Raw genomic sequence first — 88,941 nt, 5'->3', positions numbered from 1 at the left:
TGGCGACCGACGACAACGCGGCGAGGTGCGTGCCCCGGCGTCGCCCCGCAGACGCGAGTTTGAAGACAGGCCCTAGCCGCCCACCCTGGCCAGGGCGTCCACCACGCGGGCGTCGTAGACCCGGCCCCGGCCCAGCCGCAGGGCCTCCAGCGCCTCCAGCCGCCCGACGGCCTCGCCGACGCCCCGGCCGCGGGCCGCCGTGAGCAGGTCGTCGTGGGCGTTGGCGACCCGGATGATCCGGGAGGCGAGCGGCACCGGGCCGTCGCCCGAGGCGGGCCCGGTGCACGGGTCGGCCAGCCGGGCGACCTGCTCGGCGACCTGCCGGGGCACCCCGGTGCGGCTGATCACCTCGCTGCCGAGGCGGGCGATCCGCTGCTGCTCGGCCTCGGGCAGCAGCGCGGTGGCGCCGTCCGGCACCGGTTCGACCAGGGACAGCTGGCCGACGTCGTGCATCAGCGCGGCGTACTCCAGCAGGGCGAGCTCGCGGGTGCCCAGACCCAGCTCGCGGCCCAGCGCGCACGCCGTGTCCGCGACCCGGCGCGCGTGCCCGTGCGGGGTGTACCCGGCCACCTCGGTGGCCCGGGCGAGGCTGGCGATGGTCTGCCCGGTGGTGGCCCGCACGGCGGCGGCGCGCCGGAAGGACACCTGGGCGAGCAGCAGCGGGGTGCAGAACAGCGGCAGCGCCCACAGCCCGACCTCGCCGGCCGCGAGGCTGACCAGCATCCCGGTGGCGACGATCGCCGAGCCGATGCCGAACAGCGAGCGCAGCTCGTCCTCCAGCGCCGCCGGGAACCGCAGCCCGCCGCCGGAGCGGCGCAGCAGCGCCGCCAGGGTCGCGTCGCAGAGCGCGGCCAGCGCGGCGACGGCGGTCAGGAACACCCCGTACGCCGGGCCCTCGGGCGAGAAGCGGTCGACCATGCCGCCGTTGTAGAGCGGCTGGAAGACGGCGCCCGCGAAGCCGACGGCGAGCACCCGGCGGGCGGCGCCGTCGCGGCGGGCCGGGTCGGCCCAGGGCGGACGGCGGTGCGGGCGCCCGGGGCCGTCCGGCAGGGCCCGGTCCGGCAGGACGAGGCCGGCCAGCCGGCCCAGCAGCAGGCCGGCCCCGGTCACCGCGACCACCTGGAGCGTCCCGTGCGCGGTCGGCACCCCGCGCAGCGGCCCGAGCAGGGCGTACGCCAGCGCACCGGCCGCGCCGATCGGCGCCTGCTCCCGATCCCCCGGAAGGGTGATGCGGACGCATTCGCCGAGCGCGATCAGCACGGTGAACGCCAGCGCGACCCGCGGCTCCGCGACCCCGCGCAGCGCGACGGCGCCCAGCGCGAGCGCCAGCAGCGCGGCGGCCGCCGCGTGCACCGCGCGCGCGGTGCGCCCGCAGGGCGCGCGGCCGAGGACCACGCGCCGCAGTGCCCGGGGCCCGGACACCCCGGGCCCGAACAGCTCCCGCCCGGCGGCGGCACCGGCACCACCGGAAGCCGCGCCACCGGAGGCCGCCCGCCCGGCAGCCGCCCGCCCGGGGGCCCTCACGGCTGCCCGGCCGCGGGGACGGTCCCGCCGCCCTGGGGCGGCACCCGGCCCGGGACGGCCTGGCCCGGGGCGGCCCGGACCGGCTCGGGCACCCCGAGCGGGATGTCCGGCACCGCCTCGATGGAGTCCTCGGAGTGCACCACCGGCTGCCAGTCGTACCCGGCCAGCGCGTCGATCAGCGCCCGCACCATCACCGGGTCGAACTGGCTGCCCGAGCAGCGCTCCAGCTCCGCGACCGCCTCGCCGACCGGGCGGCCGCGCCGGTAGGAGCGGGTGGAGGTCATCGAGTCGAAGGCGTCGGCGACCGAGATGATCCGGGCGAACTCGGGGATCTGCTCGCCGGCCAGCCCGCTCGGGTAGCCCCGGCCGTCCAGCCGCTCGTGGTGGTGCAGGATCCCGGCGTGCGCCTCGCCGAGGAAGTCGATCCCGCGCACCAGCTCGTACCCGTACACCGGGTGGATCTCCACCGCCCGGCGCTCGGCCTCGGTCAGGGGACCGTTTCTGCGCAGCAGCTCGGTGGCCACGCCGAGCTTGCCGACGTCGTGCAGGATGCCCGCGAAGCGCAGGGTGCGCAGCCGCTCGGCCTCCATGCCGAGCTGAGTGGCGATCAGCACCGAGGCCCGGCCGACCCGTTCGCTGTGGCCCCGGGTGTAGGAGTCCTTGATCTCCACGGCCTGCACCAGCGACTGCACGGTGGCCTGGTGGGCGTCCCTCTCGCGCTGGCCCTGGGCGAACACCCAGGCCGAGATGGACAGCGGCAGCAGCGCGAGCAGCGCCGCGAACGCGCCGTACGGGCCCTGCCAGAGCACCGCGACCATCAGCCCGCCGGCCGCGTGCACCAGCACCGGCAGCCCGCAGGACGCGTGCGCCCCGCTCAGCAGCACCCCGGGCCGGCGGCCCTCGCTGAGCATCAGCATGACGCCCACCACCACCCCGTTGACCAGGCAGAACACCGCGACGGCGGCGAATCCGGGCAGCAGTGCGGCCGGGAAGCGGGAGCCGAGCAGCAGCTGCGGGCCGTGCAGCAGGTGGAAGGCGACGGAGGAGGCGAAGGCGCACAGCGCGAGCTGGGAGCCGTTGAACAGCTGGCGCGGGCGGCAGCCGCGCCCGCTCGGCCCGCCGAGCAGCGCGGCCGGGGCGGCGACCAGGGCGGCGGCGGCCGGCGGGAGCATCAGCACCCCGGCGAACAGCACCGGGAAGAAGGTGTTCACCCCGGGCCGGGCGGGCGTCCGCTCGGGCAGCGCCGGCCGGCGCAGCAGCCGGCGCACCAGCACCAGGCAGGGCGTGGGCAGGCCCTGGGCCAGGGACTCCCAGCAGCCGTGCAGGAAGGCCAGGAGCGCGACCTTGGGCCAGTCCACCGGCGCGCCGAGCCAGTGCGGCCCCCCGGGGGCGGCCGCGGCGGGCAGCAGCGGCACCAGGCAGCACAGCGCCGCCACCGGCACCACCACCAGGTAGCGCGCCGCCCCTCGCGGCAGGGTCGAGCCTCCACAGTCGGTAGCGATCTCGACCTCCCCGCCGTACGGACCCCGTGTTGCCTCAGCGCGTCGGGCGGACCGACGGTGAGTGTCCGTCAGGAGAATAGGCCGCCCTCCGGACATGGGGACGCATGATGGCGCAATGGCGCAGTTGGCGCACCGCCAGCTCACTCGAACGAGTGACGGCGCATGCGAGCAGAACGGGAGCGGCCCCGGGAGTGTGTACTCCCGGGGCCGCTGTTGCCCTTGCCCTGAACCCGCCCGACACCCGCCCGGACGTGCCCGAACCGTCCGGCCCGCCCTCGCCGGCGGGCCGCGGGGCTACCGCCCCCGGCGGTCGACCAAGGAGTCGGCCGCCGTACGGGCGTTCGCCCGACGGGTCGTCACTCCGCGGGGGCGCCGGCCTCGACCGGAGCGCCCGAGCGCCCGGCCGTCTCCGTCTCGCCCGCCCCGCCCGGCCTGGGCGCCGGCCGGGCCGACTCGACGTGCAGCTCGACGGTGGTCTCCACGGCGACCACCACCTGCTCGCCCGAGCGCTGCCCGGCCCGGATCGAGTCGATCCTGGCCAGCACCTTGCTGCGCAGGTCGGTCGGGGTGTCGTCGCACCCGCAGGAACGCTTGATCAACGCCTTGATCGCCTGCTCCAGCCCGTACTGCTTCAGGCAGGGTGAGCACTCCTCGAAGTGCACCCGCAACTTGGCGCAGTCACCCTCGGCCATCTCGTTGTCGAGGAATTCATAGAGGTGGTCGAGGACCTCGCCACACTCGGTTTCGTGCGGATCGCCGCAGCTCATGAGCCCGAGCCCTTCGCTTCCTGCCCTGCCCCGCTGCCGGCCGGGACGAGCCCGCGCTCACGGGCGTAATCCTCCAGCATGCCGCGCAGCTGACGGCGGCCGCGGTGCAGCCGGGACATCACCGTACCGATGGGAGTACCCATGATGTCCGCGATCTCCTTGTACGCAAAGCCTTCTACGTCCGCGAGATAGACGGCGATCCGGAATTCCTCCGGGATGGCCTGGAGCGCGTCCTTCACATCGCTGTCGGGGAGGTGGTCGAGCGCCTGGGTCTCGGCCGAGCGCAGACCGGTCGACATGTGCGACTCGGCCCGGGCCAGCTGCCAGTCCTCGATCTCCTCCGCCGCGGTGCGCTGGGGCTCCCGCTGCTTCTTGCGGTACGAGTTGATGAACGTGTTGGTGAGGATGCGGTACAGCCAGGCCTTGAGGTTCGTCCCCTCACGGAACTGGTGGAAGGACGCGTACGCCTTGGCGAACGCCTCCTGGAGCAGGTCCTCCGCGTCGGCCGGGTTGCGCGTCATGCGCAGCGCCGCCGAGTACATCGGATCCAGGTAGCCCAGGGCGTCGCGCTCGAAGCGCTCCCGCCGGGCCTCCTCGCTCTCCTCCGCCGACACCCGGTAGGTGTCCTCACCGATCGCCTCGGCCAGCTCCTCACCGGTGAGCGCCTCGCCCGCGGGCAGGGCGTCGCCCGGGCCACGGCCCGGATCGGCCTCGTGCTCGGTCCCGACGACCGGACCCACCTCCTCGGCATGACGGGCACGGCCCACGGCGGGCCGCCCAGAAATGGAGGATATCGGGCTGACGGGCTTCTCGCCCGCGTCGATCCAGTCCGACCAGGAGGGGGCGAACGCCGCGGTGGCCTCGCGCTCCTCAGGCCGTTCGGGGCACGCGATCGAACCCATCTGCCCTGCCTCTCACCGGTGACTCCTGCTGACGGAGACGACAACCACACGCGCCCCGCCCGCATTCCCGTCCCCGGGCGCCATTCACTCGCACGAGTGAGCGAATGGAAACTCCCTGCTCACGGCCCCGAAGCCGGAGCCGGAGCCGGACCGCCCCACGGCCTCACACCAGCCGCAGCACCCAGTCCCCCACCGCCGAGCAGATCAGGTCCAGCACCTCGTCCTGCCCCACCGGCGCCCGCTTGGGCACCTCGAAGCCGTGGCTGCCGTACGGCACCGCCACCAGCTCGTGCCCCTGCGGCAGCTCCGGGAACTCCACCGGCCCGCCGAACGGGTCCGCCGCGCTCTGCACCACCAGCGTCGGCAGCCCGGACCCCAGCAGCTCCTCCGCCCGGCTCTTCTCCGGCCGGCCCGGCGGGTGCAGCGGGAACGCCAGCGCCACCACCCCGACCGCCCCGGTCGCCGCGCCCGTCCGGCAGGCCACCCGCGCCCCCGCGCTGCGCCCGCCGACCACCAGCGGCAGCCCCTGCCCGGCCAGCCGCTCGGCCACCGGCCGCCAGCCCACGTCCAGCGTCTTCGGCGCCGGGCCCAGCCTCCGGCCCGCCACCCGCCAGGGCTGCTCGACCAGCGCCACGGTGATCCCCCGGGCCGGCAGCTTCGCGGCCAGCGCCACCAGGTCCCTGGCCTCGATCCCGCCGCCCGCGCCGTGGCCGAGGGCCAAGACGGCCACCGGCTTCGCGGCCCGGTGGTAGCTGATCCGGGCCTCCCCGGCCCCGGTGGGGACCGCTTCGGTGCGGACCGGTTCGGTGGTGCTCATCTCGACGTCTCCCGGAACGTTCGCAAAAGGTCGGAACAGGCGGCTCAGAACAGGGTGGTCTCGTACTCGGGCTCGGCCCACGGCTCCTTGAGCTCCGGGCCGTTGTTGCGGATGCTGCCGACCGCCGGCGACACCGGGGTGGCCACCAGCGCGCCCGGCGGCGGGGGTATCAGCAGCCGGCGCAGCCCGTCCGGGTCGGTCAGCCGCGGGTCCAGCCACTCGTCCCAGTCCCCCCGGTCCAGGAACAGCGGCATCCGCTCGTGGATCGGCGCCAGCAGCTCCTCGGCGTCCGTGGTGACGATCGTGAACGTCACCAGCCAGGCCTCCGGGTGCCCCGGCGGCACCGCCCGGTTGCGCCAGAACTCGTACAGCCCGGCCAGCGCCAACGGGGCACCGTCCGCCCGGGACACGAAGTACGGCTTCTTGCGGGCCTTGCCGCGCTCCCCCGGAACCGTCTGCCACTCGTAGTAGCCGTCCACCGGCAGGATGCACCGGCGGGCGGCGAAGGCCTGCCGGTACGAGGGCTTCTCGTGCACCGTGTCCGACCGGGCGTTGATCATCTTCACCGCCGTCTCGGCGGAGTTCGACCACTGCGGCACCAGCCCCCAGCGCAGCACCCGCAGCTGGCGCACCGGCCGCGGCCGCTCCCGGCCCAGCCGCTCCAGCACCACGAACGCGCTGTTGGTCGGCGCGACGTTCCAGTTCGGGTCCAGGGTCTCCTCGGGGTCCCAGTGCTCGACGCCGAACAGCTCGACGACGTCCCCGGGCTTGCTGCTCGCTGCGAACCGACCGCACATGCGGGCCAGCTTGCCATGCCGCCGCTCCTCAGGACCTGTTCATCCACGGACCAGAACCACCCCCTGCCTCCCGCCCGTCCCCGCATGGGAGGCTGCCCCGAACGGCCCACACGGCGGCCCGGTACGACGGACGGAGGCGGAGAGACCCCGATGAACGCGAACGACCAGACCCTCGGCGACCTGTGGAACCAGGTGACCGGCACCCAGGCCGCCCCGCCCGGCTGGCTGGTCCTGGCCACCGGCGCCGCCGCCCTGCTCACCGTCCTGGCCCGCCCGCTCTGGCACGTCGCCCGCAACGCCGTGACCATCGCCCACGAAGGCGGCCACGGCCTGATCGCCCTGGTCACCGGCCGCAAACTGGCCGGCATCCGGCTGCACTCGGACACCTCCGGACTCACCCTCTCCTACGGCCGCCCCACCGGCCCCGGCATGGTCCTCACCGCCGCCGCCGGCTACACCGCCCCCGCCCTGCTCGGCCTCGGCTGCGCCGCCCTGCTCGCCGCCGACCGGATCACCCTGCTGCTCTGGCTGGCGATCGTGCTGCTGCTCGCCCTGCTCCTGCGCATCCGCAACGCCTTCGGCTTCCTCACCGTGCTGGTCGCCGGCGGCGCCTTCTTCCTGGTCTCCTGGTTCGGCAGCGCCGAGGTCCAGGCCGGCTTCGCCTACCTCGGCTGCTGGTTCCTGCTCCTCGGCGCCGTCCGCCCGGTCCTGGAGCTCCAGCACCAGCGCCGGATCGGCTGGGCCCGCGACTCCGACGCCGACCAGCTCGCCCGGCTCACCCACGTCCCCGCCCTCGCCTGGGTCACCGTCTTCCTGCTCGTCGCCCTCGCCTGCCTCGCCCTCGGCGCCGCCTGGCTGCTCCAGCCCCTGCAGTGAGCCCACCGGGCCTCCCGCCGCCCGGCCGCGCGCCGAGAACGTTCCCGTACGGCCCCTAGACTTGCCCCATGACCGAGACCCTGTGGCCCGCCCCCGTCGCGACCAGCCCCGTCGACGCCACCGTCACCATCCCCGGCTCCAAGTCGGTCACCAACCGGGCCCTGGTGCTGGCGGCCCTCGCCGACGGGCCGGGCTGGGTGCGGCGCCCGCTGCGCAGCCGCGACTCCCAGCTGATGGCCGACGGCCTGCGCGCCCTCGGGGTCACCATCGAGGAGAAGGTCAACAACGACTCCGGCGGCACCGGCGGCGGCGAGGCCTGGCGGGTCATCCCCGCCCCCGCGCTGCTCGGCCCCGCCTCGGTCGACGTCGGCAACGCCGGCACCGTGATGCGCTTCCTGCCCCCGCTGGCCGTCCTGGCCGACGGCCCGGTGCACTTCGACGGCGACCCGCGCTGCTACGAGCGCCCCCAGCACGGCGTGATCAACGCCCTGCGCGCGCTCGGCGCCCGGATCGAGGACGGCGGCCGCGGCGCCTTCCCGCTGACGGTGCACGGCACCGGCTCGCTGGACGGCGGCCCGGTCGAGCTGGACGCCTCCTCCTCGTCCCAGTTCGTCTCCGCCCTGCTGCTCTCCGGCGCCCGGTACAACCACGGCATCGAGGTCCGCCACGTCGGCGGCCCGGTCCCGTCGCTGCCGCACATCCGGATGACCGTGGAGATGCTGCGGCTGGCCGGCGCCCAGGTCGACGCCCCCGAGGACGGCGGCGAGAAGGACGTCTGGCGGGTCACCCCGGGCGCCGTGATCGGCCGCGACCTGGTGGTCGAGCCGGACCTCTCCAACGCCGCGCCGTTCTTCGGCGCAGCGCTGGTCACCGGTGGCCGGGTCACCGTGCGGGACTGGCCCAAGCACACCTCCCAGCCCGGTGACCAGCTGCGCGAGATCTACACCCGGATGGGTGGCGCCTGCGAGTTCACCGACGAGGGCCTGCAGTTCACCGGCACCGGCCGGATCCACGGCATCGAGGCCGACCTGCACGACGTCGGCGAGCTCACCCCGGTGATCGCCGCCGTCGCCGCGCTCGCCGACTCCGAGTCCCACCTGTACGGCATCGCGCACCTGCGCCTGCACGAGACGGACCGGCTCGCCGCGCTCGCCAAGGAGATCAACGACCTGGGCGGCGACGTCACGGAGACCGAGGACGGTCTGCGGATCCGCCCGCGCCCGCTGCACGGGGGCGTCTTCCACACCTACGAGGACCACCGCCTCGCCACCGCCGCCGCCGTCCTCGGCCTCGCCGTCCCCGGCGTGGAGGTCGAGAACGTGGCCACCACCGCCAAGACCCTGCCCGACTTCCCGGGGATGTGGGCCGAACTGCTCGGCGAAGCGGCGGAAGCGGCGGCGGGCGTCTGAGCGGAGACTGAGCACATGCGCCGCTACGGCAAGGACGCCGACGAGGACGACATCCGCAACCGCCCCGCGCGCCGGGGGTCCCGGCCGCGGACCCGGATCCGGCCCAAGCACGAGGACGCCGCCGAGGCGATGGTGTTGACCGTCGACCGCGGCCGGGTCACCTGCCTGGTCGACCCGGGGACGAAGCAGGAGCGCGAGGTCGTCGCCATGAAGGCCCGCGAGCTGGGCCGCAAGGGCGTCGTCGTCGGCGACATGGTCAATCTGGTCGGGGACCTCTCCGGGGACGCCGACACCCTGGCCCGGATCGTCCGGGTCGAGGAGCGCGGCTCGGTGCTGCGGCGCACGGCGGACGACGACGACCCGTACGAGCGGATCGTGGTCGCCAACGCCCAGCAGCTGGCGATCGTCACCGCCCTGGCCGACCCGGAGCCGCGCCCCCGGCTGATCGACCGCTGCCTGGTGGCGGCCTACGACGCGGGCATGGAGCCGCTGCTGGTGCTCACCAAGTCCGACCTCGCGCCGGCCTCGACGCTGCTGGACTCGTACGCCCCGCTGGGCATCACGTACGTGGTCACCCGCCGCGACGAGCTGGAGACCACCGGCGCCGAGGCCGTCCGCGAGCACCTGCGCGGGCTGTCCACGGTGTTCATCGGCCATTCGGGCGTCGGCAAGACCACCCTGGTCAACGCGCTCGTCCCGGACCGCCAGCGGCAGACCGGGCGCGTCAACGCGGTGACCGGCCGCGGCCGGCACACCACCGTCTCCGCCCTGGCGCTGCGGCTGCCCCCGCCGCCCGGCGCCAAGCCGGGCTCGAAGAAGGCGCTGAACCCCGGCTGGGTGATCGACACGCCCGGCTTCCGCTCCTTCGGCCTCTCGCACATCGACCCGTCCCGGGTCATCCTCGCCTTCCCCGACCTGGAGCCCGGCACCGTCGACTGCCCGCGCGCGTGCAGCCACGACGAGCCGGACTGCGCGCTGGACGCCTGGGTCGCCGAGGGCCACGCCGAGGCCGCCCGGCTCTACTCGCTGCGCCGGCTGCTGGCCAGCAAGGAGGGCGAGCTCGACTGAGCCCGGCCGGACCGGGCCCGTCCCCGGGTTCGGGGCCGGTGGCCCGTTCGAGGTGTCGGAGCGGGCTCACCTGGCGATCATAGGAAGGTCGGACCGTACCCGGTCCGGCCCCCGATCGACAGGGAGGGCACGCGATGGCATGGGCCCTGGTGGTCCTGGCCGGCCTGCTGGAGACCGGCTTCGCGATCAACCTCAAGCTCAGCGAGGGTTTCACCAGGCTCTGGCCCACCATCAGCTTCTGCGTGTTCGCCCTCGGCAGCTTCGGCCTGCTCACCCTCTCGCTGAAGACCCTGCCGGTCGGCCCCGCCTACGCGGTGTGGACGGGCATCGGCGCGGCGGGCACCGCGATCTACGGCATGGTCTTCCTGGACGAGACCAGTTCGGTCCTCAAGCTGGTCTCGATCTCGCTGGTGATCGCCGGCGTCATCGGCCTCCAGCTCAGCGGCACGGCCCACTGAGCGGCTAGGGTTTCGGGCATGGCCGATTACCACGACGACCTCCGACTCGCCCATGTCCTCGCCGACTCGGCCGACTCGGTCACCCTGGAGCGCTTCCGCGCCCTCGACCTGAAGGTCGAGACCAAGCCCGACCTCACCCCGGTGAGCGACGCCGACAAGGCCGCCGAGGAGCTGGTGCGGAGCGTGCTCCAGCGCGCCCGCCCGCGCGACGCCGTCCTCGGCGAGGAGTTCGGCCTCCAGGGCTCGGGCCCGCGCCGCTGGGTGATCGACCCGATCGACGGCACCAAGAACTACATCCGCGGCGTCCCGGTCTGGGCCACCCTGATCGCCCTGCTGGAGGACGGCCCGGACGGCGTCGAGCGCCCGGTGGTCGGCATGGTCTCCGCCCCCGCGCTCCAGCGCCGCTGGTGGGCGGCCAAGGGCCTCGGGGCGTTCGGCGGCCGCAGCCTGGCCAAGGCCTCCCGGCTGCACGTCTCCGGCGTCTCCCGGATCGAGGACGCCTCCTTCTCCTACTCCTCGCTCACCGGCTGGGAGGAGCGCGGGCGCCTCGACCCGTTCCTGGACCTCACCCGCGCCTGCTGGCGCACCCGCGCCTACGGCGACTTCTGGTCCTACATGATGGTCGCCGAGGGCGCCGTCGACATCGCCGCCGAGCCCGAGCTGTCGCTGTGGGACATGGCGGCCAACTGCATCATCGTCGAGGAGGCCGGCGGCCGCTTCACCGGTCTGGACGGCGTCCCCGGCCCCGGCGGCGCCGACGCCGTCGCCTCCAACGGCCTGCTGCACGAGGAGGCCCTGCGCCGGCTGGGCGTCTGAGCCGGATCCTCGGGCCGAGGCGTGCGCGGGCCCCGGTGACCTGTGGGAGCAGGTCACCGGGGCCCGCCGTTCTCGCCCGGGTGCGCGGGGCTACTGCTTGCGCAGCTCCCGGACCGCCGCGTCCAGCCGCTGCCCGAAGTCGGCGTCGGCCTTGCGGAAGTTGTCGACCGCCCGCTCCACGATGTCCTCGCGGTCGGCCGAGACCTTGGCGATGAAGCCCGCCAGGTTGGCGACCAGGCGCTGCTTCTCCTCCTCGGAGAACAGCCGGTAGAGGTCGCCGGCCTGCACGAAGTCGTCGTCCTCGGCGTGCGAGGGCGCGACGTGGTTGCCGGTGAGGCCGTCGACGGCGGTCGCGGCCCACAGCGGACGGCCGGTCTGCACCGGGCCGCCGAAGCTGTTCGGCTCGTAGTTCTTCTGCCGGCCGTGGCGGCCGTCGTACAGGTAGCCGTCCCGGCTGTTGGTGCGGGCCTCGGTGGCGTGCGGACGGTTCACCGGCAGGTGGTCGGCGTTGATGCCGACCCGGTAGCGATGGGCGTCGGCGTACGCGAACAGGCGGCCCTGGAGCATCTTGTCCGGGGACGGGCCGATGCCGGGCACGAAGTGCGCCGGGGAGAAGACCGACTGCTCGACCTCGGCGAAGACGTTGTCGGGGTTGCGGTTGAGCTCCAGCTTCCCGATCTCGATCGGCGGGTAGTCGGCGTGCGGCCAGACCTTGGTCAGGTCGAAGGGGTTGAAGCGGTAGTTCGCCGCGTCGGCCGCCGGCATGATCTGGACCTGCACCGTCCAGCTGGGGAACTCGCCGCGCTCGATCGACTCGCGCAGGTCGCGCTGGTGGCTGTCCGGGTCCTCGCCGGCGAGGGTGTTGGCCTCGGCCTGGGTGAGGTTGCGGATGCCCTGGTCGGTCTTGAAGTGGTACTTGACCCAGAAGTGCTCGCCGGCCTCGTTCTGCCACTGGTAGGTGTGCGAGCCGTAGCCGTTCATGTGCCGGTACGAGGCCGGGATGCCGCGGTCGCCGAACAGCCAGGTCACCTGGTGGGTGGCCTCGGGCGACAGGCCCCAGAAGTCCCAGACGTTGTCCGCCTCCTGCGAGCCGGTGTACGGGTCGCGCTTCTGGGTGTGGATGAAGTCGGGGAACTTGATGGCGTCCTTGATGAAGAACACCGGGGTGTTGTTGCCGACGAGGTCGTAGTTGCCCTCCTCGGTGTAGAACTTCAGCGCGAAGCCGCGCGGGTCGCGCACCGCGTCGGCCGCGCCGAGGTTGCCCGCCACCGTGGAGAAGCGCAGGAACGTCTCGGTCTGCTTGCCGACCTCGGAGAGGAACGCCGCCCGGGTCCAGGGCGTCAGGTCCGCGGTCACGGTGAAGGTGCCGTACGCGCCGGCGCCGCGGGCGTGCACCACGCGCTCCGGGATCCGCTCGCGGTTGAAGTGCGCGAGCTTCTCGAACAGCAGCTGGTCCTGGATGAGCGCCGGGCCCCCGGGGCCCGCCGTCTCGGTGTTCTGGTTGTCGGCGACGGGGGCACCCGCCTCCGTGGTCAGGGTCGGGCGCAGCTCGTCCTGGGTCGTCATGGGAGTGCCTCCGCGGTATCCGGTCGTGATGACACGATCCTAACTTGGACTTTGTCCAAGTCAATACTGGAACCAATCTCGGAGGGTGACCTACTCTGGAGGGCATGAGCGACCTGCTGGAGAGACTGCGCGCGAGAGGCTGGCGGCTGACCTCGCAGCGCCGGGTCGTGGCCGAGGTCCTGGACGGCGAACACGTCCACCTCACCGCGGACGAGGTGCACGCCCGCGCGACGACCCGACTGCCGGAGATCAGCCGCGCCACCGTCTACAACACGCTCGGCGAACTCGTCGCCCTCGGCGAGGTCCTGGAGGTCGCCGCCGACGGCCGCGCCAAGCGCTACGACCCCAACGCCCACCGCGCCCACCAGCACCTGATCTGCTCGGGCTGCGGCGCGATCCGCGACGTCCAGCCGCAGGGCGACCCGCTCGCCGCCCTCCCCGCCGCCGAGCGCTTCGGCTTCACCGTCACCGCCGCCGAGGTCACCTACCGCGGCCTGTGCCCGAACTGCCGCCCCTAGCCCGCCGGTTGCCCCCTGCCTCCCGGCTACCCCCAGCCGCCCCTGCCGAACCGCCGCCCCCAGCCGCCCGGTTGCCCCGCTACGCGCTCAACTCCGCGTTCAGCGCGCCCAGCAGCCGCCCGGCCCGCTCCGCCACCTCGGCCGGCCCGGAGTCGATCGCCCGCCGGCACCAGTTCTCCGCCTGCATCGGCTCCCCGCGGCGCAGCGCCAGCAGCGCCAGGCGCAGCGCCGCCCGGCCGTGCCCGGCATCGGCGGCCCGGGTGTACCAGAGCATCGCCTCGGCCTCGCTGTCCTGCCGGGCCAGCAGCAGCCCCAGGTTGAACGCGGCACTGCGGCTGCCCGCCTCGGCGGCCCGCCGGTACCAGCTCTCGGCGATCTCCAGCGCCCCGCGCTCGGCCGCCCGCACACCCATCCGCACCTGCGCCCGGCGGTGCCCGGCGTCGGCCGCCAGCGCGTACCAGTGCTCGGCCTCGGCGTCCGCGTCCCCGCGCCGGTCCAGCAGCGAGGCCAGCCGGAACGCGCCCTCGGCCGAACCGCCGGCCGCCGCCTGCCGGTAGCGCTCCAGCGCCCCGCCCAGGTTGCCGCGCTGCTCCTGGACGACCGCGAGCTGCAGGGCCGCCTCGCCGTGCCCCTCGGCCGCGGCCCGCGCGTACCATTCCTGGGCCTGCTGCTGCTCGCCGCGCCCGGCGTGCAGCACGCCGAGGTTGAACGCCCCGTCCACGCTGCCGGCCTCGGCCGCCTTGGAGAACCAGGGCTGGGCACCGGACTCGTCGCCGCGCTGCAGCAGCACCACGGCCAGCGCGTTGCAGGCCTCCCGGTGCCCGGCGTACGCGGCCCGGCGGTACCACTGCTCGGCCTGCTGCTCGCGACCGGTGCCGGCGCAGAGCAGGCCGAGGTTGAAGGCGCCGTTCTGGTCGCCCGCGTCCAGCGCGGCCCGGTACCAGCGCTCGGCCGCGGCGGCCTCGCCGCGGCTCGCGTGCAGCGCCCCCAGCGCGTTGGCGGCGTTGCCGTCCCCGGCCTCGGCGGCCTCCTGCCACCACTCGGCGGCGGCCGCCAGGTCCCCGGAGTCGCGCAGCAGGAAGCCCAGCGCGCAGGCCGCGCGCGGCTCCCCGTTCTGCGCGGCCTGCCGGTACCAGCGGGCCGCCTCGTCCAGCAGCGACCGGTCGGCGCGGGCCCGCTCCTCCAACAACACGCCCAGGCGCAGCGCGGCGCGGGCGTGGCTGCGGGCGGCGGCGGTGCGGTACCAGGTCTCGGCGGTCTCCTTGTCCCCGGCGGCCTCGCGCATCCGGGCCAGCCGGTAGGAGGCCTCCCGGTGCCCGGCGTCGGCGGAGACCTTGAACCAGCGCTCGGCGCGCACGTCCCGCCGGTGCTCCATCAGGTCGCCCAGGGCGTAGGCGCCCAGCGGGTGGCCGTGGTCGGCGGCGTAGTGCAGCCAGTACTCGGCGGCCTCCTCCTCGCCCTGGTCGCGCAGTTGCAGCCCGAGCGCGTGCGCGGCCGGCGCGCTGCCGGCCACGGCGGCCTGGCGCCACCACTGCCCGGCCTCGGCGCGGTGGCCCTGCTGGTGCAGCAGCACGCCGAGGTTGTTGGCGGCGGCGCGCACCCCGGCGGCCGCGGCGGCGCGCAGGTAGGGCTCGGCGTCCTCCAGTTCGCCGCGGCGCAGCAGCAGGGTGCCGAGCCGGCAGGCGGCGTCCGGGTCGCCGCCGCCGTCGGCCTGCCGGTGGCGGGCCTCCAGCGCGGCGGACTCGCGGGCGGCGAGGGCGGTCTCGAAGCTGGTCGAGTCGAGGCCGGCCGGGTCGATCGCGGCGCCGGCGCCCGGCTCCCCGCCGGGCTGCTCCCCGTACGCGCCGACGGCGGCGGCGAACTGACGGGTCGACACGTGGACGAGGCTGTCGGGCCCGTAGCCCTGGGTCGGGGGGCGCTCGGACAGTCCGCTGGTGCGCTGGGCGGGCAGGGCTCCGGGGTGGTTGGCCGTACGCTCGGCGCTCTCCGCCCAGGCGTCGGTGTCCGCCTCGGCGGCCGCCGAGGACCTGGCGCCTGACTTGCCGATCAGCCTCATGCCGACTCCCGCTCCCCCAGAGTGTCGCGGCATCGTGCCCCGGCGTGCGTCCGGGGGGACTCCCAGGGGAGGCGCCGGACCCGACGGCCGGTCAGCGGCCGCGCACCGTCCCCCATGTGTCCCATCGTCGCATCACCCAGTACCCGCGTACACCTGCCCCGGCCGAATTCCGGCGGGGCCGACCCGAAGCCGACGAAATTGCTTCGGCGCTTTGTCGATTTCCCGACACGTCAACCCCACAAACCCCGTTGCCGTCCTCCTTGGCGACGGTCGATAGTACCGGAGCGGTTCCCGCCGCTTCCGGACGAGAACGGCCCGGGAGCGGCGCGGGAAACACCAGAGGCCCGGAGGAAGAATCCTCCGGGCCTCTGGCCTTTGTAGCGGGGACAGGATTTGAACCTGCGACCTCTGGGTTATGAGCCCAGCGAGCTACCGAGCTGCTCCACCCCGCGTCGGTGGTTAAACCATAGCACGGGCGCGGGGTGGAACGGAAAACGGTTACCGCAGCTCAGCGGCCGCCTCCGCGGACTACGGCTGCGGGCTGGGCGATCCGCCGCCGGTGGCACCCGGGGCGGGAGTGCCGGCCGGGGCCGGCGCCGGGCTGCCGCCGCGGGCCGCCTCCGCTGCCTTCAGGGCGTCGCCGAGCGCCTTCTGGGCGTTGCCGTAGGCCACCCAGTCGCCGTTCTTGAACGCGGTCTGGCTGTCGCCGTACGCCTTCTCCGCGTCCGAGAGCGCCTTCTGGAGCTCCGGCGAGATCGTCCCGCCCGGCGCCGGCGTCGCCGGTGCCGTCGGGGTGGTGGTCGGAGCGGTCCCGGTGCCCGGCGTGGACGGCACGATCGGGGTGGTCGACGGGGGCGCCCCGCCGAACACCTTCTTCAGCGCGGCCTCCAGGGTGTCCTCGAACGCCACGTTGTCGTCCCCGTACACCGCCAGGACCTTCTGCATCGTCGGGTACTTGGCACCGCGACCGCGCACGTACACCGGCTCGATGTTGAGCAGCCCGCCGCCGACCGGCAGGGTCAGCAGGTTGCCGTACTCCAGCTCGGCGTCCCCGCCGCTCTTCAGGGCGAAGATCTGGTTGGCCACCTCCTGGCGGGAGTTGAACTTCGACTGCACCAGGCCGGGGCCGGGGGCGCCGCTCTCGCCCGTCATCTTCAGGATGCGGATCTTCCCGTAGTCGTCCCCCGGGTCCGCGTTGACGGCCATGAAGGCCGCCAGGTTGGGCCGCTGGTTGGGCACGAAGGTGCTGGTGAGCGAGAAGTTCGCGGTGTTCGTGTCCGGCATCCGCACCGTCACGTAGTACGGCGGCTGGACCTGCTTGGTGTCGCTGCTCGGGTCCACCGGGACCTGCCAGATGTCACTGCCGTTGAAGAAGGAGTTGGCGTCGGTGACGTGGTACTGGCCGAGCAGGTCGCGCTGCACCTTGAACATGTCCTGCGGGTAGCGCAGGTGCGGCAGCAGCGTCTGCGGGATGTCCGCCTTCGGCTCGACGGTGCCCGGGAAGGCCTTCATCCAGGTCTTCAGGACCGGGTCCTTGTCGTCCCACTGGTAGAGCTTCACCTCGCCGGTGTAGGCGTCCACCGTGGCCTTGACCGAGTTGCGGATGTAGTTGACCTGGTTGGCGGCGGTCAGCAGCTCACCGCGCTGGTTGGTCAGCGAGTCCTTGGTGGCGGCGCCCAGCGTCGTCTTCGAGGAGAACGGGAAGCCGTCCGAGGTGGTGTAGCCGTCCAGCACCCAGACCACGCGGCCGTCCTGCACCACCGGGTACGGGTCGGCGTCGATCGACAGCCACGGCGCGACCTTCTCCACCCGCTCCTTCGGCGTGCGGTTGTAGATGACCTTGGCGCCGTCGGTGATGGCCCCCGCGTAGAGGATCTGCGGCTCCGTGAAGCGCACCGCGTACGCGGCCCGGGTCAGCGGGTTGTCCAGCGAGACGCCGCTGCCGCCGGAGTAGGTGTACTCGGCGTTCTGGCCGGTCTTGGGATCGGTGTAGTCGATCTCCTTGTTGGCGCCGCCGACGATCGAGTACGTGGTGGTCTTCTCGCCGTAGTAGATCCGCTGCTGGTAGTCGCCCAGCGTGCCGGTGGCCGGCAGGCCCGACTCGGTGAACACCGGCTGGCCCTTGTCGTCGACCTGGTTGCCCTTGGCGACCACCGCGCCGTAGCCGTGGGTGTACTTGAAGTGGTCGTTGATCCAGTTGCGCTGCACGCCGTTGAGGTCGAGCTCGCGCAGGCCGATCACGCTGTCCTGCTTGTCCTGCCCGGTGCCGTAGCGGTCCACGTCCAGCGTGTTCGGGAAGGCGTAGTAGTTGCGCTGCTGCTCCAGCGACTGGAACGCCGGCGAGACGACGTTCGGGTCCAGCAGCCGGATGTCCGCGATGGTCTGCGCGTCCGGCTTGAGCGCGTCGGCATTGGTGGTGCCCTGCGGGGTGTACTGGGTGGTCTGCGCGTCCGCGATCCCGTACGCCTGGCGGGTGGCGTCGATGTTCTTCTGGATGTACGGCGTCTCCTTGGCCTGCTCGTTCGGCTTGACCTGGAACTGCTGCACGATCGCCGGGTACAGCCCGCCGATCAGCACCGCCGACAGCACCATCAGCCCCAGGCCGATCAGGGCCGGGGCCCAGGTGCGGCGGATCGGGGTCAGGAAGAACAGCACCGCGCAGATGATCGCGACGAAGAACAGGATGGTCTTGGCCGGCAGGAACGCGTTGGCGTCCACGTAGCGCAGACCCGTCCAGCCCGAGACGCCCTTGTACGAGCCGGTCTTCACCGCCAGCGCGTACCGGTCCAGCCAGTACGCGACGGCCTTCAGCAGCACGAACACGCCCAGCAGCACCGCCAGGTGCCCCTGCGCGCCCGCGCTCGCCCGGCGCCCCGGGCCCTGCAGCCGCAGCCCGCCGTACAGGTAGTGCACCAGCGCCGAGGTCAGCAGCGAGACGATCACCGCGCTGAACGCGAAGCCCAGCACGAACTCGTAGAACGGCAGGTCGAAGGCGTAGAACGAGACGTCCATGCCGAACTGCGAGTCCTTCTCACCGAAGGAGGTCGAGTTCGTCCACATCAGCCAGGTCCGCCACTGGCCCGAGGCCGCGGCGCCGGCCACCAGGCCGATCACCAGCGAGACCCCGATCAGCGCCCAGCGCTTGAACGGCGCCAGGCCCGACCGGTAGCGGTCCAGGCTCTGCTGCTCCACCGACATCGCCGACAGCGGCGGCCGCAGCCGGTGCGCCAGCCAGATGTTGAAGCCGACGATCACCGCCATCAGCAGGCCGAACACCCCGAACAGGCCGATCTTCGTCCACAGCTGGGTGGTGAACACCGAGGAGAAGTGGACCGACCTGAACCACAGCCAGTCCGTCCAGAAGCCCGCGAACATGACGAACAGCAGGAAGAGCACCGCGAGCACGCCCAGGGTCAGCAGGGCCACCCGCGCCCGCCGGGAGGGCGGGCCTACCCTGCGCCGGAAACCCGGCCCTGAGCGTTCGGGCATCTGGAAGACCACGGTGGCACCTCGGCTGTGTCGTCTGAATGGGGTCGGTCGTCAGAGCAACTTAACCAGGCTTTGGCCGAGTTCCCACCGTTAGCAGACGGTTACGACGGCCGCCCGCCGCCGGCCGTCCCCGCCACGGCTCCCCCGGCCCTCCCGACAGCCCGCGACGACCCCCGCGACGACCCCCCGACCGCCCCCGGCGGCCTTCCGGCGAGCGCGCCCCGCCCGGCGTGTGAGGATTGAGGCATGTCCGACGCGTCTGATCTGAACAACTCCCCCGACGACGTCTCCAAGCTCCCGGCCGCCACCCCGCTGACCCGGGCCGCGCTGGAGATCGACGAGTACGCCTCCACCCTCGGCTGGGACCTCCCGGCCCGGCTGTTCGCCCTGGTGGACAGCGCCGCCCTGCGCAAGGCCAACCCGAAGATCGCCAAGCAGCTCGGCCTCGCCGACGGCGACGAGCCCGGCCTGACCCCGATCGAGCAGGACGAGCTGCCGGCCGGCATGGAGCTCGACAAGTTCCTCGGCACCATCGCCTGGCCCGACTCCGTGGCCGGCTGCGCCCTGGTCGTCGAGCGCCTCATGCTGCCCCCGGGCGCCGAGCAGTCCCGCCCGCGCGGCGCCTCCGACGCCCAGCTCGCCGAGTGGGTGGCCAACCACCCCAAGCGCGAGGAGGTGCGGATCACCGCCGCGGTGCTCCGCGGCGGCAAGAAGGAGATCGCGCTGCGGCTGCGCTCCAAGGACGTCGCCCGCGAGGTGCTGACCGGCCCCGACCTGGTGCCCGGCCTGACCGACGCGCTGCTGGCGACCTTCGCCTGACGCCTTCCCGCCGATGTTCCCGGGCGGCCGCCCCGGCGGCTGCCCGGCAGGCCCCGTGCCGACGGCCCGACCGCTGCCCGGCGGCTGCCCGGTGACTACCCGGCCGCTGATCGCCGACTGCTCGGCGACTGCCCGGCCGCTACTTGGCGGCGCAGGACGGCAGCGCGGAGGTCTGCCCCAAGCGGACCTGCTCCAGCGACTTCAGCGCGCTGTCCAGCGTGTCCGTCTTGATCAAGGTCAGCCCGGACGGGACGTTCTTGGTCGCCTCGGCGCAGTTCGAGGACGGGGTGAAGAAGTACTCGGCCCCGGCGTCCCGGGCGGCGATCAGCTTCATCGAGATGCCGCCGATCGGCCCGACCTTGCCGTCGTCGTCGATGGTCCCGGTGCCGGCCACGAACTTGCCGCCGGTGAGGTCGCCGCCCGGGGTGAGCTTGTCGATGATGCCGAGCGAGAACATCAGCCCGGCGCTCGGGCCGCCGACGTCCTGCAGCCCGATGTCGATCTGGAACGGGTAGGTGTGCCGGATCCCGGTGCCGATGCCCACCACCGCGAGCTCCGCCCGCTCGGCGGGGGCCTTCGGGTCGAGGTCCTTGGCCCGGACGGTCGGGACGGTGACGTCGGTCTTCCCGCCCGCCGTGGCGACGCCGTTCGCGTCCTTGACCCGCGGCACGACGGTGAAGACCGCCGACTCGCCCGGCTTGTGCTTGGTGACCGCCGCGACCACCTGCTCGACCGAGCCGGCCGGGACGCCGTCCACGGCCACGATCTGGTCGCCCGCGTGCAGCCGGCCCTCGGCCGGGGCGCCCGCGGTGACCGACTTCACGATCAGCTCGCTGCCGACCGGCACGCCCAGCTGCTTGAGCGCCGCGGTGCGGGCGCTGTCCTCGGAGGAGGCGAACTCCTCGGCGTTCTGCTTCTTGGCGTCCGCGTCCGACTGCCCCTTGGGGTAGACGTTGTCGTGCGGCACCACCAGCACGTCGTCCCGCAGCCAGCCGACCACCGCGTTGACCAGGCTGGGCTCGTACTTGGCCCCGGTGACCTGGACGGTGGTCATGTTGAGGTGCCCGGTCGTCGGGTACGACTCGTGCCCGCTGATGCTGATCACCGGCTTGCCGCCCTGGTTGCCGAGCGTGTTGTACGTCGGCCCCGGGCTCATCTCCGTGTACGGCACCTTCATCAGCACCGAGACGCAGAGCAGCGCTATGAGCAGCAGGGTGGCAGCGAGCATCGTCGCGGAGCGGCGTGGCATGCCTCGACAGTACGGGACGTGCCTGAAGCGGCGCCCGCCGGGCTACCGGCCGGAGCCCTCACCCGGGGCGGCGGCGCCCGCGGTGGTGCGTTCCATCGCGGCCATGAAGCGCCGGTGTTCGGCGAGTGAGGCCGGATCGCCGGTGGCCCGCGGGGCCCGCTGGGCCCACCCCGCCCAGAGGGCGGCGACCAGGACGGCGACAACCGGAATGATCAACCAGGCGAGCACACCCATACCAGCACTCCCAGCTCGTCGTGTCTATGAGCAGATTAACCACTCCGGCGGACAACGCGGCCGGCGCCGTCCGGGTTACGGGACGGCCGATCGGCTCACTTCCAGGGAGTATCCGGAGCGCCGGCACGGACCCGTTGGAGTGAGACCGCGGCGCGCCTGACCCGACGGACGCGCGAGGTGTGCCGTTCGGTTCCGCCCGGCTCGGGCCCTCGCGTCCGGTTCCATGCCGTGCCGTGCCGTCCGGTCCGGTTCCGTCGTGCCCGGGCCGGCCTCAGCAGTTGCCGGCGCCGACCCACTCCTCCGCGCCGTCGGAGAAGACCTGGTGCTTCCAGATCGGCACCTCGCGCTTGAGGTCGTCGATCAGCCGGCGGGCGGCCGCGAAGGCCTCGCCGCGGTGGGCGCAGGAGACGGCGACGATCACGGCCTTGTCGGTGATCTCCAGCCGGCCCACCCGGTGGACCGCGGCCAGCGCCCGGACCGGGAAGTCCGCGGCCACCTTCTCGGCGACCCGGCGCAGCTCCTGCTCGGCGGTGGGGTGGCAGCTGTACTCCAGCGCGGAGACCGACTTGCCGCCGTCGTGGTCCCGGACCGTCCCGACGAAGACGGTGGTGCCGCCGGCCGCGTCGTCGCCGACCGCCTCGTACACCTCGTCCAGCGAGAGCGGGGTGTCGCGGATGGCGAGCAGGCGGATGGGGTCGTGGTTGTCGGACATGACCCCATGATTCCCCATCCGGGACGCTCCGGGGCAAGTGCTTTCCGCACCGCGGTTCCGGAATTTCGCATCGTGAGAAATCGCGGGAGGGCGCCGCCCGCCGGCCGGGCCCCGCCGTCCGGCACCGGCCGATCGGAACCGGCACTCAGGACCGGCCGATCGGGACCGGCCGCTCAGAACCGCCGCCGCTTGCGGGCCCGGCGCACCAGCGCCGCCGTACCGACCAGCGCCACCGTCGCCCCGGCCGCCCCCAGGCTGGTCGCCGCCTCCTTGCCGCCCAGCCGGCGCCCGGCCACCGCGTGCTTGCCGGACACCTGCTCCAGCAGCTCGGCCAGCACCTGCTCGTTGGTGTGCGCCGGGCGCCAGCCCGCCTCGTGCAGCCGGCTGCCGGACACCACCCACGGGTACATCGTGTACGCCAGGTCCCCGGCCGGGGCCGGGGTCAGGCCCAGCCGGTGCAGCCGCGCGGCCGTACCGAGCGCCAGCGAGGCCGGCAGCTCCATCCGCCGGATCCCGGACAGGCGCTCCACGTCCTCCTGCTCCAGCCAGCCGTCGCAGCCGACCGTCACCTCGCCCTCGACCAGGCCCAGCGCCGCGTACTCCAGCGCCGCCGCCAGGTCGTCCACGTGGCAGAACTGCCAGCACGGCCGGGAGCCGGCCACCACCAGCAGCCTGGGCGCCTCGAAGTGCCGGGTCAGCACGGTGTCCACGCCGGGGCCCACCACCACGGCCGGACGCAGCACCGTCACCTGCAGGCCCGGGTGGGCGCGCGGCGCCCGGCGGGCCAGCCGCTCGATCTCCAGCAGGTCCCCGACCAGCGAGGCCTCCTCGGTGGCCCGCAGCTCGGAGTCCTCGGCCAGCGGCACCTCGTTGTCGGCCAGCGCGCCGTAGACCATCGCCGAGGTGCACAGCACCACGCGGTGCACCCCGGCGGCCGCGGCCGCGGTCAGCACCGTCTGGGCGCCGCGCACGTTGTAGGCGCTGCGGGCCCGGGCGTCCGACTCCATGCCGAAGTCCATCGCCAGGTGCACCACCACGTCGACCCCGGCCAGCCGCTCGGCCACCGCCGGGTCACGCACGTCGAGGACCCGCCACTGCACGCCCGGCACGTCGCCGCGCCGGTCGTCCACCGCGAGGACCTTCCGCACGTGCGGCGAGGCCACCAGCCGGGCGGCGACCCGCTCGCCCAGCACCCCCGCGGCGCCCGTGACCGCCACGGTCAGCGGCCGTCCGCCGTAGGCTGGAGGCGGCGACGCCGTGGTGTCCGACGCGTCCTCTCCTCCGGTCTCTCCTCCGGTCAGCCCAGAGCGAACGTCCGAGGGCGGGGAACTCACCGGCCATCCTCCACGGTTAGCTTTATGTGCGTACGGACGTGTGTCACGTACGTCCATCCTGCCCGAGGCGAAGGCCCGGTGGTGCACCCGGCGCGGGCCTGCCGCGCGGGAGCCGCCCCGAGTCCCCCACTCCGCCGCCGCCCCGGGCGCAGACTTTCCCGCCACACCCGCATGACGGCCGACCGGATCGAGGACCCCGTGAGCGACCTTCCCTTCGGATTCGGCGTTCCGCCAGAGGAGCCCGAGGACGGCAAGGCCAAGCCCGACGACGCGCAGAAGAAGAAGGACCAGGAGCAGTCCGACAGCGGCCCGCAGCCGTTCGGCTTCGGGAGCGGCAACCCCTTCGGCGCGCTCTTCGGCATGCCCGGCGCCCCGGGCGGCCCCGGCGGCGCCGGTGCCGACAACCCCTTCGCCGCGATGTTCGGCGGCATGAACCCGGGCGACCTCGGCGCCGCCTTCCAGCAGCTCGGCCAGATGCTCTCCTTCGAGGGCGGCCCGGTGAACTGGGACCTCGCCACGAACATCGCCCGCCAGACCGTCGTCGCCGAGCCCGCCGAGGGCAAGAGCAAGGACCGCTCGGTCAGCGCGGCCGAGCGCTCCGCCGTCGCCGAGGCCGTCCGCCTGGCCGACCTGTGGCTCGACGGCTCCACCGAGTTCCCCTCCGGCGCCGGCACCGCCGTCGCCTGGAGCCGCGCCGAGTGGATCGAGGCCACCCTCCCGGTCTGGAAGGACCTGGTGGACCCGGTCGCCGAGCGGGTCGGCAACGCCATGGGCGGCGTCCTGCCCGAGGAGATGCAGGCCATGGCCGGCCCGCTGATGGGCGTGATGCGCTCGATGGGCGGCGCCATGTTCGGCACCCAGATCGGCCAGGCGCTCGGCGCGCTCGCCGGCGAGGTGGTCGGCTCCGCCGACATCGGCCTGCCGCTGGCCCCGGCCGGCAAGGCCGCGCTGCTGCCGCAGAACGTCGCCGAGTTCGGCGAGGGCCTGAGCGTGCCCGCCGACGAGGTCCGGCTCTACCTCGCCCTGCGCGAGGCCGCCCACCAGCGGCTCTTCGCCCACGTGCCGTGGCTGCGGGCCCACCTGCTGGGCGCCGTCGAGGCCTACGCGCGCGGCATCAAGGTCGACACCTCCCGGATGGAGGAGCTGGTCGGCCAGCTCGACCCCACCAACCCGGAGGCGCTCCAGGAGGCACTGGCCGGCGGCCTGCTCCAGCCCGAGGACACCCCCGAGCAGAAGGCCGCGCTCGCCCGCCTGGAGACGGCGCTCGCGCTGGTCGAGGGCTGGGTCGACGCCGTCGTGCACGCCGCCGCCGAGCCGCACCTGCCGCAGTCCGGCGCGCTGCGCGAGACCGTCCGCCGCCGCCGCGCGGCCGGCGGGCCCGCCGAGCAGACCTTCGCCACCCTGGTCGGCTTGGAGCTGCGCCCGCGCCGGCTGCGCGACGCCTCCCGGCTCTGGGCGCTGCTCGCCGACGCCCGCGGCATCGAGGGCCGCGACGCGCTCTGGGAGCACCCGGACATGCTGCCCACCGCCGCCGACCTGGACGACCCGGACGCCTTCGTCCACCGGGGCTCCGCCGACGACCTGGAGGGCGGCATCGACTTCGACGCGCTCGACAAGCTGCTCGGCGAGGCCGCGGCCGGCAAGCCCGACCTCACCAAGAAGGACGAGCAGCCGAAGACCGACGAGGACGGCACCGACGGGAAGGGCGAGCCCACCGCATGACAGCCACCGAGACGCCCGCCACCGAGACCTCCTCCGGCCTGCATGCGGACGCCGTCCGCGCGCTGAGCGGGTGGCGGCCCGCCGACCAGGACCAGGAGCGGCTGCGGCTCGACTACCTGGAGCACCTCGCCGCGCGGCCCGACGGCCTGTACCGCTCCTGCCTGCCCGCGCACATCACCGCGAGCGCGGCGGTCGTCGACCCGGCCGCCGGGCGGGTGCTGCTGACCCTGCACCCCAAGGTCGGCATGTGGCTCCAGATGGGCGGGCACTGCGAGCCCGGCGACCGCGACCTCGCCTCGGCCGCGCTGCGCGAGGCCGTCGAGGAGTCCGGCATCCCCGACCTGGTGCTGCTGGAGAGCGGCGGCACCCCGGTGCCGGCCAAGCTGGACCGGCACCTGGTGCGCTGCGCCGGCAAGGACCGGCCGGAGAACACCCACCTGGACGTCCAGTACATCGCGCTGGCCCCGGCCGGCGCCCAGGCGCTGATCAGCGAGGAGTCGCTGGACCTGCGCTGGTTCGACTACGACCGGCTGCCGGAGCTCACCGACCACTCGGTGCGCGACCTGGTGGCCCGGGCACGGCAGCTGACCGGCTGAGGTGCGACACCGGAAGGGGGCGCGGGCCATATCGGCCCGCGCCCCCTTCCGTCGTTCCTACAGTCGGACCGGCCCGCCCGTGGCTCCCGCTCCGCCGCGGCGTCAGTCGCAGGAGGCCGCCTGATCGGGCCCGGTCGGGCCCGGGGCGGCGTGCCGGGCGCCGGGGATGTGCGGCAGCCGGGCCGCGGAGACCACGCCCTCCAGGTAGCCGCGGGCCCGCTCGGTCCGCGGGTAGGCCTCCAGCAGGGCCCAGAACGCCGGGCCGTGGTCCGGCACCAGCAGGTGCGCCAGCTCGTGCAGCAGCACGTAGTCCAGCACGTACTCCGGCATGCCCTGAAGACGGTGGGAGAGGCGGATCGTCCCCTCGCTGGGGGTGCAGGAGCCCCAGCGGGAATTCTGGTTGGTGACCCAGCGGACCTGGCTGGGCCGGGCGCGGTCGTCCAGGTAGGAGGCCGACAGCTCGCGGGCCCGGGCCATCAGGGCCTCGTCCCCGGGGATCCGCCGGGACTCCTGGGCGGCGAGCTTCTCCAGCATCTGCGCGACCCAGCGCTGCTCCTCGGCGTGCGACATCCGGGCCGGGATCAGCACGATGGTGCGGTCGCCCTCGCGGTAGGCGGAGACCGTACGGCTGCGGCGGGCGCTGCGGCGCACCTCGACCCGGCTGCGGTCGTGCGCCTCGGGGGCCGTGGCACCGGCGGGCGGCGGCTGCGACGGGGCCGGCCTCGGCTGCTGCCGCTGGTCCGGGCGCCCGCGCGTGTTCGGCGCCGCGACCTGCGACCCGGACGCTGCGGGGGCACGCCGACGCGACGCCGGTGGATGGGAGTCCCGCTCGGCTGCCATGGCACACGACGTTACCCGGTACCACGGACAGAAGTCCGCTGCCATGGCCGGAATCTTTCATGGAGCGATCGGGAACGAAAAGTCGACGGGGGGTGTCCGGAAAGCGACCTCGGGGAGGATGGCCAGTTATCCACAGGGCGTGCGAACGGATGGGGTGATCATAAGCACAGACCTGTGGATAACTCTGCGCACGACATCGGCGTGATGGGGCAAGCTGCGGTCAGCCGTCCGGAAACGATCGGAAGGAAGATCGTCGTGCGCCTCGCCCTCAAGCCCGCGCTGTCCCGCAGCTGGCGGGACTCGGAGACCCTGCAGTTCGGCACCGTCACCCGGTTCGCCGGGGTGCTCGGCAACGCCGACAAGACCCTCTGCGACTTCCTCGCGCTGCTCGACGGGACGCGCGACCGACCGGAGCTCCTGAACGAGGGAGAACGCATCGGGCTCGGCCGCGAACCGGCCGACACCCTGCTCACCGGCCTGGAGGAGACCGGCCTGCTGGACGACGCGGAGGCCGGCCGCCGCGCGCTGGCCCGCTTCCCCGCGCAGCAGCGGGACCTGCTCGAACCGGACCTCGCCTCGCTCTCCCTGGTCCACTCCGGGCCGGGCGCCGCACCGGCGGTCCTGGGCCGCCGGGCCGACGCGCGGATCGAGGTGCGCGGCGCGGGCCGGGTCGGCGCCGCCGTGGCGGCGGTGCTCGCGGCGGGCGGCACCGGCACGGTCACGGTCGCGGACACCGGCCGGGTGAAACCCGGCGACTGCTCCCCCGCCGGGCTGCCGCCCGGGGACGTCGGCCGGCTGCGCTCGACGGCGGCCCGGGAGGCCGTGCAGCGCGCGGCGGGGCGGCCACCGGCGCCCGTGCCCCGCCGCCGGCCCGGGGACCCACCACCGGACTTCGTGGTCCTCGCGCCCCGGGACGGCAGTGCCGCCTTCGCGGGCGGGACGTACGAGGCCCGGCTGCTGCTGCGGGCCGGGGTGCCGCACCTCTACGTGGGCGTGGTCGAGGAGTTCGGCGTCATCGGGCCACTGGTGATCCCCGGGATGTCGGCCTGCGGGCACTGCCTGGTGCTGCGGCGGGAGGACGAGGACGCCGCCTGGCCGAGGGTCCTGGCCCAGCTGGCCGACGGAGGGCCCGGCCGGGCCCGTACCCCGGCCTGCGACACGGCGCTCGCGACGGCGGTCGCCGGCCTGGCGGCCCTGCACGTCCAGGTGTTCCTGGACGGCGGGCGCCCACCGAGCGTGGACGGCTGGTGCGAGGTCTCGGCCGGGGACGGCATGCCACGGCGCCTGCGGCTGCGCGGGCACCCGGACTGCGGCTGCCTCTGGCAGCCGCTGCCCCCGGGGTGAGGAACGGAGGAGGAGAAGAAGAACGAGTCTGACGGGAGCAGGCCCGGCGGCTGCACGGCTCGGCAGCCTCCGGCCTCCCCACGGGACCACGGGCACCCACCCGGCCGTACGAGCCGATGGCCGGGGTGGGCCCGCCGTCCCGACGAACCCCCGGCCGGGGCCGACAAGCCCCACGGGCGGGTGCGAGGCCTCCCATGGCCTGTGCCCTGCCCCGGGCAAGGCACAGGCCATGGCACGGCACGGGCACGGGCACAGACCGGGCACGGGCACAGACCGGCAGAGAGGACGGGGCGCCACCGCTCGGGGTACGAGGTGGGTGGGTTGTGGGTGCGGTGGGCGGTGGGCGGTGGGCGGTGGGTGGGGTGGGGGGAGGGGGGAGGGGCCCCGGGGAAGAGGGAAGCGAGCAGCATCACAACACCGCGCAGGAAGTCGGCCGAGCCGACTTCCTGCGCAGCAACCACCTGCCCCACCCCCACCCTCCCCGGACCAAGCCGCCCAACTCCCCGCAAAGGGAGGCCACTCTCCGCCCCGCCCCACGGAATTCCGAGGGGCACGCAGCAGGGAGCGGGCACAATGGCGTAGAGATGGTCGGCCGTCCGGAACCGGGGGGCCAGGGAATGGAGGCCCGGGGTGAGCGATCTTCCGCGCAAGGCAGTGACCCGCACGGCACGGCTCGCCGCCCTGCCGCTGGGGATAGCCGGTCGCGCCACGCTCGGCCTGGGCAAGCGGATCGGCGGCCGCTCCGCCGAGGTGGTCACCGCCGAGCTCCAACAGGCCACCGCGGACCAGCTGTTCAAGGTCCTCGGCGAACTCAAGGGCGGGGCGATGAAGTTCGGGCAGGTGCTGTCCGTCTTCGAGGCCGCGCTGCCCGAGGAGGTCGCCGGGCCGTACCGGGCGGCGCTCACCAAGCTCCAGGACGCCGCTCCCCCGATGCCCGCCGCCAAGGTGCACACCGCGCTCGCCCAGCGGCTCGGTGACGACTGGCGCGGGCTGTTCCGGGAGTTCGACGACCGGCCCGCGGCCGCCGCCTCGATCGGCCAGGTGCACAAGGCGGTCTGGCACGACGGCCGCACGGTCGCCGTCAAGGTGCAGTACCCGGGTGCGGGGGAGGCGCTGCTCGCGGACCTCTCGCAGCTGAGCCGGGTGGCCTGGCTGCTGGGCCCGCTGATCCCCGGGCTGGACATCAAGCCGCTGATCACCGAGCTGCGCGAGCGCGTCTCGGAGGAGCTGGACTACGAGCTGGAGGCGCAGGCCCAGCGCCGCCACGCCGAGGAGTTCACGGACGACCCGGACATCGTGGTGCCGGGCGTGGTGGCCCAGGCCGACCAGGTGCTGGTCACCGAGTGGATGGGCGGCACCCCGCTGGCCGAGGTGATCGCGGGCGGCACCCAGGAGGAGCGCGACCGTGCCGGGCAGTTGCTGGCCCGGTTCCTGTTCGCTGGCCCGTCCCGGACCGGCCTGCTGCACGCGGACCCGCACCCGGGCAACTTCCGGCTGCTGAAGGACGACGGCCCGGTGTCGGGCTGGCGGCTGGGCGTGCTGGACTTCGGCACGGTGGACCGGCTGCCCGGCGGGCTGCCGGCCCCGATCGGGGCCTCGCTGCGGATGGCGCTGGCCGGGGACGCGGCGGGCGTGCTCCGGATGCTGCGCGAGGAGGGCTTCGTGAAGCCCTCGGTCCGGCTGGACCCGGACGCGGTGCTGGACTACCTGCTGCCGATCATCGAGCCGGCCGCGGTGGAGAACTTCCACTTCACCCGGACCTGGATGCGGGCCCAGGCGGCCCGGATCGCCGACCCGCGCTCGCCCGCCTACAACCTGGGCAAGCAGCTGAACCTGCCGCCCGCGTACCTGCTGATCCACCGGGTGACGCTGAGCACCATCGGGGTGCTCTGCCAGCTGGGCGCCAAGGCACCGTTCCGCGCGGAGATGCTGGAGTGGCTGCCCGAGTTCGCCGGGCGGCCGTCGGCAGAGCGCGCGGAACCCGCCAACCCCGCCACCCCCACGAAGCCCGTGAAGCCCGCCAGGACCGCCGAACCCGCCCGGGTCCGCAAGGACTGACCCCCACACCGCGACAACGGCCGCAGGCCGCTCCCCCGACGACGGGGAGCGGCCTGCGGCACGACGGGGGTGGTTCAAGGTCCGACGGCGAACCGGTGTCCGGCCGTGGACCGGAGCCGGCGGGGGCCTGTCGAGGACGAGCCCCCGGGCCGACGGGGCCCTGCATCAGCGCTGTATCAGCGCGACGGCGAGCGCCTTACGGGCGCGCATCGAAGCCCGCTCGGCCCGCTGCCTGAGCTTGCGGGCCCGGGCGACCCGGCTGACGAGCCGTTGGTTCTCGGCCTCGTGCAGCCTGTCTTGCATATGGGCACGGGCCAGGGATTCGTGGAGGAGTTGCATCTCGAGGATCCTGTTCTGGGTCTGACGTTCGGTGGCCTGCTCGGCGCGGGCGGTGGGATCGACGGCGGCGGGGTTCATGTCGTGGTCCTGCTCGTGGTGCTTGCTCGGGGACGTGATGCGGGCTGCGGCGTCGGCCTTGGCGGCGGCGATCCGCACGGATCGGCGGAGGGCGCTGTCCAGCGGGGGCTGCTCTCCCCGGCGGACGACCCTGGCCTCGTGGGCGGGGTTCATGCCATGACCTCGGTCTTGCGCGGACGGCCACGGGGACGCTTGCGCGCCACCACGACGCCCTGGACGAACAGCTCGCCACCCCAGACGCCCCACGGCTCGCGCCGCTCCAGGGCGCCGGCCAGGCAGGCCTCCTTCACCGGGCAGGTGCCGCAGAGCGACTTCGCGTACTCGACGTCGGCCGGCGTCTCCGCGAAGAAGACCTCGGGGTCGAAGGCGCGGCAGGGGATGGGGAGACCGAGGGACTCGGCCTGCTCGATCGAGCTGAGCTGCATGGAAGGAACCTCCGGGGGGTCGGCCTGGTCGGCCTTGGTGATCTGGCTTGTCGGCGGTACGGACGGGGTGGGCGGTGTGATGACCGTGGACACTGTGGGCGTCTTCCTCGTCTTTTCTCAGTGGTTCCGGCCCAGGTGACTGGTGGTGCTGGGCCGGAGGCCCCGGAGGGCCTGGGTGGTCTTGCGTACCGGACAAAACAGAAGGGCCGCGGATCCCGGTGTGACGGGTTCCGCGGCCCTGGAGGTGCCGACCTGAGGCTGGCTCAGGTTCGTTCTCTCCAGGGTTCAGGGCCGCGGAAGGCCTGCATCCGGATGGCCTCGGCGCCCGTGAAGGCGGCCATGGCCTGGTTAATCTGCTGCTCGTTCTGCTTCTGGGCGTTTCCGGCACCGACGACCTGCGCATAGCCGCCATGCATGGCGACGGCTACTGCTGCCTTCGGTGCCTGGGTCGGTCGCTCGTCGCGCAGGGAGCACGACGTACCGAACGACGCCCAGTCACGGGACAGACCGGTCTCGACAAAGGTGCCTTCGAAGCTCCTGCCGCCCGTGAGGCACAGATCAGTGTGTCCAAGACCACTGACAACGGGAGCGGAGACACCGGTGGTGTCGAGACCCAGACCGGTTCCACCGAGCTCGGCGAGCGCCCGCAGACGGGCGGCACGCAGGGAGGCAGCGACAACGGTCTGGCCAGTCATTTTGGTGATCATGATGTTTCCCACTGTCTTCGCCTCCTCTCGGCGTCTCGCGGAGCCTGGTCTCCCTGGCTCCGAATGTTCGGATGTCTGTCTCGGTAAAGCTCTCGGGCGAGGGGCATCGGCACAGGTTTCACCCCGTGCGACCGCGTCCCCTTGACCGCTCCGGCAGGCTATTGCGCTCCCGGTACGCGGCGCAAACTATTTTTCACGCGAGTTCTTCGGCACGTCACACGACGGGTTCCGAAACCCTCGGAGCGGCCCCTGGGACCGCGCTCGGACCTGCTCAGGCCTGATCGGCCGGACCGCCGTCCTCGACGTCGTCCGGATCCTCCTCGGGCTCCTCCCCCGCACACAACGAGAGCACGGCGGCCCCGTACTTGTCCAGCTTCATCGCGCCGACCCCGGAGATGGCCGCCAGCTCACCGCGGCCGGCGGGCACGTCCTCGGCGATCGCCATCAGCGTGGCGTCGGTGAACACCACGTAGGCCGGCGCGCCCTGCTTCTTCGCCTGCCGGGCCCGCCACTCGCGCAGCCGCTCGTACAGCCCCTCGTCCATCGTGGACGGGCAGCTCTCGCAGCGGCGCAGCTTGCGCTCGACGGCCTCGGTGAGCACCTTGTCGCAGACCCGGCACTTGACCGGTCCGCGGGCCCGCCGCCCGGCGGAGCGCTCGCCGGGCTCGACGCCCCCCCGCCCGCCGCGCGCGCCGGTGCGCGCGCCCGGGGCGGCGGAGCCGGGGCGCAGCCCGTCCAGGAAGCGGGTCGGCTTGCGGCTGGCCCGGCCTCCCGGGGAGCGGGAGAGCGCCCAGGAGAGGCTGAGGTGCTTGCGGGCCCGGGTGACGCCGACGTAGAGGAGGCGGCGTTCCTCCTCGACCTGCTCGTCGGTCTTGGCGTAGATGATCGGCAGGGTGCCCTCGGTGAGGCCGACCAGGAAGACGGCGTCCCATTCGAGGCCCTTGGCGGCGTGCAGCGAGGCGAGCGTGACGCCCTCGACGGCCGGGGCGTGCTGGGCCGCGGCCCGGGCGTCCAGCTCGGCGACGTAGGCGGCGAGGTCGGTGGTCTGGCCGGCCGCGGTGCGGGTGCGCTCGAACTCCTCGGCCAGCCGGACCAGGGCGGCCAGCGACTCCCAGCGGTCCCGGACGGCGCCGGAGCCGGCCGGGGGGTCGGCGGTGAAGCCGCGGGTGGCCAGGACCGCGCGGACCTGGCCGGCCAGGTCGGGGGCGTCGTCGGTGAGCGGGTCGGAGGCGGCCCGGGCGGCGCCGCGCAGCAGCACGCCGGCGTCCCGGACCTCGGGGCGCTCGAAGAACCGTTCCGCGCCCTTGAGCTGGTAGGGCACGCCGAGGTCGGCGAGGGCCTGCTCGTAGACCTCGGACTGGCCGTTGGTGCGGAACAGCACGGCGATCTCGCTGGCGCGCACCCCGGCGGCGAGCAGGTCCTTGATCCGGCGGCCGGTGGTCTCGGCCTCGGTGGGCTCGTCCTCGTACTCGGTGTAGACCGGCTCGGGGCCGGCCTCGCGCTGGGAGACGAGCTCCAGGCGGTGCCGGGCGGCCTCGCCGCGCGCCTGGGCGAGCAGTCCGTTGGCGAGGTGGACGACCTGGGGGGTGGAGCGGTAGTCGCGGACCAGCTTGACCACCGTCGCCTCGGGGTGCCGGGTGCGGAAGTTGAGCAGGTAGTCGGGGGTGGCGCCGGTGAAGGAGTAGATGGTCTGGCTGGCGTCGCCGACGACGCAGAGGCTGGCGCCGCCGTCGGGGCCGGTCCACCGGTCGAGCAGGCGCTGCTGGAGCGGGGAGACGTCCTGGTACTCGTCGACGGTGAAGTGCCGGTACTGGGAGCGGACCTGGTCGGCGATGTCCGGGCGGTCTTCCAGGATGGCGGCGGTGAGCAGCAGGACGTCCTCGAAGTCCATGCTGCCGCGGCGGCTCTTGGCCTCCTCGTAGACGCGGTAGACCTGGGCGGTCTCGGCCGGGTCGCGGGGGGCCTCGCGGCCGGACTTGGCGACGGCCGCGGGGTAGTCCTCGGGGGCGATCTGGGTGACCTTGGCCCATTCGATCTCGGCGGTGAGGTCGCGCAGTTCGGTGCGCTGGACGCGCAGGCCGCAGCGGCCGGCGGCCTCGGCGACGAGCTGGACCTTGCGTTCCAGGAGCTGGGGGACGGGGCCGCCGACGGCGCGCGGCCAGAAGTACTGGAGCTGGCGCAGCGCGGCGGCGTGGAAGGTGCGGGCCTGGACGCCGTCGGCGCCGAGCTGGCGCAGCCGGCCGCGCATCTCGCCGGCGGCGCGGGCGGTGAAGGTGACGGCGAGGACCTGCTGGGGGTGGTAGACGCCGCTGCGCACGCCGTAGGCGATCCGGTGGGTGATGGCGCGGGTCTTGCCGGTGCCGGCGCCGGCCAGGACGCAGACGGGACCGTGCAGGGCGGTGGCGACGGCGCGCTGCTCGGGGTCGAGCCCGGCGAGCACGGCGTCCGGGCCCGTGTCGGCACCGGGGTCGGCCCAGGGGGAGCCGTGGGGGCCGTCGTAGGGGCTGCCGCTCAAGAGGTCTTCCTGCATGCGTTCCATCCTCTCAGCCCGGGGGGACATCGCGGACGGGGTTGTCCACAGGCCCGGTGCGATCGCAGGATGATCACTCCGCGCGACGGTCGACGGCGCTCCGGAATGTCCGCCGCCCGGTGGACGTTCCTGCCGGTGACCGTACGCCCCCCTCTTTCGAAGGAGCCCCCTCGATGTCCGGCACCGTGACGATGTACAGCACGACCTGGTGTGGGTACTGCAACCGACTCAAGAGCCAGCTGGACCGTGAAGGCATCGGCTACACCGAGATCAACATCGAGGAGGACCCGGCGTCGGCGTCCTTCGTCGAGTCGGTGAACAACGGGAACCAGACCGTCCCGACGGTGCTGGTGACGCCGGTGGGCGGCGGCGAGCGGGTCGTGATGACCAACCCGAGCCTGCTGCAGGTCAAGAAGGCCCTGGCGTCCTGACCCCACCGGGTCCACACCCGCCGGGCGCGAACCCGCCGGGCCCGGGCCCGACCGGCCCCGACCCGGGCCCGCGGGCCCGGGCCGCCGGGGCCGGCGCGCGTCACGGCGCGTCGGCCCGGGCCGGGTCGACGGGCGCGGCGGGCGCGGGCAGGGTGGTGCGGGCGCCGAGGTCGCCCACGCCGTAGACGAGCCGGCTGCGGTCGGCCGAGTAGCGGGTCTCGATGACCCGCACCGGCCCGCGCCGGTCGTAGGTGACGCGGGTCTGCACCATCAGCGGCACGCCGGGGCCGCCCTGGAACCACTGGGCCTCCTCGGGGCCCGGCATCCGCGCGACCAGGTGGTCCACCGCGCCGATCTCGGTGCGTCCGAGGGTGGCGAGCACCGCCTCGTCGCCGCCCTCGACGGGGTCGGGCTCCATCAGCGGGGTGCCGGCGGCGAGGCCGGCCCGGTAGTGGCTCTCCTCGATGGAGTACGGCTCGCGGTCGAGCAGCCGCAGCTGGCGGCGGACCACGATGGCCTCGCCGGGGCGCAGCCCGAGCCGTTCGGCGATGTCCACCCGGGCCCGGACGATCATCATCTCGAAGTCGGTGCCGAGTTCCCGCCCGGCTTCGGCGGCCTCGCCGAGGTAGACGTCGGAGGGCGCGGCGAGGCAGTCGCGCGGCGCGGGGGTCAGGCCGGGGCCGTAGGCGCGGTGGTCCAGGACGGGGTGTTCGCGCAGGTACGTGCCCTTGCCCTGGAGGCGGACCAGGCGGCCCTCGTTGACCAGGACGTCGACGGCGAGCCGGACGGTGTTGCGGGCGACGCCGTACTGGCGCTCCAGTTCGCTCTCGACCGGCAGGGCGGCGTCGGCGGTGAACTCGCCCTCGGCGATCCGGCGGCGCAGGTCGGCGGCGAGGCGCTGGTATTTGGGGGATTGGGCGGTGCCCCGGGGGATTGTCACCCTCGTGAATGTAGCGAGCGCGGTGAGCCGGTATCAGCCGTTTCCGGCAATATCGTCCGAGCGGGTTGAATGCGCCCCCGCGCCGACCCCTCCCGGTAGCAGAACTGGCCCGTCCGGATACGAACAGCTGGTCGTGGTGAATTCGGGAAGGGGTTGGAGAGAAAAAGGGGGGCGCATGGAATTGACCACGCGCCCCCCTTTCGTCCTGGATTACCAGCGCGCCGCCGAGGGCAGCGGCTCCCCGTACCAGAGCTCGACCAGGTGCCGGGCGATCGAGATGCCGGACGGCGGCAGGATCTCGCCCGCCTCCATCCCGGCGCGCAGCTCCTCGCGGGAGAACCAGCGCGCCTCGGCCAGCTCCTCGCCGTCCACGGTGATCTCGGTGCCGCCGGGCAGCGCCCGGCCCAGGAAGCCGAGCATCAGGCTGGACGGGAACGGCCAGGGCTGGCTGGCCACGTAGCGCACCTCGCCGACCTTGACGCCCGCCTCCTCGTGCACCTCGCGGGCCACCGCCTGCTCGATCGACTCCCCCGGCTCGACGAAGCCGGCCAGCGTCGACCAGCGGCCCTCCGGCCACAGCGCCTGGCGGCCGAGCAGGCAGCGGTCCTGCTCGTCGGTGATCACCATGATCACCGCCGGGTCGGTGCGCGGGTAGTGCTCGGCCGCGCAGGAGGTGCAGCGCCGCACGTGCCCGGCGCCGGCCTTCTCGGTCGGGTGCCCGCAGCGCGAGCAGAAGCTGTGCAGCCGGTGCCAGTGCTCCAGCGCCACGGCGTGCACCAGCAGCCCGGCGTCCCGGTCGGACAGCAGCCCGCCGACCTCGCGCAGCCCGGCCGGCCGGGCGTCGCCGTCCAGCCGCCCGGGCAGGCTCTCGCCGGCCAGCGCGAAGTACGAGACGCCGTCCTGGTCGGTGCCGAGGAAGTACCGGTCGCCGGTCTGCGGGGCCTCGAAGGAGGGCATCAGCACGAGTTCGGTGCCCTGCGCGGTGTCGACCACGAACGCCTCGCCGCCGGCGATCGGCAGGACCCGGGTGTTCGGGTGGCTCCAGGCGGCCGCCAGCCAGGGCTCGTCGAGGCGGTGCTCGGCCGCCCGGTCCACCCCGGACCGGGCCAGGGCCAGGGGCAGCGGGCGCTCGGTCTCAGGCACGGTGCTCACGTCTGTTCCATCCCCACGTGGTGAATCATCCGGATGAGTGATCTGGCTGCCATGGTGCGCGCGGTGGGCGTCATGCCCCCGGCCGGAAGTTCTCGGCCAGGTCGCCCCAGAGGTACGCGGCCGTCTCCACGCCCTTGGCCAGCAGGTCCAGCTCGACCTTCTCGTTGACCGAGTGCCAGCCGTCCGAGGGCACCGAGATGCCGAGGAACAGCACCGGCGCGCCCAGTGCGTCCTGGAGGTCGGCGGCCGGGCCGGAGCCGCCCTCGCGGGTGAAGAGGATCTTCTGCTCGAAGGCCCGCCCCATCGCCCGGACGGTGGACTGGAGCGCCGGGTGGTCCAGCGGGGTCAGGCAGGGCCGGGTCGCGCCGGGGAAGACCAGCTCGTACCGGACGCCCTCGGGCACCCGCCCGGCCACCCAGTCCCGCACCGCCTCGCGGACCTGCTCCACCTCCTGCCCGGCGACCAGCCGGAAGGACAGCTTGAGGTGCGCCGAGGCGGGGACGATGGTCTTGCCGCCGGGGCCGGTGTAGCCGCCCCAGATGCCGTTGACCTCGGCGGTCGGGCGGGCCCAGATCCGCTCCAGGGTGGAGTAGCCGGCCTCGCCGCGGGTGCCGTACGACTTGGCGACCCGCAGCCACTGCTCCTCGTCGAAGGGCAGCTCGGCGAACAGCTCGCGCTCGGTCTCGGTCAGCTCGACGACGCCGTCGTAGAAGCCCGGGATCGCGACCCTGCGGTCGGCGTCGTGCAGGGCGGCGGCCAGCTCGGCCGCGACCTGGGCCGGGTTGGGGACGGCCCCGCCGAAGGAGCCGGAGTGGATGTCGGTGTCCGGCCCGTACAGGTCGATCTGGGCGTCGGCCAGGCCGCGCATGCCGGTGCAGACGGTCGGCGTGGTCGCGGACCACATGCCGGTGTCCGAGATGACGACCACGTCGGCGGCCAGCCGCCCGGCCTCGCGCCGGACCAGGTCGGCGAAGTTCGGCGAGCCGGACTCCTCCTCGCCCTCGATCAGCAGCTTGAGGTTGACGGCCGGCGCGGTGCGGCCGGTGGCGGCCAGGTGGGCGCGCACCCCCAGGGTGTGGAAGAACACCTGGCCCTTGTCGTCGGCGGCGCCGCGCGCGTACAGCCGGCCGTCGACCACGGTCGGGGTGAACGGCTCGGTGTCCCAGCCGTCCTCCCGGGCCGCGGGCTGCACGTCGTGGTGCCCGTAGACCAGGACGGTCGGCGCGGACGGGTCCCCGGAGGGCCACTCGGCGAACACCGCCGGCAGTCCGTCGGTCTCCCACACCTCGGCGACCGGGAAGCCGGTCTCCCCCAGCTTGGCGGCCAGCCACTCGGCCGAGCGCCGCACCTCGCCGGCCCGGGCCGGGTCGGCGGAGACGGAGGGGATGGCCAGCCACTCGGAGAGGTCGGCGAGGAACGCGGCCTGGTGCTGGTCGATGTAGGAGCGGACGACGCTGTCCGGGGTTCTCGTCATACCGACGACTGTAGTTCGCCCGTGCGGGTGCCCGCCCCGGCCGTCCGGCTGCCGGGCGTTCCCGGCTCTGTAACATGCGTCACCCCCGCCGCGGCAGGGGTGCGCGACGGGGGTGACGGACGGGTGCGCCGGGCTCAGCCCGAGCGGCGCAGCAGGGTGATCCGCGAGCGGGTCATCACGGCGGCCAGGCCGGCCGCGAGCAGCGGCAGCAGCACCACGGTGGCGGCGATGGTGGGCCACGGGAAGACCACGATCGCCTTGTTGGCCAGCTCGGCGGCGCTCATCCCGGGGTAGCCGCCCGTCGCGGCCTCGACCTTGCGCAGCGCCACCCCCGGCACCACGCCGCAGACCGCGCCGAGCAGGGCGCCCATGGCGGCGATCACCCCGCACTGGAAGCCGGACAGCGAGCGCCGGATGCGGGGTTCGGCGCCGACCGCCGCGAGGGTGGTCAGGTCGCGCTGGGAGTCGGCGGCGGCCAGTCCGGTGGCGATGCCGGCCGCGCCGAGGGCGACGATGGCGGCGAAGACGTTCAGGCCGAGCTGGACCAGTCCGGCCCGGGACTCGTAGCCGCGTTCGATCTTGAGCATCGTGTGGTCGGTGAGCTTGGCCATCGCGCCGTCGGCCTTCTGCTGGGCGCCGTCGGAGGGCATCGCGGCGGGCAGCCAGACCGAGCCGGCCGGAGCGGTGGCGAAGCCGAGCCGGGCCGCGGTGGCCGGGCTGACCACGGCCTGGCCCGGGGCCGGCACCGAGGAGTCGACGAGGACGGCGTCCACGGCGATCTCGGTGGTGACCGGCTTCTCCCGGGAGTTGCCGCTCGAATCGGGGTGGACCGGCAGGGTGTACTGGAGGGCGAGCTTGCCGTCCTTGAGGTACCGGGGGTCGAACACCACGGCCTTGCCGGCCGCGAGGGCCTGGCCGGCCCCCTGGTCGGTGACGCCGTAGAGGTTGCGCAGCAGGGTGGCGTCGCCGGCGACCAGCGCGGTGTACGGGGTGCTGCGGCGGTTGTCCGACTTGCAGCGCGGGTCCGTCCCCATGATCCGGTAGTGCTCCGCGGGGTCGAGCTCGTTGGTCGGGTCGAGGGCGGGGCAGCGGTCCGCCTTGGGCACCTCGACCCTGATGTAGCCGCAGAAGCTGCCGTCGGGGCAGTTGCCCTTGGGCTCGACGCGCTGGACGTCGGCGCGCTGGCCGAGGTCGGGGATGCTGCGTTCGACGGCCTCGCGCGCCTGCGGCAGCAGCTTGCTGTCGGCGTCGGTCATCCAGCCGCTGCCGAGCATCACGGCCTTGGAGGGCCCGGAGGCGACGTAGTCGCGCCGGTTCTGCTCCTCGTAGCTGGCCATGTAGACGCTGACCGCGACGGAGCCGGCGACGGCGGCCATCACGGCGGCCACGGCGGGCGCGGTGCGGCCGCGGTGGCGCACCGAGTCGCGCAGGGCGAGCCGGGGGCCGAGCGAGAGCCAGCGGCCGAGCCGGCCGAAGAGCCCGACCAGGTAGGGCGTCAGGACGACCATGCCGAGCTCCGCGACGACCGAGCCGCCGAGGACGGCGACGCTGCGGTTGCCGATGCCGCTGGTCGCGCCGAACAGGGCGAGGGCGGCGCCGCCGCCGAGCATCAGCAGACCGAGGACGGCGAGCTTGCGGCTCGGCGGCTTGAGCGTGTCGCGGCCGGTCAGCGCGGCGACGACGTCCTGGCGGGAGGCCTGGACGGCGGGCACGACGGCGGCCAGCAGGCCGGTGACGAGACCGACCAGGAGGATGCCGAGCAGGTCGAGCGGCTGCAGGTTGAAGTGGCCGAAGCGCTTGCCGGAGTAGTCCTCGGCGCTGGTGCGCAGCAGGGCGACCAGGCCGACGCCCAGGCCGAGGCCGACCAGGGCGCCGGTGACGCCGAGGACGATGCCGCCGCCGAGCACGACCGAGCGGACGTTGGCGCGTTCACCGCCGGCCGCGGCCAGCAGCCCGAGCTGCCGCCGCGAGCGCCGTGCGCCGACGGCGAAGGCGGGGCCCGCGAGGAGGACGATCTCCAGCAGGGCCATGCCAACGACGGTGGCGAGGATGACGACGTCGGTCCGGTTGAGGTAGGAGGTCTCCTCGCCGCCGCGCGACTTCTGCTCGACGTAGTAGGGGACCTCGGCGCGGGCCGGCGGGTCGAGCAGGACGGCGCGGGAGGTCACGGTGAAGCCGTACTCGTTGACCTCCTTGACCTTGTTCCAGTCGAGCGCGGCCCCGGCCGGGAGCTTGACGAGCCAGCGGGAGGTCTCGGTGCCGGCCTCGCGGGCGTTGTCCGTCCTGGTGGCCTTGGCGAGCCGCTCCAGCAGGGTGCCGGGGCGGGCGGTCAGTTCGGTGGCCCGCAGCTCACCGGGGTACTCGTAGACACCGCTGATGGTGAAGGGAGCGGACTCCAGGCCGCGGACGGCGGTCTTGTCGCCGACCTTGAGGCCGGAGCGCTTGAGGAAGTCCGTGGTGACGGCGGCCTCGGTGTCGGCGGCCGGGGCGCGGCCCTGGACCAGGTTCACCCGGCCCTGCCAGACCGGGTCGGTCAGGTCGGCCTCGCCGACCCGGGTGCTGAGCAGGCCCTGGGCGCTGCTCGCGGCGGTGTACGGGCCCGAGAGCTCCGGCACCAGGACGGCGCCGGCCGGGAGCAGCTGGCGGGCCAGCTCGGCGGGGGCGGTGTCCAGGGAGCGCCGCTGGACGGGGGTGTACGCGGGGGCTTCGCCCTCCTTGGCGTCGTCCTTGGGGTCCTTGACGGTGAAGCCCTTGTCGGGGTCCGGCGCCTGCTTGACGGTGGAGCCGGCCTCGACCACGCTCAGCTCGCCGGCGGCCTGGCCGATGAGCCGCGCCACCTGTTCGGTGGGCGTGAGCTCGGCGCTGCGGAAGACGACGTCGGCGCCGGTGACGCCGAGGACGGGCAGGGCGACCATCGCGATGACGAGGGCGCTGCGGCCCTTGGCGCGCAGGGCGTCGCGGCGGGCTATGCGCAGGGCGACCCGCCAGGCGCTGAGCTTCACTCGTCCACCTTCAGGCTGTTGCCGGCGGCGGTGACGAGCAGGCTGGCGGCGTCCTGGCTGACGGACTCGTCGACCATCCGGCCGTCGCGCAGGAAGACGACCCGGTCGGCCCAGGCGGCGTGCCGGGCCTCGTGGGTGACCATCATGGCGGCGGCGCCGGCGTCGCAGCGGGCGCGCAGGACGGCGAGCACGGCTTCGCCGGTGGTGGAGTCGAGGGCGCCGGTGGGCTCGTCGGCGAGGACGAGGCGGCGGTCGCCGATCAGGGCGCGGGCGATGGCGACGCGCTGCTGCTGGCCGCCGGACATGTCGTCGGGGAACCGGTCGGCGAGCTCGGGGATGCCGAGCTCCTCCAGGGCGACGAGGGCCTCGCGGCGGGCGGCGCGGGTGGACAGCCCGTCGAGTTCGCGCGGCAGCGAGATGTTCTCGGCGGCGGTGAGCGCCGGGATCAGGTTGTAGTCCTGGAAGACGTAGCCGACGGAGCGGCGGCGGACCTGGGCGAGCTTCTTGCGGTTGAGGCCGCCGAGGGCGACGCCCTCGACCAGGACCTGGCCGCCGCTCGGGGTGTCCAGGCCGCCGGCCAGGGTGAGCAGGGTCGACTTGCCGGACCCGGAGGGGCCCATGACGGCGACGAACTCGCCGGGGTGGACCTTGAGGTCGACGCCGCGCAGGGCCTGGACCTCGGCGGCGCCGTGGCCGTGGACCCGGGTGACGTTCTCCAGGTGGAGCACCGGCATCTGCCGGGCCTCTTGGGTGTGGGACACGAATTCCCCCCTTGTGCTGGGTGTGGGCTCGGAGTCGGGCCGAGCCTGGTGGTTCGGGTGGCGCGCGGACTCACGCGCGCGGACTCAGGCGGTGGGCTCGAGCGGTGGGCTCGGGCGGTGGGCTCGGGCGATGCGCTCGGGCGATGCGCTCGGGCGGTGGGCTCAGGCCCGCAGGCGGCGGCCGCGTTTCGCGGGCGCGCCGTCGTCGCGGGCGGCCTCGGCGGTGCGGGCCTGCAGGAGTTCGGCCTGCTGGGCGAGCCGGGTCTCGCAGTGGTCGAGCCAGCGGATCTCCGCTTCGGTCTGGAAGATCAGCTGGTCGAGGACGAGCAGCCAGGCGAGGTCGTTGCTGGCGGAGGGCACCACGCCGGGGCGCTTCTCGCCGGCGAGGGCGCGGCCCTTGAGCCGGGTGTAGTCCTGGAGCGCCTTGATGCTGTGCCGGCGCTGGCCCTGGACGACGGCGGAGACGTCCACTCCGGGGACGGTGACCGCCATGGCGAGCTTGATCGCCAGTTCGTCGCGCGGGGGGTTGGTCCGGGGCACCGGGGTGTCGAACCAGGACCGCAGCTCCTCCCGGCCGGCGTCGGTGGCGGCGTAGAACTGGTGGCCCTCGCCGTCCTCCCCCGCCGGCTCGACCAGCCCGTCGCGCTCCAGTCGCGACAGCGTGGTGTAGACCTGCCCGACGTTGAGCGGCCAGGTGGCGCCGGTGCGCGCCTCGAACTCGGTGCGCAGCTGGTAGCCGTAGCGCGGGCCCTGGTCGAGCAGGGCGAGCAGACCGTGACGGATGGACATACCGAGTATGTATACCCGGTATGCCCTACCGCCTCAAGCCGGGCCCCCCTCCCCCGGGGACCGGGTACCGTCGTGCGGTGTGAGCCAGTTGCGCATCGCCACCTTCAATCTGTTGCACGGACAGCCGCTCGCCCCGGACGGCGCGCCGCGGCCCTACCCGTCCGACCCCGGCGGGCCGTTGGCCGAGGCGGTGGCCGCGCTGGACGCCGACGTGCTGGCGCTCCAGGAGGTGGACCGCCACCAGGCGCGCTCCGGCCTCACCGACCAGGCGGCGGTGGCCGCCGCGGCGATGGGCGCCAAGGACTGGCGCTTCGCCGCCGCGCTGCACGGCCGCCCGGCGCCGGTGGCGGGCTGGGTGCCGGAGCCGTCCGGTCCGGTCGGCCTGCGGGTATACGGGCCGGACGAGGTCGGCGACGGCGCCGCGCCCTCGTACGGGACGGCGCTGCTGACGAGGCTTCCGGTGCGGCACTGGCGGGCCCGCCGGTTCGCCCCGGCCCCGTTCGGGCTGCCGCTGCGGGTGGCCGGGCGGCGCGGGCTGACCCCGGTGCCGGACGAGCCGCGGGCGGCGCTGGCGGCCGTCCTGGAGGGCGAGCACGGGCCGTTCACCGTGGTGGCGGCGCACCTGTCCTTCGTCCCCGGCTGGAACATGGCGCAGCTGGCCGGCATCCGGCGCTGGATCGCCGACCTGCCCCGGCCGTACCTGGTGCTGGGCGACTTCAACCTGGTCGGCGCCGTGCCGCGGACGGTGCTCGGCGGGGCGACGGCGCTGGAGCGCACCGCGCCGCGGGCGCGGGTGCGCGAGCTGCGGGCGGCCCGGCGGGCCCGGCCCGCGCTGACCGAGCCGCGCCGGCGCCGGGTGCGCGAGCCGCGGCCGCGCCTGCAGGGCTGGTACGACCTGGCGCGCACGCCGACCTACCCCTCGCACCGGCCCGCGGTGCAGTTCGACCACGTGCTGGCGATCGGTGTGCCGCGCACGGCGGTCGGCCCGGCGGCGGCGCCGCGCGCGGTGGTGTCGGACCACCGCCCGCTGCTGGTCGAGGTGTCCCTGTAGGGCCTCAGTGGCGCGCCAGGACCCCGGCCTGCTGCGGGAGGTGGACGGTGGCCGCGCCCCGGGGCGCTCCGGGCCCGAGCGCGGGCGGCGGGTCGAACTGGAGCAGCAGCATGGCCGCGTCGTCGCCGAGCTGGCGCCCGACGTGGCGCACCACGTCCTCGTGCAGGCGCTGCAGGACGTCGGCCGGGCGGCCGGCGGCGCAGCGCGGGAGGCGTTCGGCGAGCGGGTAGAAGACGCCGGCCCGGTCGCGGGCCTCGATCACCCCGTCGGTGAACAGCAGCACCCGGTCCTCGCCCTGGAGCAGCAGCCGGTGCACCGGCGGGCGGACGTCGGCCGGGTCGAGGACGCCCAGCGGCGGTACGGTCTCGGCGAGTTCGAGCGGGCTGACCTCGCCGCCGCGCAGCAGCAGCGGGGCCGGGTGGCCGCAGTTGACGATCTCCGCGGCGCCGTCGGGGCGGACGCCGATCAGCACCAGGGTGACGAACTCCTCCTCCACGCCCGGGTGGTCGTTCTCGTGCAGGGCGCGGTCGAGGCTGACGGCCAGCCAGCCGGCCACCCGGTCCAGGGCGGCCTCCTGGTGGGCGGCTTCGCGGAAGGCGCCGAGCACGGCGGCGGCCGTCTCCACCGCGCCGAGGCCCTTGCCGCGGACGTCCCCGACCACGGCCCGCACCCCGTGCCGGGTGTTGACCACCTCGTAGAGGTCGCCGCCGATCCGGGCGTGCGCGGCGGCGGCCTCGTAGTGGACGGCCGCCCGGACGGTGCCGACCCGTTCGGGGACGGGCCGCAGCAGCACCCGGCGGGCGATCGAGGCGACCAGCTGGGCGTCGGCCAACGCCTGTTCCTGGCGCAGTCTCAGGGTGGCGCTGACCCAGCCGATCGCGGCGACGAGCAGGATCGCGAAGACGCTGGCGGCGTGCACGGACTCGCCGAGCGTGTCGCTGCGGAAGGCCATCAGGAAGGCCGCCGCCTCGGTGCCCAGACCGATGGCGAGCGGGTACCAGGTTCGGCGGCTGACCACGGCGGCCAGCGCGGGTACGGCGGTGAGGGCCGGTTCGACCGTCACCTCGGTGCCGCTGAGGTAGTCGAGGGCGACGATCAGCACCATGCCGATGAACGGCAGCGCCAGCGCCGTCCTCGGCCAGGTGCCGGTCGCGCGCGGAGCGGGCCCCGGTGTCGGCCCGGTGAACCGCTCTCTGATCCATCCGGTCGCGCTCAACTTCGGTCTCTCCAGCAGAAGACGCCGATGCCCGAGGGCACCTGCGGTGATGACTGAGGGTCAGGGAATACGGGCCTCGCTGGCGGCCGGAGCACGGGGGTTGACCGGTTACCGACCCCACAATAGGCGCGAAACGTGCATGACGCACAGGTTTCGGGCACTGGCGTGATGACTTGGATGCTCTGTGTGACTCAATGGTCACTGTTCCCGATCAGGAGCCGTTCCAACTCTTTTCGGTCGGGAAGTCCTGCGGGACGGACGATCCGTCCGCTGCGGACGTACAGGAAGGAAGCCGTGACCTGCTCGGGATCGACGCCCGCGTGCTCGGCCCAGGCCAGCCGGTAGACCGCGAGCTGCAACGGGTCGGCGGTCTCCTCCCGGTGGGTCTTCCAGTCCACCACTTCGTAGCGTGACGCACCACCGGATTCCGACAACGCGTCATCTTCCCGGTAGACCGCGTCGATCCGTCCCCGCACCACCCGTCCCGCCAGCACCAGCTGGAACGGCGCCTCCACCCGGTGGGGCTTGCGCTGCGCGTACGGGGTGCGCAGGAACGCCTCCTTGAGCCGCTCCAGGTCCTGCTCGTCCTCGATGCCGTCGTCGTCGGCGCCGGGCAGCGCGCCGGGCTCGACCAGCAGCAGCGGCTCGATCCGGGACTGCACCCAGGCGTGGAAGCGGGTGCCGCGCCGGGCCGCCGGCTGCGGGGGGCGCGGCATCGGACGGGCCAGCTCGTGCGCGAAGCCGTCCGGGTCGGCGGCGAGGCGCAGCAGCTGGGTGGCGGACAGCGAGGCGGGCAGCGGAACGTCCCGCGCGGTGCGCCGGGAGCGCTCCAACTCGCCCAGCAGCGCGGTCAGATCGCGGTCCCAGGAGGCGACCTGGCGCTGGTCCTCGGAGGTCAGCTCCTCGGCCTCGGGGGCCGCCGCGCCCGCCACCCGCGCGCGCACCACCTCGGCGACCCGGCGGCGGGCGTGCTGGGCGGCCGGGTCCAGCGGCAGCGGCCAGGGGCGCTCGACCGGGGAGGCCAGCGCCGGGTTCTCGGCGCCCTTCTCCGGCTGCTCGGCCCAGTGCTCGACCTCGCCGGCGCCGGGCCGCTCGCAGTGCTCGCGCAGCCGCTCCAGGAAGTCGGACGGGCCGCGGACGGTCTTCTGGCTCGGCCCCCACCAGTGCCCGGAGGCCAGCAGCAGCGACCGGGGGCGGGTGAACGCCACGTAGCCCAGGCGCAGTTCCTCGACGGCGGAGTGCTCGGCCAGCTCCTTCTTGAAGGCCGTCATCGACTTCCCGTTCCACCCGCCGCGCACGTCGGGCAGCGTTTCGGCGTCGCCGCGCAGGGCGTGCGGGAGCACGCGCTTGGTGCTCGTCCAGCGTTCGCGCGGGCTGGACGACGGGAACGCGCCCCGTACCAGGCCGGGAACGGCGACCACGTCCCACTCCAGGCCCTTGGACTTGTGCGCGGTGAGCACCTTCACGGTGTCCTCGCCGCCGGGCAGGCTGCTGTCCAGGCCGCGCTCGTACTCCTGGGCGGCGCGCAGGAAGCCGAGGAAGGCGGCGAGGCCCGGGTCGCCGTCGAGGTCGGCGAAGGAGGCGGCGACGTCCAGGAAGGCGTGCAGGGTCTCCCGCCGCCGGGCGGCCAGGGCCTGTGGGGAGGCGGCGAGTTCGACCTCCAGGCCGGTGACGGACAGCACCCGGTGCAGCACGTCCATCAACGGGTCGGCGAGCGAGCGGCGCAGGTCGCGCAGTTCGGCGGCGAGCCGGGCGAAGCGCACCCGCGCCTCGGCGGAGAACGGCAGGTCGTCGGACTTCCCCTCGTCGCCGGCCGAGGCGTCGAGGAAGGTCTCCACCGCGTCGGCCAGCGAGACCACCTCGGTCGGGTCGGCCTCGGCGACGGCCGCGGCCAGCGCCTCGACGCCCTCGGGGTGGTCGGTGCGCACCAGGTCGGCGGCCCGGCGGCCGAGCAGGGCGAGGTCGCGCGGGCCGATCCGCCAGCGCGGGCCGATCAGCAGGCGCACCAGCGCGGCGTTGGCGGTCGGGTCCTGCAGCACCTCGCAGACCGCCACCAGGTCGGCCACCTCGGGCAGCTGCAGCAGCCCGCCGAGGCCGACCACCTCGACCGGCACCTCCCGGGCGACCAGCGCGGCGTGGATGTCCGGGAAGGCCGCGCCGCCGCGGCACAGCACGGCGATCCGGCCGGGCGCGGTGCCGGTGCGCACCAGGTGGGCGATCGAGTCGGCCAGCCAGTCGACCTCCTCGGTGTGGGTGGGCAGCAGCGCCGCGCGCACGTAGCCGTCCCGCTCGGCGCCGGGGGCCGGGCGCAGCGCCTCCACGCCCTCGTGCATCTCCCGCAGCGGGGCGGCGAGTTCGTTGGCGAAGGCGAGCAGGCGGCCTCCGCTGCGGCGGTTCTCGCTGAGCGCGTAGCGGTCGGCGGGGCGGCCGTCGGCCTTCGGGAAGTGCCGGGGGAACTCGTCGAGGTTGGCCACCGAGGCGCCGCGCCAGCCGTAGATCGCCTGGCAGGGGTCGCCGACGGCGGTCACCGGGTGGCCGCTGCCGGTGCCGGTTCCGTCGCCGGGGGCGCCGAACAGGCCGGCGAGCATCAGCCGCTGGGCGACCGAGGTGTCCTGGTACTCGTCCAGCAGCACCACCTTGAACTGGCCGCGCAGCAGCTCGCCGACCTCCGGGCGCTGCTGGGCGAGGCGGGCGGCGGCGGCGATCTGGTCGCCGAAGTCCATCAGCCCGGCGGAGCGCTTGCGGCGCCGGTAGTCCTCGACGAGGCGCAGCAGTTCCAGCCGGGCCCGGGCGGTGGCCGGGACGGCCCGCAGGTCGTCGTTGGTGAGCTTGACGGTGGCGAGGGTGTCCAGCAGCCGTTCGTCGAACTCGCGCAGGGTCTGCGGCTCGACCAGGTGCTCGGCGAGCTCGCCGTCCAGTGCGGTCAGGTCGGCGACCAGGTTGGCGAAGGTGCCGGTGAGGGCGGGGAACGGGCCGCGGGCGGTGCGCAGCACCTTGGCGGCGAGCTGGAAGCGGGTGGCGTCGGCGAGCAGCCGGACGTCCGGCTCGATGCCGATCCGCAGGCCGTGCTCCTTGAGCAGGCGGCCGGCGAAGGCGTGGTAGGTGGAGATCTCCGGGTCGCCGAGCGGCTCGGCGCCGTCCCGGTCGACGACCCCGGCCCGCAGGAGGGAGGCGCGCACCCGCTCGGAGAGCTCGCCGGCGGCCTTGTTGGTGAAGGTGAGGCCGAGCATCTCCTCGGGCCGGACCGCGCCGGAGCCGACCAGCCAGACCACCCGGGCGGCCATCACCGTGGTCTTGCCGGAGCCGGCGCCGGCGACGATCACGGCCGGCTCCAGGGGGGCTCCGACCGCCGCCATCTGCTCCCGGTTGAACGGGATGCCGAGCAGCTCCTTGAGCTGGTCGGGATGGCTGAGCACGGCGGTCACCCCGCAACCGTAACCGGAGCGTCGGACAGGATTCACTCCACGAGCTGCGCCCCGTCGCGCTGGGCGGAGCAGCTGCGGCGGAAGGTGCAGCGGTCGCAGCCGCCGCCGGTCTGCGGGACGAAGCGCTCGGCGAGGACCTTCCCGGCCGCCTCGGCGAGCAGGTTCTCGATCCAGGGCTCGCCCTGCGGCGGCTCCTGGTGCTGCACCTTGGGGGTGTCCTGGGCGGCCTTGGCGGCGGGCTCGCGCAGGTGGACGAGTTCGGCGCCGCCGGTGTCCGGCGGGTGCCCGGGGAAGCCGGGCAGCTCGTTGAGGGCGCCGGCCCGGACGGCGAGCTGGTAGACGGCGAGCTGCTTGTGCTCGGGCAGCGACCTGTCGGTGGGTATCTGCTTGCCGGTCTTGAAGTCGACCACGTAGGCGCGCCCGGCGGAGTCCTTCTCCACCCGGTCCATCGAGCCGCGGATGCGCACCGAGACGCCGCCGACGTCGAGGGTGACGTCGAAGCCGTGCTCGGTGGCGACGAGGTCCCGGCCGCGCTCCAGGACGTGCCAGTTGAGGAAGCGCTCCAGGGCGGCGCGGGCCTCGGTCTTCTCCTGCTGGGACTTCCAGGGCGCGTCGAAGGCCAGCGCGTCCCAGACGGTGTCCAGCCGCTCCATGAGCACGGCGAGGTCGGCGGGGGTGCGGCCGGAGCCGACCTCGTCGGCGAGGGCGTGCACCACGTTGCCGAAGCCCTGGGCGGCCGAGCCGGCGCCGCGCGCCTTGACCTCCTTGTCCAGGAACCACTGCAGGGAGCAGCTCTCCAGCTGTTCCAGCCCGCTGCCGGACAGCCGGACGGGTGCGTCGGCGCTGCGCAGCGGCTCGGCGGCGGCGGTCGGGTCGTCCAGGCCCCACCAGCGTTCGGGGCGGGCGGCGGGGACCAGCGGCTGCCCCTCCTCGTCGGTGGCGGCGGCGAGGGTGGCGAGGCGTTCGGCGGCGGCGCGGCGCAGTTCGGGCGAGCGGGCGGGGTCGACGGTGACGGCGCGCAGTTCGGCGACCAGCGCGGCGACGGACAGCGGGCGGCGCGGCCGGTGGGTGACGTCCTCGACGGTGACCGGCGGGGTGCGGCGGACGACCCTGCCGGTCCTGGGGTCGACGTCCTCGCGGTAGAGCTCGCGCAGGAAGCGGGACGGTTCGTCGCCGTCGTCGGCGGGTGCCTTGACGGCGGTGACGATCAGCCGTTCCTTGGCGCGGGTCGCGGCGACGTAGAAGAGCCGGCGCTCCTCGCCGAGCAGCGCGCCCGGGGAGAGCGGTTCGGCGAGGCCGTCGCGGCCGATCCGGTCGGCCTCCAGCAGGGAGCCGCGGCGGCGCAGGTCGGGCCAGAGGCCGTCCTGGACGCCGGCCACCACGACCAGGCGCCACTCCAGGCCCTTGGAGCGGTGGGCGGTCATCAGCCGCACCGCCTCGGGGCGCACGGTCCGGACGGTGAGGGTGTCGGCGGCGATGTCCTGGGCTTCGAGTTCGGCGAGCAGGTCGAGGGCGCTGCGGTGGCCGGTGACCTGTTCCTCGGCGCGGGCGGCGGTCTCGAACAGGGCGCAGAGCGCGTCCAGGTCGCGGTCGGCGTTGCGGCCGGCCGCGCCGCCGCGCAGGGCGGCCCGTTCCAGTCGCTCGCGCCAGCGGCGGCTGCCGTCCCACAGCTCCCAGAGCGCCTCCTCGGCGGTGCAGCCGCCGGCCAGCAGTTCGCGGACCTTGCGCAGCAGGGTGCCGAGGTCGCGGGCGCGGCGGGCGTGCGCGGGGTCGAGGGCGACAAGGCGCTCGGGTTCGGCGAGGGCCTCGCGGATCAGTTCGCCGGCCGGGCGGGGGGCGGCGGCGTGGCCGGGGCCGGGGTCCGTCGTCACGCTCCCGTCGTCCGCCCCGCCCTCGGGGGTCCGGAGGCGGGCCCTGGCCTCGGCGCGCAGCGCGGCGCGTTCCTCCTCGCGCAGGGCGCGGCCGAGGCGGCGCAGGTCGGAGCCGTCGAGGCCGCCGAGCGGGCCGGTGAGCAGGGCGTGCGCCAGGTCGGTGGTGAGCGGGTCGGGGGCGTCCGGGTCGCCCTGCTTGTCGCGGGCGGCCTGTTCGGCGCAGACCCGCAGGGCGAGCAGCAGCTGGGCGACGGCCGGCTCCTCGCGCAGCGGCAGGTCGTCGCCGTCGATCTCCAGCGGGACGCCGGCCGCGCCGAGGGCCCGCCGTACGCCGGGGATGGAGCGGGCGCCGGCCCGGACGAGCACGGCCATCTCGCCCCAGGGCACGCCGTCCTCCAGGTGGGCGCGGCGCAGCAGGTCGGCGATCGAGTCGAGTTCGGCGCCGGGGGTCGGGTAGGTGTAGACCTCGACCCTGCCGCCTTCGCGGGAGGGCAGCAGGGCGCGGTGCTGGGCGAGCTTGTCGGCGGGCAGCCGGCCCATCGGCATCCGGCGGGCGACTTCCCGGGAGGCGGCGAGCAGCAGGGCGCCGGAGCGGCGGGAGACCCGCAGCACCTTGACCTCGGCGGGGCTGCCGTCGGCCTGTCGGAAGGTCTGGGGGAAGTCGAGGATGCCGTTGATGTCGGCGCCGCGGAAGGCGTAGATCGACTGGTCCGGGTCGCCGACCGCGACGAGGTCGCGTCCGCCGCCGGCGAGCCGGCGCAGCAGCCGGACCTGGGAGGGGTCGGTGTCCTGGTACTCGTCGACGAAGACGACGTCGTAGCGCCGCCGCAGCTGCTCGGCGACGTCGGGGCGCTCGGCGAGCAGCACGGCGCGGTGGACGAGTTCGGCGTAGTCGAGGACGCCGCGCAGGTCGAGCACGTCGAGGTAGTCGGCGAGGAAGTGCGCGGCGGCGGCCCAGTCGGGGCGCTGGACGCCCTGGGCGAAGCGCTCGAGTTCGGCCTCGCCGAGGCCGAGTTCGCGGCTGCGGGCGAGGACGGCGCGGACCTCGTCGGCGAAGCCGCGGGTGGTCAGGCAGGCCCGCAGGTCCAGCGGCCAGGCGATCCGGCCGAGGCCGAGCTTGGCGTCCTCGGCGCCGCCGGCCAGCAGTTCGCGGACCATGACGTCCTGTTCGGGGCCGGAGAGCAGCCGCAGCGGCTCGGCGTAGTCCTCCGGGTCCTGGTGGGCGCGCAGCAGGGCGTAGCAGTAGGAGTGGAAGGTGGTGGCCTGGGGGGCGGCGGCGGTGCCGCCGAGCCGTCCGGACATCCGGTCGCGCAGTTCCGTCGCGGCCTTGCGGCTGAAGGTGAGGACGAGGATCCGCTCGGGGTCGGTGCCGTCCTCGATCCGCCGGGCGACCGCCTCGACCAGGGTGGTGGTCTTGCCGGTGCCCGGCCCGGCCAGCACCAGCAGCGGCCCGCCGGGGTGCTCGACCACGGCGCGCTGGTAGGCGTCCAGCACGGGTGGGTCGGGCTGGACGAGCGGGCTGCGCACGAGCCGGTACGGGGAGGTCACGAACGGGTCCTGGGGTCGAACAGGGGGCATGGCGGGGCGGGCCCGCGTCGGGCCCGCCCGTATCGAGCCTACGGTCCCGCGCTGTCAGTCCGGTCCGTGCGGCGGCCGTCGGTCAAGCCCCCCTAGGGAATCGGCCGACCGTCCCAGCGGGCCCGTTTGAGGTCGACCCGGGGCGGGTCGGCGAGTTCGCGCAGCGGGGTGCCCTCCTCGCCGTAGTGGTCGAGGGCGCGGTGCTCGTGCCCGGGCAGCAGCCGGCCGTCCGCGCGGACGACCCGCCACCAGGGCACCGGGCCGCCGTACAGGGCCATCACCCGGCCGACCTGTCGGGGGCCGCCCTGGCCGAGGTACTCGGCGACGTCGCCGTAGGTCATCACCCGGCCGGGTGGAATCCGCTCGGTCAGGTCGAGCACCAGTTCGGCGAACGGCGGCAGGGCGTCCGGAGGGCCGTCGTGTGTTGCGTCCGTCACCTGCGGCATTCTTCCCTACGGGGGCGCGCCCGCGGCCCCGTCCGTACGATCCGCCGCGCCCGATCCGCCCCCTGTCCCGCACGGGGCGCCGGGGCATGCCACCATCTTCCGGGGCGGTGAGTGGTGATACGAGGACAAGACCAGATGACCGGGACGGCTGACGTGGGCGTGGACAAGGACTCCGACGAGTCCGCTGCCGCCGTGCCGTCGGCGCCCGGGAGCGGGGGCGAGGGCCGGCCCGAACCCGGGCCGACGCCGGAAGTCTCCCTGATCAAGGACCGGACGATCAAGACCCCCGCACCCGTGAAGACCCCCGAGCAGCCCGGCCCGCCCCCGGCCGAGACCACCGGCGCCCCGGCGCCCGCGGCCCCCGCCGCCCCGCCCGGGGAGCCCGAGCCGCCGGACGAGGCCCCGCACCTGGACGTCGACGAGCCGCTGCTCGCCGCCCGCGCGCACCGCCCGTCCGACCTGATCCGCTTCCTGGCCGGCGTCCTCGGCATCGTCGCCGTCTTCGTGCTGGCCGGCATCGCCACCTCGACCACCACCGGCATCGAGCAGGACATCGCCTCCAACGCACCGCACTTCTCCGCGGTGTTCTCCACCATCACCGGCCTGCTCTCCAGCGTCGCGGTGCTCGCCGTGCCGCTGGCCTTCGCGGTCGAGCGGCTGATCAAACGCGACGGCCTGCGGGTCGCCGACGGCGTGCTCGCCTCGGTGCTGGCGTACGGCGTCTCGCTCGGCATCGACTGGTGGGTGGCCGAAGGCGCCTCCGACCACATCCGGGACGCGCTGACCCAGCTGCCGCTGGACAGCACCGGCACCCTCACCGACCCGGTGCACGGCTACCTCGCCCCGGTGATCGCCTACATGACCGCCGTCGGCATGTCGAGCAGACCGCGCTGGCGGGTCGCCCTGTGGGTGGTGGTGGTCTTCAGCGGGGTCACCGAGCTGCTCGGCGGCTACACCACCCCGCTGTCGCTGCTGCTCACCGTGCTGACCGGCTGGTCCGTCGCGTACGGCACGCTGTACGCGATCGGCTCCCCCAACATCCGGCCCACCGGCCAGCACCTGATGATCGGCCTGCGCAAGGTCGGCTTCACCCCGGCCGGTGCCATGCGCGCCCCCGACGCCCCCGGCGGCACCCGCCGCTACCAGGTCACCCAGCAGGGCGGCCCCCCGCTGGACGTGCACATCATCGACCGCGAGCAGCAGGCCTCCGGCTTCTTCTACCGGGCCTGGCGCCGGCTGCGGCTGCGCTCGGTGGCGGTGCGCCGCAGCCCCCAGTCGCTGCGCCAGGCGCTGGAGCAGGAGGCCCTGATCGCGTACGCGGCGGCCGCCTCGGGCGCCCGCGCGCCGCAGCTGGTCGCCACCTCCGAGCTCGGCCCGGACGCCGCGATCCTGGTCTACGAGAACGTCGAGGGCCGCACCCTGGACGAGCTGGCCGACGAGGAGGTCACCGACCCGGTGATGGCCTCGATCTGGCAGTCGGTGACCGCCCTGCACGAGCGCCGGATCGCCCACCGCCGGCTCACCGGCGAGTCCCTGCTGGTGGTGGACGGGCGGACCGGCTGCCTGGTCAACCTCTCCGGCGGCGACATCGCCGCCACCGACCTGACCCTGCGGATCGACGTCGCCCAGCTGCTCACCACCTTCGCCCTGCGGATCGGCCCGGAGCGCGCCGTCGCCACCGCCAACGCGGTGCTCGGCGCCGAGCGGGTGGCGCAGGCGCTGCCGCTGCTCCAGCCGGTCGGGATGAGCCGCTCCACCCGGGTCGACCTCGCCAAGCTCACCAAGGAGCGCAAGGCCGCCGCCCGGGCCAGGGCGCTGGAGCAGGTCGCGGCCGGCGAGCGCACCCAGGAGCAGGCCGAGGAGGACATCGCGGCGGCCGGCGAGGACCTGCTGAGCCGCATCCGCGGCCAGATCCTCCAGATCGCCCCCGAGGCCCCGATGGCCCCGGCCAAGCTGGAACGGCTGAAGCCGAAGAGCCTGATCATGGTGATCGCGCTCACCTTCGCCGCCTACCTGGCCCTGACCACCATCAAGCCGGCCCAGCTGAAGCTCTCCCAGATGAACTGGGCCTGGGCCGCGGCCGCCCTGCTCGCCGCCGCCTTCAGCTACGTCGCCGCCGCGATGAGCCTGACCGGCTTCGTGCCCGAGAAGCTGCCGTTCCGGCGCACCGTCGCCGCCCAGCTGGCCGGCTCCTTCGTCAAGCTGGTCGCCCCCGCCGCGATCGGCGGCATCGCGCTCAACACCCGCTACCTGCAGAAGGCCGGCATCCGCTCCGGCCAGGCGGTGGCCTCGGTCGGCGCCTCCCAGCTGGCCGGCCTGGCCGGGCACCTGCTGCTGCTGTTCAGCTTCGGCCTGATCACCGGCAGCCAGACCAACGGGGACCTCTCCGCCTCCCGCGCGGTGATCATCGGCGTGCTGACCGCCGCCGTGCTCGCCCTGGTGGTGGCCGCCGTCGCGCCGCTGCGCCGGTTCGTGCTGGGCCGGCTGCGCTCGCTGTTCTTCGGCGTGGTGCCGCGGATGCTCGACCTGATGCAGACGCCCAGCAAGCTGGTCACCGGCTTCGGCGGCATCCTGCTGCTGACCCTCTCCTTCACCGCCTGCCTGGACTTCTCGGTGCAGGCCTTCGGCGGCGACGTCAGCTTCTCGGCCGTCGCGGTGGTCTTCCTGACCGCCAACGCGGCCGGCTCGGCGATCCCCACCCCCGGCGGCATCGGCCCGGTCGAGGTCGCCCTGATCGGCGCCCTGACCGTCGCGGACGTCTCCCCCGCGGTCGCCACCCCGGCGGTCTTCCTCTACCGGGCGCTCACCTTCTGGCTACCGGTGCTGCCGGGCTGGATCTCCTACAACGTGCTCCAGCGCAGGAACGCGCTCTGAGCCGCCCCCGGACACGGGGAAGGGCCCGCCGGTCACCTTGGGAATCCAAGGCGCGGCGGGCCCTTCCCCGTGCGCGTCCTAGTAGACCGGCTTGTGCGGCTCGATCTGGTTCACCCAGCCGAGCACGCCGCCGCCCAGGTGGACGGCGTTGCCGAAGCCCGCGGCCTTGACCACGGCCAGCACCTCGGCCGAGCGCACGCCCGACTTGCAGTGCAGCACGATCTTCCGGTCCTGCGGCAGCTTCTCCAGCGCGTCGCCCATCAGGAACTCGTTCTTCGGGATCAGCACCGCGCCGGGGATGTTGACGATCTCGTACTCGCCGGGCTCGCGGACGTCGATGAGGTAGATGTCCTCCTTGTCGTCCTGCCACTGCTTGAGCTGCTGCGAGGTGATGGTCGAACCGGCGGCGGCGGCCTGCGCCTCCTCCGACACGACGCCGCAGAAGGCCTCGTAGTCGATCAGCTCGGTGACCGTCGGGTTCTCACCGCAGACGGCGCAGTTCGGGTCCTTGCGGACCTTCACCTGGCGGTAGTTCATCTCCAGGGCGTCGTAGATCATCAGCCGGCCGAGCAGCGGCTCGCCGATGCCGGCCAGCAGCTTGATCGCCTCGTTGACCTGGATCGAGCCGATGGACGCGCACAGCACGCCCAGCACGCCGCCCTCGGCGCAGGAGGGGACCATGCCCGGCGGCGGGGCCTCCGGGTACAGGCAGCGGTAGCAGGGGCCGTGCTCGGCCCAGAACACGCTGGCCTGGCCGTCGAAGCGGTAGATCGAGCCCCACACGTACGGCTTGCCCAGCAGCACCGCGGCGTCGTTCACCAGGTAGCGGGTGGCGAAGTTGTCAGTGCCGTCGACGATCAGGTCGTAGCCGGCGAAGATCTCCATGACGTTGGAGTTGTCGAGGCGTTCCTCGTGCAGCACCACGTTCACGTACGGGTTGATCTCCTTGACCGAGTCGCGGGCCGACTCCGCCTTGGAGCGGCCGACGTCCGACTGCCCGTGGATCACCTGGCGCTGCAGGTTCGACTCGTCGACCACGTCGAACTCGACGATGCCCAGCGTGCCGACACCGGCGGCGGCCAGGTACAGCAGGGCCGGCGAGCCGAGTCCGCCGGCGCCGACGCACAGCACCTTGGCGTTCTTCAGCCGCTTCTGCCCCGCCATGCCCACGTCCGGGATGATCAGGTGGCGGGAGTACCGGCGGACCTCGTCAACGGTGAGCTCGGCGGCCGGCTCGACCAGGGGTGGCAACGACACGGGGACTCCGATGGGTCTTGTTCGGGTGGCCAGGGCCAGCCTCGCTGCGGGTTGCTGCTCCGCCACTCGGGTGGCTGTCTAGGCCAACAGTGTCACGCGCCCCCGGTATTCCGAGACAGCCCGTCCGATGGGCGAGACGGGCGGCACCGGATCGTGGAACCCGCGGCCGGACCCCCGGAAGGCGCCCCGAACCCGTGGTTGACGGGCCCGGGGCGCCGCGCGGGAGGCGCTCACACCCGGCAGGCCGTCTCCAGCCAGACGTCGCCCAGCGACTCCTCCAGCGGCACCTGCGTCCGCCATCCGAGACGGTCCCGGGCGGTGCGCACGTCCGCCTGCCGCCACGGCACCGGCTCGCCCGGCACCGCCCGGCCCTCCGGCCGGTGCCCCTCCGGCCGGTGCCCGGGCAGGTGGTGGCCCGGCAGGTGGTCGCCGCCCGCCCCGACGGCCTGCGCGGGCAGCAGGACCGGCCGGTTCTCCTCGACGATCTGCCCCTCGAAGCCCGAGGCCCGCACCAGCAGCTGGGCCGCGTCCCGGGCCCGGACGGCGTGCCCGCTGCCGATGTTGACCACCCCGGTGGCGGCCGACACCGCGGCCGCCTGGATGGCCCGCGCGACGTCCCGGACGTCCACGAAGTCCCGGAACCCGGACAGGTCCGGCATCCGCACCTGGTGCTCGTCCCGCTCCAGCGCCCGCCGCAGGCCCTCGGCCAGCCGCCCGAACAGCGAGGCGGTCGGCGCCCCCGGGCCCACCACGTCGAAGACCCGCAGCACCGCCGCGTCCAGCCCGGAGGCCAGCACCAGCTCCGTCCCGGCCAGCTTGGACACCCCGTACGGGCCGACCGGCCGCGGCTCGGCCTGCTCGGAGACCGGCACCCCGCCGGGCACCGGCCCGTACTCGGCGGCCGAGCCGACGTGCACCAGCCTGGCCGGCTCCCGGCAGCGCCGGATGGCCTCGCAGACCGTCGCGACGGCCAGCGTGTTCGACCGGATCAGGGTGCGCGAGCTGCCGTAGGTGGCGCCCGCGCAGTTGATCACCACCTGCGGCGCGACCGCGTCCAGGAACCGGGCCAGCGCGCCCGGGCTCCCGGTGGTCAGGTCGAAGCGGATGTCGGCCGAGTCGCGTCGGCCGAGCACCGTCACCTGCAACTCCTGGTCCATCAGCAGACGATCGGTGACCCGGCGGCCGATGAAGCCGTCGGCGCCCAGCAGCAGCACCCTCATCGGGGGCGTCCTTCCACGAAGCCAGCTCGGGACGACCTGGCGGAACGGATTCAACGAAGTTCAACGAACGGGACGGGAGCGGGAACCGTGAACCGGGCCCCGACAAACGTCGAACGGGGGGTGGCGAACGGGCGGACGGCGCTCACCGGTGCGAGCCGGCCCGGCCGAGCACCGCCCCGGCGTACGCCAGCAGCGCCGCCGCGACGGTGCCACCGCCGAGCAGCCAGGCCTCCGGGCCGGAGCGCCCCAGGGCGAGCGGGCCGAGCACCGCGGCGGCCCCGGCCGACGCCCCCGCCGCGGCCGCCGCCGGCCGGCCGCACCGCGCCAGCAGCACCGGCAGCACCACCAGCAGGCCCAGCACGCCCTGCGCCGCCCACTGGGCGGGGCCGGCCCGCTCGGCCGCCAGGTGCAGCAGCCCTCCGCCGTGGCCCGGCCCGGGACGCGGAGCGACGACGGCCAGCACCGCCAGCGCGGCGAAGCTCAGCACCCCGAGCACCGCCAGGTGCAGGGCCAGCGCGACCGGGAGCACCGGCCGCATCCGGGCCCGGAACTCCGCCAGGGTGCCCGCCGCGCCCAGGTGGCCGCGGCCGAGCTGCCGGTACCAGCGGGCCGTCCGCTCGGCCGACCCGGCCGACACCGCCGCCGCCAGCACCAGCGCGACGGCCAGCGGGCGGTCCCCGCCCGGCAGGGCCGGCGGGAGCAGCAGCAGCGCGGCCAGGCCCAGCCCGTGGCCCAGCGCCGCCGGCCGCAGCCGGGAGCCGGGGTACGGCCGGGGCGCCGGCCCGGGCCCCAGCACCCCGGGCCCGGCGCAGGGCGGGCCGGGCTCGGCCGGGGCCGGTGCGGTCAGCGCGGGCAGCAGCACCAGCGGGACGGCGGCGGGCAGCAGCACCGGCCAGCGCGGGCCGAGCGCGGCCGCCCCCGCGCAGGGCAGCGCGGCCAGCGCGGCGGCGGTCAGCGCGGCCCGGGCCGCGGCCCCGCCCGACCGCGGCTGCGCGGGCCCGGGCGGCGGCGGGCGGCGCGGCACCCGGGCGTACAGCTCCTCGGCCAGCGAGAACAGGTCGGCGTGCCGGCAGCGGGCGGCGGCGTCCTGGCCGAGCCCGGCCTCCTCCAGCCCGGCGGCGATCTCCAGCGGGTCGACGGCGCGCTCGCACAGCTCCCGGTGCTCCGCCATCACCTCGCGCACCGGGTCCGCGCTGCCGCCGGGCAGGGGGCCGCCGGACATCAGCGGGCCTCCGCGAGTTCGGCCGGCCGCACGCCGCCGACCGCCGTGTCCGCGTCCCGCGCGCCGCCGTCCGGCGGAGTGCCGCCGCGCGGGCCGTCGGCCAGCCAGTACTCGGCGGGGCGGGCGAAGGGGCGCGGCGCCGGGACGCCCTCGCCGCCGCCCCCGCCGCCGGGGAAGGCCGGGTACTGCGAGACCAGCTCCAGGTAGATCTCCCGGAAGGCGCCGATCACCGGCTCCACGGCGAAGCGTTCCTGCGCCCGCAGCCGCCCGGCCAGACCGAGCCGGCCCCGCCGCTCCTCGTCGCGCAGCAGCGCCAGGCAGGCGCCGGCCAGGGCGCGCGGATCGCGGGCGGGCACCAGCAGCCCGGTCGGCCCGACCACCTCGCGGGCCACCCCGACGTCGGTGGAGACCACCGCCCGGCCGCTGAGCAGCGCGTCGGCGAGCAGCCGGGGGCTGCGCTGGGAGAGTCCCGAGAAGACCGCCACCGTGCCCGACTCCCAGGCCCCGGCCAGCGAGCGGGGCCGTCCGGCGAACTCCACCGCCGGGGCCACTCCCAGCCGCTCGGCCACCGCCGCGCAGTGCGCCCGGTAGCCGGGCGCCGCCTCCTCCCCGTACACCACCAGCCGGGCGCCGGGCAGGTCGGCGCGGACCCGGGCGAAGGCGTGCAGCGCCAGCTCCGGGTCCCGGCCCGGCTCCAGCGCGCCCGCCCACACCAGGGTCGGCGCCGCGGGTTCCGGCCCGGCGGCCGGGCGGTCCACCGCCGGGGTGCCCTCGTACACCACCCGGGTGCGCGCCGGATCGGCCCCGCAGCGGCGCTGCCACTGCTGGTCGTGGGCGCTGCCCGGGGTGAGTATCGCGGCCCGCCGGTACGTCTCCTCGGTGAGCGCCCGGAAGAAGGACAGCAGCAGGGCGCGGACCGGCCACCGGTACGGCGCCTCGCGGTAGCCGAGGTACTGCTCGCGCAGGTGCAGGCCGTGCTCAGTGACCACGAACGGCACCCCGTGCAGGTGCCGGGCCACCAGGGCGGGCAGCGCGGCCGGGCCGCCGCCGACCACGTGGCACAGGTCGACCGCGCCGAGGCCGCCGGGGCCGGTGCCGTACCAGGGCGCGGACAGCGGGCGCAGGCACTGTTCCAGCAGGTCCGCCGCGACCAGCACGTCGCAGACCAGCGGCTGCCCGGCCGAGGTGTCCGCGCCGGGCAGCCGCCAGGTCCGCTCCAGCAGCCGGCGGGCGTGCGCGGAGGCCAGGAAGGCGGGCAGCGTGCCGTCCTCCCGGGCGAGCGCGGCGAGCCGGTACAGCCCGGGCCCGAAGCCCGCTCTCTCCCCGGGCAGCACCAGGGCCCGCACCAGCTGTTCGTACGCCCCGGCGTACCGGCGTCTGCGCGGCGCGCGCGGTGCCCGGCCGCCCGGCCGGCGCCCCCACAGCGCCAGCTCGTACGCGCCGCGCCAGGCGGGCGACAGCCGCTCCGCCGTGCCCGGCTGTTCCGGGCCGGTGAGCAGGTACCGCTCGAACCCGTGCTCCGGCAGGCCCTCGGCGAGCCGGTCGCACCAGCCTCCGGTACCACGGCGGGGATGCGGACGGGCACCCTCGGTGAGCAGGGCAACGCGCACGGGAGACCTCCGGGGCAGAGCGGATTCGCTGGGCGGGACCACGGACGGACCGACGGGTGCCCGGGCGGCCCGGGCAGTGGCCCGGGGTGCCCCCGTACGGCGGCGGGGACGGTCGGGGCCGGGGAGTCCGGTCGGCCGGGGCCGGCGCCGCGGTGCCTCCGGGCGGCCCGCCGGCGGCCCGGTCGCGGACGCGCCGCGTTCCGTTCCCCCGGGCGCCCGCTCCGGCGGTCGGGCCCGACCCGCCGGGACCTCGGCCGCGACCGCCCTCCGGTTCCTCCGGCGGCCGCGACTCCCCCACACCTGTTCGGTCCGACAGCAGAAAGGTAGGACCGGCCCGGGCCGATCCATCGGTCACATGCCTGCCTGCCACCTGATCGAGTGAACCGACGTGACCTCGACCGGGACCAGGGCGTTACCGGGCGGTATGCGCGGCCGCCCGCGCGGCCCCGCCCGGGCGCGCGGTCGGCCCGCCACGGCACGCGCTCAGCCCCTGGTCCGCGCCCGGCCCGCCGTGTGCGCCCGGGCCGTGGTCCGCGCTCAGCCCGCGGTGTGCGCGATCAGCTCCCGCACCGCGCGGGCGACCTCGTCGGGGTGCTCCATCATCGCCACGTGCCCGGACTCCGGCAGCACCAGCAGCCGGGCGTCCGGGAAGGCCGCGCAGGCGCGGCGGGCCGAACGGTAGGAGACCAGCTTGTCGCGCAGCCCGTACACCAGCAGCACCGGCGCCTCGACCCGCTCGGCCTGCCGCCACAGCGCCTGGTCGCCGCGCTCGGTGTACGCCGAGACGATGCCGCGGGCCGAGCCGACCAGCGCCTGCATCGCGTGCGGCACCTCCAGCCGGCGCCGGTACTCGGCCACCGCCTCGGCCCGGGCCGCCGGGCTCAGACTGCCCGGGTCGCCGTAGACCAGCCGCAGCAGGTCCTCGGTGGCCGCCTCGGCGTCGCGCCCGCCCGCGGACAGCCGGCGCAGCACCGCGGGCACCCCGGGCACCGCGAGCAGGGCGGTCGGCCAGGCGGAGTGCTGCGGGGGCAGCTCGGGCAGGGCCGGGGAGACGAGGGTGAGGCTGCGCACCAGGTCCGGGCGCAGCGCCGCCAGCCGGACGGCGACCGCGCCGCCCAGCGAGTTGCCGAACAGGTGGACCGGGCCGCGGCCGGAGGCCTCCAGGTAGCCGATCACCGCGCGGACGTGGCCGGAGACGGTGAGGTTGCCGTCGGTGGGCGGATGGGAGCGGCCGAAGCCGGGCAGGTCCACGGCCTCGCCGTCGACCTGCCCGCCGAGCCGGTCCATCAGGGCCTCCCAGTTGGCGGCCGAGCCGCCGAGGCCGTGCACGAAGAGCCCGGGCTCGCGCCCGTCGGCGGCGCCGTCGACGGCGGGTCGGTGCACCGCGAGCACCGCGCCGGGGACCTCGACCGTACGTACCTGCTGCTCAGCGCTGCTCATGGTGGACGATGGTAGTGAGCCCGCCCCGGGAACCCCGGGGTGGTCCGGCCGCCGGCCGCCTCCGTTCCACCACTGCCGAGGCCGAGGTCAGCGCCGTATTGTGGGCTCCTGACAACCAGGCCGATCGTCTTTTCTCGCCTTCGCCGAACGCGGACGCGGTTACCGAAAAGTAGAATCGGCCATCTTGCCAGCCGCGAACAGACCCCGAAGTGAGGAGCGCCGTGACGGCCATCCAGGAGGCGCAGGAGCGCCCGCGCGGTGCCCGCCTGCCGCGAAGCGCCCGCCGTGAACAACTGCTCGGTGCCGCCCAGGAGGTGTTCGTCGCGCAGGGCTACCACGCGGCCGCCATGGACGACATCGCCGACCGCGCCGGGGTGAGCAAGCCGGTGCTCTACCAGCACTTCCCCGGGAAGCTGGAGCTGTACCTGGCGCTGCTGGACAAGCACTGCGACGCCCTGGTCGAGTCGACCCGCGAGGCGCTGTCGGCGACCACCGACAACAAGCAGCGGGTGGCCAACACCATGGAGGCGTACTTCAACTACGTCTCCAGCGAGTCCGGCGCCTTCCGGCTGGTCTTCGAGTCGGACCTGACCAACGAGCCGGCCGTGCGCGAGCGGGTCGAGCGGGCCTCCGAGGCGAGCGCGACGCTCGTCAGCAAGGTGATCCAGGAGGACACCGACCTGCCGGAGGCGGAGTCCAAGCTGCTCGCCGCCGGGGTCTGCGGCCTGGCCCAGATCACCGCCCGGTACTGGCTCTCGCAGGGCCTGGCGATCCCCCGCGACGAGGCGGTCCGGCTGGTCGCCAGCCTGTCCTGGCGCGGTCTGAAGGGCTTCCCGATGCACCCGGGCGAGCAGTCCGGCGAGGGCACCGCCCACCAGGGCTGATCCGCCGACCTTCGCCGGGCCGGGGATCCGGTGCTCTATGGTGAAGCCGTACGGCACGGTCGCCGCGAACGCTTGTCCCAGGCGGTCCGGTGCCCGTGCGTGGAGGCTGCAACCCCGGAGGGACGGAAGCCGTGGAGGTCAAGATCGGCGTGCAGAACGCACCCCGCGAGATCGTGATCGAGAGCTCGCAGACTGCCGATGAGGTCCAGAGCGCGGTCGCGAAGGCGCTGGAGGGCTCGGAGAAGATCTTCGCGCTGTCCGACGAGCACGGCCGTCGCATCATCGTCCCGGCCGAGCGCCTGGCGTACGTGGAGATCGGCGAGTCGGCCGCCCGCAAGGTCGGCTTCGGCACCGCCTGAGGCGCCACAGCACAGCATCGTCCGGTGCCCCGTTCCCGCGAGGGAGCGGGGCACCGTCGTGTCCGGGGACGCTGTGGCCCGTGGGGCTGCGTCGCGTGTACGAGCGGGTGGGGCGGGGTACGGCGAGGGTGCGGCGCCGGTGCCGCACGCCCGTCCCCCCGGGAGGCAGCCTTGCTGGTCGAGTCGATCGTCTTCGCCCTCGTCGGCCTGGTCACGGGCGGCACGGCCCTGCTGGCCCGGCCGGCGTACTTCCGGGCCGCCCGGGCCCTGGTCCTGGGCACCGCGCTGGCGGCGGCGCTGGTCGGCGGGGTGGTCGCGCACTTCAGCGTGGACGGCCGCCAGCCCGCGGTGTCCGTCGCGGCCGCGGCGGTGGCCTCGGGCGTGCTCACCTCGCTGCTGGCCCGGCCGGACCTCGCCGCGGGGCGCGCCCCGGCCCACCGGCACCACCCGCACCGGCCCGGCACCCACCGCGCGGCGCGGCGGCACCGGGCGGCCTGAGCACCCCCGGTAGGTCGCGGGGCCGCTAGGAGGCCAGGCCGAGGGCGGCCATCCGCTTGGTGTGCGCCTCGGTGATCCGGTTGAACATCTTGCCGACCTCGACCAGGTCGAAGCCCTGCACCTGGACGCCGCCGACCAGCAGGTTGGACAGCGCGTCGCGCTCGGCGACCACCCGCTGGGCCTGGCTGAGCGCCTCGCCCATCAGCCGCCGGCCCCACAGGGCGAGCCGGCCGCCGGCCCGCGGGTCGGCCTCGATCGCCTGGCGGACCTTGTCGACGGCGAACTGGGCGTGGCCGGTGTCGGACATGACGCTCAGCACCAGGTCGCGGGTGTCGTCGTCCAGCCGGACGGCCACCTCGCGGTAGAAGTCGGTCGCGATGGCGTCGCCGACGTAGGCCTTGACCAGGCCCTCCAGCCAGTCCGAGGGCGCCGTCATCCGGTGGAACAGCTCCAGCGGCTCGACGAACGGCCGCATCGCCTCCTGCGGGTCGGCGCCGACCTCGGCGAGCCGGTCGTGCAGCCGCTGGTAGTGCTGGAACTCGGCGGAGGCCATCCGGGCCAGCGCCGCCTTGTCGGCGAGGTCGGGCGCCAGCTTGGCGTCCTCGGCGAGCCGCTCGAAGGCGCTCAGCTCGCCGTACGCGAGCGCGCCGAGCAGGTCGAGCACCGCCGCCCGGTAGCCGGGGTCGGCCGAGCACGCGGCCCAGTCCCCGATCGAGCCGGCCGCCGCGTCCTGCGTCTCACCATGGGTCTCCATGACCCGCAACTTTAGTCCCGCCCGCCTGTCCGCCCCACCACCAGGCACGCCCGGGTGACCGCCCGGACCGGCCGCTCCGGTGGCAGTTGCCGGGGGCAATGTCAGACGCGTCACGTGTTCGAGTCGTCGCCTGACTGTATGGTGGTACGGAGCCCGTCGTGTTCGCATGGTGTCACCGCCGTCTCGGTACCCCGCGCGAACCCTCCGTAGCGGCACCGTCCAACCGGACGTGTCCGCACCGGTGGCACGGGTACTCACGTACGCGGATGCCCGGTCGGAGAGCCGATCGGCTCCGACCATGGCTTGGACCTCAAGCCTTGGCACCGCATCAGTGGCCGAGCGAGGGCCGCCGAGACCACGCCCCGAGGCGGAGGTCCCGCGCAGGTCCCTCACGGGAATCCTCCCTGACGCCGCCGGCGACGCGCCCCGCACCGGGCAGCGCGCACCGGCCGGCCGCAGGGACCGGCGCGGTTGTGCGTCCGCGCAGCTGTACCAGGGCCGTCCAGGCCCGTAGACAGCCGCGCGGCTGCCCGCCCGCCGCTCGCTCTCGGCCCTTTCGAAAACGGAAGAGGCAGCACCCTGTCCACCACCGCTGAACCCATCAAGACGACCTTCCGGGACCTGGGGATCCTCCCGGAGACCGCCGAGGCACTCGAGTCCGTCGGCATCGTCCACCCCTTCCCCATCCAGGAGATGACCCTCCCGGTCGCGCTGACCGGCCACGACGTCATCGGCCAGGCCAAGACCGGCACCGGCAAGACCCTCGGCTTCGGCCTCCCGCTGATCGAGCGGGCCATCGTGCGCGCCGACGTGGACGCGGGCCGGGCGACCGAGGAGCAGCTCTCCGACTTCCCGCAGGCGCTGATCGTCGTCCCGACGCGCGAGCTCTGCACCCAGGTCACCAACGACCTCCAGACCGCCGGCAAGGTCCGCAACGTCCGCGTGCTCGCGGTCTACGGCGGCCGGGCGTACGAGCCGCAGGTCGAGGCGCTCAACAAGGGCGTCGACATCGTGGTCGGCACCCCGGGCCGCCTGCTGGACCTCGCCGGGCAGAAGAAGCTGAACCTCTCGAAGGTCCGCGCGCTGGTCCTGGACGAGGCCGACGAGATGCTCGACCTGGGCTTCCTGCCCGACGTCGAGAAGATCATCACCATGCTGCCGGCCAAGCGGCAGACCCTGCTGTTCTCGGCCACCATGCCGGGCCAGGTCATCAGCCTCGCCCGCCGGTACATGAGCCAGCCGACCCACATCCGGGCCGCCGCCCCGGACGACACCGGCGCTACCGTCGCCAACATCGAGCAGCACATCTTCCGTGCGCACTCGCTGGACAAGGTCGAGATGGTCTCGCGCATCCTGCAGGCCGACGGCCGCGGGCTGGCGATGATCTTCTGCCGCACCAAGCGCACCGCCGCCGACGTCTCCGACCAGCTGACCCAGCGCGGCTTCGCGGCCGGCGCGGTCCACGGCGACCTCGGCCAGGGCGCCCGCGAGCAGGCCCTGCGGGCCTTCCGCAACGGCAAGGTCGACGTGCTGGTCTGCACCGACGTCGCGGCCCGCGGCATCGACGTCGAGGGCGTCACCCACGTCATCAACTACCAGTGCCCCGAGGACGAGAAGACCTACCTGCACCGGATCGGCCGCACCGGCCGGGCCGGCGCCTCCGGCACCGCCGTCACCCTGGTCGACTGGGACGACATCCCGCGCTGGCAGCTCATCAACAAGGCGCTGGACCTGTCGTTCAACGACCCGGAGGAGACCTACTCCACCTCGGCGCACCTGTACGAGCTGCTGAAGATCGCGCCGGGCACCAAGGGCATCCTGCCGCGCTCGGAGCGCACCCGCGCCGGGCTCAACGCGGAGGAGGTCGAGGACCTCGGCGAGACCGGTGGACGCGGTGCCCGCGCGCCCCGCGGCGGTCGCGGTGGACGCGGCGGCCAGGGCGGCTCGGACCGTCCGGGCGCCGGCTCCGGCTCCGACCGTCCGGGCTCCGACCGTCCGGGCTCCGACCGTCCGGGCTCCGGCGCGGCCGAGGCCGAGGAGCAGAAGCCGCGCCGCAACCGTGAGCGCCGCCGCACCCGTCGGGGCGCGGCGGTCGGCACCGAGGGCGAGGCCGCTGCCGGCGTGACCGAGGCCGCCGCGGCGGCTCCGGCCGTCGAGGGCGCCGAGGGCGAGGCCGCGCCGCGCCGTCGCCGCCGCCGCTCGCGCGGCGGTGCCGCCGCTGCCGAGGCCGTCGTGGCGGTCGAGGCGACTCCGGTCGCCGAGGCCGTCGTGGCCGAGGCCGTGGCGGTCGTCGAGGCCGCCGTCGAGGCGATCGCGGAGGCTCCGGCCCCGGCGAAGAAGGCCACCCGCACCCGGACCCGCAAGCCGAAGGCGGAGGCCGTCGAGACCGCCGCCCCGGCCGCCGAGGCGGCTCCGGTCGCCGAGGCGGTCGTCGAGGCTCCCGCCCCGGCCAAGAAGGCCACCCGGGCCCGCAAGCCGAAGGCGGAGGCCGTCGAGGCCGCCGCCCCGGCCGCCGAGGCCACCGAGGCTCCGGCCCCGGTGAAGAAGGCCACCCGCGCCCGGAAGCCGAAGGCCGAGGCCGTCGAGGCGGCTCCGGTCGCCGAGACCGCCGCCGAGGCTCCCGCCCCGGCCAAGAAGGCCACCCGGGCCCGCAAGCCGAAGGCCGTCGCCGAGACCGCCCCGGAGGCCCCGGCCGCCGAGGCCGCCGAGGCCGCCACCGAGGTCCCGGCCCCGCGCAAGCGCACCCGCACCCGCAAGGCGGCGGCGCCCGCGGAGGCCACCCCGGAGAGCTGACACCCCCGTGTCTCCCCCCGAGGGGGCGGGCCAGGCCACCCGGCCCGGCCCGCCCCCTCGGGCGTTCCGCCCGCCTCCTAAGCTCGGGGCGTCGGGGAGCGCCGACAGGACAGCAGGGAGAGCAGCCCATGAGCACGCCGCCGTTTCTGACGCTGCCCGGGTGCGCGCGGGCCGAGCGGCTGGTGACCGGGCGCGGGGAGTTCGCGGCGCTGCGGGCGGAGCCGGCCGGGCCGGTGCGCGGCTCGGCGCTGCTGGTGCCGGGGTTCACCGGCAGCAAGGAGGACTTCATCGCGCTGCTGGAGCCGCTGGCGGCCGCCGGGTACCGGGTGACGGCCGTGGACCAGCGCGGGCAGTACCAGACCGGCGGTCCGGACGATCCGGCGGCGTACGCCGTCGGGGCGCTCGGCGCGGACGTACGGGCGCTCACCGGGGTGCTGGCGGCCGAGGCCGGGGGCGCCCCGCCGCACCTGCTGGGGCACTCCTTCGGCGGCCAGGTGGTGCGCGAGGCGGTGCTCGCCGCGGCCGCGGAGGGCCCGCTGCCCTGGCGGTCGCTGACCCTGGTGTCCACCGGCCCGGGCGCGATCGACCCGGCCGAGGCGGTCCGCACCGGGCTGCTGCTGGACGCCCTGCGGGGGATGGACCTGGAGCAGATCTGGCAGGTCATGCGGCAGCTGGAGGCGGAGAGCGGGCAGCCGCGGCCGAGCCTGGAGCCGGCCGTCGCGGAGTTCCTGCACCGCCGCTGGCTGGCCAACGTGCCGCGGGCGCTGTCCGTCACCGGTGCTCACCTGGTGGCCGCGCCGGACCGGGTGGCGGAGCTGGCCGCCGCCACCGCCGGGCTGCCGGTGCTGGTGCTGTCCGGGGTGCGGGACCACGCCTGGCCGGTCCCGGAGCAGACCGCGATGGCCGAGCGCCTGGGCGCCCGCCGGGTGGTGGTCGCGGACGCAGGCCACTCCCCCAACGCCGAGCAGCCGGCCGCCACGGCCGGGGCGCTGGCCGCGTTCTGGGCCTGACCGACGCGGTCGGGGCCGCGCCGGTTCCCCCGGTCCGCCGAAAGTGGTCTGTACCACTTCTTCAAGTTCGATCGGCTTCAACACAGGACAAAATTCGTTAGTTACGGTAATCTTTGATTCTGTCCGGGAATCATCGCCGGCCTCCACCGCGGCACCGATCACCCGAAACCTGGACTTCACGGACGGGCAACGGCCCGGTAGCACCGCCACGACACCGTGGTGCACGAGGCACTGGACGCACCAGGCAAGCAGGGGGAGCCCTTGCCGCAGCAGACCGCCACACGCGCGACGACCCGCCCGATCCGGCCTCACCTCCGGATCCGCAAGACCCCGAGAGAGCTGATACCGACTCAGCCGCCCCCGCCCCGCCCCGCGGGGCCAGGAAAGGAGACGCCCATGACGAAGACCATGCGCTTCGAGATCGTCCGACTCGACGAGACCAACGGCTCCGCCGCCGACCGCCAGATCGCCGACGCCGCCACCGTGCGCGAGGTCGTCCAGGCCGCCGCCCGCACCGGCGAGCGCCTGCTCATCCGTCCGTGCCCGACCGTCTGACCCGGCGCGGCGCCTCCGACCGGGAGGCCTCACCCGCCGCCGACGAGCCGGGAGCGTCCGATCCGGACGTTCCGATACCCGACTGACGCCCCGTCACCGCATTCGCCGATGACGGGGCGTCAGTGTTTCCGGGGTCGGCACCCCGGACGTTTGCCGCCGCCCGGGACGGGACATCCCCCAACGGGAACCGCCCGTGCCACGCCCACCCGGCGCCGGTCCGGGCGCCCGCCACCGACAGGTGCCGCCGAGCCCTCCGTACGGGTGATCGTCCTTGACGCGGCGGTCCGGAGGGAGGAGCGTTGACGGCTATGAGGGGCGAGCCCAGCTGCCCGAGGTGCGCCGGTCGGGTCCGCGCCCCCGGTCTGTTCTCAGACACCTGGCAGTGCGACCGGCACGGAGCCGTGCACCCGATGCAGCCCGTGCTGCCCCCGAGTGTGGAGGCCCTCGGCGTCGCCGTCGCCCGCTCCCAGGTCCCGGTCTGGCTGCCCTGGCCGCTCCCGGTCGGCTGGCTCTACACCGGCATCGCCCACGTCGGCGACGACGTCTCGGGCGCCCGGGCCACCGCCGTCGCCTGCTCCGGTCCCGCGCCGCTCGGCGGCTTCGGCGAGCTGGTGCTGGTCGCCGAGGAGCTGGGGGTCGGCCTCGGCGCCCGCTACGCGGGCCTGTCCGGGCCGGACCCGGGCGACTCCGTCGGCCTCTACAAGCCCGCCGACGCCAAGCTGCTGGCCGCCGGCCGGCCCACCCCGATGTTCCACGTCCCGGACGCCCCGGCCGACCGCGCGGTGTTCGTCGGCGAGGCCCGCGGGCTCTGGCTCTGGGCGGTCGCCTGGCCCGAGCAGTCCGCGCTGGTGATGTACGACGAGCTGGTGCTGACCGACCTGCGCGAGGCCGGCGCCGAACTGGACCTGCTGCCCTGCGGGGCGCTCTCCCCCCGGCTCCTCGGCTGACGGCTGGGCCTATCCTGGGCGGCACCCACGAGCCTCCAGGAGCCCGATCCGTGCGCATCGACCTGCACGCCCACAGCAACGCCTCCGACGGCACCGACAGCCCGGCCGAGCTGGTCGCGGCGGCCCTCGCCGCGGGCCTCGACGTGGTGGCGCTGACCGACCACGACACCGTGGCCGGCCACGCCGAGGCCGCCGGGGCGGTGCGCGCACTGCCCGCGGGCAGCCGGCTGACCGTCGTCCCGGGCGCCGAGCTGTCCTGCGCCGTGGACGGCATCAGCCTGCACCTGCTGGCGTACCTGTTCGACCCCGAGGAGCCGGAGTTCGCGCGCGAGCGGGACCTGGTGCGCACCGACCGGTTCCGGCGCGGGCGGGCGATCGTGGAGCGCTGCCGGGAGCTCGGCGCGGAGATCAGCTGGGAGCAGGTGCGGCGGATCGCCGGGGCCGGCTCGGTCGGCCGGCCGCACATCGCCAGCGCGCTGGTCGAGGCCGACGTGGTCGCCACCGTCTCGGACGCCTTCACCGCCGACTGGCTGGCCAACGGCGGGCGGGCGGACGTCCGCAAGCACGAGACCGACCCGGTCACGGCGGTCCGGCTGGTCCGGGCGGCCGGCGGGGTGCCGGTGTTCGCCCACCCGGGCGCGGTCAAGCGCGGCCGGACGGTCTCCGACCAGGTGATCGCCGACCTCGCGGCGGCCGGACTGGCCGGGCTGGAGGTCGACCACACCGACCACGACGAGGAGACCAGGGAGCGGCTGCGCGGCCTGGCCGGCGAACTCGGCCTGCTGGTCACCGGCTCCAGCGACTACCACGGCACCCGCAAGACCGTACGGCTCGGCGAGCACACCACCGACCCGGAGGTGTACGGGGCGCTGCTGGCGCAGGCGACCGGCGCGAAGCCGATCGAGCGCTGAGCGGACGCGAACGAACGCGAACGCCGGGCCAGGGGATCATGAGTCCCTTGGCCCGGCGTTCGGAGTTTCGGAGTACGGCCGGGCGGCGGTCAGTCCAGCCGGACGCCGCGTCGGCCCGGGTCGCGCAGGTCGGCGCCCTGGTCGAGCCAGCGCTCCTGGAGCGCGGCCGCGCCGTGCACCCGCTTCCAGCCCGCCTCGTTGGGCGTCATCGGCAGCAGCGGCAGGAAGCGGACCGGGTCGGCCGGGTCGGCCAGCTCCAGGTCCTCGACCAGGCCGCCCGGTTCGGCCGCGAGCACCGAGGTGAAGGGCGCGCCGTCCCAGAGCGGCGAGCCGAGGTCCAGCGAGCCGCCCGGGGCCACCACCAGGCCCTCGACCTGCGGGGTGGCGGCGAAGGTGGCCAGGGTGCGCAGCACGCTGTCGCGCCCGCCCCGGACCGTCAGCACCAGTTCGACGCGCGGGCCGCGGACCTGGTCGGCGACCGGCGCGGTCGGGTCGGCCATCGGTGCGGCGGACATGCCGAGCGTCGCGTACCGCACCAGGCCCTCGGCGTCCGGGCCGAAGCGCAGCACCTCGATCCGGTCGGCGCCGAGGAAGGTGACCGCGGCGCGGCCGCCCGGTTCGCCGAAGGTGGAGATCAGCCGGGCCTCGACGGCGGCCAGCACCGCCTCCCGGGTGAGCTCCGGGGAGCTGCCGCCGTGGGGGTCGCCGAAGAGCGGGAAGTCGTGCGCCATGCCGGTGAGCGTAACCCCCGGGGGTTCGCGGGCCGCGTGCGGGCGGGCCGGAGGCGGTCGGCGGCGGTGCGGCGGGGCGCCGTGGCGCGGCAACGGCCGGGCGGGGCAAGGATCCCGTAAAGCCTTCGGAAACCTCCGGGAACCCCTCGGCCTCGACGCCCGGTCAGATGTTAGGGTGAGCGACTGGCCACCGGGATCGTTCGTCCCGGGGCGGCGGCGCGAAGGAGGTGGTTGCGGTGGATACCGGCCGACCATGCAGTACCGGCAGCTCTGCCCGGCCCCGACTTCCCCGTACCCCGCGCCCCGCAGGCCCAACCGGCTGAATCAGCCGCGGTAGCCCCGGGCACAGGCCCCACGGCGGACGGACCGGCCGGGAGAGCACTTTCATCCCCCGTTTCACCGGTGTTCTCCGCCGTCGTACCGCGGCCGAACGTTTTTCCTTCCGCGCGGCCGCGCGACGGTTCCTGCCTCTGGGAGCCTGCCATGTCGATGATCAACAGCCTGCGCGCCGCCGTCCGCACCAACCGCCGCCGGGGCGCGGCCGGCGTCTACGCCGTCCTGCCCGAGGACGCCGGTTCGGCGGTCGTGGACTGCGCGGTCTACCAGCACGGCAAGCGCAGGGGCGAGACGTGCAGCCCGCGCGAGGCCGCCCACCGGGTCAAGGCCGCCCACCAACTCCCCGAGGGCGAGGGCTCGTTCAGCTGGATCGGGCTGCACGAGCCGACCGAGGCCGAGTTCGAGGGGATCGCCCAGCGCTTCGGCCTGCACCCGCTCGCGGTCGAGGACGCGGTGCACGCGCACCAGCGGCCCAAGGTCGAGCGCTACGACGACGTGCTGTTCGCCGTCTTCAAGACCATCCGCTACGTCGAGCACGACCAGCTCACGCCCACCAGCGAGGTGGTGGAGACCGGCGAGCTGATGGTCTTCGCCGGCCGGGACTTCGTGATCACCGTCCGGCACGGCGGCCACGGCTCGCTGCAGGAGCTGCGCCACCGGTTGGAGGCCGACGCGGACGAGGCCGGGCTGCTCTCCAAGGGCCCGGCGGCGGTGCTGCACGCGATCGCCGACCACGTCGTGGACAACTACCTGCTGGTCGCCGAGCGGCTCCAGAACGACGTGGACGAGATCGAGTACGGCGTCTTCTCGGCCAAGGGCGGGCGCAGCGCCGACGTCGGCCGGGTCTACCAACTCAAGCGCGAGGTCCTGGAGTTCAAGCGTGCCGTGGCGCCGCTGCTGCGCCCGATGCAGCAGCTGTCCGAGCCGCTCCAGCGGCTGGTCGACCCGGACATCCAGAAGTACTTCCGGGACGTCGCCGACCACCTGGCCCGGGTCGCCGAGCAGGTGCACGGCTTCGACGAGCTGCTGAACTCGCTGCTCCAGGCGAACCTGGCGCAGGTCTCGGTGGCGCAGAACGAGGACATGCGCAAGATCACCGCCTGGGCGGCGATCTTCGCGGTGCCCACCATGATCACCGGCGTCTACGGCATGAACTTCGAGTACATGCCGGAGCTGCACCACAAGTACGGCTACCCGACGGTGCTCGGCGCGATCGTGCTGATCTGCTTCGGGATGTACCGGGGCTTCCGCCGCAACGGCTGGCTCTGACCGCGCCGGCGTCGGCACCCGGGCCCCCGCCGAGGGCGGCACCCCGGCCGGAGCCGGCGGTCAGCGTCGCCCGCCGCGGGCGACCAGGACCAGCCCGAGCAGGATCAGCACCACCGCCGGGTAGGCGGCCGCCGGCGGCCACTGGCCCAGCCAGAGGGCGGCGATCAGCGCCGCGCCCGGCGTCTCCAGCAGGATCGCGGTCGAGGTGACGGACGGCCCGAGGCTGCGCACCACGCGGTTGCTCAGCGAGTGGCCGAGCAGCTGGGCGGCGACCATCAGCAGCACGATCTGCCACCACACCCCGGCCGGCCACCCGGCCAGCGGCGTGCCGGCGACCAGGCAGATCCCCAGCAGCACCACCGCCGTGGTGGCGTAGCAGACCAGCGTGTACGCGGTGGTGCTGACGGTCTTGCGGACCTCGGCGCCCAGCAGCATGTACCCGGCCGCGGCCAGGCCGGCGGCGAGCGCGAGCGCGTCGCCGAGCAGCGCGCGCGGGGAGAGCGAGAGGTCGACGCCGGTCAGCACCAGCACGCCGGCGAAGGCGACGACCGTGCCGAGCCAGACCAGCCGCGGCGCCCGGACGCCCATCAGCCGCATCAGCAGGATGGTCCACAGCGGGGTGGTGGTGACCAGGGCGGTGGCCGAGGCCACCGAGGTCATCCGCAGGCTGGGCATCCAGAGCGCGAAGTGCACGGCGAGCAGCGCCCCGGCGGCCACCGCGAGCAGCAGCGCCCGCCGGCCGATCCCGCGCAGTTCGGCGCGGTGGCGCAGCAGCGCGTACGGGCCGAGGACGCCGACCGACATGACGTTGCGCCAGAGGGCGATCGCCAGCGCGGGCGCGGCGGTGGCGCTGATCAGCGGGCCGGACAGCGAGATGCCGCCGATCGAGACCGCGAGCAGCAGCAGGTCGAGGGTGGGCAGCGGGTGCGCCGGCCCCGGGTCGGCGGTCGCGGGGGCGGCGGAGGGGGCGGTCGCGGGCCGGGCGGCGGGCACGGCGCTCCTTGCTGGTCGCGGGGGTGGGGCGGTCATACGGTAAGGCCCGTGGCGGCGCAATGGAACTGTCGCCCGGAGGCTGAGACACCCGGTGGACGCCGAAAGCCGTACGCTGTCCGCCATGGACCGTACGCCCGCCGCCGCGACCGCCGACGACTTCCTCGACCGGGCCCTGCTGGAGGAGGCCGCGAAGAAGTCCGGCCTGCTCTGGGTGCGCGCGGACGGGCAGGAGCAGGCCCGGCCGCTGTGGCACGCCTGGCACGACGGCGCGGTCGTGGTGGTCGGCGGGGGCGCCGAGCAGCCGCTGCACGGCCTGGAGCCCGGCGCCGGGGCCGTGGTCACCGTCCGCAGCAAGGACAAGGGCGGCCGGCTGACCGGCTGGAGCGCCCGGGTGGTCGAACCCGCCCCGGGCAGCGAGGCCTGGCTGGGCGCCGTCGAGGAGCTCAAGGGCAAGCGGCTGAACGCGCCCGACACCGACGCCATCACCGAGCGCTGGGCCCGCGAGTGCCGGGTGCTGCGGCTGGAGCCGACCGGCCCGCTCACCGAGCACCCCGGGGCGATGCCGGACGGCTCGCACGCCGCCCAGCCGATGCCCACCCCGGCCACCACCCGGCTGCCGATCCCGGCCGGCCTGCCCAAACTGCTGTTCAAGCGCCGTTAAAGGTTCATGCCCAGGACGCGTCCGGCGGCTACCGTGCCTCCCGGCCGGGCCCGGAACACGCGGGTAGCCTTGGCCGCGAGTGCGCCCCCGGCGCACCCGGTACGGCGTCGAGCGAGTCGAGGGAGTCCATGGCAGGGCCAGGCACCCGGGTCTTCATCTCCCATCTGTCCGCCATCGCGGTGTTCGACCCGAACGGCGACCAGGTCGGGCGGGTCCGGGACGTGGTCGTGTCGCTGCGGCTCGGCGGCCGCCCGCCGCGCGTGCTCGGCCTGGTGGTCGAGGTGGTCGGCCGGCGCCGGATCTTCCTGCCGATGACCCGGGTGACCAGCCTGGAGTCCGGCCAGGTGCTCACCACCGGCGTGATCAACCTGCGCCGCTTCGAGCAGCGCCCCTCCGAGACCCTGGTGCTCGCCGAGCTGCTGGACCGCACCGTCACCTGGTCCAAGACCGCCGAGGACGTCACCGTGCTGGACGTCGGCATGGTGCAGACCCGGCTGCGCGAGTGGGAGATCAGCAAGGTCTTCGTCCAGGTCGGCCGGGCCGGCCGGCTGCGCAAGGGCAAGGGCGAGCGGCTCACCCTGGACTGGCAGGACGTCACCGGCTTCTCGCTGCCCGAGCAGGACCAGGGCGCGGCCAACCTGCTCGCCACCTTCGAGCAGCTGCGCCCCGCCGACCTCGCCAGCGTGCTGCACCACCTGTCCGCCAAGCGCCGGGCCGAGGTCGCCGCCGCCCTCGACGACGAGCGGCTGGCCGACGTCCTGGAGGAGCTGCCCGAGGACGACCAGGTCGAGATCATCGGCAAGCTCCAGGAGGAGCGCGCCGCCGACGTCCTGGAGGCGATGGACCCGGACGACGCCGCCGACCTGCTCTCCGAGCTGCCCGGCGACGAGGCCGAGCGGCTGCTCCAGCTGATGGAGCCGGACGAGGCCGCGCCGGTGCGCCGCCTGCTGACGTACGAGGAGGACACCGCCGGCGGTCTGATGACCACCGAGCCGATCGTGCTGGAGCCGGACGCGACGGTCGCCGAGGCGCTGGCCCGGGTCCGGGTCAGCGACCACAAGCCCGCGCTGGCCGCGCAGGTCTTCGTCTGCCGCCCGCCGAACGAGACCCCGACCGGCCGCTACCTGGGCACCGTGCACTTCCAGCGGCTGCTGCGCGAGCCCCCGTACGTCCTGGTCGGCTCGCTGGTCGACGACGACCTGGACCCGCTGCCGCCGGACACCCCGCTGTCGCTGATCACCAGCTACCTGGCGACCTACAACCTGGTCGCCGCGCCGGTCGTCGACGACGCGGACCACCTGCTCGGCGCGGTGACCGTCGACGACGTGCTCGACCACCTGCTGCCGGACGACTGGCGCGACGCCGCGCTGCACGCCCACGACGAGGTCCGCGACGACGAGACGGAAGGGGTGACCGATGGACGGTGACCGCAGCGGACGGTCGGACGACTCCGCACGCCGGCGCCTCCAGGGCGAACTGCGCCAGCTGCGACAGCTGCGCGAGCTGCGCACCCGTGAGGGCGCCCGGGACCGGCGCGCGGAGACCGCGCCGATCACCGGCACCGGCCGCGCCCGGCTCGACCAGCCGCGCACCGCCCGGCCCGGCCTGCTCACGCTGCCCTCCTACGACCCGGAGGCCTTCGGCGTCCTGTCCGAGCGGATCGCCCGCTTCCTCGGCACCGGGCGGTTCATCGTCTGGATGACGGTGGTGGTCGTCGTCTGGATAGCGTGGAACACGCTGCTGCCGATGTCCGTGCGCTTCGACGAGTACCCGTTCATCTTCCTGACCCTGGCACTGTCCCTGCAGGCCTCGTACGCGGCCCCGCTGATCCTGCTGGCGCAGAACCGGCAGGACAACCGGGACCGCGTCAACATGGAGCAGGACCGCGCCCGCAGCGACCGCAACATCGCCGACACCGAGTACCTGACCCGCGAGGTCGCGGCCCTCCGGCACGGGCTCGGCGAGGTCGCCACGCGTGACTTCATCCGGTCCGAACTCCAGTCCCTGCTCAAGGAGATCGACGAACGCCGGGAGGCCCCCGAGCCGCTGTGACCCGCGGCACGCTACCGACCGGTTAACGACTTCGCCGGGCGCCGTACCATCAAGGCATGGCCAACGAGACAGAGGTCGCGGCCGGCGTCACGGAGGAGTCCGTACGCCAGGCGCTGGCGACCGTCAACGACCCGGAGATCAACCGCCCGATCACCGAGATCGGCATGGTGAAATCGGTCGGGATCGCCGAGGGCGGCGTGGTGAGCGTCGCGGTCTACCTGACGGTCTCCGGCTGCCCGATGCGCGACACCATCGTCACCCGGGTGCGCGAGGCGGTCGGGAAGGTCCCCGGCGTGACCGGCGTCGAGGTCGAGCTCGACGTGATGAGCGACGAGCAGCGCAAGGAGCTGTCCCAGCTGCTGCGCGGCGGCGCCCCCGAGCGGGAGATCCCGTTCGCCAAGCCGGGCACGCTGACCCGCGTCTACGCCGTCGCCTCCGGCAAGGGCGGCGTCGGCAAGTCCTCGGTGACCGTCAACCTGGCGGCCGCGATGGCCGCCGACGGCCTGAAGGTCGCCGTGGTGGACGCCGACATCTACGGCCACAGCGTGCCGCGCATGCTGGGCGTCGAGGGCCGGCCGACCCAGGTCCAGGACATGATCATGCCGCCGCAGGCGAACGGCGTGAAGGTCATCTCGATCGGCATGTTCACCCCGGGCAACGCCCCGGTGGTCTGGCGCGGCCCGATGCTGCACCGCGCGCTCCAGCAGTTCCTCGCCGACGTGTACTGGGGCGACCTGGACGTGCTGCTGCTGGACCTGCCGCCCGGCACCGGCGACATCGCCATCTCGGTGGCCCAGCTGGTCCCCAACGCGGAGATCCTGATCGTCACCACCCCGCAGATGGCCGCCGCCGAGGTGGCCGAGCGGGCCGGCACCATCGCGGTGCAGACCCACCAGAAGATCGTCGGCGTGATCGAGAACATGTCCGGCATGCCGTGCCCGCACTGCGACGAGATGATCGACGTCTTCGGCACCGGCGGCGGCCAGACCGTCGCGGACGCGCTCACCCGCACCGTCGGCGCGACCGTCCCGGTGCTCGGCTCGATCCCGATCGACGTGCGGCTGCGCGAGGGCGGCGACGACGGCCGCCCGGTCGTGCTCGCCGCGCCCGACTCCCCGGCCGGCGTCGCCCTGCGCGCGGTGGCCGGCAAGCTCGGCGGCCGCCAGCGCGGGCTGTCCGGGATGTCGCTGGGCCTGACGCCCAGGAACAAGTTCTGAGACGGTGACGACGAAGGGCCGGGTGGTCGGACCAGACCACCCGGCCCTTCGCCGTACCGCCGCGGGCCCTACGGCCGGGTGTAGGCGGTCAGGTCCGGGACGGTGGAGAAGCCGAGGCCGTACGCGCTGACGCCGCGGCCGTAGGCGCCGAGCAGGACGCCGGGGGCCTCGCCGGCCAGCACCCAGCCGTACTCGGACTCGCGGTAGCGGAAGGGCTGCGGCAGGCCGTTGACCGGCAGGCTGAGCGTGGACCAGCCCGGGCCGGCCAGGTCGTCGGCGAGGTCCCAGGCGAGGCTGCTCTGCTGGTCCAGCCAGTCCTGGCGCAGCGCCCGGTCCAGCTGCCCGGGCCAGGTGCCGGCGAGCAGGCCGGAGCCGGCCAGCCAGGCGGCGGAGGAGGCGGAGGTCGCCTCCAGGGTGCCGGTGTTGTCGGCGCTGCGGCGGCTGTCCCGGCGGGCCACGGTGACCACGACGGCGAACTTCCGCACGTCGCGCGGCTCGTACCGCTGGGCCGGCTCCTCGCCGTGGCCGAGCGAGCCGTAGTCGACGCTGCCCGCGGTGCGGGGGCCGGCGCCGGCCTGCACCAGGAAGCGACGGCCGGTCCAGCCCTCGTCCAGCCCGTACCAGGGGAAGTCTGCGGACAGGTAGGGCACCAGCGGGTCCGCCGGGCCCGCCTGTCCGCCGACCACCGGGCCGCCGGCCGTGGCCGTCGCCCCTCCCGCCTGACTCGTCGCGTCCATCCCCGGGCCTCCTCAAACACACGTTTGCCTGCCGTGGCGCGCTCCCATGGTGGCGTACCGCGGCGCTCCCCGGGGCCGTTACCGGTCCGCGACGGGGCGCGGTGTGACGGACGGCTCAGCGGGAGCAATCAGCACAATAGCGGCGCACACGCCACCGCCCCGCTCAGCCGGGTGGCCGGGCGGGGCGGTGGCGCGGCGCCGGGGCGCCGTACGCGGGGTCGGTCAGGTGGCGTCGGGGTCGAACGGGGGGCGCTCGCCGGGGGCCAGCGGGGCGCCGGTCGAGGCGGAGGCGGGGGCCGGCGCGGACTTCTCGAAGCTGACGCTGCCGCTGCGGCCGTTGACCGGGGCCGCGGGCTTGTCGTCCAGGACGGAGCGGATGTCCAGCGAGTCCTTCATCCCCTTGAGGCCCAGCGGGTCCTCCTCGCCGCCCATGAGCTGCTTGCGGACGAAGGTCTTGGGGTTCAGGTCCTCGAACTCGAAGTCCTGGAAATCGGGGCCCAGCTCGCTGCGGATGTCCTCCTTCGCGTTGTCGGCGAAGGAACGGATCTTCCGGACGACGTTCATGGTGTCCTGGATCAGCTTCGGCAGTTTGTCCGGACCGAAGATGATGATGGCCATCACGACGAGGGTCAGCACCTCCAGCCCGCTCACGTCGCTGAACACCTTTGGCTCCCTAGCTCGTCGGACGACGGTTCCTACAGGGTAATGGCCACCGGCGAGTCCCTGGTCCACGCTGGGATGAAGCCGTGGTAAAGACCTGCCGGTGGCCGAGGCCGTCCGGACGGGGGATCGAGCGTGCGTCCCGGGTCCGTCGAGGGTTGTTCTAGCGGGTCTGCTGGCGCTGTGCCACGGCGCCCCCGGGGTAGCGCTCCGGGGAGCCCGGCGGGGTCGCGTCGCGGGTCGCGGCGACCGGGCGGCCGGGGAAGTCCACCGGGACCTGGGCGTTCATCGGGACGAGGCCGCCGCCGCGTCCGGTGCCGGAGCCGGGCGGGCTGACGGTGGTGCCGTGGCGCTCCTCGCCCTGCGTGCTGAGCCCGCCGACACCGCCGAGCGTCACCGCGGCGACGGAGAAGGCGCCCGCGGCGGCGAACACCAGCCGGCGGCCCCGCGCGGGCGGGCGGACGACGGCCGCGGAGGACTGCGGACGGGCGGGGGCGGCGGTGGGCTCGGGGCGGGCGGAGCGCCGGCCCATCAGCGGCCGCAGCACCGCGCCGCGCCCGAAGGCGCGCGGGTCGACCCCGGGCAGCGGCGTGTCCGCGCCGAGCGCGCCGGCGCCGAAGGAGGCCCCGGCACCGCGGCCGAAGGAGCCGCCGTCGAGCCGGCTGCCGCCGAGCGTCCCGGCGGCGGCGACCCCGCCGCCGGGCAGGTCGTCGTCGTCATCGCGGCGGCCGCGGCCGGCCGGCCAGTCGCCGTCCGCCGGGGCGTCCTCGGGAAGGCCGCCGACGGCCATCAGGCGGGCCATCAGCGCAGAGGACGGGCCGGGCGTGCCGGTGCGGGTCAGCATGTGCTTGACGGCGCGGGCCTCGTCGACCTCGGCAAGGCAGTGCGGGCAGGTCGCCAGGTGGGCCTGGACGCGGTCGCGCGAGTCGTGGCCGAGCTCGCCGTCCAGGAAGGCGGAGAGGCGCTCGCCGAGGTGGTGGTCCTCGGCGGGTGCGGCGGGGCGGACGGGAAGCGCGTGCAGCGCCGTGTCCGCGGGCAGTGCCACCGCGGGCAGCACGGGCTCACCGGGTTCGTCGCCTCCGCGACGGCCCGGCAGGGCCCAGCCCCGTCGGTTCGGGGACCGGTCGGAGGCGTCCGACCGACCCGAACCGGACCGGCTGGTTCCGCTCACGACCGCCTCCGTCCGCGCCCACCGGGCGCGACCGCGGCCTCGACCGCTCCGACGCCGACCGGCACCGGCTCCTCCGAGCCGCCGCGGCGCTCCCGGCCGGGGGCCGAGCCGGGGGCGCGGTGCTTGAGCGCGGCGCGCAGGTGCGAGCGGCCGCGGTGGATGCGGCTGCGGACGGTGCCGAGCTTGACGCCCAGCGTGGCGGCGATCTCCTCGTAGGACAGGCCCTCGATGTCGCAGAGCACCACCGCGGCGCGGAACTCCGGCGCCAGGGTGTCCAGCGCCTGCTGCACGTCGGCGTCGAAGTGGGTGTCGCTGAAGTGCTGGGCCGGGCTCGGCTCGCGGGAGGCGAGCCGCTCGGCCGCGTCCTCGCCGAGCGCGTCGAAGCGGATGCGCTGGCGGCGGCGGACCATGTCCAGGAAGAGGTTGGTGGTGATCCGGTGCAGCCAGCCCTCGAACGTGCCGGGGGTGTACGTGGACAGCGAACGGAACACCCGGACGAAGACCTCCTGGGTGAGGTCCTCGGCGTCGTGCTGGTTGCCCGTCAGGCGGTAGGCGAGCCGGTAGACGCGGGCGCTGTGCGCCTCGACGATCTCCTCCCAGCTGGGCGGAGTCCAGGTCTGCGCGTCGGGACCCTCGGTGAAGGTCGCGAGGGCGGGGGCCTCGGTGGCGCCGCCGGCCGGCGTCGCGGCCACGGGCTGGTCCAGGTCGGAGTGCGCAGGCTGGTTCATCACGGGCTTCGGCGTACGGGCTGACGCGGTGCCGCGGGAGTGCCGCCGCACAGGGACGTCGCCCTCGGCCACACCTCCTCGGTCGGCTCTTCTGCCCAGCAGGGCCACCACCATATCCACCTCACCCGTCAAGCCCGGATAAAAGTGCCCGGGAGGTCTTCCGCACCCGGTCCGTCCTGACAACGGCCCGCCGCCGTACGCGGTTCCCGGTCGGCCAGTAATCTGTGCCAGGAAATATCGACATCCTTCGGCACCGGGCCTCGCCCGGGGCTCCGAAAGAGGCAGCCATCAGCGAGTTCGGGCCCGCGCACGCGGCCCTCGCCGACACCTACGTGAGCGAGGACGCCGTGCTGACCTACGCCCGGGCGCAGTCCGCGCGGACCGGGATACGGGCGATCGGACCGAGCGGCGGGGCCTGCCTGCGGCTGCTGGCCGCCGCGCTGGACGCCAAGGCGGTGGCCGAGATCGGCACCGGCACCGGGGTGTCCGGGGTCTACCTGCTGCGCGGAATGCGGCCGGACGGCGTGCTCACCACGGTCGACTCCGAGCCGGTGCGCCAGCAGCTGGCCCGTGAGGCGTACCAGGCGGCCGGGTTCGCGGCCAACCGCTCCCGGTTCATACCGGGCCGGGCGCTGGAGGTGCTGCCCCGGCTCGCCGACGGCCAGTACGACCTGGTGTTCTGCGACGGCGACCCGGTCGAGTCCTGCGAGTACCTGCGGGAGGCGCTGCGGCTGCTGCGGCCGGGCGGGATGGTCTGCTTCGAGGGCGTCTTCCAGGAGGGCCGGCTGGCCGAGCCGGAGCTCCAGGACCCGCAGACCGGCGCGGTCCGGGACCTGGTCCGGGACGTGCGGGAGAGCGAGGCCCTGCTGCCGGCGCTGCTGCCGGTGTCGGACGGGCTGCTCTGCGCCGTCAAGCGCTGAACGTCAAGCGCTGAACGTCAAGCGCTGAGCGTCGGGCGCCGAGCCCGGCGCCCCTTCGGGCCCGGGCCCGGGAAAACGTGCGGACCCGGGCCGACATGACGTCGAACCCGGGCCCGGCAGCACATCTCCAGGAGATGGCGAGCACCTGCTGCGGTCAGCCGCAGGCCTTCTTCAGGGCCTCGCCGAGGGCCTGGGCCTCGTCCGGCGTGAGCTCCACCACAAGGCGTCCGCCGCCTTCGAGCGGAACGCGCATGATGATGCCCCGTCCCTCTTTGGTGACTTCGAGCGGGCCGTCACCCGTCCGCGGCTTCATGGCCGCCATGCTCGTTCCCCTTCCTGCAACCGCTCAGCTACGCACCGGCAGTCCGTCCACCGCCGGTATCGAACGCATTGATCGGAAGCCATTATCCCGCATGCCACGGGCTGATGACCAACATCACTCTCGGTGCAACCACGACCGGACCGCCCCCAACCGCCGCAAACCACGTCATAAGCCCCGGCGTGGCGGTGGTGCGGACACCGCCCGAAGGTGCGATACCTCACACTCCCCAGGCCCCCGCGTGCTCCGGCATCCTGACACACACGACCGACAACGCCTCGATCCCGGGAGCCCTCACCCATGTCCGATTCCGTGCTGTACGAGCTGGACGGCGGCCTGGCCGTCATCACCATCAACCGCCCGGAGGCGATGAACGCGCTCGACGTCGCCACCAAGGTCGCGCTGCGCGACGCCGTGACCGCCGCGGCCGCGGACCCGGCGGTGCGGGCCGTCCTGCTCACCGGGGCGGGCGAGCGGGCGTTCTGCGTCGGACAGGACCTGAACGAGCACCTGGCCATGCTGAAGCGGGCCGAGGAGACCGGCGAGGGCGCGCTGCGGACCGTCGGCGAGCACTACAACCCGCTGGTGCGGGCGCTGGCCGGGATGCGCAAGCCGACCGTCGCCGCGGTCGGCGGGGTGGCGGCCGGGGCCGGCGCCTCGCTCGCCTTCGCCTGCGACTTCCGCGTCCTGTCCGACCGGGCCGGCTTCAACACCGCCTTCGCCGGGATCGGGCTGACCGCCGACTCGGGCGCCTCCTGGACGCTGCCCCGGCTGGTCGGGCACGCCAGGGCCACCGAGCTGCTGATGCTGCCCCGCACGGTCAAGGCCGCCGAGGCCGCCGAGCTGGGCCTGGCCACCAGGGTGGTGCCGGCCGGGGAACTCGCCACCACCGCACGGGCCTTCGCCCGTGAGCTGGCCGAGGGCCCGACCGTCGCCTACGGCGCCATCAAGGAGTCGCTGGCGTACGGCGCCTCCCACTCGCTGGACGAACTCCTCGACAAGGAGGACGAGTTGCAGACGCTGGCCGGCGACAGCGAGGACCACCGGATCGCGGTGCGCGCCTTCATCGCCAAGGAGAAGCCGACGTACCTGGGCCGCTAGGGCCTGTCCACGGGTCCGGGCCGGCCGGCCCGGACCCGCCGGTCAGCCCTTGGCGCCGGTGCGGACGTGGCAGTCCGCCAGGTGGTCGTCGACCAGCCCGCAGGCCTGCATCAGGGCGTACGCGGTGGTCGGGCCGACGAAGCGGAAGCCCGCCTTCTTCAGCGCCTTCGCCAGCGCCGTCGACTCCGGCGTGACGGCCGGCACCTCGCCCATCGTGCGGGGGGCCGGCCGGCCCGGTTCGGCGGCGAACTGCCAGATCAGCGCGTCCAGGCCGCCCGCCAGGTCGCGGGCGACCCGCGCGTTGGCGATCGCCGCCTCGATCTTGGCCCGGTTGCGGATGATGCCGGCGTCGGCGAGCAGGCGCTCCTTGTCCGCCTCGCCGAACTCGGCGACCTCGGCGATCCGGAAGCCCGCGAACGCGGCCCGGAAGCCCTCGCGGCGGCGCAGGATGGTCAGCCAGGACAGGCCGGACTGGAAGGCCTCCAGGCAGACCCGCTCGAACAGCGCGTCGTCGCCGTGCACCGGGCGGCCCCACTCGGTGTCGTGGTAGACCCGGTAGTCGTCGGTGGAGTCGCCCCAGCCGCAGCGGCGCAGGCCGTCCGCGCCGAGCACCGCGCCCCCGGCCGGGTCGGTCACTTCTCCGTCCCCGGCTTCGCGTCCTCGGGGGCGTGCTCCCCGGCCGGCTGCTTGGCGAGCACCACGGCCGGCTCGACCACCTGGGCGAACTGCTCCAGGCCGGGCAGCGGTTCGGCCGCCGGGTCGGGGGCGCTGGTCGCCTCGACGGCGCCGCGCAGGTGGGCGGCGGCCTCCAGCTCGGCGATCCGCGCGTCGCGGTAGGCGAGTTCGGCGCCGAGGCGGTCCAGGACGTCGTCCACCTCGTCCATCCGGTAGCCGCGCAGCGCCATCGGCAGGCGCAGCTCGTCCACGTCCGCCCGGCCCAGCGGGCGGTCCTGCGGCAGCCGCGCGGAGATCCGGTCCGGTGCCGCCTCCGGCATCGAGCCGCCCCCGCCGAGCGCCACCAGGGCGGCACCGCCGACCACCACGGCCATGGCGACCACGATCACCCAGAACACGAGCTGTCCTCCCGAACTCCCGGCCGGTCCGCTATGTGGTGGCAGGCAACCACACTGATCATGACAGCATGGTCCCTTAGTGAGGCCGGGGGCCATCATCGCACCCGCAGGAGCTCTGGAGGAGACATCGGTGGCACTGCGCCTGGGACCGCGGGAATTCGGTGACGACGAGCTGGTGATCATGGCGATCGTCAACCGGACGCCGGACTCGTTCTTCGACAAGGGCGCGACCTTCGCCGACGAGGCCGCCTTCGCCGCCGCGGACCGCGCGATGGCCGAGGGCGCGGCGATCCTGGACATCGGCGGGGTGAAGGCCGGGCCCGGCGACGAGGTCACGGTCGAGGAGGAGCTGCGGCGCACCGTGCCCTTCGTGGCCGAGCTGCGCAAGCGCCACCCCGAGGCGGTGATCAGCGTGGACACCTGGCGGCACGAGGTCGGCGAGGCGGTCTGCGAGGTGGGCGCGGACCTGCTGAACGACGCCTGGGGCGGCGTGGACCCGAGGCTCGCCGAGGTGGCCGCCCGGTACGACGCCGGGCTGGTCTGCACCCACGCGGGCGGCGCCGAGCCCCGTACCCGGCCGCACCGGGTCGGGTACGAGGACGTGATGGCGGACATCCTGCGGGTGACCGTGGGGCTCGCCGAGCGCGCGGTGGAGCTGGGCGTGCGGCGGGACGCGGTGGTCATCGACCCGGGGCACGACTTCGGCAAGAACACCCGGCACTCGCTGGAGGCCACCCGGCGGCTGCCGGAGATGACCGCGACCGGCTTCCCGGTGCTGGTCTCGCTCTCCAACAAGGACTTCGTCGGCGAGACCCTGGACCGGCCGGTGAACGAGCGGCTGCTCGGCACCCTGGCCACCACCGCGGTCTCGGCCTGGCTGGGCGCGCGGGTCTACCGGGTGCACCAGGTCGCGGAGACCCGCCAGGTGCTGGACATGGTCGCCTCGATCCGGGGCACCCGCCCCCCGGCGGTCGCCCGCCGGGGGCTGGCGTGAACCCTCCTGTCGGCGCTCGGCTCGCCTCCGGGGCGCTCGGACCCGGTACCGACGTTCGTCGCTCCGGCGCTCGTCCCTCGCTTGTCGCTCCTCGCTTTCGGCACCGGCGCGACCCTTCGGCTCGCTCGCGCTAGATCTCGTTCGCGGGCCGGCGGGCGTCGGCGAGGATCTTCATGACCTCGTCGATCTCGTCGGTGATGTGGAACAGCTCCAGGTCGTGCGGGGCCGCCTTGCCCTGCGCGACCAGGGTGTCCTTCAGCCACTCGTACAGGCCGCCCCAGTAGGCGCTGCCGTAGAGGATCACCGGGAAGCGGGTGACCTTCTTCGTCTGCACCAGGGTGAGCGCCTCGAACAGCTCGTCCAGCGTGCCGAGGCCGCCGGGCAGGACCACGAAGCCCTGCGCGTACTTCACGAACATCGTCTTGCGGACGAAGAAGTAGCGGAAGTTCAGCCCGAGGTCGACGAACTCGTTGAGGCCCTGCTCGAAGGGCAGCTCGATGCCGAGCCCGACGCTGAGGCCGCCCGCCTCGGAGGCGCCGCGGTTGGCGGCCTCCATCGCCCCCGGGCCGCCGCCGGTGATCACCGCGTAGCCGGCCTCGGCGAGGGCCCGGCCGATGGCCACGCCCGCCTGGTACTCGGGCGAGTCGACCGGGGTCCGGGCGGAGCCGAAGACACTGATCGCGGGCGGGAGTTCGGCGAGGGCGCCGAAGCCCTCGACGAACTCCGAGGTGATCCGCAGGACCCGCCACGGGTCGGTGTGCAGCCAGTCGGTCGGACCGGTGGTGTCCAGCAGGCGCTGGTCCGTGGTGCTCGTACCGACCTGGTCCCGGCGCACCAGCACCGGGCCCTTCTGCTTCTCGGGCCAGGCCTTCTTCTTTCGCGGCGCACCGACCTGCTCGGGGCCGTGGCCGTAGTGCTTCTCGTCTCCTGTGCCTGTCATGACGAAACCCTACGCCCGCCCTCCCCCGTTTTCAGGCAACGGGGGAAGGTCGGTTGAGTATCCGGAAGGTGGCGTTCGACTGCTGATCGGACGAGCGTCGCCAGCAGCGGCTCAGCTGGTCAGCCAGGCGCGCATCCGGTCCTCGACCTCGGCGATGGCGCTCAGCGAGCAGTACTCCTCGCGCTTGTGCGCCAGGTTCGGGTCGCCGGGGCCGTAGTTGACCGCCGGGACGCCGAGCGCGCTGAACCGGGCGACGTCGGTCCAGCCGAACTTGGCCCGGGCCTGGCCGCCGGTGGCCTCCAGGAAGGCCCGGGCGGCCGGCTGGGAGAGCCCGGGCAGGGCGCCCACGGCGAAGTCGGTGACGGTCAGCTCGAAGCCGTCGAAGACCTCGCGCACGTGCTTCTCCGCGTCCACCTCGTCGCGGTCCGGCGCGTAGCGGAAGTTGACCGTGACGACGCACTCGTCCGGGATCACGTTGCCGGCCACGCCGCCGTCGATCCGGACCGCGTTCAGGCCCTCGCGGTACTCCAGGCCGTCGATCTCCACCCGGCGCGGCTGGTAGTTCTCCAGCCGGGTGAGCACCTCGGCGGCGTGGTGGATGGCGTTGTCCCCGAGCCAGCTGCGGGCCGAGTGGGCGCGCACGCCGGTCAGCCGCACCTGCGCCCGCAGGGTGCCCTGGCAGCCGCCCTCGACCATGCCGCCGCTGGGCTCCATCAGCACCGCGAAGTCACCGGCCAGCCACTCCGGGTGGTCCTTGGCCAGGTGGCCGAGGCCGTTGCGGGAGGCCTCCACCTCCTCGCAGTCGTAGAAGACGAAGGTGAGGTCGCGGTTGGGCTCGGGCACCGTGGCGGCGAGGCGCAGCTGCACGGCCACGCCGGACTTCATGTCCGTGGTGCCGCAGCCGTGGAGCAGGTCGCCCTCGACCCACGAGGGGAGGTTGTCGGCGATCGGCACGGTGTCCAGGTGGCCGGCCAGGACGACGCGCTCGGCCCGGCCCAGGTTCGTCCGGGCCACCACGTTGTTGCCGTGGCGGTCCACGGTGAGGTGCGGGTAGCCGCGCAGCGCGGTCTCGATGGCGTCGGCGAGCGCCTGCTCGTCGCCGCTCACCGAGGGGATGTCGACGAGCCGGGCGGTCAGCGTGCCGCCGTCGAGAGTGAGGTCCAGGGGCGTCGGGTTCGAGCTGCTCATGGGAGCCAGCCTAATCCGCGGCCCGGTCCGGTCGGAGGCGGGTGACGGCAACCGGAAGGCGCCGCACATCCGTCCGAGTGGGTACGGTGTCGGATCAAGGTGCAGGCGCGAGAGGGGCGACGGTGGCCAGGAGAAGGAGCAGCGAAGAGCTGGGCGACGAAGAGGAGCCCACTCGCCGCCGCGGGCCGCTTCGCGCCCTGCTGATGGTGATCGTCGGGCTGCTCGGCCTGGCCATGGTCGCCGGCCTGGCCGTGGTCGGGATCTGGTGGTTCGGTTTCAAGCCCGGCGCGTCCGAGGAGTGCTCGGTGAAGACGGCGGCCGGGAACGGCACGCTGGAGCTGCCGCAGGCCGCCAACGCCGCGACGATCGCCGCGGTGGCGCGTTCGCGCGGGCTGCCGGACCGGGCCACCACGATCTCGCTGGCGACCGCCATGCAGGAGTCCAAGCTGCGCAACCTCGCGGGCGGCGACCGGGACTCGATCGGCCTCTTCCAGCAGCGGCCGTCGATGGGCTGGGGCACCCCGGCGCAGATCTCGGACCCGGTGTACGCGACCAACAAGTTCCTGGACGGCCTGGTCAAGGTCCCGGGCTACACCCGGATGCCGCTGACCGACGCCGCGCAGACGGTGCAGAAGAGCGGCTACCCGCAGGCCTACGCCAAGCACGAGACCAAGGCGACCCTGCTCACCTCGGCGCTGGCCGGCCGGGAGCCCGCCTCGTTCTCCTGCGTGGTGCACGACTACGCCAAGCCGGACCCGGCGGACTCCGCCTCGGCCGCGCCGGGCGCCACCCCGGGCGCCACCGCGGCCCCGGCCGCCGCGCCGGACCGGGCCCAGGTGCTGTCCGACCGGGTGCGCCGGGAGTTCGGCCGCACGGTGACCCCGGCGACCGGCTACACCTCGACCATCAAGGGCGCCGAGAACGCCGTCTCGCTGACCCCGGACCCGGCCACCGCCGCCCTGACCTCCTCGCCGGACGCGGGGGCGGCGGACGGCGGGGTGAGCGCCGAGCGGGCGAGCGGCTGGGAGGTCGCCCACTGGGCGGTCGCCCAGGCCCAGCAGCTGGGCATCGCGACGGTCGCCTACGACGGGAAGATCTGGCGCAAGTCCAAGTCCGAGGACGGCTGGCAGAACCAGACCTCGGGCACCTCGACCAAGCTCGTCCAGGTCACGCTGGCCCCGGCCGACAAGAGTTGACGCACTGGTGTTCGGGTTGCCGCCGGACGGGTGATTCCGGTCAACCCCGGTGGACCGGCCGCCCGCTCCGGCGAACCCGGCTGGAGAACCGTCACTCCCCTTGACCGGGGCGGTTCGACGGCGTCCGACCGGGCCGGTCGGACAGCGCTGTTGTGGTCCTACGATCCGATGGTCGGCCAGGAAGATTCCTTGCGTCGGCCGAAACCTTCTGGCTTCTCAAGCGGTAACAACGTCGTCCGCCCGGTCGTCCACGCCCGGTCCTTTGGCGGACGGGACGGACCCAGACCCCTTCGAGGAGCCCCATGTCTCACCCCCTCACGCGCCGGATCGCCCAGGCCGCGCTCGTCGTGGCCGCCGGAGCGACCCCGCTTCTCGCGGCCGGCTCCGCGTCCGCCCTGGGCGGGGACGCCCTGCTGCCCAAGAGCGACCTCGCGGCACCGCTGGGCCAGCTGGCCAACACCGACACCGGTTCCACCCTCCAGCACACCACCCACCAGCTCGGCCAGGCCGCCGGGACCACGGGTGCGGCCACCGTCGCCGCCGGCGTACCGGCCTCCGCCGACGCCGCCGGAAACATCGTCGCCCAGCAGCTGCCCGAGGCCAACGAGAAGGCCGGCTCGCTGACCGCCCCGG

77 protein-coding genes and 1 tRNA gene (1 of these 78 cut by a window edge) are annotated in these 88,941 nt (G+C 74.5%); 32 read left to right on the top strand and 46 right to left on the bottom strand.

The genetic code is table 11. The features are described 5' to 3' along the window. Positions 1-72 precede the first annotated feature (72 nt). The 6 genes from ACLWS4_RS26270 to ACLWS4_RS26245 all read right to left on the bottom strand — a co-directional run bounded on the left by ACLWS4_RS26270 (position 73) and on the right by ACLWS4_RS26245 (position 6,309). A complete protein-coding gene (locus tag ACLWS4_RS26270; RefSeq protein WP_117491946.1) occupies positions 73-1,395 on the bottom strand; it encodes an HD-GYP domain-containing protein in 1,323 nt (440 codons plus the stop codon). Between the two features lie 125 nt (positions 1,396-1,520). Next, positions 1,521-2,972, bottom strand: coding sequence for an HD-GYP domain-containing protein (locus ACLWS4_RS26265; RefSeq protein WP_416875347.1), 1,452 nt, complete (start codon positions 2,970-2,972; stop codon positions 1,521-1,523). Between the two features lie 410 nt (positions 2,973-3,382). Further along, entirely contained in the window at positions 3,383-3,793 is a 411-nt protein-coding gene (gene rsrA, locus ACLWS4_RS26260; RefSeq protein ID WP_375874113.1) for a mycothiol system anti-sigma-R factor, read from the bottom strand. Further along, positions 3,790-4,695 carry a sigma-70 family RNA polymerase sigma factor gene (locus ACLWS4_RS26255; RefSeq protein WP_074001401.1) on the bottom strand — a complete coding sequence of 302 codons (906 nt, stop codon included), beginning with the start codon at positions 4,693-4,695 and terminating at the stop codon, positions 3,790-3,792. Before ACLWS4_RS26255 ends, rsrA begins: the two co-directional genes overlap by 4 nt. A 163-nt stretch (positions 4,696-4,858) precedes the next feature. Then, positions 4,859-5,512 (bottom strand): alpha/beta family hydrolase, encoded by a 654-nt coding sequence (locus ACLWS4_RS26250; RefSeq protein WP_416875346.1) that lies wholly within the window; start codon positions 5,510-5,512, stop codon positions 4,859-4,861. 44 nt (positions 5,513-5,556) lie between these two features. Next, the gene (locus tag ACLWS4_RS26245) at positions 5,557-6,309 is read right to left on the bottom strand and encodes an SOS response-associated peptidase (protein ID WP_380778638.1); all 753 of its coding nucleotides are present in this window, start codon (positions 6,307-6,309) and stop codon (positions 5,557-5,559) included. 150 nt (positions 6,310-6,459) lie between these two features. Here ACLWS4_RS26245 and ACLWS4_RS26240 point away from each other — a divergent pair, with 150 nt between their 5' ends. From ACLWS4_RS26240 to hisN, 5 genes are all read left to right on the top strand, one after another. After that, a complete protein-coding gene (locus tag ACLWS4_RS26240) occupies positions 6,460-7,185 on the top strand; it encodes a M50 family metallopeptidase (RefSeq protein ID WP_074001398.1) in 726 nt (241 codons plus the stop codon). A gap of 68 nt (positions 7,186-7,253) precedes the next feature. Further along, positions 7,254-8,594: a 3-phosphoshikimate 1-carboxyvinyltransferase gene (gene aroA, locus ACLWS4_RS26235; RefSeq protein WP_416875345.1), complete on the top strand. Its 1,341-nt coding sequence runs from the start codon at positions 7,254-7,256 to the stop codon at positions 8,592-8,594. 15 nt (positions 8,595-8,609) lie between these two features. Then, positions 8,610-9,662 carry a ribosome small subunit-dependent GTPase A gene (gene rsgA, locus ACLWS4_RS26230; RefSeq protein ID WP_049655059.1) on the top strand — a complete coding sequence of 351 codons (1,053 nt, stop codon included), beginning with the start codon at positions 8,610-8,612 and terminating at the stop codon, positions 9,660-9,662. Between the two features lie 134 nt (positions 9,663-9,796). Beyond that, entirely contained in the window at positions 9,797-10,120 is a 324-nt protein-coding gene (locus ACLWS4_RS26225) for a DMT family transporter (RefSeq protein WP_074001397.1), read from the top strand. Between the two features lie 18 nt (positions 10,121-10,138). Further along, the gene (hisN, locus tag ACLWS4_RS26220; protein ID WP_049655055.1) at positions 10,139-10,936 is read left to right on the top strand and encodes a histidinol-phosphatase; all 798 of its coding nucleotides are present in this window, start codon (positions 10,139-10,141) and stop codon (positions 10,934-10,936) included. A 90-nt stretch (positions 10,937-11,026) separates the two neighbouring features. On the opposite strand, the gene ACLWS4_RS26215 is transcribed toward hisN, so the two are convergent. After that, positions 11,027-12,502: a catalase gene (locus tag ACLWS4_RS26215; RefSeq protein WP_074001396.1), complete on the bottom strand. Its 1,476-nt coding sequence runs from the start codon at positions 12,500-12,502 to the stop codon at positions 11,027-11,029. Positions 12,503-12,606: 104 nt separating this feature from the next. Here ACLWS4_RS26215 and ACLWS4_RS26210 point away from each other — a divergent pair, with 104 nt between their 5' ends. Next, positions 12,607-13,020, top strand: coding sequence for a Fur family transcriptional regulator (locus tag ACLWS4_RS26210; RefSeq protein ID WP_049655052.1), 414 nt, complete (start codon positions 12,607-12,609; stop codon positions 13,018-13,020). 79 nt (positions 13,021-13,099) lie between these two features. Here ACLWS4_RS26210 and ACLWS4_RS26205 read toward each other — a convergent pair whose 3' ends face one another. The 3 genes from ACLWS4_RS26205 to ACLWS4_RS26195 all read right to left on the bottom strand — a co-directional run bounded on the left by ACLWS4_RS26205 (position 13,100) and on the right by ACLWS4_RS26195 (position 18,565). Beyond that, entirely contained in the window at positions 13,100-15,076 is a 1,977-nt protein-coding gene (locus tag ACLWS4_RS26205; protein ID WP_416875344.1) for a tetratricopeptide repeat protein, read from the bottom strand. Between the two features lie 378 nt (positions 15,077-15,454). Then, positions 15,455-15,528: transfer RNA gene (locus ACLWS4_RS26200), tRNA-Met, on the bottom strand. A 76-nt stretch (positions 15,529-15,604) separates the two neighbouring features. Continuing rightward, the gene (locus tag ACLWS4_RS26195; RefSeq protein ID WP_074001563.1) at positions 15,605-18,565 is read right to left on the bottom strand and encodes a UPF0182 family protein; all 2,961 of its coding nucleotides are present in this window, start codon (positions 18,563-18,565) and stop codon (positions 15,605-15,607) included. 246 nt (positions 18,566-18,811) lie between these two features. On the opposite strand from ACLWS4_RS26195, the gene ACLWS4_RS26190 reads away from it, so the two are divergent. Further along, positions 18,812-19,384, top strand: coding sequence for a PPA1309 family protein (locus ACLWS4_RS26190; RefSeq protein ID WP_049655907.1), 573 nt, complete (start codon positions 18,812-18,814; stop codon positions 19,382-19,384). A 139-nt stretch (positions 19,385-19,523) separates the two neighbouring features. On the opposite strand, the gene ACLWS4_RS26185 is transcribed toward ACLWS4_RS26190, so the two are convergent. The 4 genes from ACLWS4_RS26185 to ACLWS4_RS26170 all read right to left on the bottom strand — a co-directional run bounded on the left by ACLWS4_RS26185 (position 19,524) and on the right by ACLWS4_RS26170 (position 22,913). After that, positions 19,524-20,633, bottom strand: a complete 1,110-nt coding sequence (locus ACLWS4_RS26185) for a PDZ domain-containing protein (protein WP_416875343.1) — start codon at positions 20,631-20,633, stop codon at positions 19,524-19,526. Positions 20,634-20,675: 42 nt separating this feature from the next. Then, positions 20,676-20,849: a hypothetical protein gene (locus tag ACLWS4_RS26180; RefSeq protein WP_234348548.1), complete on the bottom strand. Its 174-nt coding sequence runs from the start codon at positions 20,847-20,849 to the stop codon at positions 20,676-20,678. A 289-nt stretch (positions 20,850-21,138) separates the two neighbouring features. Next, the gene (locus ACLWS4_RS26175; RefSeq protein WP_416875342.1) at positions 21,139-21,579 is read right to left on the bottom strand and encodes a molybdenum cofactor biosynthesis protein MoaE; all 441 of its coding nucleotides are present in this window, start codon (positions 21,577-21,579) and stop codon (positions 21,139-21,141) included. Between the two features lie 173 nt (positions 21,580-21,752). Further along, entirely contained in the window at positions 21,753-22,913 is a 1,161-nt protein-coding gene (locus tag ACLWS4_RS26170) for an NAD-dependent epimerase/dehydratase family protein (protein ID WP_107086545.1), read from the bottom strand. 198 nt (positions 22,914-23,111) lie between these two features. On the opposite strand from ACLWS4_RS26170, the gene ACLWS4_RS26165 reads away from it, so the two are divergent. Continuing rightward, the gene (locus tag ACLWS4_RS26165) at positions 23,112-24,635 is read left to right on the top strand and encodes a zinc-dependent metalloprotease (protein ID WP_074001562.1); all 1,524 of its coding nucleotides are present in this window, start codon (positions 23,112-23,114) and stop codon (positions 24,633-24,635) included. Then, on the top strand, positions 24,632-25,231 hold the full coding sequence (locus ACLWS4_RS26160; protein WP_049660410.1) for an NUDIX hydrolase: 600 nt from the start codon (positions 24,632-24,634) through the stop codon (positions 25,229-25,231). Before ACLWS4_RS26165 ends, ACLWS4_RS26160 begins: the two co-directional genes overlap by 4 nt. A 102-nt stretch (positions 25,232-25,333) precedes the next feature. On the opposite strand, the gene ACLWS4_RS26155 is transcribed toward ACLWS4_RS26160, so the two are convergent. Continuing rightward, entirely contained in the window at positions 25,334-26,071 is a 738-nt protein-coding gene (locus tag ACLWS4_RS26155) for a M48 family metallopeptidase (RefSeq protein ID WP_079271877.1), read from the bottom strand. 255 nt (positions 26,072-26,326) lie between these two features. Between ACLWS4_RS26155 and ACLWS4_RS26150 the strand changes: the two genes are divergently transcribed. Next, the gene (locus tag ACLWS4_RS26150; protein ID WP_380782823.1) at positions 26,327-27,415 is read left to right on the top strand and encodes a ThiF family adenylyltransferase; all 1,089 of its coding nucleotides are present in this window, start codon (positions 26,327-26,329) and stop codon (positions 27,413-27,415) included. Positions 27,416-28,045: 630 nt separating this feature from the next. Further along, positions 28,046-29,473, top strand: a complete 1,428-nt coding sequence (locus ACLWS4_RS26145; RefSeq protein WP_416875341.1) for an ABC1 kinase family protein — start codon at positions 28,046-28,048, stop codon at positions 29,471-29,473. 165 nt (positions 29,474-29,638) lie between these two features. Here the strand turns inward: ACLWS4_RS26145 and ACLWS4_RS26140 are convergent, their stop codons facing one another. The 4 genes from ACLWS4_RS26140 to ACLWS4_RS26125 form a co-directional block, all read right to left on the bottom strand. Next, positions 29,639-30,043 carry a hypothetical protein gene (locus ACLWS4_RS26140; protein WP_416875340.1) on the bottom strand — a complete coding sequence of 135 codons (405 nt, stop codon included), beginning with the start codon at positions 30,041-30,043 and terminating at the stop codon, positions 29,639-29,641. Continuing rightward, the gene (locus ACLWS4_RS26135) at positions 30,040-30,408 is read right to left on the bottom strand and encodes a WhiB family transcriptional regulator (RefSeq protein WP_369808359.1); all 369 of its coding nucleotides are present in this window, start codon (positions 30,406-30,408) and stop codon (positions 30,040-30,042) included. Before ACLWS4_RS26135 ends, ACLWS4_RS26140 begins: the two co-directional genes overlap by 4 nt. A gap of 170 nt (positions 30,409-30,578) precedes the next feature. Further along, positions 30,579-31,034 (bottom strand): hypothetical protein, encoded by a 456-nt coding sequence (locus ACLWS4_RS26130; RefSeq protein ID WP_416875339.1) that lies wholly within the window; start codon positions 31,032-31,034, stop codon positions 30,579-30,581. A 259-nt stretch (positions 31,035-31,293) separates the two neighbouring features. After that, on the bottom strand, positions 31,294-33,462 hold the full coding sequence (locus ACLWS4_RS26125; protein ID WP_074001561.1) for an ATP-dependent DNA helicase UvrD2: 2,169 nt from the start codon (positions 33,460-33,462) through the stop codon (positions 31,294-31,296). Positions 33,463-33,725: 263 nt separating this feature from the next. Between ACLWS4_RS26125 and ACLWS4_RS26120 the strand changes: the two genes are divergently transcribed. Beyond that, positions 33,726-33,983, top strand: coding sequence for a mycoredoxin (locus ACLWS4_RS26120; RefSeq protein WP_049660517.1), 258 nt, complete (start codon positions 33,726-33,728; stop codon positions 33,981-33,983). A 100-nt stretch (positions 33,984-34,083) separates the two neighbouring features. Here the strand turns inward: ACLWS4_RS26120 and ACLWS4_RS26115 are convergent, their stop codons facing one another. The 6 genes from ACLWS4_RS26115 to ACLWS4_RS26090 all read right to left on the bottom strand — a co-directional run bounded on the left by ACLWS4_RS26115 (position 34,084) and on the right by ACLWS4_RS26090 (position 42,101). Further along, positions 34,084-34,923, bottom strand: a complete 840-nt coding sequence (locus ACLWS4_RS26115) for a GntR family transcriptional regulator (RefSeq protein ID WP_074001394.1) — start codon at positions 34,921-34,923, stop codon at positions 34,084-34,086. A 210-nt stretch (positions 34,924-35,133) separates the two neighbouring features. Further along, complete coding sequence (nudC, locus tag ACLWS4_RS26110; protein ID WP_049656848.1) at positions 35,134-36,075, bottom strand: NAD(+) diphosphatase; 942 nt, start codon at positions 36,073-36,075, stop codon at positions 35,134-35,136. A 70-nt stretch (positions 36,076-36,145) separates the two neighbouring features. After that, a complete protein-coding gene (locus tag ACLWS4_RS26105; protein WP_049656851.1) occupies positions 36,146-37,549 on the bottom strand; it encodes a dipeptidase in 1,404 nt (467 codons plus the stop codon). Between the two features lie 134 nt (positions 37,550-37,683). Next, positions 37,684-40,551, bottom strand: coding sequence for an FtsX-like permease family protein (locus ACLWS4_RS26100; protein WP_387821871.1), 2,868 nt, complete (start codon positions 40,549-40,551; stop codon positions 37,684-37,686). Beyond that, positions 40,548-41,285, bottom strand: coding sequence for an ABC transporter ATP-binding protein (locus ACLWS4_RS26095; protein ID WP_375874192.1), 738 nt, complete (start codon positions 41,283-41,285; stop codon positions 40,548-40,550). Before ACLWS4_RS26095 ends, ACLWS4_RS26100 begins: the two co-directional genes overlap by 4 nt. 189 nt (positions 41,286-41,474) lie before the next feature. Then, positions 41,475-42,101 carry a PadR family transcriptional regulator gene (locus tag ACLWS4_RS26090; RefSeq protein ID WP_049656855.1) on the bottom strand — a complete coding sequence of 209 codons (627 nt, stop codon included), beginning with the start codon at positions 42,099-42,101 and terminating at the stop codon, positions 41,475-41,477. Positions 42,102-42,180: 79 nt separating this feature from the next. Here ACLWS4_RS26090 and ACLWS4_RS26085 point away from each other — a divergent pair, with 79 nt between their 5' ends. After that, positions 42,181-43,152, top strand: a complete 972-nt coding sequence (locus tag ACLWS4_RS26085) for an endonuclease/exonuclease/phosphatase family protein (RefSeq protein WP_387821865.1) — start codon at positions 42,181-42,183, stop codon at positions 43,150-43,152. Between the two features lie 4 nt (positions 43,153-43,156). Here the strand turns inward: ACLWS4_RS26085 and ACLWS4_RS26080 are convergent, their stop codons facing one another. From ACLWS4_RS26080 to ACLWS4_RS26065, 4 genes are all read right to left on the bottom strand, one after another. Continuing rightward, positions 43,157-44,368: a PP2C family protein-serine/threonine phosphatase gene (locus ACLWS4_RS26080; RefSeq protein WP_143204490.1), complete on the bottom strand. Its 1,212-nt coding sequence runs from the start codon at positions 44,366-44,368 to the stop codon at positions 43,157-43,159. Between the two features lie 191 nt (positions 44,369-44,559). After that, on the bottom strand, positions 44,560-47,793 hold the full coding sequence (locus ACLWS4_RS26075; RefSeq protein WP_416875338.1) for a UvrD-helicase domain-containing protein: 3,234 nt from the start codon (positions 47,791-47,793) through the stop codon (positions 44,560-44,562). 32 nt (positions 47,794-47,825) lie between these two features. Beyond that, complete coding sequence (locus ACLWS4_RS26070; protein WP_375874128.1) at positions 47,826-51,242, bottom strand: ATP-dependent helicase; 3,417 nt, start codon at positions 51,240-51,242, stop codon at positions 47,826-47,828. A 92-nt stretch (positions 51,243-51,334) separates the two neighbouring features. Next, on the bottom strand, positions 51,335-51,688 hold the full coding sequence (locus tag ACLWS4_RS26065; protein WP_049657293.1) for an MGMT family protein: 354 nt from the start codon (positions 51,686-51,688) through the stop codon (positions 51,335-51,337). Between the two features lie 135 nt (positions 51,689-51,823). Between ACLWS4_RS26065 and ACLWS4_RS26060 the strand changes: the two genes are divergently transcribed. Further along, a complete protein-coding gene (locus ACLWS4_RS26060) occupies positions 51,824-54,562 on the top strand; it encodes a flippase-like domain-containing protein (RefSeq protein WP_416875337.1) in 2,739 nt (912 codons plus the stop codon). A 78-nt stretch (positions 54,563-54,640) separates the two neighbouring features. Here ACLWS4_RS26060 and moeZ read toward each other — a convergent pair whose 3' ends face one another. From moeZ to ACLWS4_RS26035, 5 genes are all read right to left on the bottom strand, one after another. Beyond that, positions 54,641-55,819: an adenylyltransferase/sulfurtransferase MoeZ gene (gene moeZ, locus ACLWS4_RS26055; RefSeq protein ID WP_074001386.1), complete on the bottom strand. Its 1,179-nt coding sequence runs from the start codon at positions 55,817-55,819 to the stop codon at positions 54,641-54,643. Positions 55,820-56,049: 230 nt separating this feature from the next. After that, entirely contained in the window at positions 56,050-57,039 is a 990-nt protein-coding gene (locus tag ACLWS4_RS26050) for an NAD-dependent epimerase/dehydratase family protein (protein ID WP_049657289.1), read from the bottom strand. A gap of 142 nt (positions 57,040-57,181) precedes the next feature. Then, entirely contained in the window at positions 57,182-58,261 is a 1,080-nt protein-coding gene (locus ACLWS4_RS26045; protein WP_416875336.1) for a hypothetical protein, read from the bottom strand. After that, the gene (locus tag ACLWS4_RS26040) at positions 58,261-59,871 is read right to left on the bottom strand and encodes a DUF3492 domain-containing protein (protein ID WP_416875335.1); all 1,611 of its coding nucleotides are present in this window, start codon (positions 59,869-59,871) and stop codon (positions 58,261-58,263) included. Before ACLWS4_RS26040 ends, ACLWS4_RS26045 begins: the two co-directional genes overlap by 1 nt. 537 nt (positions 59,872-60,408) lie before the next feature. After that, positions 60,409-61,311 (bottom strand): alpha/beta fold hydrolase, encoded by a 903-nt coding sequence (locus ACLWS4_RS26035; protein WP_117489448.1) that lies wholly within the window; start codon positions 61,309-61,311, stop codon positions 60,409-60,411. A gap of 221 nt (positions 61,312-61,532) precedes the next feature. On the opposite strand from ACLWS4_RS26035, the gene ACLWS4_RS26030 reads away from it, so the two are divergent. The 3 genes from ACLWS4_RS26030 (at position 61,533) to ACLWS4_RS26020 (ending at position 63,052) form a co-directional block, all read left to right on the top strand. Continuing rightward, positions 61,533-62,195 carry a TetR/AcrR family transcriptional regulator gene (locus ACLWS4_RS26030; RefSeq protein ID WP_049660673.1) on the top strand — a complete coding sequence of 221 codons (663 nt, stop codon included), beginning with the start codon at positions 61,533-61,535 and terminating at the stop codon, positions 62,193-62,195. Positions 62,196-62,326: 131 nt separating this feature from the next. Then, positions 62,327-62,554: a DUF3107 domain-containing protein gene (locus ACLWS4_RS26025; protein WP_049660675.1), complete on the top strand. Its 228-nt coding sequence runs from the start codon at positions 62,327-62,329 to the stop codon at positions 62,552-62,554. Positions 62,555-62,725: 171 nt separating this feature from the next. After that, positions 62,726-63,052, top strand: a complete 327-nt coding sequence (locus ACLWS4_RS26020; protein ID WP_074001381.1) for a hypothetical protein — start codon at positions 62,726-62,728, stop codon at positions 63,050-63,052. A gap of 25 nt (positions 63,053-63,077) precedes the next feature. Here the strand turns inward: ACLWS4_RS26020 and ACLWS4_RS26015 are convergent, their stop codons facing one another. Then, on the bottom strand, positions 63,078-63,806 hold the full coding sequence (locus ACLWS4_RS26015) for a ferritin-like fold-containing protein (RefSeq protein WP_049660234.1): 729 nt from the start codon (positions 63,804-63,806) through the stop codon (positions 63,078-63,080). A 693-nt stretch (positions 63,807-64,499) separates the two neighbouring features. On the opposite strand from ACLWS4_RS26015, the gene ACLWS4_RS26010 reads away from it, so the two are divergent. From ACLWS4_RS26010 to ACLWS4_RS25990, 5 genes are all read left to right on the top strand, one after another. Next, positions 64,500-66,599 carry a DEAD/DEAH box helicase gene (locus ACLWS4_RS26010; RefSeq protein WP_416875334.1) on the top strand — a complete coding sequence of 700 codons (2,100 nt, stop codon included), beginning with the start codon at positions 64,500-64,502 and terminating at the stop codon, positions 66,597-66,599. Positions 66,600-66,727: 128 nt separating this feature from the next. After that, positions 66,728-67,609, top strand: coding sequence for an alpha/beta fold hydrolase (locus tag ACLWS4_RS26005; protein ID WP_049654106.1), 882 nt, complete (start codon positions 66,728-66,730; stop codon positions 67,607-67,609). A 396-nt stretch (positions 67,610-68,005) separates the two neighbouring features. Next, positions 68,006-68,164 (top strand): hypothetical protein, encoded by a 159-nt coding sequence (locus tag ACLWS4_RS26000; RefSeq protein ID WP_158077673.1) that lies wholly within the window; start codon positions 68,006-68,008, stop codon positions 68,162-68,164. Positions 68,165-68,472: 308 nt separating this feature from the next. Then, positions 68,473-69,111, top strand: a complete 639-nt coding sequence (locus ACLWS4_RS25995) for a DUF6758 family protein (RefSeq protein WP_063780222.1) — start codon at positions 68,473-68,475, stop codon at positions 69,109-69,111. Between the two features lie 50 nt (positions 69,112-69,161). Then, the gene (locus ACLWS4_RS25990; RefSeq protein ID WP_416875333.1) at positions 69,162-70,022 is read left to right on the top strand and encodes a PHP domain-containing protein; all 861 of its coding nucleotides are present in this window, start codon (positions 69,162-69,164) and stop codon (positions 70,020-70,022) included. An 89-nt stretch (positions 70,023-70,111) separates the two neighbouring features. Here ACLWS4_RS25990 and ACLWS4_RS25985 read toward each other — a convergent pair whose 3' ends face one another. Beyond that, positions 70,112-70,753, bottom strand: a complete 642-nt coding sequence (locus ACLWS4_RS25985; RefSeq protein ID WP_416875332.1) for a suppressor of fused domain protein — start codon at positions 70,751-70,753, stop codon at positions 70,112-70,114. Between the two features lie 483 nt (positions 70,754-71,236). On the opposite strand from ACLWS4_RS25985, the gene corA reads away from it, so the two are divergent. After that, the gene (corA, locus tag ACLWS4_RS25980) at positions 71,237-72,358 is read left to right on the top strand and encodes a magnesium/cobalt transporter CorA (RefSeq protein WP_049654109.1); all 1,122 of its coding nucleotides are present in this window, start codon (positions 71,237-71,239) and stop codon (positions 72,356-72,358) included. 60 nt (positions 72,359-72,418) lie between these two features. Here corA and ACLWS4_RS25975 read toward each other — a convergent pair whose 3' ends face one another. Beyond that, positions 72,419-73,387: a DMT family transporter gene (locus ACLWS4_RS25975; protein WP_049654111.1), complete on the bottom strand. Its 969-nt coding sequence runs from the start codon at positions 73,385-73,387 to the stop codon at positions 72,419-72,421. A gap of 85 nt (positions 73,388-73,472) precedes the next feature. Here ACLWS4_RS25975 and ACLWS4_RS25970 point away from each other — a divergent pair, with 85 nt between their 5' ends. The 4 genes from ACLWS4_RS25970 to ACLWS4_RS25955 all read left to right on the top strand — a co-directional run bounded on the left by ACLWS4_RS25970 (position 73,473) and on the right by ACLWS4_RS25955 (position 77,281). After that, a complete protein-coding gene (locus ACLWS4_RS25970; RefSeq protein ID WP_049654123.1) occupies positions 73,473-74,012 on the top strand; it encodes a hypothetical protein in 540 nt (179 codons plus the stop codon). A gap of 128 nt (positions 74,013-74,140) precedes the next feature. Next, positions 74,141-75,439 (top strand): magnesium transporter MgtE N-terminal domain-containing protein, encoded by a 1,299-nt coding sequence (locus ACLWS4_RS25965; RefSeq protein ID WP_049654112.1) that lies wholly within the window; start codon positions 74,141-74,143, stop codon positions 75,437-75,439. Further along, positions 75,429-76,064 carry a DUF1003 domain-containing protein gene (locus ACLWS4_RS25960; protein WP_416875331.1) on the top strand — a complete coding sequence of 212 codons (636 nt, stop codon included), beginning with the start codon at positions 75,429-75,431 and terminating at the stop codon, positions 76,062-76,064. The genes ACLWS4_RS25965 and ACLWS4_RS25960 overlap by 11 nt, the downstream gene beginning before the upstream one ends. Positions 76,065-76,120: 56 nt before the next feature. Further along, positions 76,121-77,281, top strand: a complete 1,161-nt coding sequence (locus ACLWS4_RS25955) for an Mrp/NBP35 family ATP-binding protein (RefSeq protein ID WP_049654113.1) — start codon at positions 76,121-76,123, stop codon at positions 77,279-77,281. 68 nt (positions 77,282-77,349) lie between these two features. On the opposite strand, the gene ACLWS4_RS25950 is transcribed toward ACLWS4_RS25955, so the two are convergent. The 4 genes from ACLWS4_RS25950 to sigE form a co-directional block, all read right to left on the bottom strand. Continuing rightward, positions 77,350-78,018, bottom strand: a complete 669-nt coding sequence (locus ACLWS4_RS25950; RefSeq protein ID WP_049654115.1) for a hypothetical protein — start codon at positions 78,016-78,018, stop codon at positions 77,350-77,352. Positions 78,019-78,240: 222 nt separating this feature from the next. Further along, on the bottom strand, positions 78,241-78,681 hold the full coding sequence (locus tag ACLWS4_RS25945) for a sec-independent translocase (protein ID WP_049654117.1): 441 nt from the start codon (positions 78,679-78,681) through the stop codon (positions 78,241-78,243). A 160-nt stretch (positions 78,682-78,841) separates the two neighbouring features. Continuing rightward, the gene (locus tag ACLWS4_RS25940) at positions 78,842-79,723 is read right to left on the bottom strand and encodes a zf-HC2 domain-containing protein (RefSeq protein WP_375874135.1); all 882 of its coding nucleotides are present in this window, start codon (positions 79,721-79,723) and stop codon (positions 78,842-78,844) included. Positions 79,724-79,845: 122 nt separating this feature from the next. Continuing rightward, positions 79,846-80,577, bottom strand: coding sequence for an RNA polymerase sigma factor SigE (gene sigE, locus ACLWS4_RS25935; protein ID WP_049655634.1), 732 nt, complete (start codon positions 80,575-80,577; stop codon positions 79,846-79,848). A gap of 287 nt (positions 80,578-80,864) precedes the next feature. On the opposite strand from sigE, the gene ACLWS4_RS25930 reads away from it, so the two are divergent. After that, positions 80,865-81,497 (top strand): O-methyltransferase, encoded by a 633-nt coding sequence (locus tag ACLWS4_RS25930; RefSeq protein ID WP_049655642.1) that lies wholly within the window; start codon positions 80,865-80,867, stop codon positions 81,495-81,497. Positions 81,498-81,651: 154 nt separating this feature from the next. On the opposite strand, the gene ACLWS4_RS25925 is transcribed toward ACLWS4_RS25930, so the two are convergent. After that, positions 81,652-81,819 carry a DUF3117 domain-containing protein gene (locus tag ACLWS4_RS25925; RefSeq protein WP_074001376.1) on the bottom strand — a complete coding sequence of 56 codons (168 nt, stop codon included), beginning with the start codon at positions 81,817-81,819 and terminating at the stop codon, positions 81,652-81,654. A gap of 297 nt (positions 81,820-82,116) precedes the next feature. On the opposite strand from ACLWS4_RS25925, the gene ACLWS4_RS25920 reads away from it, so the two are divergent. Next, positions 82,117-82,917, top strand: coding sequence for an enoyl-CoA hydratase-related protein (locus ACLWS4_RS25920; RefSeq protein WP_416875330.1), 801 nt, complete (start codon positions 82,117-82,119; stop codon positions 82,915-82,917). Positions 82,918-82,959: 42 nt separating this feature from the next. Here the strand turns inward: ACLWS4_RS25920 and ACLWS4_RS25915 are convergent, their stop codons facing one another. Both ACLWS4_RS25915 and ACLWS4_RS25910 read right to left on the bottom strand, forming a co-directional pair. Continuing rightward, the gene (locus ACLWS4_RS25915; RefSeq protein WP_380745398.1) at positions 82,960-83,553 is read right to left on the bottom strand and encodes a DNA-3-methyladenine glycosylase I; all 594 of its coding nucleotides are present in this window, start codon (positions 83,551-83,553) and stop codon (positions 82,960-82,962) included. Continuing rightward, positions 83,550-83,990 carry a DivIVA domain-containing protein gene (locus ACLWS4_RS25910; protein WP_063780265.1) on the bottom strand — a complete coding sequence of 147 codons (441 nt, stop codon included), beginning with the start codon at positions 83,988-83,990 and terminating at the stop codon, positions 83,550-83,552. Before ACLWS4_RS25910 ends, ACLWS4_RS25915 begins: the two co-directional genes overlap by 4 nt. Before the next feature lie 181 nt (positions 83,991-84,171). On the opposite strand from ACLWS4_RS25910, the gene folP reads away from it, so the two are divergent. Next, the gene (folP, locus tag ACLWS4_RS25905; RefSeq protein WP_074001558.1) at positions 84,172-84,984 is read left to right on the top strand and encodes a dihydropteroate synthase; all 813 of its coding nucleotides are present in this window, start codon (positions 84,172-84,174) and stop codon (positions 84,982-84,984) included. Between the two features lie 130 nt (positions 84,985-85,114). On the opposite strand, the gene ACLWS4_RS25900 is transcribed toward folP, so the two are convergent. Both ACLWS4_RS25900 and dapE read right to left on the bottom strand, forming a co-directional pair. Beyond that, a complete protein-coding gene (locus tag ACLWS4_RS25900) occupies positions 85,115-85,924 on the bottom strand; it encodes a TIGR00730 family Rossman fold protein (RefSeq protein WP_049655631.1) in 810 nt (269 codons plus the stop codon). A 111-nt stretch (positions 85,925-86,035) separates the two neighbouring features. Then, a complete protein-coding gene (gene dapE, locus ACLWS4_RS25895; RefSeq protein ID WP_388044485.1) occupies positions 86,036-87,112 on the bottom strand; it encodes a succinyl-diaminopimelate desuccinylase in 1,077 nt (358 codons plus the stop codon). Between the two features lie 203 nt (positions 87,113-87,315). On the opposite strand from dapE, the gene ACLWS4_RS25890 reads away from it, so the two are divergent. Beyond that, the gene (locus ACLWS4_RS25890; RefSeq protein WP_416875348.1) at positions 87,316-88,308 is read left to right on the top strand and encodes a hypothetical protein; all 993 of its coding nucleotides are present in this window, start codon (positions 87,316-87,318) and stop codon (positions 88,306-88,308) included. A gap of 302 nt (positions 88,309-88,610) precedes the next feature. Then, on the top strand, positions 88,611-88,941 hold the 5' portion of the coding sequence (locus ACLWS4_RS25885) for a hypothetical protein (protein ID WP_416875329.1). The gene runs 488 nt beyond the window's last position; the window shows 331 of its 819 coding nt (coding positions 1-331); its start codon is at positions 88,611-88,613; its stop codon lies off the right edge, out of view.

This window comes from Kitasatospora sp. SC0581, assembly GCF_048159585.1.
Lineage (GTDB): Bacteria > Actinomycetota > Actinomycetes > Streptomycetales > Streptomycetaceae > Kitasatospora.
Note: the sequence above shows the minus strand (reverse complement) of the source record. Positions and strands in the feature narration are given on the sequence as shown.

What these genes read in the sequence shown, in the direction of transcription:
- rsrA (WP_375874113.1), bottom strand. Translation starts at nt 3,793, where the DNA reads ATGAGCTGCGGCGATCCGCACGAAACCGAGTGTGGCGAGGTCCTCGAC.
- ACLWS4_RS26255 (WP_074001401.1), bottom strand. Translation starts at nt 4,695, where the DNA reads ATGGGTTCGATCGCGTGCCCCGAACGGCCTGAGGAGCGCGAGGCCACC.
- ACLWS4_RS26250 (WP_416875346.1), bottom strand. Translation starts at nt 5,512, where the DNA reads ATGAGCACCACCGAACCGGTCCGCACCGAAGCGGTCCCCACCGGGGCC.
- ACLWS4_RS26245 (WP_380778638.1), bottom strand. Translation starts at nt 6,309, where the DNA reads ATGTGCGGTCGGTTCGCAGCGAGCAGCAAGCCCGGGGACGTCGTCGAG.
- ACLWS4_RS26240 (WP_074001398.1), top strand. Translation starts at nt 6,460, where the DNA reads ATGAACGCGAACGACCAGACCCTCGGCGACCTGTGGAACCAGGTGACC.
- aroA (WP_416875345.1), top strand. Translation starts at nt 7,254, where the DNA reads ATGACCGAGACCCTGTGGCCCGCCCCCGTCGCGACCAGCCCCGTCGAC.
- rsgA (WP_049655059.1), top strand. Translation starts at nt 8,610, where the DNA reads ATGCGCCGCTACGGCAAGGACGCCGACGAGGACGACATCCGCAACCGC.
- ACLWS4_RS26225 (WP_074001397.1), top strand. Translation starts at nt 9,797, where the DNA reads ATGGCATGGGCCCTGGTGGTCCTGGCCGGCCTGCTGGAGACCGGCTTC.
- hisN (WP_049655055.1), top strand. Translation starts at nt 10,139, where the DNA reads ATGGCCGATTACCACGACGACCTCCGACTCGCCCATGTCCTCGCCGAC.
- ACLWS4_RS26215 (WP_074001396.1), bottom strand. Translation starts at nt 12,502, where the DNA reads ATGACGACCCAGGACGAGCTGCGCCCGACCCTGACCACGGAGGCGGGT.
- ACLWS4_RS26210 (WP_049655052.1), top strand. Translation starts at nt 12,607, where the DNA reads ATGAGCGACCTGCTGGAGAGACTGCGCGCGAGAGGCTGGCGGCTGACC.
- ACLWS4_RS26205 (WP_416875344.1), bottom strand. Translation starts at nt 15,076, where the DNA reads ATGAGGCTGATCGGCAAGTCAGGCGCCAGGTCCTCGGCGGCCGCCGAG.
- ACLWS4_RS26195 (WP_074001563.1), bottom strand. Translation starts at nt 18,565, where the DNA reads ATGCCCGAACGCTCAGGGCCGGGTTTCCGGCGCAGGGTAGGCCCGCCC.
- ACLWS4_RS26190 (WP_049655907.1), top strand. Translation starts at nt 18,812, where the DNA reads ATGTCCGACGCGTCTGATCTGAACAACTCCCCCGACGACGTCTCCAAG.
- ACLWS4_RS26185 (WP_416875343.1), bottom strand. Translation starts at nt 20,633, where the DNA reads ATGCCACGCCGCTCCGCGACGATGCTCGCTGCCACCCTGCTGCTCATA.
- ACLWS4_RS26175 (WP_416875342.1), bottom strand. Translation starts at nt 21,579, where the DNA reads ATGTCCGACAACCACGACCCCATCCGCCTGCTCGCCATCCGCGACACC.
- ACLWS4_RS26160 (WP_049660410.1), top strand. Translation starts at nt 24,632, where the DNA reads ATGACAGCCACCGAGACGCCCGCCACCGAGACCTCCTCCGGCCTGCAT.
- ACLWS4_RS26155 (WP_079271877.1), bottom strand. Translation starts at nt 26,071, where the DNA reads ATGGCAGCCGAGCGGGACTCCCATCCACCGGCGTCGCGTCGGCGTGCC.
- ACLWS4_RS26140 (WP_416875340.1), bottom strand. Translation starts at nt 30,043, where the DNA reads ATGAACCCCGCCCACGAGGCCAGGGTCGTCCGCCGGGGAGAGCAGCCC.
- ACLWS4_RS26120 (WP_049660517.1), top strand. Translation starts at nt 33,726, where the DNA reads ATGTCCGGCACCGTGACGATGTACAGCACGACCTGGTGTGGGTACTGC.
- ACLWS4_RS26105 (WP_049656851.1), bottom strand. Translation starts at nt 37,549, where the DNA reads ATGACGAGAACCCCGGACAGCGTCGTCCGCTCCTACATCGACCAGCAC.
- ACLWS4_RS26095 (WP_375874192.1), bottom strand. Translation starts at nt 41,285, where the DNA reads ATGCCGGTGCTCCACCTGGAGAACGTCACCCGGGTCCACGGCCACGGC.
- ACLWS4_RS26090 (WP_049656855.1), bottom strand. Translation starts at nt 42,101, where the DNA reads ATGTCCATCCGTCACGGTCTGCTCGCCCTGCTCGACCAGGGCCCGCGC.
- ACLWS4_RS26070 (WP_375874128.1), bottom strand. Translation starts at nt 51,242, where the DNA reads ATGCCCCCTGTTCGACCCCAGGACCCGTTCGTGACCTCCCCGTACCGG.
- ACLWS4_RS26065 (WP_049657293.1), bottom strand. Translation starts at nt 51,688, where the DNA reads ATGCCGCAGGTGACGGACGCAACACACGACGGCCCTCCGGACGCCCTG.
- ACLWS4_RS26060 (WP_416875337.1), top strand. Translation starts at nt 51,824, where the DNA reads ATGACCGGGACGGCTGACGTGGGCGTGGACAAGGACTCCGACGAGTCC.
- ACLWS4_RS26050 (WP_049657289.1), bottom strand. Translation starts at nt 57,039, where the DNA reads ATGAGGGTGCTGCTGCTGGGCGCCGACGGCTTCATCGGCCGCCGGGTC.
- ACLWS4_RS26045 (WP_416875336.1), bottom strand. Translation starts at nt 58,261, where the DNA reads ATGTCCGGCGGCCCCCTGCCCGGCGGCAGCGCGGACCCGGTGCGCGAG.
- ACLWS4_RS26035 (WP_117489448.1), bottom strand. Translation starts at nt 61,311, where the DNA reads ATGAGCAGCGCTGAGCAGCAGGTACGTACGGTCGAGGTCCCCGGCGCG.
- ACLWS4_RS26015 (WP_049660234.1), bottom strand. Translation starts at nt 63,806, where the DNA reads ATGGAGACCCATGGTGAGACGCAGGACGCGGCGGCCGGCTCGATCGGG.
- ACLWS4_RS26010 (WP_416875334.1), top strand. Translation starts at nt 64,500, where the DNA reads ATGACCCTCCCGGTCGCGCTGACCGGCCACGACGTCATCGGCCAGGCC.
- ACLWS4_RS26005 (WP_049654106.1), top strand. Translation starts at nt 66,728, where the DNA reads ATGAGCACGCCGCCGTTTCTGACGCTGCCCGGGTGCGCGCGGGCCGAG.
- ACLWS4_RS26000 (WP_158077673.1), top strand. Translation starts at nt 68,006, where the DNA reads ATGACGAAGACCATGCGCTTCGAGATCGTCCGACTCGACGAGACCAAC.
- ACLWS4_RS25995 (WP_063780222.1), top strand. Translation starts at nt 68,473, where the DNA reads ATGAGGGGCGAGCCCAGCTGCCCGAGGTGCGCCGGTCGGGTCCGCGCC.
- ACLWS4_RS25985 (WP_416875332.1), bottom strand. Translation starts at nt 70,753, where the DNA reads ATGGCGCACGACTTCCCGCTCTTCGGCGACCCCCACGGCGGCAGCTCC.
- corA (WP_049654109.1), top strand. Translation starts at nt 71,237, where the DNA reads ATGTCGATGATCAACAGCCTGCGCGCCGCCGTCCGCACCAACCGCCGC.
- ACLWS4_RS25975 (WP_049654111.1), bottom strand. Translation starts at nt 73,387, where the DNA reads ATGACCGCCCCACCCCCGCGACCAGCAAGGAGCGCCGTGCCCGCCGCC.
- ACLWS4_RS25970 (WP_049654123.1), top strand. Translation starts at nt 73,473, where the DNA reads ATGGACCGTACGCCCGCCGCCGCGACCGCCGACGACTTCCTCGACCGG.
- ACLWS4_RS25965 (WP_049654112.1), top strand. Translation starts at nt 74,141, where the DNA reads ATGGCAGGGCCAGGCACCCGGGTCTTCATCTCCCATCTGTCCGCCATC.
- ACLWS4_RS25960 (WP_416875331.1), top strand. Translation starts at nt 75,429, where the DNA reads ATGGACGGTGACCGCAGCGGACGGTCGGACGACTCCGCACGCCGGCGC.
- ACLWS4_RS25955 (WP_049654113.1), top strand. Translation starts at nt 76,121, where the DNA reads ATGGCCAACGAGACAGAGGTCGCGGCCGGCGTCACGGAGGAGTCCGTA.
- ACLWS4_RS25950 (WP_049654115.1), bottom strand. Translation starts at nt 78,018, where the DNA reads ATGGACGCGACGAGTCAGGCGGGAGGGGCGACGGCCACGGCCGGCGGC.
- sigE (WP_049655634.1), bottom strand. Translation starts at nt 80,577, where the DNA reads ATGAACCAGCCTGCGCACTCCGACCTGGACCAGCCCGTGGCCGCGACG.
- ACLWS4_RS25925 (WP_074001376.1), bottom strand. Translation starts at nt 81,819, where the DNA reads ATGGCGGCCATGAAGCCGCGGACGGGTGACGGCCCGCTCGAAGTCACC.
- ACLWS4_RS25920 (WP_416875330.1), top strand. Translation starts at nt 82,117, where the DNA reads ATGTCCGATTCCGTGCTGTACGAGCTGGACGGCGGCCTGGCCGTCATC.
- folP (WP_074001558.1), top strand. Translation starts at nt 84,172, where the DNA reads ATGGCGATCGTCAACCGGACGCCGGACTCGTTCTTCGACAAGGGCGCG.
- ACLWS4_RS25900 (WP_049655631.1), bottom strand. Translation starts at nt 85,924, where the DNA reads ATGACAGGCACAGGAGACGAGAAGCACTACGGCCACGGCCCCGAGCAG.
- dapE (WP_388044485.1), bottom strand. Translation starts at nt 87,112, where the DNA reads ATGAGCAGCTCGAACCCGACGCCCCTGGACCTCACTCTCGACGGCGGC.
- ACLWS4_RS25890 (WP_416875348.1), top strand. Translation starts at nt 87,316, where the DNA reads ATGGTGATCGTCGGGCTGCTCGGCCTGGCCATGGTCGCCGGCCTGGCC.